Genomic DNA, 103,100 nt, shown 5'->3' on the forward strand with positions numbered 1-103,100 from the left:
ACCGTTTGTGATGAAATACCCCGATATGGGTTACGGCTATCTCATCGAACTCAAATATTTCAAACGGGACGAACTCACCGAGGCCAAACTGAAACAGACGATCGAGGCGGCGCAGACCCAGTTGCGCCGCTATCTGGCCGACGACCGGCTCAAACACTACCCGCCTCACATCCGTTTCATCGGACTGGTGCTGGTCTATCACGGTTGGGAACTCGTGTATCGGGGTGCCGTGTCCAACGCCTCGTGAAAGGACACGCGTTTTCCAAGGAGTTTGCCTTGAAGAGGCTTCATGGGAAAACTGGTTCTGAGAAAATGCTAGACTCTGAATAGTTGCCGCAGTAAATCATTCTTTGCTCAATCAGAATTTAATGATTTGATGCTACACAACACCCTGCTTGTGTAACTCCATGAAAAGATCGGAACATTCCAGCATTACGGCACAAAATGGCTCATCAACTTGGTTTATTACCCTCTGGCACCCTCCATTGTTTCATTGAAAATCTCGAGACTCAGACAGAACCGGGTGACCTGGAAACGGTGGCCCGGTTGTTTGCGGAAAACAAAACCAGTGAAGGCCTTTTCACATTGGCGGCCTTGAAAAAGGAGGTCGGTCTTCCGCCAACGTTCCGCTTCTGGCGCAAGTTTTCATCAGAATATATGACACGGCGTTGTCATCGCCCCCTCGAAGAACAACAACGTTCCCTCGACCCACCTAAGGACGGAGAACTTCAACCGTTTATCTACAATCTCCCACCCATGAAAGGAGCGGAGTATATTTCTATCGAAGTCCTCAAAAATATATGGGATCAACTGGATCAATGGATTTCGAGTGAAATAGAAACCAATTTTGGGACATTAGCCAGATTTCTGGATAAACGTGCCCCCCATTGGCACCAGGTAGGGCGTGTTTGCTTTCATTTAGCGGAAAATAAAAATGATCCCGATTATCCCTTTGCGTTTATGGCAACCTATTCGCCAGAACTCTCAGAACATGGGACTGTTCGACACTTGCCCCTGAAACGAGCTCTGGAAGAGTATGCTGGTGCCAAAAACAAAAGACATCTCATCAATCTTTTATCGCCCATACAGTTAGCCTCTGAATCCAGTTCTTTGGCCAGAGAACTGGTGGAATCAGGCGATATCTATCATCCTCTCGCCTGGAGACCTCATGAGGCGTATCGTTTTCTCAAGGAATTACCTGTCTTTGAAACAAGTGGGATCATCAATAAATTGCCGAATTGGTGGAAAAAACGTCCACGCCCTCAAGTCTCAGGGACCATTGGTACAAAATCACCGGGAGCCGCCCTCAATGCCGCATCCCTGCTGAATTTTCGGGTTGAAGTGACACTGGGCGGAGAAACGCTGACCAGGGAGGAATGGAAAGAAATTCTTGAGTCACAGGAAGGCTTGGTATTGATTCGGGGGCAATGGGTCGAAGTTGACAAAGAACAACTTCAAGAGGCACTGTCACAATGGGAAAGCATAGAAGCCCAGGCAGAAAATGAAGGGTTATCCTTCATTGAAGGCATGCGTCTGTTGGCTGGCGCTCCTGTTGATTTGTCTGACAACTCTCGTCGCCCCAGAACCGCCGCATGGGCGTTTGTTCAAGCAGACGAACAATTACAGCAAATGCTCGCCAAAATGCGGCAACCTGAAACGCTGGATTCCGTATTACCTCAAAAGCAATTGAAGGCCACATTGCGTCCGTATCAAGAGGTCGGCGTGAAGTGGTTGTGGTACCTGAACCAGCTAGGTTTAGGCGCATGTCTGGCCGACGATATGGGATTGGGCAAAACCATTCAGGTGATTTCGCTGTTCCTGATTTTAAAACAACAAAAAAAATCGAAACCGTCCCTGCTTGTTCTGCCCACCTCGCTCCTGGGCAACTGGAAAACAGAACTGGAACGTTTTGCCCCGTCTCTCAAATGTCTGTTTTTCCATCCCTCACGTGTGAGTAAAGCAGAGATGGATGACCTTGCCCACTCAAAAAAAGTTTCAGACTGTGATGTGGTGTTGACCACCTATGGCATGCTGTTACGTCAGGAATGGCTTGAATCCATTTCATGGCGATTGGTGGTGCTGGATGAAGCACAGGCGATCAAAAATCCGGGAACGAAACAAACTAAAAAAGCCAAGAAACTGAAAGCCGAGTCCAAAATTATTTTAACCGGAACTCCTATTGAAAATCGCCTCTCGGATTTGTGGTCACTCTATGACTTCATCTGTCCGGGATTGTTAGGTTCCGCAACCCGTTTTAAAGACTATGTCAACCTGCTGGACGCACAGGACAACGCCTCCTATGCCCCGTTGAGAAATCTGGTGCAACCCTATATTCTCAGGCGACTCAAAACCGATAAAAGTATTATTTCTGATTTACCTGATAAAACAGAAGTGAATGCCTATTGTTCTCTGACCAAAGAACAAGCCCGTATTTATCAGCAAACCGTACACGAACTCGCACAGGCACTGCAACAGCAGGATGGCATACAACGACGGGGGATAATCCTGGCCTTTCTTTTACGCTTCAAACAAATCTGTAATCATCCCTCTCAACTGTTAGGCGATGGCGTGTATGACCCTCTGAAAAGTGGAAAATTTTCAAGGTTAGCCGAAATTTCCGAGGAGATCAGTTTGCGTCAGGAAAAGCTGTTGGTGTTTACGCAGTTTCGCGAAATCTGTGATCCACTGGAGTCGTTTTTAAGCCATTGCTTTGGTCAACCGGGAATAGTTTTGCATGGAGGAACCCCGGCTCAGAAAAGGCAAGCGATGGTGGAATCATTTCAGCAAGAAGAAGGACCGCCTTTTTTTGTGTTGTCCATCAAAGCCGGAGGGACTGGATTGAATTTGACAGCCGCCTCGCATGTTATCCATTTTGATCGCTGGTGGAATCCCGCTGTAGAAAATCAAGCCACCGATCGAGCCTTTCGGATTGGCCAAAAAAAGAATGTACTGGTTCATAAATTCATTTGTCCGGGCACCATCGAAGAAAAAATTGATGCCATCATTACGGAAAAATCCGCTTTGGCAGATAATTTGCTCGGTGGTGATGGCGCTGAACGGCTATTGACAGAAATGAGCGATCAGGAATTGATTAACATGGTCACACTCGATCTGGATAAGGCCATGCTGTAGTGTGACACTCGGGAGATTATTATGGGGAATTATTATGGAAGTTGGGGGCGTTATGTCCCTGTTGCGGAACGCCGTGCGTCTGCCGCGAAGAAAATGAAACAACTGGAAAAAAAAGGTGAAAAAATTGAGCCTGTCACCATCAACGGACGAAAGATTACGACTACCTTTTGGGGAAACGCATGGTGTACCCATCTGGAAAAATTCAGTGATTTTGCCAATCGTCTGCCCCGAGGTCGAAGTTATGTAAGGAATGGTTCCGTTTGTCATCTCTCCATTCAAAAATCCACGATTAACGCAAAAGTCAGCGGCTCCTCATTGTACAACGTCACCATCAAGATCAAACCTCTGCCTCAAAATAAATGGACTGACATCAAAAATAAATGCGCGGGTTCCATTGGTTCCATGCTGGAATTGCTACAAGGCAAGTTATCCTCCAATATCATGAAAGTGGTGACCGACAGTGAGAAGGGATTATTTCCGCTACCCTCGGAAATTGAATTGAAATGTGATTGCCCCGATTGGGCCACGATGTGTAAACATGTCGCCGCGGTTTTATATGGCGTGGGTGCCAGGCTTGATCAGTCACCGGAACTACTCTTTGTCCTTCGGGAAGTGGATCATGAAGAACTGATTGCTACGGATCTTGGTGTGTCCACTGAACCGTCACGAAAACGCCAGGTTACCGGAGATCTATCCGCACTCTTCGATGTGGATCTCGAAGACACCCCCTCACCGCAAAAAACAGAAAAAAAGCCTGCAAGGATTACTAAAACACCCACCAAACCAGCCAAACAGCAACCAGCCTCAACGCTTCCTGCTGATATCACGGCGGCCACCATTCAAAACCTGCGAAGTAAATTTGATATGACTCCATCCGAGTTTGCGAAACTCCTCCATGTCTCGCCGCAAACCATTAAAAACTGGGAAAGCAAACCTGGTGTCCTCAATTTACAAATCGCACACCGTTCAGCACTCAAAGGAGTTTGGAACTGGACTAAAAACAATGCACACCAACAACTCAAAATGTAAAAATACTTGTCTGCCGTCCACCGACAAGATGCCCCATTTTACTCTTTAAGTTTATAATCACAGAGTCGCTATTGTGTTGTCGACCACGCCTATGATATATTTTTGATTGAATCACAGAAATTCTTCCATTATCTCTACTGGCAGGCACTATGAATAAATGGATTGTCTTGTTGATGATTACAGTAAGCTTCATGTTTCAGGGATGCGATGAACCAACGTCAGAGTTTGAACAGGTTCCGCCCGGTGATGAAGCAAATGAAGATTCTGTCAACGCCGATACTTCTCAGGTCAATGCCAACAGTCCATTTGATGCCATCATACTGATCAACCAGAATGAAGAAACGACCCGTAAAACAGTGGTCACCCTCCAGTTAAAAGCTAAAGACACTGATAAAATTATCGCTTATCTGGTTTCTGAATCAGAAGATATGGTGTCAAACAGTTCCGCTACATGGGAAAAGGTGGATCCAGCTTCCCGGGAACCTGATATTGCTGTTGAATTTACCTTGTCTTCAGCCGCAACCAAAGGCCAGCACTCTCGCACCGTTTATGCCTGGTTTCAAGACGCGGAAAAAAATATATCACAGACTGTCAGTGATAGCATTGTTCTGGATGTCAATGACATCACACCTCCATCAAAACCCGCACTACTGATTAACAGCAATGATGAGGAAACCACATCCACACTGGTGAGTGTCTCATTGTCTGCGGAAGATGATGAAGAACTTGTGGGATATTATGTGTCTGAATCTTCGACATCGCCAGCAAGCACTGCCAAAGAATGGAGTGTGATTCCCGGTGGAAAAACATGGGCCGCCACCATAAACTTCACTTTGTCCTCAGTGAATTCTCAGGGAAAGTATAACAAAACGGTTTATGCCTGGTTCAAGGATGCTGCCGGAAATATATCAAGCCATGCCAAAGATTCGATTTCGTTGATTGTTAATGAATCCACGCCTCCGTCAAATGCGGCTGTTGCCATTAACAATGGAGCCTCAAGCACAAACAGTACCGATGTAGAATTAAAATTGAGCGCGACGGACAATGTGGGGGTTGTGGCCTATTATGCGTCAGAATCAGGCACAACCCCGACCGCCAACGCGCAAGGCTGGATTCAGCTTTCTTCTTTCATCAGCAACACCGCACGGGTCAAATTTTCGCTGTCAACTTCAACAACCCCCGGTAGCTATACCAAAACAGTGTATGTCTGGTATAAAGACGCAGCGGGCAATGTTTCCCTGACAATCAGTAGCAACATCACACTGGTGGTGAGCGACACAACCGCGCCTGTCAGCAGTTCTTTCATGATCAACAATAATTACGCGGTTGCCAGCACGCCCAATGTCAGCTTGACGCTGGTCGCTTCAGACAATGTAGGAATCACCGGGTACTATGCCAGTGAATCAGCATCTACCCCCTCTGCTACCGGATCAGGCTGGACGGCTTTTGGACCTGATACAAATCTCCAGCTCAATGCGGGATTTTCATTGAATCCCGCAAACAATCCCGGAATACAGACCCGCAGTGTTTATGTGTGGTACAAGGACGCGGCCGGAAATGTATCGGCTCCTGCCAGCGATTCCATCTTGTTGGAAACAGCGGATACAACGTCACCGACAAGTCCATCCCTGAGTATCAACAACAATGTTTCCAGCACCACAAGTTCCTCAGTCACTTTGTCCCTGTCTGCTGTGGATAATGTGGGTGTCACCCAGTATTATGTTTCCGAATCATCCGTCACTCCATCTGTCAATTCCGGAGGATGGTTGACAGCGTCAGGCTCTCCGGCCACTTTTTCTTCGACAGCGGCCTTTTCGCTGTCAACAACCACGGTTGTGGGAAATTATACCAAAACGGTTTATGCCTGGTACCGTGACTCAGCCGGAAACGTTTCAGCCAGAGCCAGCGACTCCATCACACTGGTTGTCAGTGACACCACCGCACCCGACAATCATTCCCTCACAATCAACAGCAATGACGCGTCCACGACATCTACGGCGGTGACACTGAATCTTGCGGCAAAGGACAATGTCGGTGTGACCGCCTATTATGCGTCTGAAAGCAGTTCAACGCCTTCAGTTTCAGCCTCAGGTTGGCAAACTGTCAGTTCCTCCACAGATTATTCGGCATCGGTCAGTTTTACCCTGATTTCACCTGTGATCGCAGGCACATTTACCCGGACAGTGTATGTGTGGTACAAGGATTCTGCCGGCAATATTTCATCCCCTGTCAATGACCAGATCTCTCTGGTTATTTCTGAAAACACACCGCTGGACGCACTCTATGCCCAGCAATGGCATATCAAAAATACCGGACAGTCCGCCTATGCCAGTGTCAATGGAACAAGCGGTGAGGATATCCACATGGCATCAGCCCTCAACAATGGCTATAAAGGCACAGGCGTCAATGTGGCGGTGGTCGATACCGGACTTGAAATCGCGCATGAAGACCTGACCGCCAATATCATCTCAAGCGGTTCCTGGGATTTTACGGACAATGACACCAACCCGACACCTTCTACAAATGGAGGGGATCATGGTACCAGTGTTGCCGGATTGATCGGCGCACGGGACAATGCTCTCGGCGGTCGGGGGGTCGCTCCCAGAGTGAATCTGGCAGGCTATAACTATCTGAAATCACAATCTACCAGCAACTGGGTTGCTGCACTTGGCGGTACCTCCAGCAATCCAAATTCCGCAACGATGGCCATCTTTAACCAAAGTTATGGCAATTCGACGGCCTATGATTTCCAGCCGTCGTCTACGATTGAAGCCCAGTACATCAATGGAATCACCAATCTGCGAGGAGGAAAAGGCGCCTTGTATGTCAAGTCCGCGGGCAATGGATTCAATCAGTTGGGCAGTATGAACTGTAGTTCCGGATTGCCCTGCCAAAATGCCAACATGGACGCTTACAACGCATTGCCTTGGCAGATTGTGGTGGGCGCTGTGAATGCGGATGGCAAAAAAAGCAGTTATTCGACTCCGGGTTCTGCCCTCTGGGTAAGTGCTCCCGGAGGAGAGTATGGCTATGCGTCTTCAGGATGTGTTTCAGATGCCTGCAAAGCGGCCATGGTGACCACCGATTTGTCAGGGTGTGACAGCGGTTATGCCACGACGGGTGCATCAGCCAATCCGTTTGAGGGAAATACCAATGGACTCAACACCAACTGCAATTACACATCGGTTTTCAATGGAACATCCTCCGCGGCGCCTGTCACTTCGGGAGCTATTGCGTTGATTCTGCAGGCAAACACCAACCTGACATGGCGTGATGTGAAACATATCCTTGCGTCCACTTCAGACAAGGTAGATTCAAGCCATGCGGGTAAATTGATCACGCTCGGAGAAACCAGCTATCAGGCGGAACTCCCATGGATCACCAATGCCGCAGGATACCACTTTCATAACTGGTATGGCTTTGGACGAGTCAATGTGGATGCCGCGATTTCAATGGCAACCAGTTATTCCGTAAACCTGGGAACACGGGTTGCTTGTAACTGGCGAAGCAGTGGAACCCTTGAGCAGGCAATCCCTGACGGTAGTGCCACGGGTGCTTCTCACACCATCAATGTCACGGATAATTTGACGATTGAAGCGGTTCAGATCAGAGTGTCTGTCACTCACCCCTACACAGGGGATTTGGGGATTGAACTGGTGTCACCTTCTGGAACAAAAAGCATCTTGCTCAATATCCTGAATGGCTTTGCAAATGACACGAATCTCAGTGACATGCTACTCCTGAGCAACGCTTTTTATGGCGAAGGAAGCTCAGGAAACTGGACAGTCAAAATCATTGATGGTTCTGCGACTGACTCGGGAACATTGACCAACTGGCAGATCCATATTCATGGAAGAAACGGTAGTTGTGGAGCCTGAGTTCATGGGGTCGGATTCAATCAAGAGGGGGATGTTTATGAAATCACAAATCATAATGGTTTTTGTCGGGTTCATTGCTTTGGCTGGAATTGTATGGGGTGATGAAAACACACCGGATCTGGCTCAAAAAAAAATTGCCAGGGCACCCACTGAGAGGATGCTGAAGATACAAGCATTGGAGAAGGGACCCGTAGTTGCCGTGGAGCATGAAAATTACTGGATGATGCCTGAATTGAGAGCCACACCTGATAATCCACCGAATCTTTTTTTGAAACCAACCACACAATCCCGCACTGAACAGGCGGAATTCAGAAAGTTTCTGGAAAAATCAACATTTGTGGAGCAAAAAGGAAATTTCAAGGTCTTCTCCCAGATCACCAAGGCGTCACCCATGCGGGTCGAACGGATTTCCGCACGTACCAATTATCCGGTACTTCTCAATCAGCGAACCGGCGTGTTTGCCATTGTAACCGGCAATGTTCTGGTCAAACTGAAAGAAATGACTCAGGTGGAGCCCCTCGCACAGGAGCATCAACTCAAACTCATCCGCCGGTTTGACGCGATCCAGACCGCCAGTTATGAGTTTATCGACCAGGACATCCTTCATGCCTTATCCGTTTTGCGGCAGGATGTCCGTGTTGAAGAAGCCAGCCTTGAACTCATTGAACATCTACAGATTCCAAATTGAAACGAGTCACCACCATAGATTAAATTATTTTCTCACACCTGATTTGGGTTTTCCAATTTATGCACCGTCAAAAAAATTTTAAGCTGGTTGTCTTTGCTGGTGCGTTTTTGAGCATGAATGCGGGATACATCAATGCGATTGCACTGTTGTCCATGTTTCATCTGGCGGTGAGCCATGTGAGTGGAACTGTTACCAGAATTGGTATGGCTGTTCTGCCCTGGAATGAAAACCATTTTTTCGAAGGCCTGGGGCTTTTGGGGTGTTTCTTTCTGGGAGCAATGATTTCCGGACTGGTGATTGGCCACCATCAATTTAAATTAGGGCGACGTTATGGTGTTGTGCTAATGATCCAGTCCCTACTGCTTGGAGTGGCCACCTATTCTCTCAATCATCAACTGATTCAGGCTGTTTACCTGACATCTATGGCCTGCGGACTCCAGAACGCCATGGCCACCAGTTACAGTGGTGCCGTGATTCGCAGTACGCACATGACCGGGGTCGTGACCGATCTGGGACTGCTCATTGGCCATTGGCTTCGAGACCGCAAGATGGAACAATGGAAACTGGTTTTGCTGGGGTTCCTTCTTCTTGGATTCATCACTGGCAGTTTTTTGGGTGATGCCTGTTTTCAGCTCATGCAAAACGATGCCTTGTGGCTGTCATCCATCACTAGCGGAATCGTTGGTCTCACCTATTTTCTGTATCGCCAACGCCACAAGATTCGCCGTTTTCTGGGCCTGCCAGAACTTCTGAATCCGACAAAAGAATAACTTTGCAAAGCTTTTTAACCAGCCTCCTATGCTCAGATCTGTAGAGACGCGCATATAGCACGTCTCCTTGACATCCACCTTTTCAATATTACCAGTGAATCCCACGTGACAGATAGGCAAACGCGATGGACTCCGCCGAGAGTTTGGGTGTTTCGCCATCACCCGGTTCGCCGTCTGGGAACAGACGAAATCCCAGATTGAGCAGCACATTGGCGGTTTTGGGCGAGATCGCATGCAGAATTTCCACCGCTGTCCCCATCGGTGTTGCGGCCTTGCGGTCTTTGGTGACCAGTGGATACAAGGCCAGTTTCGCGGCCTGATCCGGTGTGAGTGTTGGCACGTGGTCATACATCTTGGTTGGTCCAATCATCGGTGTGCGAACCAGCGGCATATACACAGTCGTCAGCGTGACGTTGTCATGCACTACTTCGGACGCAATGGACCGGCTGAAGGCATCCAGTGCCGACTTGCTGGCGACATAGGCTGAAAATCGCGGCACATTGGTCTGACAGCCAATGCTGGAAATGTTGATAATGTGACCATATTTACGTTCCCGCATTCCCGGCATGAAACCAAGAATCAGTTTGAGACAGCCAAAATAGTTCAGATTCATGGTGCGTTGATAATCATGAAAACGGTCATACGATAGATGGATCGGACGGCGGATGGAGCGTCCGGCATTGTTGATCAGAATATCTACACGGCCATGATCTTTCATAACTTTATTGACCAATTCCCCAATGGCCTCCGGATCGCTCAAATCACAGGAATAGACATAGGCTGTGCCGCCCATCTGTTCCACTTCCTGTTTGGCGATTTCAAGCTTATCCAGGGTGCGTGCCACCAGAATCACGGTGCCATGCGCCTTGGCCAGGCGGTGAGCCATTGCCAACCCGATCCCGCTACTGCCACCGGTGATCATGATGATTTTTCCGCTGATCAGACGCTCGAGATTCTCCATTCCACGACTGGTGGCCTGTTCCCATTGATCTTTGAAAAATTCAGGAATGGAACGTCCGCCGGTAATAACTTCGGGGGTTTGGATGAGGGCATGGGTCATTCCGGGTTTCTTGCGGTTCTGGCTGAGGATTGGTGACATGTGCGCTTCCCAGAAATACCACAGCACACGCGAATAATCCTTGAGTGGTGGGCAGACAATTTTACTGCCTTTGAGGGCATTTTCCGTATTTTTGTGGTCAAAGTCCGTTTTCCATTGAAACAGTTCCTTGAAATTTTCAGGAAGTTCCAATTTTTCGAACAACTGTTGCTGAACCAGTGAACCGAATGGAATTTTACTCGCCAGATTCCAGGGCAGGGCTGAAATCAAACGTGAACCAGGCGCGGAAAATTGCGGCGCATGAGCTACTTTACAAAACTCATTGATCACATCAATCACCTTGATCGGTTCATCGACCAGGTGAAATGTCTGGTTGTCCAATCCTTTTTTGTGCGAAATATAGTCGATCGTTCGCCCCACATAATCGACAGGCACCAGATGCCATTGTCCACCTTCCACACCGAACATTGGTACCCATTGAGGGAATACCTTGCCCAAGGCCTGAATGATTTTGAAAACATAATAAGGTCCATCGGTTTTTTCTGCTTCTCCCGTGGTGGATGATCCGACCACGATTCCGGGTCGGTAGATGCGGAATGGCACCTTGGCCCGTTCCCGAACAATGATTTCAGCCTGAAGTTTGGTGGTGGCATAGGGACTTGGTGTGTCTTGTCCTTCCTGTGTCATGTCTTCTGTAAAGGTTCCCGCAAAATCTCCGGCAACATAAATGGTACTGAGATAATGAAAGGTCGCACCCAGTTGATTGGCAAATTCAACCGCGTTTTCTGTTCCCTTGACATTGATCTGCTGGCAGGATTTTGCATTGGCCTTGAGATCAGACAAAGCCGCCATATGATAAAAATGCTGAACATTGGCTTTCAGTTCTGTGATGGTGTCAGCATCCAACCCGAGGTTGACTTTTGTGGTATCACCGAAAACCGGTTTGATCCTCTGGGTAAATGCGGCCCAGCGGTGTTGCATGACCACTTCATAACGATCACGGTCTGGTTCCCAAACCAGAATATAGATGGTTCCCTTGCGTTTTAGCAGTTGATCCACCAGATGTTTGCCAATAAAACCATTTCCGCCTGTAACCAGATACATTGTTATCTCCTGTGAATGAGTGAATATTGAATTGAATTTAATCCGTATTTTTCGGCTATACTGTCTCTTAACAAAGATGTTGGAGTTTGGCTACACCCTGTTTGAATATTTTCGAAAAATTCATGAAGTGTAGGGCGAAGCAATAAGCGTTATGTCATCGCTGAGGTTCGCTACTGGCAAAGTCATACAGGAATGTCAAAGCATCCAAGGGGAAGAGGACAAGAGCTTAAAATTATTCTGTGATCATCAACCGTTCTGTGATGGCATCTGCCAACAGCAGGCCTTTGGGTGTGAGCGCGAAGGTTGCCCCATCGGGACGATAGGCGAGACCTTCTTCATAAAAACGTTCCGCCAGTTTTTGCTGGAACAAGGACCATTTCACGCCAAAGCGGGATTCCCAATTACCAACATGGATTCCTGAGGGTTGTCTGAGTGCCAGCATGAGAAATTCATTGGCTTTCTGCACCAATCGCAAGGTTTCATGAAACTCCAGAAATTCCTCCCCCTGTTGAATTCGGCGAATATAATCACTGGCTGAACGGGTGTTGCCCCACCGTTGATGGCCCATGGTGGAATGCGCGCCAGAGCCGATTCCCAAATAATCGGCGCCACTCCAGACCAGCATATTGGATCTGCTTTGTTTTCCGGGACGGGAAAAATTGGATACTTCATAATGATGGTAACGTGCGGAAGCCAGTGTTTCAATCGCGGCAAGATACATGTGTTCGAACAGCGCTATGTTTTCCTGTGTCCATGCCAGCACCTCCGGTTGATGTCCAAAGGCTGTTCTGGCATGCACTTCCAGGCAATACAGGGAAATATGAGCCGGTTCATATTGAAGCAATGTTTGCAGATCCGCAGTAAACATTTCAAAGGACTGTCCGGGAATTCCAAACATGAGATCCACATTGTAGTTGGTGATGCCTCCAAGTTCAATATTGTGAATGGCCTGATGAAAGTGTTTTGCTGAATGCAAGCGTCCCAATTTGTGCAGTGTGGATGTGTTGAAGCTTTGTCCTCCCAGGCTGACACGGTTGATGCCAAGCCCTTGAAGTCCGCTGATGTATTCTTGTGAGACATCTTCCGGATTCAATTCCCAGGCAATTTCCATTTCACCGGAAAAAAAGAAATATTTTTTGAGAGCGTTGATCAGACGTTCTGCTTCTTTGAGATTGAGGCTCGAAGGGGTGCCTCCGCCGACATAAATTGAACGTAGTGCTTTGGACCATGGTCCCCATTGATGAACCCGAAGTTCCATTTCCTGAATCAGCGCATCCAGATAATCCTCATGCAGAGAGGGGCGGTTTTTCCTGACCGCAAAAGTACAGAACGGGCAAAGTTTTCTGCAAAATGGAATGTGGATGTAAAGCGCGCGCATGACGATCAATGGGTTCGTAGGGTAGGACTATCCACTTTTTTCCAGGTCAAATAGCAATTGGCGGCAAAGATCAGAAACGCTCCGACCCAACCCGTGATTGACAATGGATGGTCTGCGGCGATCCAGGGGCCGAGAAATGCGGCCAGTAGAATTCTGGTGGAGGAGATGATACCGCTTTCTGTCGCAGAAATAACTTTGAGTCCCAAGGTGAGAAAATATTGCCCTGCGACACCCATAATACCACAGGCCAGCAGATATTTGAGTTCCAGCAGTGTGGGTTGATGAATGACGGGCCATGCATAGAGCATGGATATCAGCGATCCCAATCCGAACATCATCAGCAGAATAGTTTCAGTGTCATCATGTTGTCGGGCCATATTCAGGAAAATGATGGAAATAGCCGCAATAACGCCCGAAGCCAGGCCCCATAAATTATTGGGGTTCCAGTTCAGTTGGTCAGGATTCAGGATCATGATGATGCCGACAAATGACAATAACACCATGCCATAGACCATGGGTTCATGGCGTTGTTTTAGAAATAACCAGGAAAAGAGCGCGATAAACAGGGGATACGTCATATTGAGAATGTTGGCTTCTGCCACAGTAGTCAGGGTGACAGCCTTGAAAAAACAGTAAACCGCAACCACATTGGAGACTGTTCGCCAGAATAGAAGATCGTAACGTTTGGGACGGAATGGTTTTCGCTTGATCAGCATCACGCCCAAAATCATGAAAAAGCCGAGCAAAAACCGGAAAAACACAAAAAATGAAGAATCCAGTTCGACATCCCCCCGTGACCAACGGATGCTGGCAGTGGATAAATAAAAACAGAAGGCGGAAACAAAGACCGACAATCCGCCCCAAATTTCATGGGAAACGCGTTTCATGAATGTCTATGCGGCAAAAGTGGGCAATAAAATTCTAATGAAGGATTGACTGATTGTGAATGGAAACGGGGTCTGAGAGCAAGCTGATTATTGGGTGTGTGAGAAAAGAGAGGGGGAAGGATTTGAGTGATGAACTCAAATCCGTGTTTTACAGATCAATGTATTTTTTAACATGTACGTCCCTGAAAAGTTAATCAAATGGATAATTCGTGAATGTACTCATAGGCTTCGTATTTACCCTGACCGATCACTGTCAGTGAAACCACTTTCTGCTGGGGCAGTATCGTGATTTTGCCTCCTTTGGCCAGAAAACTATCCATTGCTTGCACAACTTCGTTATGAGTGACGTGACGTCCCTTCATTTTGCGGTTCATAAACCCTCCAGCATAGTAACGTGAATCAAGACGAGAACCAGCTCTCGTCAGGTTAGAACCTGTCCTGATTATTTCAGGTTCAACCACTAGTTTGTCCGTAAAATAAAAAAAATGAAATGCCAAGAATTATTTTAAAGAAAATGTAATTTTTCTTCATGTTTTCGGAAAGCAACTAACGTGCCGAATTATCCGTGATTCAGGTACAGCGCCTCAAACCAACAGAGCTGTTCATTTCTCCTTATGTTGATCGTAAACCGGATGGTAGGCGGGGATTACAGGCCCCGCAAACGCCATAAATCGTACGTTTGACGTGCACGTAGACTCGTCCTACCAGAGGAACAGCCTTGATTCTCACAACAGTTCATTCTTCCGATTTTATAAAAATCAAAAAATACTTGTCTGTTAGAATCGGGACTGTTCTAAAATGAGTTCAGAGTAGCACAGTGCTTTTTTGATTCACTGAAACTGAATTTTAACATTCTGATCAATGATTTTACATTTCAGAGGATATCTCATGAACTTTTCAATTATGAAACAACTGAAATTATGCTTGTTTCTGTGTTGCGTGTTTATGGGCCAGACAGTTCTGGCTGACACCATTCAGGACATGTACAATCGTTCTTACCAGTATGAACAGGCTCAGGACTATGGCAATGCGATCAAAGCGTTGTCTGAGGTTCAAAAAGAATATCCTGACACCTACACGATCAATTACAGGCTGGGATGGTTGTATTATCTTGGAAAAGATTATACCAGTTCGCTCTTGCATTATGATCGGGCCATTAAAGCACTTCCGACTTCCCTGGATGCCTTGTCAGGTGCTGCCATTACACTGATAGCTCAACAAAAATGGTCACAAAGTGAAGAACGCCTCAGGACTTTGGTCAAAATGGATCGCTATAATTTTACCGGGAACCTGAATCTGGCTTATGTATTGCGGATGCAAAAACAATTTGAGAAGGGCCAAAAAATAATCCTTAAAATGCTGGAGTTGTATCCAACCAATGTTGTTTTGCTGACGGAATCAGCCATGAACTACGTTGACAGCGGAAATATGTCAGCGGCACTGGCTCTTTTTACGGATATTGGTCTCCTTGATCCACAAAATCCGACAGCCAATTACTATCTCATTCAAGCTTCTAAAAAATAAGAAAATTTAAAATCAAACACAGCACTTTCTGCAGGTTTATGTATGAAACGAATTCTGTTCTGTCTATTTTTAATTCTGAATACGGCTTTGGCAAGTGCCTACACCATTCAGGATTATTTTCTTAGTTCTTACCAATATGAAACGCAACAAGACTATGATAAAGCCATTCAGTACATGCTTGCCGTCAAAAGGGTTCAACCCGAAGGGTACACAGTCAATTTGAGACTGGGCTGGCTCTACTATGTGAAACAGGATTATGCGAATTCGTCATTTCATTATCAATTGGCGATGAAGGCTGTTCCGTCTTCTATGGATGCCAAAGTCAGTGCCACATTACCGTTGATGGCACAGCAGAAATGGGCGGCGGCTGAAAAAATTCTGAAGGAGGCGCTTGCCATCCACCCGAATGAACCATCGGCTAATCTTAAACTCGCCTATGTTCTGCGGATGCAGCAGAAATATGATGAGGCCGAAAATGTGAACAACAAAATGCTGGCCTTCTATCCTCTGGATGCCGGATTTCTGGCGGAACAGCAATTAACACAGACCGCAAAGTATCCTGCTTCGGCTTATGCGCCGTTATCCCCCTGGGTAGTCAACGCATCAGTCTATTCTTCGTCAATCACCTATACAGATTCTTCTTTGAAAACAGACGCGCAACAAGTTGGCGGAATGCTGTCTGTGGGATATAACGCCCATGTGCTGGAAGTGGCACTGGATTCTGTAACGGTCACCAACAAAACACCTCCGGAACTAAAGCAGTACGATTATACGGCGGCCTATACCAACTACAGTTTTGAGTCTCAAAAATTTCGTCTGGGAGGCCATTATATTGAATCAACCAACGACGCGACCAATGCAGGAACCGTGATCTTTGTCGGGTATAACTACTATGTGCCTGCCAGTTGGAATGCTGGTTTCAATCTGTATCAATCCTCTTACGCCAAATATGGAACGTATTCGATTGCCGGACAAATTCAGGGTTTGACCGAGGAGCCCGCATTGACGGTCATGCAGATTAGTCCTCAGGTTGGTTTCAATTTTGGTGAAGGGCTGTTTTATGCGGAAACCGTGCTGGATGTTATTCTGCCCTCTGATAATCCTGAACTGGCAGAAGATACCTATTTTTCCGGCCAGCAATCACTTTCTGCCTTTTACAACCAGTGGGCAACCGGCGTTTATGTAGCCGGTGGAACCCAGGTGTTTGGCGTGGGACAAGGTGGTTTTTCAGTGTCTAACTCTGCCGATGAAAAAACAGGCGGCTATGGCGTTTATCTTCAATACACTACGGCTATGCGGCTTTGGACCATGCTGAGCGCCGATACTGTATTATCCAAAGATCCCGGCACGGAGGACACTGTTACAACCAGTGTTTATACCGTCAAGTTCGGATATACTTTTTAATCCTCGTTTCTGTTGTTTGGGAGAACTATGAAAATTCTTTTGAAAATAATGATTGTGGGGCTGATTTCTCTCAGTGTAGTCAGTTGTTTTATTCCCGAAGAGGAAAAGACCGATGATATCAACAGGCTGTTGGGAGATTTGGCGGGAACATGGGTTGCCACATCTGATAACGATACCTTGGTGTATGTGATTGGTGAGGATAACACAGTGACATACTGTAAACTGGAGAATGGATTCAAAGTTGCGGAAGCTGAAGCGACACTGTCGAACGGCAATGTAATCTGGAGTGAAGGAAAGGTTTCCAGTTTTTATACCGCTAGCGACGCCCTGATTGAAAATTTTAAAGATACGACGGGTTCTACGGCTGAATCCAGCATGACCATTTACGAGAAAGATGATTTACCCACGGCCTGTGCCAATGAGATCACCCTGGATGGTTATTGGGTTTACAGTTCCGACAGTAAGACGCTGGCTTACGAAATCAAATCAAATAAAACCACAATTTACTACTGTGAACTGGACAGTAAAGGAACTCGCATATCCCAGGCGAAAGGAAGCATATCCAATAATGCTGTAGCGTGGGCCTCCACTAAAAATTCCGCATTTTCACTTTCAGGAGGAGCTTTGGTAGAAACGTTCACTGATACATCGTCAGGAACCGCCAGCGAGCAAATTACGCCTTATACTAAAGCCGTCAAACTTCCCGATGGCTGTAGCACAGATCTGTTTGTCAAGGTATGGACGACAACTTCCGGTACAAAAAAATATTATTATAATATCGGCACTTCGGGCATTGTGGGCTATTGTCTCATCGATGGCAACACCCTTTCTGTTTATTCAGCATCCGCAGGTAATTATTCTGATCATTCGATTACCTGGAATTCATCCACCACCCAAAGCACAGTGAACATCAGCAAAGGGGAAATGTCAGAAGATTTCGGTGGTACTGTGAGCACCTATTCCAGTACAACTCTGCCAGCTACTTGCAAGTAAGGAATAATCAAAAAATAACATAGAAAACTTTGATGCGTGATCCTCTCTGACGCGAAGGCAATCGCTGGTAGCGTCGGGTTACGTTCCGACGTTCTCCGCCTTTTACAACTTTTTGCCGTTCCTTAGTGAAGTAGCACCAGACTGAACCACGGGATGAAGGTGACAATCAACACTGCCAGCACCTGAAACACCAGAAACGGGAGTGCGGCATTGTATAATTCCATCACAGGTTTGTTGAATCTGAAACTGGAAATAAACAGATTCATGCCCACGGGCGGAGTACAATATCCCAGTTCGAGATTGGCCAGAAAAATCACTCCCAGATGAACCGGATCAATGCCATAGGAATTGGCAACCGGAACAATCAACGGAACCACCACCAGAATCGCCGAAAAAATATCCAGGATTGCCCCGACAACCAGCAAAAAGAGCGTCAACGCTCCAAGAAAGATATATTTGTTCTGAATATGGTTCTGCAGCATTTCAAACAATTGATCAGGAATTTCTTCATCCACCATGTAATTGGACATGGCTGAGGCCGCACCCATGATCAGAAAGATTCCTCCCACCAGCACCATGGATTCCCGAACAATCCTGGGAATGCCTTCTTTGATCGTGATGTCCCGATGAACCAGGACTTCAATGATCAGGGTATAAATGGCCGCCATCACCGCACTTTCCGCGGCCGTCAGAAATCCGCCATAAATTCCGCCAAAAACAATGACTGGCAGCAACAATTCCCATTTGGCATCCCACAATGCAGGGCTGATGGCTGAGAGTTCAACAGGTTGCCTCGGAATAGCATTGCGGTGGGCTGTGTAGATGCAGTAAAGCGACAGCAGAGTGATCATGAGCATATAAGGCAGCAGAGTCGCCACTTTCATGTCGTCAAAGGAGGTTCCTGAAATGATGCTGTACAAAATCAGGGGAATGCTGGGAAAAATCAACACGCCCGGACTTCCGGAAGCAGTGATGTGGCCAAGACTGAATTTTTCACCATAACCATCTTTCACCAGAGCCGGAAACAGCAATCCCCCCAAAGCGATAATAGTGACACCACTGGCACCTGTGAACGCAGTAAACACACTGCATGTGAGCAGTCCCACAATGCCGAGTCCACCTGGAAACCAGCCAATGATTGATCGGGAAACCCGGATGATACGCTCGGGAGCCTTGCTTTCTGCAAGCAGGTACCCTGCAAAGGTGAACAGGGGGATTGCGACAAACGCCTGTTGTGATGAAACCTTGGAGAGGTTGATGATCAACAGTGCCGGTTCACTGTCAACCTGATGGAATAAAATCAGTGCGAGTCCACCCAGAACAATAAAGAGAGGGGTGCCTAAAATTGCGGAAAGAATGGTAACAAGACCTATCAGCCAACTCATAGAACCTGACTTTGATGGGATGCGGAGGATTGTCCCACATCGATATTCAACAGAATCAGCGCATGTTCGAGAGCTCTCAACACAAAACGCGACATCATCATGTAAAACCCCAGCGGAATGATCATCCGGGAAATCGATTGGGGTATCGGTAAAAAATGAGATTCCACAGCATTGGAGCCTTGCATCATCCTCACAAAATCCATTCCGGCTGAAGCCATGAACCAGACCACAAACGCTGACAACAGGCTGGTGACAATCGCAACCCGATGTTTGTTGGCTGGAGACAGAAATTTATTGGTCAGATCAACACTCATGTGATGCTGGTCCAATGTCGCAATCGAACCGCCAAGCATGGTGATCCAGAGCATGCTGTATTGCACCAGTGGATCAATCCAGAGAAATCCGGTAGAGAAGGCGTTGCGTAACACCGTCTGAATCGCATACAGCACGATGGTTCCTATCAGAATGATGGAAAGCAAAACAATTTCCATATAGCCAATTCTGCGATCCAGATCAAAAAGCCAATGCCATTTCATCGCTATATCCCCTTATCCGAAAGAGTTGAAAGTAAATTATGCCGACGCAGAGGCGTAGAACCATATCATTTTTCAGATTTTTTTCGGCTTCGTACTTCCTGAATGTAGCCTTCAATTTCTTTCAGGAAATCCGCGGTAAAAAATTGGCCGTCAGCCACAATTTTCTGACGGAGCCATAGATTTTGCTCCTCTGCCAACTTGACGGAATCAGCAGCGTAATGGAGCACCCCGATGCCATAATCCTGAAGCGTTTTGAAAGATTCCTCGTTTTCTTTGCGCATCTGTGATTTCTGGCTAACAGAAAGTTCCCACAACGATTTTTTGACGATGGTTTGTTGTTCAGTAGTCAACGAATCCCAAATCTGGCGTGTCAGTAAAACTCCGCCGGTGGAATACAAAATAGGCTGGTCGCCCACATATTTTGCTTTGCGGAACCACTGAAATCCAATGGCCCCCATGGGAGTGTTGGCAAAACCATCCAGAGCACCGGCTTCAAGCTGCAACAATACATCCGTGATGGGTACAGTGATCGGTTTCATTCCGTTTTTTTCCAGAATCATCGGTGTGATCGGCTCTCCGGGCATGGCCCACATCTTGACCCCCTTGAATTCTTCCACATATTGAGCATTGACGTTGGTGAACACATAAATCGGCCCGACTTCGGCCCACCCCAGAAACACGAATCCTTTTTCCAGAAATTTATCTTCAAAAAACTTAGTAGTTTTTTCGGTGACATAATCGAGTTCCTCATAATTCTGAATCAATCCCGGAAGTCCCAGAATCTGGAATTCAGGCACAATCTGGGTCAGTGCGACACTGGTGAACGCGGCACCGTGGATATGATTGATGCGAATTTTTTGTAATACCTCATTTTCATCGCCCTGTTTTCCTCCGGCATACAGTTTCATATCCAGAGCACCTCCAGTTTGCTCCTCAATTTTATTGAACGCGACTTTGGTGGAATTGGCCCAACTGGTGCCTTCCGGTGCGAGCAATGCGTATTTGATGCGGGTTTTGCCGGCTTCAGATAAGGACGGGAACATCAGGCAGGAGAGAATCATTGCGGTAATAACGAAACGAAAAGACATGGCACAACTCCTTAAAATAAATTGTCTTTTTGAGAAATCAGGCGTTTGGCCTGAGTTTTGGCAATCACATTGGGCAGCACATAGTTTGGCAGCACATCATCCGGGGTTTGAAGCACTTCATTCAGCAGGGAAACAAACAGTTCTTCATCCAGCATCTGTACCGCATAACGTTCCGCATACATGACCTGAGCCAGCAAAAACTTGCGTTCGCTCAAAACCAGCGCCTCTTCAAAAAACTTTTTACCCTCATCCGGACGTCCACCCAAGGCTGGAGGAATTGAGGATTCAAAGGCTCCCATGGCGATCAGGGGTAATCCGAAAAAGAATTTGCGGTCCAGTTCCACCGCTTTCTCAATCATCATTTTGATGCGACCGATGTGGATGGTTTCACGGGGGGAATCCATGCTGTGAGTAATCGCCAGCAACCAGTTCATCCCGCTGTAAACCAGTCCCGGTACATCTTCGGGTTCCATTTCCACAAGGGCTTGTTCAAACGCGTTGAAATCTCCAAAGACATTGGCCATGTAGGCTTTGTGGTGCACCAAAGTCTGTAATCCATGCTTCCTGCCACGGAGATAAAACTTTTTGGCTCTTTCCGATAAAATTGACGCATGAACTGGATCCACATCCTTGAGTTGCTGAAAGTCTTCTTCCACAAAAGCCAGAGCATAAAATAAAAAACTCTGGGAAAGGGCTTCATTGAGTTGTTTATTATCTGGCGAAAGTTTTAGAATGCCTTCCAGCAGTTTGACGTTGCCGGGGATCGCGTCTTTGATAAATTCCAGATCATTTTCCTGCATGATCGCGGTCACAGCTTCAGGAACGACCGCATCAGCCGCGGAATCCACTGCAAAACGGGTGATGGAGCATCCGGTTGTGGTGATCAGCAACCACAATACCAGACTCCAATGAAAGTGAGGAGCGCGTTTCATAAAGACCTCATGATTAAAGAAATTCAATGATTGAGCGGGATTGTTTTATGAGTAGCAATTTTGAAGGGGGAATGTCAAAGAATCCGCATTAAAAAATGAGAACCCATGATTGTCAGCGTGATATGTTGAATGAACCATCTCTCAAACAAAACCACATGAAATGAGGGCTTGGCATAATTCCTGAAGTGTTTTGAAGCACAACAAACTCCTGAAAAGCCGCACAAAAAAACATGACAGGTGAAAAATGCGACCACGAATTCATGCGGGCAAAACTGGAATAAAATGGCTGGGCTACGGTCTGATCTGGTTTGGCTGTTCCGGGCAATCGACCTCTAAATCATTCAATCCCCCAATTGCGGTAGACATATTCAAATTTGATCAGGGGGGCGATGTCGCTATTACACCGGAATTATTACTTTTTGCGGGAATCGGGGTTGTTTCACTGATATTATTGTTTGTGCTTCTGAGCCTGCTGGCCCGAAGACGCAAACGGCAACGAATGAGGAAAATATCCGACGATAAAGTGAATCGACAATTGATTACAGTCTTACACTCCAAAAAAATTGATGAAAACACCCAGGCTTTTATTCGTATCATGGTCAAAAAAGCATTGGGATCAACAGATGCCCAAGATATTCTGTCAATGGTGAAATCGGCCCTTGTTTTTGAAAAGGTAGTGATCAAATTTAAAAAACGGAAACTGACTCAGGCGACGCTTAAAAAAGTTTTTCAATTGAGAAGGAAGCTGGGATTTGAGTTTTCCCATAAAACGGTACCGTTTGTCGCCAGTCAGATGTTGTCTATCAAAACAACCCTCGAATGCCTTTTACCCTACAAACCGCATCCCCTGGAGTTTTCCACACAAATTCTGGATATCAGTGAATCCAGGTTCATGGTCAAAACGCCGGTTGTCAAAGGCCAACCAGCCAATTTCAAAAAACTCAAACAAGTAACGTTCAGGATTCACCGGGAGGATGGCTCTGCCTATGAATTTGCGGCTCCGTTCATTAAACAGATTGCTGGCAAGATCAATGTCGTTGTGTTTGGGCATACCGCTCAGATCAGGCAAATAAAAGCACCTGACTATGTTGAACCGGAGTCAGATTCGGATTCAGAACCGGATTTGATACCCGTGAATGTTCCCGCTACGTTTGATCTGTTTTCTGAATCATCGGTTGATGAGCATGGACAGGCAGAGACTCCTTCACAAAAAACTGAATCCCCGGTCAAAAAGAGTGTGCCAGTTTCGACTCCTTCACAAAAAGCGGAAAAGTTGCCGGAACACGACGAAAAAGATAAGAATGCTTCAGCAATTGAAACACCTGAAGACGAACAGAAAAATACGAAATATAAACCATCTACAACAGACCTGGGACTGGATCCGTTTGATGATGAGCACGTGTTTGATGACGACAACTAAAAATCGGTCAGAAGGGCACTTTTTTAAACTTCAGTAGATAAATCCAATGGCCAGAAATGCTCCAGAGACGCTGACCTGCGCTTTTTCCACCGGATTGAAATAGTCTGCGCATGCTAGATTTTTTCCAGATTCCCCGACGCACTGTCTCGCGTGTAATTGAGCGGTTCCTGCCGAAGTTTTTTCTCCAATCATGATCGTAGGAGGGGGGGCTACGGAATGCTGACCACCAATCTGGAAAAACATCCCCTGATACAGAATTTCCCAGACAAATTTGGAAACCGCACCGGTAGAAGTAAGCAGAATAGGGGCTCGACCCGTAAAATCTTCATCAGGAGCATTAATCCGGCCATTCATTGGCGGCAATTCTTCTTTTTTTGAGTAATAATAGACGCCACCTCCGGGGATAAAATTAAACTGGATATTGTTGCTCATCTTGAGATTCATCACAAATCCCAGATTCCACATGGTCAATCCCTGTGCTATTCGATAAGTTCTTCCGGGTTCCATGCCAATATAGAGTTCCTGCATCAGATAAGGTCCTATATTTCCGCCAAAATACATCCCGGGGCGCATGGCTTCAGTCTGGTATTTACTGTAGGGAATGTGAACCGCTTCGGATTCTGCGTCTTCGCCCGAGACAGCATAATCATTCAGCCAGGCATCTTGCATTCCGGAAATTGATAAAGAACTGCCTGCCGCTCCATACCTTAAAGTTGAAGAACATCCAGACAGCATGGATGATAACAATATTCCTATGACAGCAACAGATTTAATCCACATCATTGATGGCTCATGATTCAAGTTGTTTCCTTTTCCTGACATTTTGTTCTCTCCATTTTATACTTTTCCAAGATTAGCAAACAGAAGTCTTTATGCGCAAGGATAAAATACCTGAAGTTTTGAACTGTCCATGCAAGTTTTTCCCTGATTCAACTTACTGCTTGCTCTCAATGGTACAAACTGGCATATCTGTTCCATCAAGGTTTATACGCTTAAATTCCGGTTTTTTTAACAATACCATTATTATGGAGGCAAATGAAGAAATTGTTTCTAATCTTATTATTCACAGGGTTTGTTACCATTTCTCATGCGGAAACTTGCTATCTGCTGGTGGAACGTGCCGGAAATTTTGATGGAAAACTGATTCAATCCCTGCTGATCCCCATTGTTAATCAATATCGGGTTCCGGTTGAGCCTCCACCGTTTTCAGGGGTTCGTCCGTCAGATTGCACCTATACTGTCAGTGTGAGCGAATCCATGCAGGGGTTTTTACTCACGCTTTCAGGACCTCAATTGAATATAGTGGGAACCTCCAAAACTCCCGGAACGGACGGTGTGATTCATGCGCTGCTTCAAGGCATCTATGGCACACTCACCCAAACAGAAAGAGCGCAGATTTGTAGCCAATACAAGCATTTAATGAAAAGTGACTGTCAGCCGGTATCGGCAGTAGTGGCACTGTATGACCAGAACAGTGTGCCTTACAGAGAAGGACGGGAAGTCAGGGAAGGGGAAAAATTCAATGTGATGCTTCAGCCGGATGACGATGTGTATGCCTATGTGATCAATCGGGATACGCAGGAAAACTATTTTGTGATTTTTCCCAACACGGAGGTGTCCCAACATAAAAATCCGTTGAAAAAAGGGCAGAAATATTATTTTCCACCCTTGGACAGTGATGTGGTGTTTGGTTTTGACCATAATCCGGGACAGGAAACGTTTTATTTTGTGATGTCCACAACCCCCATGAATGATCTGGATGAATTGTTTGTGAAATTACAATCCAGCAAAAACCCGTCTCAATATCAGGCGACAGGTGCCCAATTGGAAAAAGCGGTCGCATCTCGAGGCATCGCCCTGAAAAAACAATCCAACTCCAAGCCGTCAACAAAGGTTTCCAATGGTGAACTGGACTCCAAGTTGGGCGAATTGCTACAGGGCAATGGTGCGTTTGTGGAAATGATCCGACTGAGCCATGTACGATAATTTTGCTTTATTTGGGTGAGCATCAACATTGTAGCAATGATTGACTATGACGCAGGATCTTCCTCCGGAAAAAAAAATTAAAGCCTCACAGCAGGTTGCGGAAATGCTGAGAAACTATATTTTGCAAGGAGTGGTTCCTCCAGGAGAAAAGTTACCACCGGAACGAACTCTGGCCACAAGGTTCAAAGTCACAAGAACAACACTCCGTGAAGCGCTCAAAACCCTGGAACAGCTCAAGTTGATTGTCATTCACCAGGGACAGGGAATCACTGTCAGAGATTTCCGCAATGCCAGCATGGATTTGTTGACTCATCTGATGCGGGAAGGCGATGAGATCAACTTTAAAATTGTGGAAAATATTATGGAAACCCGCGTTTTGCTGGGTGGAGAAGTCGCAAGACTGGCAGCGTTGCGTGCGGCACCAGAAGATTTGGCACACCTGGAAAAAATTCTTCAGCAACTTGAACAAAGCAACACTCCTGAAAATTACATGTTGCTGGATTTTGAGTTTTTTTATCTGCTGGGATTGTGCAGTAAAAACATGGTCTATATCCTGCTGATGAACACCATCAAATCCTTGTATGAAAAACAGGTTGCCCTGTTCAGACCTCTTGCCGGAGCCATGAAAACAAAATCGCAACAGGCGATTCTGGAGGCCGTGAAGAAACATGAACCGGCAAACGCGGAACGTCTGGCCCGTGAGTATCTCACTCAGGGAATCACTTTGTGGCACCAGACTGACAATAAACGATAAAGGAGACTGATTATGTCACAAGCATTGACTACAGGCTCCAGGCGTTTCACTGATTTGATCACCTGGATATTCTCGTTGAAATTTCCTGAAATACTGGTCCCTGAAGCACCATTGAAAGAATGGTGGCACCATCACCTGCCGTTGATTTCAGACTGGGATCTTCCCATAGATCAAGCCCTTGTTGGAGGTGTTGTCGCCCCCTCAATGGGATATGCCTTTGCCGCAGGTTATCAGGCGGCCATCCGCTGTCTGATACCGTCAACACCGGTCAACAAGCTGGCGGCCTTTTGTGTGACCGAGCAGGGTGGCGGTCATCCGGGCGCGATTCAAACACAATTGAATCTAGCGCCAGAATCAGCAGACGGCACACTTTCAGGAGAGAAAAGCTTTGTGACCATGGGACTCCATGCTGATCTGCTACTGATTGCCGCAAGCACAGGAATCCATGAAAATGGTCAAAATATAATCAAAATGGTGCAATTGCCTGCCACCACTCATGGGCTTGTGTTCCACAACCTGCCACTGTTGCCATTTGTACCGGAAGTTCCTCACTCCCGCATTGAATTGAAACATTGCCCTGTCATGCCCCACCAGATTTTATCCGGTGATGGATATCAGGATTACATCAAACCCTTTCGGACAGTGGAAGATATTCATTTGCTTTCGGCAATCATCGGATACCTGTTGCAGATTGCCCTGCGTTTTGACTGGCCGGAAGAACTGGTGGAACGATTGCTGAGTTTGTTTGCCGCCTTCAGAATGCTGGTTTTGTCAGACCTGAATCATGCGGCATCACACCTTGTGCTGGCCGGTGTGTTGGGGCAATTTCATGAAGTCCTGGAAAACCTGGAACCGTTATGGTCCAGAACCGATGATGTCATTGCCAGCATGTGGGAACGTGATAAAAAATTATTAGCTGTTGCTGAAAAAGCACGGAAGAAACGTTTGAGCAATGCCCGGGAAAAACTGGGGATGCGGAGTTGAATGGATATTCAGCTTAGGAATCGCACAGAAATAAATTACCCATTTGCCTCCAACCATCCAAAACACAGCTATGGAGAGGAATATTTATAGTTGGGAATGTTGTTGATGAGCGATTCCTTAAGGAAGTGCCATTAGGTCAAAGGTCAGATCTGAAAAACGACTATGAAGAAGGTTTACTGGCGTTTTACCAGCAGGATTTTCAAACAGCCCTTGATTTGTTTTCCCAAATTTCCCGGAACTATGAAGATGCCGCGGCAACCTTCATGGTCTTTCAGGCACAGCGATGTCTGGAGAGTCCACCCTCTGAGCAGTGGAAGGGTGAAATCATTTTGCTGGAAAAATAAGAACCCCCTTGTCGTTTACACTGCCCGACACGCTGACAGGCCTGCCTTATTCAATCCGGGAGGCGATAAAGGTTCCCTGAAATCTGGGATCTTTCATCATGAGAAGCTTTTGAACCTCGACAGATTCCTGCCTTGATTCATAGGGTCCCGTATAAACCTTGAAATGCTGAATCCGTTGTTCTGCCGGAGCCGCTTCAAAAAACAACTGTCCGGTATAAATCTGATTCAAGTGGGCCTTGACCCGGTTTGCGGTGTCCAGATCAGGAAACAATCCCATCGAAACCTTGTATTGATTGCCTGCCTGCTGACGATAAGCCTGTCCTGTGAGCTGATTTTCCCGATTGATACGATCCACCCAGACAGAGGCATCTTCTTCCCTTAATGTTTTTGTGGAAATCACTTCCGTCATGGGTGTGATGTCAGACACTGTTTCCGTCTTTGCGGGATAACCATATTTTTTCAGGAGAAAACGGTAATCATCAACACATTCCTTATACACACAATTTGCGACCTGAAGATAAAACCGGTTTTTTTTCACCTCAGGCGGTGGCGGCGGAGGTGGTGGCGGTTCATATCGTACCACTGGTGGTGGCAATGGCTGGTAAACGGGTTCCGGTTTGGGCATGGCGACAGGTACCGGTTCCGGTTCCGGGAATGGTGCGGGCGGTTTGTTCACAAACCATAAGATTGCCACAGTGAGCAAGCCAAGAACAATCCCAATCACACTGGCGATAATCGCAGGTACCAGAATAGGTTTCTTTTCTTCGGGTTCCTCCAGAGAATCTTCCATGATCGGAGTTTCTTCTGCCATCTCCTGTTCAGGTTCTTCAGCGGCAGGAGTTTCATCCTGCACTTCCAGATCATCAATGGTGGAAAGATCTTCAAAAAATGAGTCCAGCTCATTATCGCCATCTCCTCCGCCACCGAGATCGGTTTCCATGAAATCATCAATTCCATCGGAAAACCCGGAATCTCCGCCAAAATCGCCTAAATCATCAAGCTCGTCTGCCATAACACTGTCCTTGTCCGGAAAAAATCAATTCCGGTTTTTTTGATAGATGTTCAACAATCCTGTCAATAACAAATCGTCAATCCAGTGAGGAATTTCAGGAATATGTGTTTTCAAAATTGCCGCGATTCCACCGGTGGCAACCAGTACAGGTGATTCATCCAGCGTGGTTATAATTTGCTGAATCAGCGAACGAATCATTCCGATATATCCAAAAAAAATTCCGGATTTCAGGCAATCCTCCGTGTTTTTTCCAATCACATGGACTGGAGGCTCCAGCGGTACCTGAAACAGTTGGGAGGTATTTTTTGTGAGCACATTAGAAAGTATGCCCATCCCTGGGCATATGATCCCTCCCTGGAAAATGCCATCCTGTGAAACAAGATCAATGGTGGTGGCTGTCCCCATATCCAGCACAATCACACATTCATGAAACATTTCATACGCCGCGACCGCAGTTGCGATCCGGTCTTGCCCCACTTTTTCCGGAAAATCCACATCCAGACGTATCCCGAGATTCAAGTCAGGAGACACCTGAATTGCCTTTTTTCCTATCAAGTTTTGGGCCATTTTATGAAAAGCCACCGATAATTCAGGGACGACGCTTGAAAAAATCACATCCTCAATCGTTGATAATGAAATTTTTGAGCTTAACAGAAATTCCGCAATCTGTTGCTGGTAATCTATGGCAGTGCCAGATCGTCTGGATGGAAATTTTCCCCTGTGGATAATGGAACTGTCCTGAAAAACAGCCGTGGAAACTTTGGTGTTGCCAATATCAAAAGCGAGTAGCATGGTCGGTCATCCGATATATTGAACATCGCCGGAAATATGCGGAATGAGCGTTCCTTCAGGTGTGCGGATCAGCAAATAGCCTTCCGGAGACAATTGCTCAATCACACCCTCACTCCAGCCGTTCTGGGTCTGATAACGTGCCGGTTGGTTCAACGCGCTGGCCCGGACTAGCCATTCTTCCAGTAAAAATGAAGATCCCTGTTGATCAAACTGATCAAGAACAGCATTCAGATGCGTCAGGATCTGCTGAAAAACGGATTCCATCTCAATTTTCCGGGTGGATTCCTGAGCCATGGTGGTGACAATGGATTGCAGATCTTCCGGATAATCCTCCGGTTGTCCCAGACAATTCACACCAATTCCCATGACCAGGACAATCTGATTTTTCAATGAGGTCGATTCCAGCAGAATCCCGCATATTTTTCTGGTGCCAATGAGAATGTCATTCGGCCATTTCAATCTGGGGGTTTTTTCCAGCAAAGGTTCCAGCGCCCGGGCCACACCAATTCCTGCCAGCAGAGAATAAATTCCAATCGATTCCATACTCACCGAAGGATGAATGGCAATGGAAAATGTCAGATTTTTGTCAGCCAAAGAAACAAATCGCCGCCCGAGTCGCCCCTTGCCTGCGGTTTGTCGAGCTGTGATCACCACAAGACCCGGATGGCTCAAATGCTCCGGATGATTGAGCAGGTAGGTGTTGGTAGAATCTATTTCATCCAACCGGATGATCTGTTGACCAATATGATAAGGCATATGTCTTTCTGGTTTCTGAAGGTTCAATTTTTATCCCTTAAGTTCCGTTGTTTCCCTTTGATATTCATACCAGTCCAACACTTCTTTCGCATAGCGTTTAAAGTCCTGAAGATGTTGCGTCAGAATGGCATGAACAATATTCCAGTCTACTGATTCATAAGCATGGACGAGAATGTTGCGAAACCCTACACTTTTTTTCATACGCTCCACGATGTAAGGACTGATCACCTTTGCCTGCTCCAAATGCATAAAACTTTCTGACATGTTCATGGGCGCCGGTAAAGATAGTTCAGCGTTAATGTGAGAAGCTATATCTACACAAATTTGAATCGCTCGCTGAAGATTCAACGTCACGATGTCTTGCAAATCCCAATCAGACTGAAGTGTTGCCTGACTGATTGGCATTTTGCTTTGGATCCGATCCAGACAATGGTTCAAGGATTCCATTTTTACCAGTAGAATCATTTCATCCATAAGCCAATCTTTCCGCATGTTTTTTTAGAATCATTCTCGTGTAAGGCATCATGTCCGCCTGGTTGTACCACATTTTTCTGAAAAGCGAGGCCAATAGCGGCGATGAGATTTTTTTAATCATGTTGCCACACAAGGCTTGTTGCAGAAGCGGGCCATCAACCTGATGCAAATCAATCAGGTCCACTTCACAAGGCAGACTGGTCGCAAAATCAAGGTATATCTCCTGTTTTTGTTCAAAGGTGAGAGCATGTTCAGCGGCTATAGCAATATCAATATCACTTTCTGGAGTCATCCGGTTTTTTATCGCTGACCCAAACACTGTCGCAACCAGAATTTCAGGGTGTCTGTCAAGAATTGCTTCAATCTTATGGAAAAGAGAAGCGGTAGAAATCATAACCATCTCCTGAATTTTGTTTGAACGCCATCAAAACACTGTCGCAGTTTAATATGTCTAAACAAATGGGCACTTTAGTAACATCTTGAATTAACGCAAAATAAAATCCGCGATTCGGGTGCTCCCGGGTTTGGCTTTTCCGTTCTTGTCCCGTCCCTGAATTTCCACAATCGCAAGGACTTCCGCCTGGATCCCCAGCACTTCCGCAATGAGACGGATTTCATACCAGTTGCTGTACTCAATGAAAAAATCCTTCGATTTACTGTAATATTCCAGTTCCAGTAACTTCAAGGCGTCATAGATATCCTTGGAAGAATTAAATTTTCGCTGTCCCTGTTCATCTTTCGCGGTCAGGGTTTCCGCAATGCTTTTGGCTACATCAGGATTGGAATATTCCAGACGAACCTTGTCGAGTTCGGTTTCTGAATCGGTGGTACATGGAGTTTCATCATTGAACTGAACCAGAAACTGCTGAATTTCCTCACTGGTCGCCAGATTGACATTGATTCGTCGTTCCGCCGCACCAAGATCGCCTTTGATACCCACAGGATATACGGTAAAATTCTTTTTCCACGACTGGTACCAAAAATCCCTGTCAGGAAATGCCTCAGCCACGCCCTTGATGACCCGGACCTCGCCCAATCTGTCCAGGTGCCGGTTTTTAACAAAAATTTCCGGTTCGATTCCGATGTAATCCACATTTTCAGCACCAAAGTCCGGACTGTAGGGTTCTGTGGAGTTTTTATCCATCCAGTCAAATATTCCGGCATAAATTGACAAAATCTGAATGCTTTCCAACGGTTTGGTAACCACCTCCTGCCCTTCGACAGGATGCATGGTGTCAGGAATCTGAATCACGCTCACAGCATTGTAAAACTGATTGCAAAGCAACCAGTCCTCCTTGCTTTTGGCCCGTCGGGTGAGACTGTCGGACTGGATACGGTTCAGATCAAACAGATGATCAATGGGACGCACGATGGGAGCATAGATGGTGACATCTTCAAAATCAGGCAGAATGCCTTCCGGCAAGGCGATGGGAGGTGGCGGATTCAGCACAGAAACTTCGCCGGTTCCACCCAACTGGTAAATCTGACGGAGGCCTATAAAAAATTTGGGTTCCTCCTCACTTTCCAGTCCGACAAGAATGGCTTTGAACATGGATTTGGCGGCACCTCTGGCTTTGAACGCGGATTCAAAACTCTGCATGGCCTGCACTTCCAGCGTCGTTTCAAAGGTGAATTCGGTGAGATAGATGGAAATTAGCATCAAAATCACCAGTGTCAGCAGTAGCGCGATTCCTTTTCTGGATGAAAGCTTTATAAAACGCATACGCTGACACCGCGGCAATCAATAAGAATCGGAATCAATCAGACACACTCTGGTTCCACTGAGCCAGTCATGCAATCCACGGCGACGTGATGAAAACAGAATTGACAGAAACATCCATCCACCGGTCATCAGCATCAGCCAGACAGCGATTTCTCTCAAAACCTGATGAATGATCCGGACAGGTTTTTCAGTATATTGCCGCAGGAAGATCCCCATGACAGCCTTGCCCGGTGTTTTGCCATGGATTGTGTGGAAAATGATGAAATATCCCAGGGACAATGTGAGTTCCAGTAGCATGGCATAGCGCATGGCCGCCGTCATCGGGGTGCCACTCGTCAAATGCAGACTCTTGAAAAAGAGACCATGCGTGAAAAAATTGACCCCCCATCCGCAAATCGCGATAATCGTATAATCCAGCAGACGTGCCAGGATTCTGGCCATCACAGGCGCATTCACATCAGAACCCTGCGGGTTGACGGACACTGTTTTCAGAGGCATGTGGCAAACCGGACAATAGGGATTGGATTTCCGGGAAACTTTGGTGGTTTGAAAGCAGTGCGGACATGAAACAACGTGCATTTATTTCCTTTGAATTCTTGCGCCCAGAGACTTGAGGCGAATGTCAATGTTTTCATACCCACGATCTATCTGGTGAATATTCTGAATGACGCTGACGCCTTGCGCGCCAAGCGCGGCGATCAGCAGAGACATACCGGCCCGGATATCCGGTGAAGACACGGGAATCCCGGTCAGTTGGCACGGTCCTGAAATGACAGCCCGATGAGGATCACACAAGATGATATGCGCTCCCATGGCAATGAGTTTATCCACCCAGAAAAGCCGGCTTTCAAACATTTTTTCAAAAATCAGCACCGTTCCGGTGCATTGCGTTGCCACAACGGTCATGATGCTGGTGAGATCCGCAGGAAAGCCCGGCCATGGAGCGTCATCAATTTTGGGAACACCCTGAGAAGGAATGGTTTGCACTCTCATTTCCTGCTGTTTGGGCACAAGCAAATCATTGCCCTGTACTTCTGTTGTCACACCAAGCCGTTCAAACATCATTCTGATAATGCGCAAATGACGACTGCCCGCCTGCTTGATCAGCAGTTCACTGCGTGTCACCGCGGCCAAACCGATGAAAGATCCCACTTCAATATGATCCGGTTGCAGGGTGTAATCACAACCATGCAGATGAGCCACTCCGTCAATGGTGAGCATGTTGCTTCCAATACCTGTGATACGGGCTCCCATCGCAATCAGCATATGGCACAATCCCTGGACATGCGGTTCACATGCGGCATTGTAAATGGTGGTGCCGCCCCAGGCCATCACTGCCGCCATGATCACATTTTCGGTAGCCATCACACTGGCTTCATCCAGATAAACCTCAGCTCCCCGGAGTCCTGTTGTTTCCATGTGATATGTCCCTTGTTCCAGCACAATGGACGCGCCCAGATGTTTCAACGCCTGGAGGTGAGTGCTTACAGGACGTATGCCAATTTTATCGCCACCCGGAGCCGGCAGGTGGATCGACCCATAGCGGTTGAGCATGGGTCCCGCCAGCAGGAATGAACCTCGAATCCGTGACGCCAGCTCTGAAGAAGGCTGATCGGAAGTGAGGTCTTTGGCCTGGAGTTGATAAACATGATCATCCAGTTTGACGACCTTCACGCCGATATCCTCAAGCATCGCCAGCATGTCCAGAATATCGGCGATTAGAGGAATGTTCCTCAAAATGACAGGTTCTTCGGTGAGCAAAGCAGCGGCAAGTACCGGAAGCGCTTCATTTTTGTTGCCTGCCGGGGTGATTTCTCCGGAAAGAGGAATACCTCCTTCCACAATAAATTGTTCCACAAAAAACCTTTCGTCAGGAGGATGAAGGGGCGGGATGTGAATTTCCAGACATCCCGTAACATTCATAGCGCAGGTGCTCAAGCACCGGCATATTTTGTCGGATCCTCCGGAGATATTCCAGATCAATGGCCCCATCAATCAGACAGGGATATTCAGGAGCACACGCCAGCACAGTTCCCCACGGATCAATCAAAACGGTATTGCCGTAAGAAACCCTGTTTCCGTAGTGATGGCCCCATTGCGCCGGAGCCGCGATATAGACCTGATTTTCAATGGCGCGGGCACGCAGCAAAGGAAACCAGTGGTCTTTGCCGGTTTGCAGAAAAAACGCTGAGGGCAGAAAAATAATATCAGCGCCTTGAAGCCTCAGATGCTGAAACAAGCCTGGAAAACGCAGATCATAGCAGATCGCCAGACCAATGTTGCCAATCTCATGGGGAACCACAACCGCCTGACAACCAGGTTTGATGTTTCTGGATTCAATATTTTTCAAATTGGGTGAATCAATATCACACAAGTGTATTTTCCGGTAAACCGCCTTCACATTCCCGGTGGCGTCAATCAGAAATGAGGAATTATAGGATCTTGCTGTTGCATCATCCGGTGAAGGTTCATTGACACTGCCCATTAAAATAGAAATGTGATGCCTGGAGGCTTCTTCCTGAAACAGGGGCAGAGTGAATGTTTCAAGACATTGCGCGATCCGGTTTTTTTCTTCCTGATTTTCTCCGACATACAAAAACATTTCGGGAAACGCCACCAGTGATAGTTTTTCTTCGCTGGCCTGCTGGATCATTTTCCGGGCAAAGGCCAGATTTGTGTCAAAATCCTCGACAGAATTCATCTGCACGAGTCCAATACGATGAGTCATGTTCAGGTTCCTTTGATATGGGCGTCCAGATGGTGGCGCAAACGGTTGAGATTGGCGGGCAACCCGGTGAGTGTGAGATAAATCGCGTCATCTTTGTAGTCAATTTTATCCACCCGGCTCCATTCATAAATTTCTTTCAGATTGCCGGTATCCTGATAATCCAGACACACCGAAATCGTTTCCATTCGTTTTTCAAAAAATTTGAGAATTTTTTGCCGTAATTCATCCAGTTGCTGATGTTCGGCGGAAACAAGAATGGCCTCCGGATATTTTTTTTGCAGCATTGCCTGTTCCAGGGGCGAAATCAAATCGGTCTTGTTGAAGACCGTCAGGATCGGCACAGATTTACAGTCGATCTCTGCCAGCACACTCAAGGTAGTCTGAATGTGATCTTCATATTCACCGCTGGCATCCACCACATTCAACAGCAGATCTGCATCATTGACCATTTCGAGGGTTGAGCGGAAGGACGCGACCAGTTCATGGGGCAGGTTCCGAATGAAACCCACGGTATCAGACAACAGAATCTGGGGACGGGACTTGTCTTCCAGCACACGGGTGGTGGATTCCAAAGTCGCGAACAGTTTATCTTCAACAAGCAGATGAGAATCGGTCAAACCATTCATGATGGTGGATTTACCAGCATTCGTATAGCCCACCAGACTCACATTGAGGCAATTGGAGGCACGCCGTTTTTTCTGTGTTTTGCGTTCTTCTTCCACATGTTTCAATTCTTCACGCAACCTGGCGATACGCTGTCGAAGCATCTGCCTGTCTTTTTCAATTTGTGTTTCACCCGTCCCGCGTGAGGCATTGATCCCGCCACGTTCACGATCAAGATGCTGCCACATGCCAACCAACCGGGGCAACAGATATTCAGCGTGCGCCAATCCAATCTGAAGTTTGGCTTCACGGGTTTGAGCGTGTTTTTCAAAAATTGTCAGAATGATGAATGTTCTGTCAATCACGGAACATTTGAAATATTTTTCCAGATTTCGATTCTGATTGGGCGAAAGTTGGGCATTCACAATGATCAGTTCCAGTGCTTCCTGTTCAATCAAGAGCTTGATTTCTTCCAGTTTGCCCTTACCGAAATATGTCGCTGAATCAATATGGCTCCGTGATTGGGTGACTCGACCCTTCACGTTGAACCCCATCGTTCGGGCCAGCGATTCCAGTTCATCGAGAGAGATGGTTACGTCTTCATGGGTTTGTGTTGGCAGATGCAGGGAAAGCAACAATGCGTTCCCTGTGGCGAAGTCCTGTTCAATTTCCTGCAAGGGGTCCTCAGATTTTCAAAAGGTGGAAATAGGAATGGTCTGTTTTTCCACTATCAAAATCCCCTGCTGGAATCAAGTTTCCAATTGGATTTTCAATTCTTCAGCCAAATGAATGGGCAGGCCGCACATCTGATCCCGGCACAACCAGGCACTGCTCTGTTGTGTTTCAGTCACCCGTTCCTCAAAAACCGGCAACACCAATTTGAGGTCCGGAGCAAACGTGGGATCAAGATACGCGGGAATGATCGCCGGATAAAACCCCTGCCGGATATGGGACAGCATGGCCTGAATTTCCGGATCATGACGGTTCCCCAGAATAACCACCTGAGTTGGCGGAAACAAATGCCAGTCCAGTGCCCACTGCATGGCGGCAAAACTGGCACCGCCCTGATGAAGATGCTGTTGAAAACCTTCCAGAATACGCAGGGAATCCTCACGGTACGTCCCTTCAAACCCCAGATAATGCAGTTTGAGAAATACCAGCGCGGCCATGCTGTTGCCCGAAGGCTCCACCCCGTCATAACCTTCCATGCTCCGGCATATCACGGTTTCCGCGTCATGCCCGGTGTCGTAATAAGGACCCTCTTCATTGCGAAACAACGTGTTGACCTGATCCATCAATGCTTTTGCCCGAAACACCCACTGCGACTCATAGGTGGTTTCATACAGATCCAGACAGGCCATGGCCAGATGGGTGTGATCGCAAAGATAGGCGTGAAACCGGCCTTCACCCTCCCGATGGCGACGCAAAAGACGCCCCTCCGTGTCAAACATATTGGAAAATATGAACTCCGCGGCTTGTCGGGCAATTTGGGCATAATTTTCGTTTTCAAAAATCCGTGAGGCCCGGGCAAACGCTGAAATCATCAATCCGTTCCAGGAAACCAGAATCTTGTCATCCAGCAAAGGACGTGGACGCCTGGACCGGGATTCCAGCAGAACAGCACGAGCTTTGCGCATGTTTTCACGCAACGTATCCCTCGAAATACTGAATTTTTGAAGCATTGCTTCTTCAGCAACCGGACGGTGCGGAATATTCAACTGATGTTCAAAATTTCCATGTGAGCTAATACCCCACCACGCTTCGGCCTGCGGTGACAGTTCCGGTCCAAGAAGATTGCGAAATTCCTGTTGGGACCAGACATAAAACTTTCCTTCCACACCTTCACTGTCCGCGTCTTCCGCGGAATAAAACGCACCGTCTGGTGAACGCAGGTCACGCTCAATGTAGGTCAGCACATCTTCGGCCCTTTCACGGTAACTGTCATGGCGGGTGACCTGCCAGGTTTCGAGCAGACTCCAGACAAACAGGGCGTTGTCATACAGCATTTTCTCAAAATGAGGAACCATCCACTGATAATCGGTGCTGTAACGACTCAATCCTCCGCCAAGCTGATCATAAATACCTCCGGCCAGCATTTTATGGAGAGTTGTTTCAACCATTTCCAGAGCGCCAGGATGATGGGTCCGATGATGATAGCGCAGTAGCGTCATGAGTCCCATGCTCGGGGGAAATTTGTTATTGGCCTGAAATTGAAATCCGCCGTCTTCACGGTCAAAAGCCTGCACAAAAGTTTTGAATGTTTTTTCCGGAATTTCTTCAGCGTCCTGCAACGGCGTACTTTTCAGTTGAGCGTTCTGCTGTAAAAATGCGGTGATGGACTGAGCCGACTGATAGATCTGATCCCTGTCGTTGCTCCAGATCTGATGGATATATTCCAGAACAGACAGAAAACTTTTTCGACCATACGAATCCTTTGGTGGAAAATATGTTCCCCCGGTGAAGGGTATTCCCTCAGAGGTGGCAAACATATTCAGCGGCCATCCTCCCTGTTGCTGAAAGGCATGGAGCGCGTCCATATAGATTTTGTCAACATCCGGACGCTCTTCCCGATCCACCTTGATCGCGACAAAGTGAGCATTCATAAATTGAGCAACCTGCGGATTTTCAAACGATTCGCGTTCCATCACATGGCACCAATGGCAAGTGGCATACCCAATACTGATCAATAGCGGTTTTTGTTCAAGACGAGCTTTGTCGAAAGCATCCGGTCCCCACGGGAACCAATCGACAGGATTATGGGAATGCTGAAGCAAATACGGACTTTTCTCATGAATGAGACGATTGGAATAAGAAGTCATGTCAGAACCTTTTCAAAAATAATCGAGGATCAAAGCCTACGGTTTTTACGAATAAACCAGCATTTCATCATTATTTCTGAAAAACAACCCTGAAATTTTTGCGAAGAATGTTTCTTCGATGCGTATTATATTTTTCAATCCGGAGACTGACACACTGAAACTTTTCTAAATTTCCTGTTTCATTTTTAAATAAAAGCCGATACAAAAATCACAGTCAGATGACTCAATAAGCAGGAACATTCTATCAGGGGGATCTATGAATGAACAAGAACTGCAAACTAGACTGGAAAAACTGGAATATAAAACGACACAAATGGAACAAGATGGGAAAAACAGAAAATGGTTTCACTGGCCATCAACCATCATTGGTATTGTAGTGGGTAGCATGCTGTTGTCAGTCTGGGGATATGCGGATACGCCGACTAGCATCAGCCGCACAGATTTCTCTTCGGGAACCGTGATCAGTTCTTCAACGATGAACGCACAATTCAACGGTGTGTACAATGCGGTGAATCAACTGCTTTCCCTGCTTCAGGTCAAGTCCGGCAAGGTGGGCATTAACAACCCGACTCCGGCTCACACACTGGATGTCACGGGGACTGCTCGCTTCACAGGCGCAGTCAATGCCGCTTATTTCCCGGCCTCCCGAAATGAGAATGTAACTCTTCGCACTGATGCCACCAATCCAACCTATCAGGTAACGTTAAGCGCGGATTATCTCACCCTCTTCAATACGGACAATGTGGCCTATATAGCCCCTAATGTTTCCGCCACTGTGGACATCACAGCCACGGGTGCTAATGGCTTGGATACCGGATCAGAAGCTCCCAATATCTGGTATTACATCTGGGCGATTTATAACGGAACCACCACCTCCGGTCTATTATCAGCCAGTTCAACAACACCTACGCTGCCCAGCGGATACACCTATAAAAAACTGATGGGTGCTGTAAGAAATGATGGCTCCAGCAATTTTGTCCCCTTCAGGCAGGCAGGAAATCATGTGAGTATTCAGGGCGGACTCAATTTTATCGCAAACGTTTCAAATACATCCATAACTGGTTTTTCCCTTGCTGAACGTGTACCCTCCATCGCGGATGCTGTAAAATTCACTTACACTATTGTTACGGATGGTTCAGCCCAGTCACATATTTATATTTATATTCTGGCCACAGATTCGGCTACTGATTATCTGGGTTCAATAGGACCATCTATTGCGGGAACTTCATCAGCCTCTTTACGTGTTAGTGGGACAGCTACCATGGCCCTGGATAAAACCAATGGGAGTCATCCTTACGCCTATTACAAAACAGATGCTACGACCACTAAATGTTATATTGGAGTGTCCGGATATTCTTTGACATTGTTTTAAACGAATACTGTCGAAAAAATTATCACGTCGGGGCAGACCTGTGTGTCTGCCCGGAATCAGGGCGAACACACAGGTTCGTCCCTACAATTTCTTTGTCCATTCCTCGCCTTAAACCAGTCGTGCCACAATGAAAGTTGTGTCGTCATCCCAAGCTTGATCTGAATAATGCTGACAGGCTGTTTTCAGAACACGGTCTTTGATTTCTGTGGCAGAGCAACCCATGGTGTTTTTGAGGACATTTTTCAAGCGACGGATGCCGAACATCTCACCCTGTGAATTATAGTTTTCCAGAAGTCCATCTGTATAAAACAACAGCACATCCCCTTTTCGTAAATTTCTAACCTGACTGGTGTAACGATTTTGTGCCTTATAGCCTAACGGTACGGAACGGCTATTCAAAGAATGAATTCCCTCTTTGGCCGTAGCAACCGTATTTTTTACAGTGTTGTCATGCCATATCAACGGAGGATTGTGTCCAGCAGAGGTATAGGTGAGCTGATACTTCCTTAAATCCAGAGACGCATAAAAAAAAGTCATGGCATATTGACCTTTTGTGGTGGAATATAACACTTCATTCAGCCACGCCAATGCATTTTCCTGACGCAGAAAAAGGTCATTCTCCACCTGATCATCCATGCAGACATCCAGTGTTTTATAAAAACTGCCGGCCATGGCAGTGATGAGTGCCGAAGGAACTCCATGTCCAGTCACATCGCCAATCAGAATATCCAGCACTCCATGAGCTTCATAGTAACGGTAGCCATACCAATCGCCTCCGCTTTCTGACGCGGATTGATAAAAACTCGCCAGTTCCAGCCCTTCAACTTGCGGATCTGATGCGGGAATCAGTAACTCCTGCACACTGCGGGCAGTTTCCAGTTCATGCTTCAGACGTTCGGTGGTTTTCAGGTTTTCATAAAGTCGGGCATTGACGATTGAAATAGCGGCCTGAGAAGCCAGTGCTTTCAAAATAACCAGACGTTCCCTGGTGAAGGCTTCTTCCGCCAGATTGTTTTCCATATACACCATGCCAATGATCTGGTTCTGATTCTGGATGGGGGTACAAAGCAGAGATTTAGGCTGATATTGCAGGATGTAGGGATCATTATAAAAATCAGGGGAATTGACAGCATTGCCGAGAACCAGATTTTCACGAGTACGCATCACATAATGAATCAGACTGAGAGGCAGTAACGTCGTTCCTTCTGCTGACATTGACTCAAGAGGTTGGGGAGTCTGAGACGTTTGATGTTCCTGTTCTGAGTGCCATTGGCCCACGATTTTCCATGTTTCATTTTCCAATAAAATCAGCACGCCTGACTGGGCCCCCGCGTTTTTCAACATGAGGTTCATCAGTTTGTTGAGAAGGTTTTCCAGCACAATTTCACTGGAAATGGTCTGAGATGCCTGCAAAACCGCGGCAAGATCAATTTGCTGGGAAAAGGTGCGTGAGGTCTGGTTATGAGCGGTTGTCTGATGCTCGTCAACGCTTCCAGTCCGCAAAACATCCTCCGATAATTTAAGATGTCGCTGATTCAACCTGTGAACCAGAGCATGAGCTCCCCAGCGATTATAAGCATAGTGAGCCGCGCGAAAATGTGCGTCTGCTGAAAGATTCTGCTGGAACCCTTCAAAAAAACTTCCAGCAAGTTCATGCGCAAGCGCTTCATCCTGTGGAAACGCATGCTGTCGTGCCAAATCAATGGCCTGCTGATACAACCCCATGGCCTTGGTGCTGTTTCCGGAAACGCGCTGATATTCAGCTTCCATCAAATACAGTTTGTGGGCATAATTATGGACGGAACTGTTTGCCCAGCGACGCATTTGCCGGATATCTTTTTTTGCTTTCCTGAGCAACGAACTGACTGAAACATCCGTGGTTCCCGCAAGTTTTATCCAGGCCAGTGTCCGGAAAAACAGAAACACTGGAATCATCGGAGAACTGATGGCAGAATCCCGATATGGCTGAGCCGCGTCAGCATATTCAACGGCCAATTCAATCCTGCCGTGATAATAGCATGAAATCATTTTGCACAAATATATGTTGAATAAAAAGGAAGCATCCTGTTTTTCCAGAAAATGAGGCAACCAGTGTTCTTCATTAAAAAGCCTTCTGGGTGCCATGACAGTATGATCTGCTACATCTTGCAGATCAGCCATCAATTGGGCAAAAAATGACAAATACACACTAAACAGCTCCCGATCCAGGTGCTTCAGAATTTTACTATATTTTTCTATCTCAGTTTGTACCAGATCCAACGGCTTCCCGGAAAAAAACGAGATAATGCAATAGTTATTGACCGCATACCCAGCATATTCCAGATCGCCAGATTTGAGACCTTTCTGATAATCTTCAAGAAGGAGCGGAACCAATTGCTGAAGAGGTCTCGTCCAGTGATGGATGTAAAAGTGGATGACATTCAACACCCGACATTCCTGATCTGACACACCCAGTTTTTCCAACAGATCCAGTCCCAACCGGGCAAATTCATGGCCACGCTCAATCTGTCCCAAACCACCACACAGGACCACCCCGTAACTGACAAACGCAAAGGGAGACCATTGGGTGTTGCCATAAGTCACGGATAATTTCAGTTGAGCAAACATCATGACCGGAATCATTTCCGGTTTATAAAACAATACCATCGGTGCAATGTTGACAAGAATTTTGATGGCGTTGAATTTGTTGACCTCTGTCATGAGGGGAAGGGTCATGAGTTCTTCAGGAGTTTTACGGTTCAACAGCAGCCATGTGTTCATTAAACCTGTCAGCAGATGCCATTTTCCCGGATGACGAGGAATGGACACACCCAACTTTTGTAAAATATCAATCGCCAGATCCAGGGCCTCATGGCCTTTGTTCCGGGGGAGCATGAGCAGGATCTGGGAATTACAGGCATCCAGTTGGTCTTCAAAAGTTCGGGCCTTTTGCTGAATCAGATTCACCAGTCGCTGGGCTTCGCTCAGATCACCAGACAGATAAGCGGCTTGAGTGTTGTCATTGTGCAGCGCCAAACACAGCGCATAGTGATTTTCCCAGGGAGATGCCCCGAGCCAGGCGATGCTGGCCTGAAAATAGCGCATGGCCGGTTCGAACGCGACAGCCTTCATCGCCCGACGGGCGGCCCTGCTGTTCAATTCTGCCATTTGCGGATTTTCAGTGCCACTGGTTTCTGACAAGCCGAGATTGAGATGATTCACCGCGTCAAACAAAAATTCCTCATGTTCGTCACGCTCCATCATTTTCAGTAGATATTCTCCGATTTTCCGGTGCAATTGGAATTTCAGGGACGGCTCAATATTTTCATAAACAGCCTGACGGACTCGATCATGCGCAAAACGATACAATGTATTGGCCGAGCCAGATTGAAATCCCTCGGCATTCCGCAGTTCATGCTCACTGACAGGCAGAATGAATTCGTCCCACAGGGCATCCCACAGATTGGCGGAAATCTCCACCCAATCGTTTTCGGATAATGCGGACAAAGTCCGGGTATCAAACCGGTTTCCCAGACAGGCGGCCCATTCCAGCAGTTTCAGGGTGGGTGGGGTGAGTCGCCGCAGTTGATCAGACATCAAGTGAACCACATTATCGGTGATATTTTGGGATTCAATGCGTCGGAGATCCCATTCCCATTGTCTGGAATATCCTGAAAACTGAATCAGCTTTTCCTTATGCAAGGTCTGAAAAAATTGCCGTACAAAAAATGGATTCCCCTGCGTTTTCTGGCAGATCAACTGTGCCAGAGAATAGAGCTGATCCTCAGGGTTGTGAAGCGTATCACGAAGCAATGCCTGAATATGTTCCACTCGCAAAGGTCTCAAGGGGATATGATGGGTCGAGACACCAGCCTGTTCCAGTTCCAGCAATGTCAGAAAAGAGGGATGTCCCTCTGCCATTTCATTGTCCCGATAGGCGGTGATAAACAGAAACCGGTTCAGATCTGGAGCGGTCATGATGAATTTCAATAATTTCAGGGTTGCCCAATCCGCCCATTGCAGATCATCCAGATACAGCACCAGAAATTTATTATTCCGGGTAAAAACCCGCAGAAATTTCAGAAAAGTTTGATTGAACCGATTTTGGGCACTGGTTCCGGACAGTTCATAGGATTGGGCCTGTTCACCCGTGATGAGGGACCATTCCGGAATCAGGTCGCCCAGCACAGACAGGTTTTCTTCCAATTCCTCCGTCAGGCATTTTTTCCAGAAATCCAGAGTTTCTGCAGATTCAGTGAGCAGATGCCTTACCAGTTGCCGAACCGCTTGTAGTATTGAAAAATAGGGAATGTTGGCCTGAAATTGTTCAAATTTGCCGGAAATAAAATAGCCCTGGTTCTGATTCACCAACGGAATGAGTTCCCTGATGATTGCGGTTTTTCCAACGCCAGAGTGGCCTTTAACCTGAACCAGCACCGTGTTCCCTGTCAGGGCCTGCTCAAAGGCATTCCGCAATTGTTCCAATTCTTCTAACCGTCCATACAAATTGGCGGGAATCTGGAATTTTCCGGATACATCCTGCAGACCAAGTGTGAATAGTGGAATCGTGTGTTGCTGATTCCAAAAATTCCGACACTGCTCCAGATCGGCTTGAATACCAAATGCGCTCTGATAACGGGAGTCGGGAGTTTTTGCCATCATTCGAGCAATGATCTCACACAGCATTTGCGGGAGTTCCGGTCGGAGTTGAGCCAGGGGAGTCGGAGTTCTGGCAATGTGGCAATGAACAAGTTCCATCGTATCCGTTACCGGAAAGGGCAGGGCCCCTGACAAAAGTTCATAAAAGCTGATGCCCAGAGAATAGAAATCGACTCGCCAGTCAACCATTCGATTCATACGTCCGGTCTGTTCTGGTGCGATATAGGCCAGGGTGCCTTCAAACTGTTCTACTCGCAACGACTCAACTTCGCTGGCAATCTGGTCTGCAATGCCAAAATCAATAATAGCCACAACACCGGTTTGTGGATTGAAAATGAGATTGGAAGGTTTGATATCCTTGTGAATAATCTGTTGCTGATGAATATTGCCCAGAGCCTGCACCAGCCGAATCGCTATTTCCCAAAAGGTTTCCAGCGGCATGGGTCGTTTTGCGGAAGTATACAGGTTATGCAGGGAGTCCCCGCCGATATCGTGCAGAATCAAAACCGGTCGGTCATCGCTCTCAATCAGGTCCAAGGCCCGGGTGAGACCATCCATAGACCATGAACGGGTCAATTCATATTCATGCCTCAAGGTTTGCGTCTCCTCAGGTGCTGGATACGCTTTGGCCAACGTTTTCAAAATAACCGATTCCCGGGTTTTCAACGATTTTCCCCGAAACACCAGTGTTCGATCACTCTGATGAATCAGCGTCAATTCATGATATCCGGCAATATTCATGATTGCCATTGAAGGAACTCCACAGTTTTCATTATTTGACTGTCAAAGACTCCTAAGAAATTTTGAGATGTCTCTTGACAGAAAACAGACTTGATCAGATTCTGATTGGCATTTGACATGGTTGCCCTATGAATTTCAAGGCTTTGATCACAATCAGTTTTATGCATTCCAGAAAACAGCCAAACAGATTGGCTTTGATTCTATGAAAACAAGGCAATTATCATAATATGTTCATGAGATCGCATTATACAGAAGGGCGGGATTTTGAGATAAACCCGTAAATCATCATTATTCAGGAAAAACAACTTGAAATCGTTGATGAGAATTTGTCATTCTGGGGTTAAGGTTCCTTCATTTTTCCGGGTGAAATCCATGTTGTCTGTCTCGCAAAAAACATTATCTGTCGCTTCCTGGCTATGGCGAAAAACACTTTCGGAAGATCACAAACAGATCGCAATGCTTTATGTCGCCCTGTCTGTGCTGCTTTCAGAGTTCTGGGGACTGCATGCCTTGTTCTGGAGCATGGGCAAATTACTCATTTCCCAGTCAACCGTCAAATTACCACCAATGCTGAGTGATGGATTGATTCTCTGGCACCTCGCCTATCCGTTGATGGTTGCGGTGTTATCCTATCTGATTCCTTTAATGATCGGTGCACGGAAAATGGCGTTCCCCCGATTGCTGGGATTGGGGTTCTGGTGTTTTGTATGGGGATCGTTCGCATTGATTTTCCAGGTATTGTTCGAGGAAAACACTCATTCTTCCAGATATTTAGCCATTGTATTGCTCTCAATGTCCAGTGGTTGCAACGCCATCAGTTATCTGGTCACCATCAAAAACATGCGAACGTCAGGAATGACAATGTCACGCCTACCATTGCTGATTTGGGCCGGTGCGGGAATGGCCTGTGTCTGGTGTCTCAAATGGCCGCTGGAAACCATGTTTGCGGTGTTGCAGGCTCTGGCAAACCAAATGGGGGAATTTGCGATCATTGATAATCCGATATGGCGCATGTTCATGCATGATTACAGAATGTGGAATTTTCATCCGGAAGTGATGGTCCTTGTGTTGCCGTCTTTCGGGATTATTTTTTCAATTTTCTCCACCTTCAGCAAAAAGCGGACACTGGTATACACCGGACAAATTTTCCTGTTTGGCATGATCATCCTACTACTGATTATTGGATGGTGGCGTATCATTCTGCCCATTCCTGAAAATTTTAACGCGGTTTTTCTTGCAACCGTCCTGGTTTCTTTCATGGGCATTCAAAGTCTGCTGGGAATTTTTTCCTTGTCGATCAATAAGAACATGCTGAATCCCGCCATGATTCTGTCCCTGAATGCTGTCACAGTGCCCTTGATATGTATCCTGATTGAAGCGGGTGACGCCATGTTCAAGATCGCCTATACGGATATCATACTGATTCTTGCTCCAGTTCATGTGCAACTGATCCTGATCAGCATGATTTTAACATCCGGCATTGCCGCCATTTATTTCTGGTTTCCCAAGGCAACTGGTCGGCATGTGTATCCGCACTGGTCAATTCTTCATGTGATATTGCATCTTGCCGGTGTTTACCTGTCTTGCATGCCAGTGATTCAAAGTTCAGAAGGAATTCATGTGTTCACTGAATGGGTTGCCATGTTTTCACATGAAACGCTTGTGTGGGTGACCATGGGGCTTTTCTGTTGGTGCACAGGCTATGGGGTGGGAATCTTTAACTGGTTTCATAGTTATCATCATGGAGCAGTAGCCTCTCATGATCCCTGGAATGGACGGACGCTTGAATGGAGTGTGCCCTCGCCGGTGCCCCCCTATAATTTTGCGGTGTCACCCAAAGTGCATACCATGGACGCGTTTTTATATGAAAAATATGTGCATCCCGATGTTGTCGCGCATCCAGAAATGATTGAGGTTCACGGAGCCCTTCCGGGTAGTTCCATCTGGCCTTTTCTGATCAGCGTTGGTGGAGTGATCGCATTGATCAGCCTGCTGTCATGGTTCTGGATGGTCATCCCCGGACTCATTTTTATGTTTGCCGGCGTTCTGGGCTGGGCCTTTCATCCTGAATAATGCTATGGGAAATCTTCGACTGGGTATTGGCATTTTTATCTTCAGTATTTGCTGGGCCTTTGCGGTTCTCGCCAGACTGGCGGCTTCATTTGATACCCCGCAACTCAATCCCTGGAGTGTGCTTCCAGAAACATTTTTATCTGGTGGCGTTCTGTTGGCATTATGCTGTGTGATTCTGACGCTTTCATCCAGAGCGCTGAATCGGGGACAACGTTGGTATTTCAGATTCTGGTTTTTGCTATTCCTGGGTTTGAGTGTGGGATATATGTTGCTGAAAAACTATGAATTTATCCAGATGTACCCACGTATGACTTCCTTCAGGCTGGTTTCAGCCCTGCCGTTGCTCATGAGCATGTTTCACACGTTGCATGTTCTGGCAGGATTTATCTGGGGAATCGGTATTGGTGCCGTTTCCTGGCTTGATACCAACTGGAGAAACATGGAAACCCTGCGAGGATGTATTTTATATTGGTATGGAATGTTGGTTTTATGGATTGAACTCGCACTATTTCTTTAACCACCGGGACCTTTATGGACACTGATTCAGACAAGAAAAGCACACCGCCAGCACCTGATCAGAACCAGCAGGATGGAAAGAAATTCGGAACATTTCATGGCGTATTCCGACCAACCATCCTGACCATCCTGGGTGTCATGATGTACCTTCGGGAAGGTTGGGTCGTGGGCAATGCCGGATTACTGGGAGTGATTCTGATTATCCTGATGGCCTATGTGATTACGGGAACCTCCGCTCTCGCGATTTCCTCCATCACCACCAATATCCGACTGGGAGCCGGAGGTGTCTTTTCTATTGTCAGTCAAAGTCTCGGACTCGAAGTCGGCGGAAGCATAGGATTACCATTTTATCTGGCACAGGGACTTTCAACAGCGATGTATATCTATGGCTTTGTGGAAGGCTGGCTATATATTTTTCCCACACATATTCCCATGCTGGTGTCATTCATTGTCTTTGCTGTCATCTTTATCCTCTCGTATATCAGCACAACACTCGCATTCCGGGTACAATTGGTCGTCATGTGCGGTGTGATTCTTGCGCTTACTTCCATTTTATTGGGAGCCAAAGTGAATCCCATCTACACGCCGGAATGGTGGGGTGGATTTCAGGATGTGGGTTTTTGGGGATTATTCGCCATTTTCTTCCCAGCGGCTACCGGCATCATGGTCGGTGCGAGTATGTCGGGCAATCTGAAAACACCACGAACCAGCATTTACAAGGGAACCCTGATCGCCTGGGCCTTGTCGCTTGTGGTTTATCTGTCGCTGGCTGTCTGGTATGCGTGCATTGCGACACCTGAAGAACTCAGAAGCAATCTGACCATTGCGGTAGACCGTGCTTATTGGGGACCAGCCGTCCTGCTTGGAATATTGTCTTCCTGTTTCACTGCCGCCCTGAGTTCCTTTGTCGCGGCCCCCAGAATTCTTCAGTCGCTGGCAAAACATCAAATTGTGCCACTGTCTGAATTTCTGGGTAAATTGCATCAGGGAGAGCCCAGAAACGCCATGGCATTCACGGCATTGCTGGTTTTTGTAACACTATTATTGGGTGATTTGAATACCATAGCGCAAGTCTTGACCATGTTTTTTCTGCTGACGTATTTCACCATCAACAGTGTACTGCTCATTGAACAGCAGTTGAATCTTATCAGTTTCCGTCCGACTTTCAGCATTTCTCAGGGAATTCCGCTGATTGGTGCAATGTCCTGTCTTTCAGCCATTGTGATCATTAATCCCTTCTGGGGAATGATCGCGATTTTACTGAGTGTTGGCATCTATTTTTATCTGGACCGCAGAGGACTCGACTATCCCTGGGAAACAGTACGCAGTGGTTTGTTTGTCGCCATCGCCAACTGGGCTGCCAAAAAAGTGGTGACCAGCAAAGAACAGGAAAGCTTGAGGTCATGGAAACCGGACCTGCTGATTCCGATTGAACGTAGAACCCAATTTGAAGGAAATTTCCGTCTTTTGAGCGCCTTGGTCTATCCTCAGGGGTCGATTCAGGTCATTGCCCTGATGAAAGAGAAAGATATTGTGCCACTTCTCGGACTCAAGCAACTGATCAAGGAAATGCAGAGCGAAGGCATTTTTGCGTCTGCCGCAATTATTGATTCATCCGACTATATCAGCAGTATTAAAGCAACCGTTGCAGTGATGAAAGGATCGTTTTTTCAACCGAACACCTTTTTCACGGCCATTGAAAGCCGAACACAGGAAGAGCTTCAGGGAATCATGGATATGGCAAGGGGAAATCAGATGGGAGTTATCCTGTTCGCCACACATCCAGAGGTTCATTTGGGCCGGGAGAGAACTATCAATCTGTGGATTCGTGATCAGTCACCTGAATGGCAATTGAGCATCCAGTTAGCGAATCTTGATCTGTCACTTTTGTTGGGCTACAAACTCGTTAAAAACTGGAATGCGCGTTTGCGTGTGATTACTGTGGTTTCAGATGAAAATCATGTTGACATCGCCAGGAAATATCTGGGAGATTTAATGGTGACAGCCCGCATTCCAAAAGGCTATGAAATTATTGCCGAGTACACCGATTTCAAAACATTTCTTGAAAAATCGCCAAGGGCTGATCTGAGTATTTTTGGTCTGGCGGACACTATCAGCAAAAACTTCCTGCAACAAATAATGATCCAAACAAAAAGTTCCTGTTTATTTGTGCAGGATTCTGGACTGGAAAGTGCGTTGGCCTGAAAAAGGTTTTTTTTAAGGATAAACATATCGCAAAATAGATTTGTATATTTATTGCAAAACGGAGATCAGGAAAAGGTATCCCTGCTTTGATTAACCCACATCTGAAGTAATTGGTTATGCTAAACCCCTATCTTGTTCTAGGTGTTCCCCCATCCGCCTCATTTGAAGAACTGAAACGTGCCTATCGGCGAGCTGTGCTCAGATATCACCCTGATACCGCCAAAGAAACGGGCAACGCAGAGAAATTCAATGCGGTGATTCAGGCTTACAATCATCTGAAACTCAAGCATGAGAAAAAACCGGGCATGTCCCGAACCATGCATTTTTATCAACCACCACCTTATGCCGGTCCAGCACAAAGTTCCAGATACACGAGCCAGACAGGCAATAATGCACGGGAATCACATGTTGATAATCAAACATACCAGATGTCTCTGGAAGAACTCATCAGTTGTCTGGAATTTTCAGACAACCTCTACGTCAGACGTGTTGCCATTGAGGCGATAGCCCTGAAAAAAACGTCAGAATCTCTGGATTATCTGATTTCCCTGCTCAACAAATCAGACGCTAAAACCCAGCAAATGATTATTGAGTCACTGGGACAGAAAGAATTGCATCAGGCGAAATCAGCATTATTCCCATTGATTTTTAATTCAAATGTCGATATTGCCATTGGAGCAATCAAATCTCTGGAAAAGATCCAGCCTGTCAATCGAAGAAAAATCATTCAGGCACTGAAACGGGAAACATTATCTCCATGGAAAAAGGTTTTATTGCCAGCAAGGCACTACCTGCATAAAAAAAAGCATGTGCCTTCTCTGGATACCTTGGGAGAAATTGTGATGCGTGAATATCATGTGTCAGAAGAACAGTTGGAATTATCACTGTTGTTGCAAAAGCGTTTTCATCTTTTGCTGGGTCAAATTTTGAGAGAACTGGACTATCTTTCTGTGCCTCAAATCCAGAAAGCGATTGCCCGACAAAAAATGATGCGCAGTTATTAATAAATTCTTTGAAATCCTTTCTAGAATTTGACATTATAAATTAAGAAGCATATCAACTACTCAAGATTGATCTTGCTTCCAATGTTTGGGGTGTTCCCAATCTGTATTTTGAATTTAAAAACAATGGGGTATTTCTTTTCCGGAAATGCTCTGTTTAATCGATCAACCATTATTGTAAGGGATTGTTTTTATGGAAACAAAAATCGTTGATGCAGACAAAAAAATTGGTTCTGTCACAGTATTTGGCGACTTGGATGGGAGTACATCTCCTACACTTCTAAAAGAAATTGAAGGGTTGATTGAACAGGGAATGGTCAATGTGATTCTTGATTTTTCAGGAATTGAATTTATTTCCAGTTCCGGAATTGGGGTGATTGCAGTCTCCAGTAAGGATATCTCTCAACGAAACGGGAAACTGATTGTTGTCTGCAACAATAAAAAAGTATTGTCCCTGTTTGATATTACCAACCTGAGCAAAGTCATTACCATCCACAAAACAATGGATGAAGCGTTATCAGCAATCTGATTTTGCTTTCTCCTGTCCTATGCCCAAGACAAAGTAATGGTGTTTCAAAGCGCCATTACTTTGACTTTATGCCCGCCCAAGTTCTTCAAAAAATCTGAGAGGTGCCTGTGTTACGATGGTTTGCGGTCTCAATACTGCTGATATTATCAGGCTGTGGTGGCGGTTATACGCCTCCGTCGGCAGGATCACAGTTGTTGCACTGGAAAGGCAAAGCAATCACTGAACTTTTTCAGAATCGTTATTGGGGTTACCCGCCTGACGAACTGATCAAGGAGAGTGAAACCATGATTTATGTTTATAACAAATCTCATGTCGCCTCCGGAAATGTTGGCAGCAATCGTGTTGTCCAGAATAAACCGTGTATTGCCAGATTTTATGTGGTGGGAGATATGATTGAAAATGTTATCGCGGAAGGTACTTGCCCTGCAAAATAATAAGTCATTTGTTTTTTAGATTTTCATTCACCACGTCTTTCAGGCTATCAATGTTGATGTTGCTTGACTGAATTTGAGTTTTCAGATTTTCAAACAATGGTGGATTGAGCGCATAGATGACCCCAATCGTGCCTGCAATTGATAACATCAGCCAGATAATGAGAACAAAACTTTGTCCGATAATTTTTTTCCCGCCGATGAATATCATGATCAGTGAAACCAACAGAATTGAAAACTGAAGGGCATCCATTTCTGAAAGTCTGCTTAAGAATTGATCCGCCATATTCCCCTTGAAGAATTATAATTGATAGGATTCAATGTGTGTAGGAAGTTAACTGTTACATTTCATTTTTCATACCATTTCAAATGGATGATGACGGAATCATTCATTTAATGATATTCCAGAATAATTTAGAGGAATTCATGGATGCTCTGGAAGCTCTTGATGTGCTCATTCAAAAATTTGGTTCACAAACCAACGTCATCAATCTGTTAGGCTATAAAAAAGGGACCCCTCTCAGAAAAGATGGAAAAATCATATCGCCACAGATAGAAGCCGATATTCTTAGAGTATGGGAGAATGAATGTGGAAAATCGATAATCAAGGCCAAACCAAAACCCGGGAAATCCGCCAACAAACAAGCCTCAGGCGACCGAACCATAAAATCGACCGGCGTAGAACATTTTATTTCCGCGGTGATTGCACCACCCAAAATTGTAACACCACCACCTGTGCTCTATCACTCAACGCTGAATCCTGTCTCACAAAAATTAAAACAAATTCTTGACAGAAATCACTTTTCCTATGAGTTGGTCAGCCTCAAACAGGACTCTGAGGTGGCTGGCACCATAAAAAATCTGTTTGGACGATTGAAAACGCCTGTTTTGCAGCATGGTGAGCATTGGGTGGGAGATCCCGGCGAGATTCTGGATTATCTCAGGCAAACTTTTCCAGGAAGCTTGGAAATGACGCCCATGGAACAGATGATAGAAAGTGTCCTGTACCCCTCAAAGCTTCTGAAAAATTTTCGGCTAAAAAAATAATATCCTCAGCGTTTTTCAAATTTTGCGGGAAAGATGAGGGTGAATACTGAGCCTTCATTCAAAATACTTTTTACCTTAATATCCCCGCCAAGCAACTGAATCATGCTTTTCACCAGGGCTAAGCCAAGTCCTGTGCCTTCATGATGTCGTGTGGAGGAACCATCCACTTGCCTGAAGGCTTCAAAGATTGATGAAAGTTGATCTGCGGGAATTCCACAGCCGCTGTCCTCCACTGAAATGGAAAAACGGTTCTCCTGCCGTTCCAGAATTACAACAATTCTCCCCCCTTTTTCTGTAAACTTGATGGCATTCCCCAGTAGATTGATCAAAATCTGCCTGAGTTTATCGGGATCAGAATAACATTCAATCTGATCGGTTTGGGAGGTGAACTGCAAATCCATGGATTTACTGGCAATGAGTGATTCAAGCAGCATCAGCACACTCTGGATCAGTTCCCTGAGATTGAAGTTTGATGGAGCAACATCCATGCGACCCGCTTCTATTTTTGACAAATCAAGCAATGAATTGATAAGATTCAGCAAGTTCTTTCCACTGCTGTGGATTCGGGTTAAACGATCGCGTTGAAACGAGGTGATCGGATTTTCTTCATCATCATCCAGTAATGTTTCAGTAAAATTATTAATTGCGTTGAGTGGCGTCCTCAATTCATGAGACATATTCGCCAGAAATTCGCTTTTTGTTCGTGTAGCCGCTTCCAGTTCCATATTGGCTGTTTCCAGAATATGCTGCTGCGTCTGCACCGTCTGAAACGTGAGCGCATTCTGAATGGCCACAGCCAAATGAGATGCGGAGTTTTCAATGAAAGGCACCAGTTCTTCCCGAAATTCAGAAACACTGGCTAACAATAAAACCCCCAAGCATTCCTTCTGAAACATTAAGGGATATCCCAGAATTTCTTTGGGTTTACTGGTCATGATTCCCAAATGGAAGGCTTTACCATCTGAAACAGGATCTGTCACTTTAATAGGTTTCTGTGTACGGAAAATCTGTTCCGGAAGTCCTTTTTCCTGATAAATGTCACTGTCCATCACACTTTCATCCACTGTATAATAATGTTTCAGTATCAGTTGCGTGTTTGAGTTTCCGGATTCCAGTAAATAAATCACCCCCAACTGTGAATTTGTCGTTTGCGCAAGAGTATCGAGCGCGGCCTGCAGGATTGATTCAACATCCAGCGAGTTGATCGCCTGAGCGATCGTAGCCTGAGCTTTATCCAGCGCCAACTGGCCTTCGAGACGTTTATTTTGTTTTTCAAGTTTTTCAACAGCGACTTGACGTTTGGAACTTTGCTCTTCCAGTTCTTTCATCAAATGCCGTTCACCAGTCACATTTCGCCAGTGTAGTACCGCGGCGCCATGATAGTGCTGTTCCGCATCCATCAAGGGACTGAAGGTGACTTCAATGACTTGTGTCCCGATTTTGATATCGATCTTGGGCGTCATAGGCAGGGTGTTTTGAAACTGATGATAATCAATAGAAGATTGCCCCAGAAGAAAATCTATATTTTTACCAATCATCTGGTCTGGTGGAATTGGCAAATCGCTGGAAAGTGCTCGAAGCTGATGTTCTGCGGCTGGATTCAAATACACCAGCTTCCGGTCCTGATTGACCAACATCATGGGAAATGGGGAATTCTGCAAAATTTGCCTGCTCCGGTTGGCATCCAATGTTCGTTCATTGATCGCATCCAGTAGATCCTGAAATTCATGAGCCAGTTCTCCGACCTCATCATTGGGCATGATCAGAATGTTGCCGGTAAAATCTGAATCTCTGATGTTGCGAACATTCGCCCGCAATTCCCGGAGTGACGTTGAAATCACATTGCTCAAAAGAGGACCAAAGATAAAATAGCCGGAAACAGATACAAACAAGGTAATCCAGAGAGTGAGAAGCTGAAGATTGCCTGATTGGTTACTGATATTGTTTTTGTATTTCTGATGCAGGTCCAGATGTTTTTGAATATTGTTATTGATGAGTTGCAAAGTTTTTTGAGTCAGTGGAATAATTTCCTGTTCCAGTTTGTAGAGCGCAATATTTTTATCTTTAGGATTCAGTAGTTTATTCAACTGATTCAGTTGATCTTTCACTCTTGGCGCAACATCGAGCAGTTGTCGCCAATAAGGATATTCCTGTTCATTGAAAATAGTTGACGAAACGCTCAGATAAAATCGTTCATATTCAATCCACATTTTCCGGAAATTAGCCAACATTTCCGGATCACCTCTTAAAACATATTCTTGCAGCAAGTGCCTCATCTGCCATAACTGATCCTGAAAATCCGCGAATTTCCGCCAATCTTCCGGGGGCATTTTTCCCTTTGCCCACGTCGATTTCAAAATCACCCGCAAATTACTGAGCATCAATTCCAACGCAGGGTCAATATCCGCAAAAAACAATGCTTCTCTAGGACGATGTTGCTGAGTCATGACCAGTTGAGTGATCTGGGACTGATAATTCTGAAGAGTCTTTAAATCAGCTCTGACATCAAAAAACTCCCGGATTTCTTCCATGGAACCAGTTTCTTCCAGAAAACCGCTACCTTGATCTTGCGATTCATAAAGCTTTTTAATGTTTTCCAGAAGAGGCTGGATCTGATTGTCCCAGATTTCCTGCTGTTGTTGCAAAAATGAGTCTTCATTGAACAACAACCAGCGATTCTGAACTTCGATCACATGATGGATTGCACTCTGAAGATTGAGCCAGCCTTCAGAGATGGGATGCAAGGTTTCCAGCACCATCAGGGTTTGCTGTTCCTGTTGTCTGAGCTGGTAATACAAGGTAAGAAATCCTGCGACAGAAATAGTAGAACTGATCCAGAACACCACCAGAATTTTGGTTCGAATGCGTTTAGGGATCATGAGAAAGCGCAGTGGAGGTTAGATCATGGGCAAGCGATCGGTAGGGTTCTTTTTTAGTAAATCCTGATCGTGGTAATAGCGTATCGTTGTATTAGCTGAAACATGCCGGGCATAGCTTTGTACTTTTTGTAAGGGTTCTCCCAGTTCCAGCGCCAGCGTGATCGCAGTGTGTCTCAAATAATGAGCGGAAATATCCAGACCAACGATTTTCCCCAGACGCTGGATGACATCGTTGATCCCCTTCCCTGTCATTTTCTTCCCGAAGGTTCTAAAACTGAACGACGGAAAAATCCACGGACTTTCGATATGATGCTCTTCCAGCAGTTGTTTCCAGTCCTGGAGTTCGTTGTATAATTCCTGTCTCAATTTCAAAGGTTGGGGTACCCTGCTTTTGGTCTCTTCCAGAATCGCTACAAAGTATGGGCCATCCTGACGGATATTCACCCATTGGAGATTGGCGGCTTCACTGCGCCTTGCGGCGGTCAGATATAAAAACTTGAGAATCAGTCCATTTCGGACCCGCACAATTTCGGAAACACGCTCATCATAGACCTCTGACTGATTTGCTTCCATCATGGCACTGAGTTGCGCCACTCTCAGAGCACCTTTGTTGCTGATGCCTGAAGTTTTTTCATTACGGATGATGGATGACTTAAAGGGATTGGCCGAGATATAGCCAAATTCAGACAAAAATTTACAGATTTTTTTCAGACCACTCATCGTCTGATTGATACTGGATGCAGCTTTCCCCTGACTTTTGAGAAATGTTTTATATTCCAGCATTTTCATGCTGTTCAATTTGGCAAGATCTTCGACCTTCTCGATGCAGGCCCAAACCTGGAAATCCTTGAAAACCCGGGAGTATGCCCTCCGTGTATTGGGAGCATATTCCTTGAACACCAATTCCAGTGCCTCTTGGGGGGTTGTAGGTAATTCTGTTTTTTTTGCAACCGACAGTTCAGGTTGAGTGATGAGTTCCATGAGCTAATTGTCAGGTCTGGTCAGTTTGGATTGCCTTCAAGGCGTCAGCTTCTGTTTCGTAAATAGTGAAGATGCTGTCCAGACAGGTGGTTTTCATGATTTCCATCAAGTTGCCACCTAATCCGCATAAAATAAAAGTCCGTTGGTTTTCCTTCATGATATTGTAAAAGGAAACCAACACCCCAAGCCCGGAGGAATCCATGAAGGGGACATCCTCAAAATTGATAATAATTGTTTTAACCTCCAGATCATCGACAAAAGGACTGATCATGTCTTTTGCAATCTTTGAGTCCGTTTGAGCCAATATTCCGCGGATACTGAATATTTTGGCACCATGTTTTTCGCTTTGGTCAACACGCATACGTTTCTAACACTAAAAGGTTGTTAAAGAATAATCTTTATCTAATAAATGATCGACCAGAATTCCCATACGTTTCTCAAATGTTTCCAGCAATTTCCAGTGAATAATCGGAATTTGATAAAGAACATTTTCAGGAATGAAAAAAATCTTGGAAGTTCGAGTGGCTTTTGCCTGAAAACAACTCGGGATTTGCAGAATGACCGTGTCTTCTCCACAAAAATCACCAGGGCCCAGCATCTCAATCACATGATTTTCAGAATATACCTGCAAGGAGCCTTCTTCCACAAGAAAGAGCCCAAAGCTATCCGACACCGGAATGGGACTGCCTTCATGGTAAGTGAAAGGCTCCATTCCCCGGATAATTCTATTCTGTACAGGATGAGAGACATTGGTTCCAAACAGCCATGTTTTCTGAAGAAAAGAACGTGAACGACTCATATATTCAATCGAATCCGATAACGCGTTTCTTTGGACAAACATGGCATACAAACTCGCTGGAATCTGAAGCACGTGAATATAACTGGTAGCCCGATATGTTTCTGTAACTGGAATTTTCTTAAGCGCGGACAACTCACCAATCATACTTCCCGTTGACAGGGAATGCTGAATTTCAAAGCTCCCGTCAATAAATTCTACAGATCCTGTAAGTACCAGATAGACATGATCTGTGGTTTTATCTTTTTTCAGCAGAATGCTACCCGCATTGAAGGACACAACCACACAATTGGTCAGGATATGCAATTCCGACTTATTCACATTAGGAAAATAAGTTCTCAGATAATTCATCGCATATTGTCTGAGATAATCCTGATGGGCCGGTATCATGATATCAATCATGCCAAACGGCGCCTCTGAGCCAATTTCTTTCTGACGTTGCGTCAGCATCATGGAGGTATGGGATAGAATAATTTTTTCTGTGGTATCGTCTTTAAAATCTTCTGCGTCGCCATGGATCAGAGCACCACCAATATCAATCTTTTTCAGATGAACAGGTGTCATGTAGTCTGCTTTAACGCGCTCATACATTTCTTTGGAAATTCCAGGCTGTTTGCCATCCACCGAAATCATTTCCCGCAGGACTTTCATGGATGCGATATCCGCAAAGTGGGCATAAGTTTTATAGCCATCTTCCCAAAATGCCCTGAAAATAAAAATATTTGTTTCAACCGGATGCGGTGAAAAAATAGGCATCACATCCAGCCCATTGATATCATTCCACTGATTGAAGTCCAGATCATGAACATCAAAGTAATCATCAAATCTGGACTCTTCCATGTTCATCAATGCCGCCAGTTTTTTCGAAACGGAATGACGCACCAGAGAAGTTGCATAATATTTCAACCGGTGATCGGATCGCATCAGTGTTGGCAAACCCGCAAAATGGTCATCATGCGCATGCGTATGAAAAATTCCCTCCACTTCACTGATATCAATTCCCAGGGCTCTCAGACTGTAATCAATATTAGGTCCTGCATCCAAAAGATATATTTTTCCCTGAAACATGATCACACTGGCCATGCATGGACGATTGATATCCCAACCATCGCCTTCACCGGAATGCACAATCGCAAAAAATTCAGGACGCAACTGATGAAAACCCAGAGAAAATGGCGATTCATAAACCTGATTCGGTTTCAGATTCATGTCCACAGGCATAGTTTCATTTTTATAGGAAATTTCGTATTTATTGAATCCCGTTTTACGGATAAATACTTCATTGCGTATTTCAACAGGCTGATCATCGACAATACACGTATTGATCAATTCTTCTGTCTGGCGAATTTTACCAAAAGAAAACTTGAGCTTCATCTGCATCATTTCATGGGCTTGTTCGCCGGTCATACCGGCTGCCATCAACTCTTCCTCTGAAATGAGTCCGTAATTTCCACGGTAGATGTACTTCAATTGTGCTTCCACCTGAGGCCTGTTGCCCATGATGATGGGTTTGATGCCTGTATTGTTAGGGTGTCCGGGAATGATCGTTCCCTGACGATAGAGCATTTGAAGCACAGGAAATTCAGCCAGATTGGCAAACCGGCCATTTTGCACCGCGACATCAGAAAGCAGAATGGCATTGGGCCCGATTTCACAAGTCACATTATTCACTTCGACTGACCGGATCAGCCCCATTTTACGCAGATGTTTGACAACGTCTGCCGGACATCCGCATAAAATATACACATCGGCTTCCTGAATCCCTACCCAGAATACACCTGAAGTGACTGAAACTTTTTTAATGTGGGACATAGGTTTCCATTGAATGAACCAAGAAATCTGACCTCAATCTTAAGGGTAGCCTTAGCAAGGATTGGGCTATTTTGCAACACAAGTATTAATATTTTCTATTTTTGCGAAGTATCGGGTGGAATCAGTTGATTCAACACGATTCCAAGCTTCGTTGCCTGTATCACATGCTGGAAAAAACGGCTCTGTGATTTATTCTCGCTGACAACCTCATGAGCCATACTGGAAAGCGAACTTTCATAAGGCAAAGGCCGATCATAGACGAGAAGATTTTCCGGTTTCCTTTTCAGATCCTTCAGCGTCGTGAGCAACCAATCCTGATACTGCTCCGGAAACAGGCCTCGCCATGTTTCTTCATGAGACATGGAATCAAACGCGGTAGGCGGAAATAAGAAGTCCTGTGCCCCTTGAGCCTTGAAACAAAACAGGTCCAGATCCTCTGTCAACGCATAACAACCCCGATTCCGGGTTTTGTAGAATAACTTGTCACCCATCAGATAAATCCATGGAGACCCCTCCCCCGCAAACATATTTTTTCCCAGCCATCCTGTGAAACCGGAAAGACCTGTGATCGCGGCAAGGGTTGGAGCCACATCAATCTGGTGGACAGGATACTGAATCCGTTTTGGATTTTTTATATTTTTTGAAATAATCGCAATGGGAATCCTGAAACGCATTTCGGTCTGTTGCAATGGAAACAATTCTTCATGGGGCATCACGCCTATGCTGTGATCAGCCTGCAAGACAACAATCGTGTCCTCTGCCAGCGTACTGGAAAAAAACGCGTCAAAAAAATGAGCCAATGCGCCATCCAGATATTTCAGTCGAGATAAATATGCCTGATATTCAGGAAATCCGGCTGTGTCATGAACCAGATCAGGAGGTAGAGGGCCTTCCGGAATCATCTTGAAATAAGGATGATGGGTGCTGATGGTTAGCAGATTGGCAAACACAGGACGGTTGTTCTTTTTCAATACTTCCAGGGCTTTCAAGGACTCCAGTAAAAAGGGCTCATCTGCCAGTCCCCAATTGCCGATTTTTTGATGGATGCCTTTGCTCTCATAATATTCCCTGTCATAAAACAGTCCTGTACCATGCAGGGATTCAAACAAATCTGAGTTATGAAATGTGCGGTCCAGGGTATTCATCCAGGTCGTTTGATAACCGGCTTCCTGAAATAACTTCTGGATGCAACGAATGTTCAGATTGGGATACGCCAGAAAAGTGGCAGGACCTTTGATGTTGGGAAGCATGGAACACAAGGTGCTGAATTGCCCTCTGACAGTTTGCCCTGCGGTAAAACTTGAACTGTAGGCCTGCGTGAACAACATGCTGTTATTCCATAAAATTGATCTCAAGCGGGGATAAACGCGTGGTCCAATGTCAGGATGCAACAATTCGAAGGCCCGCATGCTTTCCACAAAAATGACAATCACATTGACTGGTTTATCTTCAGAAAGTCCAAATTGCTGTCTCAAATCATGCATTTGAACTGGATTTCGGTCCATGTGACGCCAGAGTGGCCATTGGGTGTCTGAAACCGGGGGTTCCTTGAACTGGTGTCCTGATTCCTCAAAATCGGCATCATCATAATCCCGGAAAGACGCCAGCATTTTCCCCGCGGGTGAGAGCCAGACAGGGTCCAGGCTGGCTGGATCTTCAGGGTCGGCACGTTCCAGCACCCGATCATCTCCAACCATTTCTTCAACCCATGATTTGATCACATGATCACTCAGCATATTGCTTCGGGCAACATTGATCCATAGGGGAAATCGTCCAATCAGATAGATTAGGACAATATTCAACAGCAACATTTTCCAGGAGACCGGATACCGCTTTTGCTTTTTGTGAATCCGTTTGATGAGCAGACAACTCAGGATGGCCGCCAGACATAATACAATACTGAGTATCATTGGCGGTGTCATGGCCAGTGACGCTGTAGAATCACTGACCGCTAGCAGATCTTGCCAGTGGAGTTGCACGACCCACCATTCCAGCCTGGTTTTAAAAAAGCGGAAATGAATGACATTCGAAAATGTCGCAAGCCAGACAAATATAGCTCCCGGAACCCAGAACCATACGGCATTCATTCTTGAGAGGACCTGCAACCCATAACTGAAGACTGTCACGGCCAACACAATAGCAATGTCATACAGCCAGCCAATATAGATATTAAAACTCCACGCCTGCGCATAACCCAGATTCATATCCACCACAATCTGGTGTCTTAAACTCACCATAGCCCCCCAGAGTAATACCCCGGGAATCAGAAAATACAGTGAATGGGAGTTTTTCACACTTTGGTGCTTATGGTGATTTCTTAAACGATTCTGGTTCATCATTTTTCATTCTTCAGAATATGGCCTGTGAACATCTCCTCAAAAGCCAGATTCACGCTGAATTGAATCTTGGCCCACAGAATAAACTTCAAGAGTTCTGACAACCCGATGATTGCTTTCTGTGACCACATCGCCGAGATACTGTAATGGTGCTGTGAATTTTTGGGCAAAATGTTCACGAGCACGCTCACATTTTGGCAAATCACAGACGAATATTGAATTGTTGTTGAGAACATCTTCATCGAGACTCCATTGATTCCGTTCAGGTTTTTCCAGACTGTGAGGCCATGGAAAATCCGGGAGATAAAACGAAAGAGCCCCGCCAAGTTGATATTCCTTGCTGATCACATAACGTGGCATTGGCAATTGATTTTTTTTCAGTAACTCAACAATCGCATTTGCAGTTTCAGGCCAACCCAGCATTGGAGCGACCGGATCACTTAAGGTTCGCATGGCGGCACGTTGGATCAATGGCGAATACCGCTGAAAGTCTTCGTCTGACAAGCGCGATTGAAGCTCTTTGAAAAATGGTTCTGCGCCATAATAACGCGCTTTCATCGTTTTGAGTTCCTGCTGAACATTTTCGGGAACCCCTTTCCGTTGCAACCATGTATAGTTTTCCAGTTTGTACTGCATCACATCACCCAGCGGATGAAACACATGCAGGATCGCGACACCAATAAGCAACAGGTTGAACACAATCCCAAGCGCCAGCATCCAGCGTGTTTTAGCAGTCGCTACGGATTCCGCCAGAATTTTTCCGGCAAGAATCATGAACCCCAGATAGCTGACATTGACCCAATGCGGATCAGCAATATCGCCCCGAAAACTCATCATTGTAAAAAAAATCAACGGAAAGGATGAAACAACGATAATGACCGATTCCGGCGAACTCCCGTTGGCAAACATGGATCTTTTCTTCCATAAATTTTGAAAACACCACCAGGACCAGACCGGGGAAAACAACATTAAATGCCCCAATGTGAAAAATATCGCGTTTTGTCCCAACGGGGCTCCCGACAATCCTCGTTTGAACTGAAATAAAAACGACACCCAGTGATTTTGATAATTCCACCACAGCACAGGTGTAAAAATGATCAACGAGACCAGACCGGCCACATAGAGCCACGGATTGAGCCATTGTCGGCGAAGGGGTTTATAAAGCAGGAAATGAATTCCCATCCCCATATAAAACAGCAGTGTGATGTATTTGGATAGCGCTCCCAACCCAGCGATAACACCAATCCCCATGAGCCATCGAATTTTTTGGGTCTGATGGTAACGAACCAGAAAATACAAATTGATGAGCCAGAAAATCAGATAGGCCTGGTCAATGTGTAGAAAAATACTGCCCAAGGTGAAATAAAGTGTGGAACAGAGCAACAGGAGCGTCATCAGTCCAGCGGTTGTTCCAAAAAGGCGGACACTGATTCCATAAGCCAAAACACAGATCAGTAGATTGTAGATCTGGGATCCGACCTCAAGGCTCATTTCATGGTTTCCGCCTAACAATGTGATTGTGCGGAAAACCCAGGCGACCATCGGGGGATGTTCATAGTAGGACCAGGCAAGGAAACGGGACCAAACCCAATGGTCCAGCATATCCGGGTGGGGGTGAATGAACAGATTCAGAATAAAAAAGAACAAAAAATGAAATCCCAGCACGGCAACAGCGATTTTGGGAGAGCGACCTGGTGACATAAAAAAAGTATTCATTCACATCCTGAAAAAAATTAAAAACAAGCGGACTTAACCTTCCATGCTCTCAGTGATGGAATATATGAGTCGGCTTTGCAAGCGAACCAGATTTGGATCAATCACCACGGCATCATCAATCGCTTCTTTCCCCTGTCTCAACAGATCCAGCACCCCTTCTCTGGTAATTTTGAACAGATCCCTGTGAACATAACCATAATGCGTCGCATTGGCGAATTCGCTCAAAACGGGAAGATCGGCTTTGGTGACTGTGGTTTTTGAGGTCAGGCTCAGGGCTTTTTTGTAGCATGCAATGACTTTTTTATAAGTTGGAAAAAGTTTTTCCATCATACTGTAATCCCCGGCTTCAATACGCATCAGATAGTACTGAAGAGCCTGCATGTGAATCCGTCCTTCCAGCACATGAGCGTAATTTAGTTTGTCATCAATTTCTTTCATTTTATCCACCAGTTTCAAGCCAATGGAATGCAGAACTGGTATTTGTTTAAGGATATCGATGATGATCATTAATTTTTTTAACAGAAACTGTTTTCGTTTGGAATCATCCGTTTCCGGTGTTTCAGTGGAAAAAAAGCCACTCAACGCCCGTTCCTGGTTACTGAGTTGATTCAATTCGTCCATATTGAAAGACACGGTCATCCGGGTAGACAGAACTTTCATCAGTTCCGCCGACCTGTCCAGAAGTTCCTGGGCAATCTTCAACTCCATGATATAGGTGCGTTCTACCACATTTTCAGGTCCGAGTCTGTCTTTGAAATCAACCTTTCCCAAATTCGCGTTTTTGAGTTGTTTCGAACGCAATGTAAGCATTTGTTGCTTGAGGATATTCCCCATTTTATCCAGATAGAGTCGATAAGTTTTCAATACCATCCCCACTGTTCCAAGTGCTATATCTCCCAGATATACCGGGATCATGGACTGAATAATAATATCCCGATAGACGGATAGCGGAAAAGTACGTTCAGCTTCAAGAATCACATTGATCAGTTTCAATCGACTGACAGAAGACGTAGGATCTTTTTTCAGATCATCTACCAGCGATCTGGCTGTTTTATTGGGATGATGCCTCCCGATAATACTGCCATCCAGATGATTGATATTTTTGATTTCAGGCACACCGCCAATCAATTTCTGTTTCAGCCTTGTCAGAAATTTTGCATGTTGCTGCTTGTTGATCTGTTCCACAATGATGATTACTTTTTCCTGAAATCCGGTGAAATCCAGATTTTCCTGCATAGCCTTCCTGACATCTTTTTCAGACAGTTCAATGCGGTCCTTCAGTGTGGATTCAATTTTCTTTTTTACGGGCTTTGCCATAATTCCTCGTGATGTGGGTCAGAGTTTCCGGCATCTTTACGTTTTTCACCATAATCACCATCATGTCATGAGTTCAGGTCAAATGACTAGATGAAAAGAATAATGAACCATTTTATGAAAAAAATTTTCGTAGAAGACAATGAGACTGTTGCTTTTTTTAATAAAAATCGCTAACTCCTCAAATATTAATCTGATACTGGTATGATTTCTGCTGGATTTATTGAAATCCATACCCTGATTTAGTACCTTTGTGCAATTTTGTTTTAACCGATGTAAATTATTGAAATCATTTACGTCGGACGTGTCCTACAACATCCGGAAGATAGTTCTTCAAACGACTGGAATCACAGAAGATCATTTCTATTGACCGGGATAACACGTTTAAAATGACGAAGGTATTGTGATTTTTTTGGTTGTAACGGAGGTGTTTTGGAAAATCAGCACAATGATGTGATTTTAAAATTGCAGTGTAATGCCTTGAAGCTTTATGCAGAACAGTTCCCTTGTGAAGAACGGGAACAGAAGATTCTGGAGTGGATTGCAAAATATGCCCATGTTTATCGCGATACCATGGAACAGTTCATTGATTGTTCAGGCCAACAGCCAACTCAAAACTGAAACAGTTCTTCGCCTCCTGATCAACCCTCTTCTATTATCAAATAAGATCCGAAACTAAGGCGATCACCAGCTATAAACATACTCGGAATTATGTCTGCCTCCGTGTCACTCCCGCGAAGGAGGATAAATTCCTTTCTGGCTTTCGCCTAAACCGACCAAAGCCTTTAAGGTGCGAAGATTGCCTGCTTGAGTTTCGGGTTTTATTAACCGTTGAGTCCTAAGGACCTGAAGTGCTGGAAATCAGAAACCTGACAAAACATTATGGAAAAACACTTGCGGTGAATCAGGTTTCCTTACAGGTTCGCCCCGGTGAAATCATGGTGTTGCTGGGACCAAATGGTTCTGGAAAATCATCCCTCATGAAAATCATCAGTGGATTGCTCAAATCGGATTCCGGCCGCATTGAATGGAACAGTGAACCTCTCACGCCGCATTGGATCAAACAAAATGGCAAAATTGGTTACTGTCCCCAGTTTCTGCAAATATGGGAAGACCTGACGCCCCTGGAACAACTCGTGTTCATGGGCTTGATGTATGGCGGGGAAAACGAACAGGTGAAAACCCAAAGCGTGAAGATTCTGGAACAACTCGGTCTGACTCCGCAAACCCATCAACTCACTCGAATTCTTTCGGGTGGCATGAAACAACGGGTCAATATTGGACTCGCCTTGATCCATGAACCAGCATTGATTCTGCTGGATGAACCCACCAACGGTCTTGATCCCCATAGTCTGATCCTCATCAGGGAATTGCTCAGAACGCGCTCCCGACAACAGCGGCAAACCATGATGATCGCCACTCACGACATGGATGAAGCGGATAAGCTCGCTGACCGGATTGCTATTCTACATCTTGGGAAAATCATTGCTTGTGATGAACCCCATGCATTGAAACAAAGGGTAGATCCCTCAGGCAATATTTCCATGGAAGATGTATTTATAGCGTTGACCGGAAAGGTGTCATGATCCAAAGAATCCTTCCTGTTTTGAAAAAAAATATCATTCAGCAATGGCGAGATTTGCCTGTTCTGCTGCTGACATTGTTGACTACGCCTTTGTTTGTTTTGGTTTACTGGCTCATGTTTGGTCATGCGGTGTTCACATATCACATTCAATACACCCTTGAGCACAAGGATGGACAGTCATCCTCATCCATTCCAGACACACTGCTCAACAAACTGCAAACGGCGTCAACAACCTGGAACACGGCTTCATTTGAAATTAATCAGGCAGTGAATCAGCAAGTGATGGAATCACAAATCCGTCAGGGAAACATCACCTTGGGCATCGTGTTTCCTGAAAATATGTTCAATTCTTCTTCTCAAAACAAAATTTCTGAGCCAGTGTTGCTGTTGGGGGATGTGTCAGATCCAGTATTTCATATGGTTTCAGCAGGGATTCAGCAGATGTTGACCGGATTTTTGCTGGAGCAGGCATTGGGGACATCCATGAATCTGGTTCAAATTCAACCGATCATGGGTGTCTCTCTTCGGTCTTCCTTTGAAATGTATGTCCCGGGATTACTGGTCTTTTCTGTGATCATGCTGATTTTTTCCGCCGCAATGACGCTCATGCGTGAACGGGAACGAGGCTTGCTGGAACGGTTGAGATTGACCCGTGTCAGCATGATTGAACTGGCCCTGGGCATGAGCATTGTCCAGCTAGGGTTGGGAACGCTGTCATCAGCAATGGCCTTTATCACCGCATATATTTTGGGTTTTGAAAGCACAGGATCCCTGTTGAGCGCATGGTTTTTCGTCATTCCCGCACTGCTTTCCAGCATCGGACTGGGAATCATCGCAGCCAGTTTTTCAAGAAACATGCTGGAATGTTTTCTGGTATCCAGTGTTCTGATGTTTGTGCTGATGCTGTTTTCAGGACTGGTCTTTCCTGTTCCGGATATGGTTTTGTTTAAACTGCAATCACATGATATATTGCTGGTTGATTTTCTGCCGACCACGCATCTGCGTCAGGCGCTTCATAAAATTCTCAATCTGGGAATGCCGCTGGAGTCGCTGTATCCTGAAATGATCGGGTTGCTATTATTGTCCATATTTCTGTTTGGTGCGGGAATACTGATCTTTAAAAAACACTCACAGGAGTTTCACGGATGAAAACGCTGTTTATCTGGCTCAAAGCCTCCCGTTTGGCCTCACAAAGCTATATTTTTTTACCCTTGCTACTGGGACAAAGCATCGCCTGGTCTCAGACAGGAATCTGGGACTGGAAGGTGTTTGCGCTGGTACAACTTTTTGGTCTGTTTGATCAGTTCTATATCGTTTACGCGAATGATTATGCGGATTATGCGACAGACCGTTTGAACCAGACCTATACGATTTTTTCCGGTGGATCACGAGTTTTGGCCGATCAGGATATGCCCCCCGAACACCTCAAAATTGCGGCCTGTGTCATGGCATTTCTCAGTTTGGGATGCGGCGTGGCACTTGGCGTTTTTGCTGGTCGCTGGGGTACAGTTCCGTTGATTGGGGGAGGGTTGCTACTGCTGTGGATGTATAGCTATCCACCTGTGCGCCTGTCTTATCGTGGCGGAGGCGAGTGGCTCCAGATGCTGGGGGTCGGAGTGATTCTACCGCTTGTGGGATACTATGCCCAGACCGGTGAATGGCGTTTTCCCATGGAATGGATGCTAGTGATTCTGCCGACTCAACTGGCCTGTTCAATTTCAACTTCCCTGCCAGATGAACCCTCAGACCAGCTTTCCGGTAAAAAAACGGTTCCTGTAACACGAGGGGCCTTGACCGCCAAAATAATGATTCTTGGACTACACTCCCTCAGCAGCATTAGTTGGATCGTGTTGACCTGGAACTGGACAGGAATGACCATGTTTCAAATTTTATTGGTTCCCTTGACTTCCATGCTGATTTCGTTGTTCTGGATCAAGGCCCGACCTGGTGACAAAGGGATGACCGTGTTTGTATTCTTTCAAATTTTATGCACTCTGTCATGGATGGCAGGGATAACCGCAATTCATTTTTATGGCTGGAGATGACCTGGAATTTTTTAATTCTGTCGTTGCTGTTTTTAATACCCGGTATGCTGGTTTATGCGGTCCGTCCTGATTTAAGAACCGCCATTCACCGGATGAGTGTGTGCGCTCTGCCATTTGCACTCACAGAAAGATTTTTTTATCCGGATTACTGGGAACCCCGATTTTTGTTTGATCTGGCCGACCACATTGGTTTTGGGCTGGAAGATATTTTGTTTGTGGTGGGACTTGCCGCCTTCACCACCACCGCATATCCCGCGTTTTTCAGGAAAACCTATGAAACACAGCATGTAGAGACTGGACGTGTTCGGGTCTTCCGTGCAGTAAAAATTCTGTTGCTGACATTTATTGGAGTTGGACTGGTGGTGGCGTTGCGCATTCCCATGATTTATGGCTCCATTGTGATCATGACCATTGCCTTCGCGGGATTATGCCTGATTCGACATGACCTTCTAGTGCCGGGATTGTTGGGAGGACTGGTATCTCTGGGAATTTACACGTTGCTGTGCTGGCTCTTTGAGTGGATGCTTCCCGGCGTTTTTGATCTGGCCTGGCACACGGATCAATTTCTGAATCTGTTTATTGCCGGCATTCCCCTTGAAGAGTTGCTTTATGGTTTTACCTCAGGAATGATCGCCACCGTGTTTTATCCCTTTGTATTCGAAATTCGGTATGTTTCATTGAAAAAATGATGGCAATACTCATTCTGATTTGAATCCAAAACTATACGATGCCACGGCTGAGTCCTAAATCAGTTTCTCCTCAATATCATTCAATTGATCAAATTTTTCTCCTGGAAGAATAATCGATTTGCGCATCTCCTCGATATAATATTTCTTGAGATAATTCTCTTCTGTTAAATAACGGATGATGTTGTCATAGGTTACGGTCAGATTCGCTTCCGGGGCTTCCACTTCTGCCAGGAGATACAATTTTAGAAACGCTCTCTGCATTTCCCCAATTATTTCCTTGGAACTGATCGAAGATGCCGGATCCCTGACCTGGGTCAAATAATAAATTGCGATCCTGAAGGCTTCACGGAAAGGCAACAGGATTCTCGCCAGAATTTGCATTTCACTGAATTTGTCCGGGTTGGGCGTATATATTTCCCCGTTTTTTGTAGTCAGACCATATTTCTCAAAGAAATTCAGCATCATGGTCACATTATCAATAAAATCGAAAGAACTGGGAAACATGAACTCGTAGCGGAACAGATGATCAAAAATGAGAATGTGTCCCAACAAGGATTCCTTGGTTTGTGGTTCTTTCTGAAGTTGAAATGCCAACACCGAAGGAATGACCAAATGATGGATGATGATATTTTTATAAATATTCAGTCGGATTTTGTTCTGATAGCGGAAATAATAGATATCACCTTTGGGATCTTCCAACATCCCTACTGAACCACTGCGGAACATAAACTGGATCACTTCCTCCAGGGTTTCTTTACTGCCGAGCAAAGTTTCTTTGGGACGGGGATGAGTGACTTCATACAGATCAATCAGAAATTTCCCTTTTTCGATCAGTTCTTCTTTACGGAATCCCTGCTTTTTTTCTGAGAGCAGAATCGTCGCGATCAGCGGTGTCGCTGAAGTGACGCTGTATTTATTCATGGTGTCCGTAATGTCCATCCCCAATCGGTAGAGCATGGCACCACGGTCTGCCTGTCCGTAATATCGCTGCATCAATCCACGTAATGAAATGGGGGGTGAAAAAGAAACATAAACTTTTCCATAATTGACACTGAGCATTTTCCGGGAACGTAGCAAACCACCCAGACTTTCCTTGCGTTTGGGCAAACCGCCAAGTTCTTTGACGTAGGAGGACTCTTCCATAACCCGGTCATAGACATTGGAAACTGGAACCAGGTGCAGATCCCGATCAGGTTTTTCCTCCACATATTGAACCAGCATGGAAAGAAATCCTGTTTTGGGTGGGAGGTTTTTTCCAGTACGGGATCGCGTGCCTTCAATAAAAAATTCCATGCTGAACTTGTTATCCAGCAGATAATACAGATAACTGAGAAACACTGTTGAATAGAGTTTCTGTCCTTTGAACACCCGTCTGATAAACACGGCACCACCCCGTTTGAGGATCGCGCCCACAATAAACATATTCAAATTTTCTCCGGCAATGATCATCGGCAGAGATAATTTATGCTCATATAAAATGTGTGACAATAAACCATAATCCAGATGACTGCGGTGGCAGGGAATATAAATAATTGTTTTACCTTCGTGACTTTGCCGCTGTTCGTCCAGACCTTTGACAACCACCCCGTCAAAAATACGATTCCAGAGAAAGCGTAGTGCAATGCTTGCCAAAAAGACCGCAAAAACTGAAGGGACGGCTATCATTTCCTTATAAAAGTCCCTGACAGGAGAATAAAACGGACGATACCAGGGTTTTTTGGGAGGATGTTCGTTGAGTGCCTCCTGGACTAAAGTGCTTTTTTCCAATTCTCGTATCAGTTTCCTGCGTGACTGATGCGTCGCACCAAATACAGAAAAATCCTTAGGCTCCCAGAATTTAAAACGTCTAAACGGTTTTTTACTCAGCCATTGTTTGAAGAAACTCATAAGACTCTTGGGAAAGATCAGGTTAAGAGACATGGGCGGAAAACCCGCCCAATACTTTTATGCGGTGTACAGGCTTTCAATCATATCTTTGTATTTATCCACAACAATGCGTCGCTTGAGCTTGAGGGTCGGCGTTAGAATGCCATTTTCTGTTCCCCAGTCCTCTTCCAGAAGCGCGAATTTTTTCGGTACTTCATAGCCTTTGAAGGAGGCGCCATAGGTTGCGATTTCCTTCTTGATGAGCTCCACAATGCGATGGTCATGAAGCAACGCTGTTCCAGTGGTTGAGATGCCATTTTCACCAGCGTATTTCTGAAGCATGTCTCGTGCGGGCACAATCAAGGCCACATTATACAACCGCCCATCACCATAAATCATGACCTGTTCAATATATTGGCTGAGTTTCAGTTTTTCTTCCAGAGGAGAAGGGACCACATATTTGCCGTTTTCCAGTTTATACTGCTCCTTGATTCGTCCGGTGATGTACAAAAAGCCATCACTGTCGAACCTGCCAAGATCTCCAGTTCGGAAGCCGCCATCTGCTGTCATGACGGAGGCGGTTTCTTCCGGCTTGTTGTGGTATCCCTTCATCACGTTGGGGCCATGCACCACGATTTCGCCATCGGGGCTATCTTCGCCGACCACGCTCTTGTCAAGTGTGACCGTCACATGGGGAATCGGTTTACCCACGCTGCCAATGCGCCGTCCGGCTTTGGAGTTGGCTGTAACCATCGGGCTTGTTTCGCTCAGGCCATAGCCTTCATAAACGAGAATTCCCATATTGTCGATAAAATCGGCAACTTCTTTGCTCAACGCTGCCGCACCACTCACAGCATATCGCAGACGGCCACCAAAACGGCCACGGATCTTGTTGAAAACAATCGTGTCTGCAAGCCAGAAAAGCGCTGAATCCACTAACCCCAGGGAACCATGCTGTTTTTTCAGAGTTGCTTTTTGCATTCCCATATCGAACAAAAATTTGGCAAGCCCACCATCAGCGTTCATTTTATTTTGCACACCGTCATAAATTTTATTAAAAATTCGCGGTACACTGAACAGTAACGTTGGTTGAACTTCTGCAAGATTGTCAATAATCGTGGTCACATTTTCCGCAAAACCAGAGGATGCGCCGCATGATACAAGACAATGGAGTTCCACGGTTTGACCGAAAGAATGGGCCCATGGCAGAAAAGAAAGACTGCGGTCGTCCGGATTGACATCCAGAATATCTTCTATCGCATTGACGTTGCTCATGATATTCCCATGACTCAACAACACACCTTTAGGATCGCCCGTTGTTCCTGAAGTATAGATCAGTCCCATCAGGTCATCCGGTTCCGGATGTTGAGAACTTGCGGGATGATCCTCACCGACTTTCAGCAGATATTTGTAGCTTTTATGATCACTGATTGAACCAGCCAGATCAACGACATGCTGTAAACATTCAATTTCTGAAGGCAGATTTTCCACCTGGGAATATATTTCATCATTGGCCACCAGCAAAACCTTGCTGCCTGAGTCCTGAATGATATATTTCCACTCTTTCATACTTTGGGATTCATACATCGGGACAAAAATCCCTTTCAATCCATAAGTGGCATACGCCGCCACCGCCCATTGGACACTGTTGTTGGAAATAATGGCCACTTTATCCTGTGGGCCAACTCCCAGTGATGCCAAGCCGCCCCTAAAATGATCAACCATTTGAGCAAATTCACCATAGGTAATCCACTCATAAAGTTTTCCATTTTTGGTTCCCAATAATTCACGGTCCTTGAAAGTGGCACATGATTTTTCCTGCATATCAACAAGATTTTTGTATTTACCTGGCATGAGTCGCTCCTGTAAAATGATTTGGTAATAAATCTGATCTAAAAGTATCAGGTGTTTGTTCGCAATGAATTGCTAAGGTTATCCCTAACAAAAATACTTATGTCTGTGAAGAGGAACTTATCAAATTGAACAAGTTTCTTTCGAAACATAAGATTTCAAAGGCTCCCGCATTGTGGTTAGCCACAATCAATGAGTCTGAAGAAGCCAATAAAAGTGACGCCATATCAGAAACAAAGCCACTGAATTTTCCCGAAATAAGTGGGTAAACTCTGGATTCTGTCTTTTAATCATGTTATGGATGCGACGTTCAATTCAAATTTTATTTATGTTGCTGAAATTTCCCTCAAAATTTTCTTCATAAGGAGATGTCATGAACTGGTTTATAATTTTTGGTATCCTGTTTTTTTGCCTCATGCTGTGTCCCGCACTTGTTTTCAGCATAAACTTTAAACGCATTCATTCCAATTAGACATACATTCAGAAATGTGGAGGTAATTCTCCACTATTCTTCACTATTCCCCGGTCCCGCCTTCATGATTTTTATTCACCATCGCAATGTTTTTGCATTATTTTTTGTGGCATGGTTGCTTATTTCCCAAGGAAACTCGCACATGATACAGGCCAAAGATGAGGTCGTTCTTGCGATTGAAGCCGCGCCCAAGACATTGGACCCCCGTTATGCGGTGGATGCTTTTGGCATGCGAATGACGCAGCAATTGCTGTATGAAACGCTGATTTATCCGGATATCAATCTCAAGATGGTGCCCGGACTTGCAGAACGTTGGGAAACACCTGCGCCCGATGTCCTTCGGTTTTTTTTGAAACAAGGAATCCAGTTTAACGATGGAAGCGCACTCACGGCAGAGGATGTGAAATCTAGTTTCCAGACAGTCATGGAGCCTGAAACAGGCTCTCCATTTCAGTTTCTTGGAACAAAAATCAAAGCTATTCGGGTGATTGACTCCAGGACCCTTGAGTTTCAATTGACAACGCCCCAAAGCTCTATCTTGTGGGATTTGTTACTCCCGATATTCAAGGCCAGCACTGACCGTAAAAATTTTTATGGAACCGGACCTTTTTTATTGAAGGAACAAACACCGAATGAAATCGTCTTTGTACCAAATCCTGGCTATCCCGATCCAGTATCCTATAAAAAACTGGTATTTAAGATTATCCAGGATGATAACACACGCTTTCTCAAGATCAGAAAAGGTGAAATTGATTTGGCCATCAATACGATCCCCTTTGCAAAAGTTGGTTTTTTGCAGGAATCCAACTGGAGTAATAAATATGATGTTATCGAATCTCCGGGATTGTCCTACCAGTATCTGGGCTTCAACATGAATCATCCGATTCTCAAGCATAAAGAAGTTCGTCAGGCGATTGCCCATGCAATCAATATTGATGAGCTCATCCAGTTTCACCAAAAAGGTCATTCTGTCAGAGCAAACAGCTTGATTACGCCGCAAAATGAATTTTATATTCCGGATCTTCCCCAATACAATTACAATCCTGACAAGGCAAAGCAACTGCTAGATCAGGATTTTCCCATAAAAAACGGAACTCGCTTTGCTCTGGAATATAAAACGACCACCAAACGTGAAGCAGTGACGCAGGCTAGGATCATCCAAAGCCAATTAAAGCAGGTAGGCATTGACATCAATATCCGCTCATTTGAATGGGGAACGTTCTTTACAGATATTAAAAGCGGAAATTTTGAATTATTTTCATTACTCTGGGTGGGTGTTGCAGAACCTGATTTTTACTATACCCTGTTTCATACTTCTCAAATTCCGCCTGAAGGCAAAAATCGTGGTCATTTCAGCCTTCCCCGACTGGACAGTCTTCTGGAGCAGGGGCGTCGGGAAATGGATCTTGAAAAACGTAAAAAAATCTACCGTGAAGTTCAAACAATCCTTTCCGAAGAATTGCCCTATGTCAGTATGTGGCACAACAACAATATCGCCCTTATTGATAAAAAATTGCACGGGTTTCAGTTGCATCCCGCTGGAGGATATTATTCACTGAGATCATTAAACTGGAAATAATCAGAAAAAAAACATATACCACTGCCCTTACATTGGGGGTGATTGCTAAAAAATGATTGAAAACTTGGCACCTTTCAGAAATTGTGAAAAGTAATTAACAATTTGAATGTGTCATCCCGACAGAGTGAAGTACGAATGACGAGGGATCTTAACGCAAGGTGTATAAGGTCACTCCTTCGTCGAGATGACAAACTGTAAACAAAAATGAAAGGTGCCGAAAACTTAATATATACTTGGCTGGTATTTATTTTTATTGTTCGGCATCACATGCTTTTAATTATTTAACCTGCTGTTATCTGGAAAACTATGCAAAAAACAGATTTGGAGTTTCTTGAAGAAATGTCTCAAAGAGTTGATGAATTTGTTAATTCATCCGCAGAAATGATGGAACTGGAACCTGTCAACGGTTACCTGCGAAGATTGATCCATAAACTAGCCGACATTTATCACCTTTCCACGCAATCGGTGGGAGAAGGCGAAGATCGTTATGTTTGCTTGATTCGTAATGAAAAAACAGCAATTCCAGCAGACAAAAGCAAACTTCTGGGAGGCTTGACTAGTGACACAAAACCCACATCACCCAAAAAATCTTATGAGAAAGAACCTGAAAAAGAACGACCAAGGGGAAGAGAGAAAGAACGGAATAGAGGGGATCGAGGAGATCGAGGGGATCGAGACAGTTCCTCAAATTCTGATTTTGGTGACAAAGTATTTCAGACGATCCCTGGAACAACGATTGTTCTTCGACAAGATGGAAGTGTTGGCATAATCCGAAAAGATGATAAATCACCGGTTATTGCAGAAAGAGTGATTGACAATGGAATTTTTAAAGTTGTGAACAATACGATTGTCTGTCCCGGTGATGATCAATGGTGATGATGCAGTCTGCTGTCGACAATTCAAGCTTTTCCCTCTCCTATCTGGGGGATGCCTGGTACGAATTGTGGTGTCGTCATTATATTCTGAGGCAATGTTCTTCTGCCAGGAATGTACATCCAAGAGTTGTCGCGATGGTACGATGCCAGACTCAGGCTGAAATTATGCGGTTGATACTGCCGTTATTAACCCTGGATGAAGAGCTTGTTTTTAAACGTGGAAAAAATGTGAAACCTCAAACATGCCCCAGACATGCGTCTGTCAAGGATTATCGCTTTGCCACAGGATTCGAATGTCTCCTGGGATACTGGTATGTTCAAAATAATACCAATCGTTTTGAAGAATTGATTTCACATCCCGTTGTTGATTCATTCCTCAACCAACATTTAAATAATGTTCAGAAATCTCAGCCTGAAGGATTCAATGTTTGTTCTGCTTAGCCTTTTAGTTGGCTCACTCACTATCTTTGCATTGCTGTATCCACTATTGTTCAAACCTGTCAAATCATATCTTAATAATGATAAATCCCTGGCAGAGTTTAACGAACAGGAGTCCTTGCTGTCGGCAATCACAGAATTAGATCATGATTATGAATTGGGTCGTTTGTCAGTTACAGATTATGAACACCTCAAACTGTACTTCCAAAGAAAGTATCTTGAAGAAAAACAGTCCATTGAATCCTCATGACAGCCATCGTTCATATCGCTGAAAACTCAATTCTGGATGTTACCTCGCATGAGCGGTTGTCCTCACAAGGTCTGTTGATCTATCCTGTTGTCTCCAGACGTTCTGGCGGTGTTTCAATCGGAATCAATTTGAATCCGGACAAAATTTGTAATTTTCACTGTGTTTACTGTCAGGTCAACCGAACCAGACATGAAACAGTGCCGGTACCATCCGTGCGCTTGATTCTGGACCAACTGAAACAGTTTTTTATAAAAATTCAGGAAGCCGGAGGATCTTGGCAAAAAATGCCCGTTTGTGATATTGCCTTGTCAGGTGATGGCGAACCCACTACGTATCCTGAGTTTGATCAATTGATACCAGGCTTAATTGAGTTGCGTCAGCAATTCAATCTTCAACATATTCCTCTTGTTTTGATCACCAATGCATCTTGTCTGCATCTCCCACGGATCCAGAAGGTTCTCCCAATTTTTGTTGAAAATGGCGGACGAATCTGGGCCAAACTGGATGCCGGAGATGAAAAAAACTGGCAGCAACTCATGCAGACGGATGTTCCATTTGCCAGAATTCTGAATAACCTCAGAAACACTGGAATGAAGTATAAAATTCTGTTGCAAAGTTGTTTCATGCAAATACATCAGCAGGAATTTTCTCCCACTCTGCTGGACACCTATGTGAGCACAGTACAGTCTCTGCTGAATAACAAAACACAGATTCAAGAAATTCAGGCCTATACCATTGCCAGACCGCCTGCAAATTCTTTTGTACGGGCATGGGATGATTCTGTCATGGATGAAATCGGCAAGATTTTGACAAGACAGATTCCTGTTCCTGTAAAAATATATTATGGCAGGCATTTTGACTGAACGACCACCCCTTTTATTTTTCTGAGTTGAGCATGGCTAAAGCGGTGATACTGGGCAATTCCAATTTGCCACATTGGGAAAGCCCTGTGACAATACATCTGGAATATTCTTTGTGCAGTGCCATTTCCTATCGTGGTGTTGGTTATAAAGATATTAATGAAGATCGTGTGATTGTTATACCGAATAAGAATACCATGATTGTCGCCGATGGCATGGGTGGGCCTGGTGAAGGATACAAAGCGGCTCAAATTCTTTGTGATATTTTGATGGCCTTACCTGAATTTGAGTCAAGTCCTATCCTTGCAGCATTGGAGGATGCCTCATCAAGAATTCGACAGGAATGCAAAAAAAGTTCAGCCGGTGTGTGTTATCTGATTGCGAAACTGGATTATCCCACCCTACACATCTGGTATGCTGGCGATGTCAAACTGCTCATTCTGAATCATGGTATCAGATTTGAAACACAGGATCACACATTGATCAACACATGGATTCAGAACGGCGATATTTCTCCTGACGATGCGATCCATCACCCGATGAGGCATATCGTCACTCGAGCGCTATCTGGCGATGGGCATGAAATGGATTACTGTCAGACAACTCTGGAGCCAAATGACAGAATTATTATTGCGTCCGATGGTCTTTGGGATAATTTTACGCCGATAGAAGTGGACAATTATGTTGTAGGCATTTCTCCATTCTCAGCCGTTGAATTGTTATTGCAAAAATCAACTTACAAAATGCGACAGGTCTATTCTGATCAATGGGAAGGACTACTAGCTCCCAAACCAGACAATATAAGTATTCTGATCACGGATATTCTTGTTCATCCAAAACAAAACTATCAGCCCGCTCATTAATTTTCTGAGAATTTTTTATGAAAAAAATGATTTTCTGGATCAAAAGTCTTGATCTTCAAAGATATCCCAATGGAGGATATTTGTCAGAAACGTACCATTATGGTACTCATCAAGTTGATAGCATTGACCCTTTATGTAGCGGTTTGGCAAGTTACTATCTGCTTCCTGGCAATGAATTTCTTGCGTTCAATCGTCTCAATTCAGACATTCTCTGGCATTTTTATTATGGCTCCACAATGCATCTGCATATTATGGATAACATGGGTCAATATTATTGCTCCAAGCTGGGAAATAATCTCGATCGTGGTGAACGACATCAGGTGATCGTTCGAAAAAACTTCTGGTATGCGGCAACTGTTTATGAAAAAAATGGTTATGCGTTGACTGGTGCCACTATTTTCTCAGGAGAGCAAAAAATTGATTTGGAAATGGGGTCGAGATCTAAATTATTGGAGGAATATCCGCAACATTTTCAGATTATTGAAAAGTTAACGTTGCCGTAATTTTTGCTGACACAAAAAAGAAGGGATGATCTTAGCGGATTGAGCAACCGCTAAGACCACTGAGACTTACCGACCATGCCATGAATGGCAGAGATGTTTGTCTGAAACAGGAAGAAGAGGTACCTTGCTCAGAAATGTGAGATATGCCAAAGCAAACGCTCCGCCAAATCCTGCGGTGATGAGGATTTCATGCAAACCGAAGGGAATATGGTAGTGTCCTGGTTCCTGCAATGATGGAACAACGATTAGATAGACTGCAAACCATTGTCCTAATGCGATATATCCGCCCATCGCCCTGACAAAATTAGGTGTTCGGCACAATGTTCTTGGCATCAGTCCCAGAAACACCGATACGAACAACCAAAGTATCACAATCACAAAGACCGTACTCCATGGCTGAATCATCGATCGGATGATCAAAAATGGAGTTTCTTCACTCAAGTCGCCATACCAGATCACAATATACTGTGAAAATCCAAGATAGGTCCATGCCATAGCGCAGGCAAATGTCAATTTTGCCAAATCATGGATGCGGTTGATGGTGATATAAGCTTCCCCGTCACTACCAAGTTTGCTGCGAACAGTCACTGCGACAATCAGCAACAACCCCAAGGCTGCGTGCAGATTACCCATCATAAAAAATGCTGCAAATAAGGTACTAAACCATTCCTGATCCAGAGTCATTACGAAATCCCATGAAATAAAGGATCCGGCAATTGCGTAAATAATCATCAAAACAGGAGCTACTTTGCGAGAAAGTAATTCCATACGGACTACTTCATCTTTATGATTATTGTACCCCTTCAGCAACTTGTCCGCCAGAGTTCCGCCCCATCCGGGAATGAGTGTTCTCGCAAATCCAAAATCGGGTTTAAGGGACAATCGAATGAACGCAAAAGAAACTCCATACATCAATAACAGCCAGAAAATATTTCTGGTGATAAAGAAATGATAGTTGAGCCAACCTGCTTTCACAGCAACCCCATGATGCAGAAACGGTTTCTCAACCCATTCGTACAAAATGTGTCCTCCAAAAAACAAGATAATGAACATTAAAAAAGAGATGGGCAAAAAGGCACCGAAGGCTTCAGCCAGACGTTTGAAGGGACGGCCCCATTTTGAATCTGTAAGCTGCCAGATCACAGCCATGATCACACCAGCCTGGGATAAACCACCCCAGAACACCACATTGATTAAAAAAGTCTGCCATGTCCGTTTCACACCTTCATGGTCACCAATAGCCAGACCCACTACAAACATCAGCACCCCTAAACCAATCAGGGCCCAAAGCAGCATTCTGATTTGTTTGGGAATCTCAAATAAGGATTTTTCAACTATCGCTTTCATTTAATTTTCCTCCTTCCCAAATTGTGGACTCTTCAAATAATTCACAATATCCCAGCGTTCCTGACGGGTTGTCAGGGCTCCATAAGCAGGCATAATTCCCGCAGGTTTGCTGCCATAACGGATCTTGTTGTAAAAATGAGTCTCACTGAATATCTGCACAAATCCCGCAATCGGAATAGCTGGCATACCTTTTTCAACCACTGGAGTGTTACCATTTCCATCTTTGGCATGACACACCGCACAGTAAATGTTATACATTTTTCGACCATTAGCTACCGATGCTTCCGTTGCTGTTGTTGGATTCAGTGGTCGAATTTCACGCTCTGCCATCGGCACAAACGACTCATAGATCTGCTGTATCTTTCCCAATTCAAATCGAACAGGCACAGAATCAGATGGAAAATTCTGATAGGTTCCTTCTTCCTGGGGTTTAATGCTTTTACCATTAAACATATCCTGGAAGAACGGATAATCCTTGCCGTCAAACCAGGGGCTGGCGTCATTTTTTAAGTTATATCCGGGTTCTTTGGTTCGAGGATCATCGAATGGATTATTTTTTCCGGCCCACGCCAAATTGCCCACAAAACTAAAGCTGATGGCGAGCATCAATATTTTGTTCAGCTTATTCATTTTCAACATGCACCTCCTCCGCTCCATGGTTATTCAATAACACCTGAAAGTCATTCAGCTTGGCCGACTCACAAGGGATGACGATGCCAAAACGGTCCCGTTGAAACCGGACATATTTTTTAACGGATGACGGGAGTGGATTTTTCAATGTATCCACCGTAGCCAGCAACACGACCCCCATCAAGGTGAATAAAGCGGTGAATAAGATAGTTAACTCAAAACCGATAATAGTGAATGGGGGAATAGCAATAATCGGTTTTCCACCCACAGGAAGCACCCAGTCAGCGGCTGTCCATGCGGTGAAACTATATCCTGTCAGACATCCTAACGCTCCAGCACACAAGGAGATGAATGGAAGTCTTGACTGCCGATCGCCCAAAGCGTGATCAATTTCATGTCTGGGACATGGTGACAATACAGTAGGCTCAATCCCTTTCTGACGCACGGCCTTAATCGCGGATGTCAACTCATCCAGGTATTCAAAGGTGCCCCACACTCCTGAAAATTTCTTGCTCATTTTCCTCCTTTCATCGGTGGATGAATTGCTTCTTTCAATTCCATAATCGCCATTGGAGGTAAGGCTTTCACAAAAAGCGCAAATAATGTGAAAAAGAAACCAAATCCTCCAATAGTCAATCCGACTTCAACAATCGTAGGCCAATACGAGCCCCAGGCATGAGGCAAAAAGTCTCGCTGTAGTGAACTTCCTACAATGTTAAAACGCTCAAACCACATGCCAATGTTGATCAGAATCGTGATGATCCAGACGGCCACCAGATTGGTTCTGATTTTAAATCGCCATAAAGGCAATGGTGCGATGACGTTGCAGAAAACCATCAACCAGAATGCGATTTGAGGAAATCCAAAATCATGATCACCCAACAGAGTCCAATCTGTCATAGCGCCAAAAGGGCGAAAATAAAAAATAGCTTTTTCAAAGGGATTGCCACTGTAAAATGCGATAAAGAACTCTGTCGCATAGGCATAACCCACAATCATCGAGGTGAATAAAATCACACGACACACACTTTGGACCACATGATCTGTGATATATTCCTCAAGGCCAAAGACGACTCTTACCGGAATCAACACAGTCATCACCATTGCCAGTCCGGAGAAAATCGCTCCAGCCACGAAATATGGAGCAAAAATGGTGGTGTGCCATCCAGGAATAGAGGACATGGCAAAGTCCCAGGAAACGATGGAGTGAACGGAAAACACCAGCGGTGTTGCCAAAGCTGCAAAGATCAGATACCCCCGCATGTAATGCAACCACTGATGATTGGTTCCTCTCCAGGCCAGCGCCATTGGAGTATAAATCAGAGCTTTCAGTTTTTGTCCACGGCGGATGGCTTCATCCCTGAGAATGGCCATGTCAGGAATCAATCCCATCACGAAAAACAGGATAGATACTGTCATGTAGGTTGTTACCGCAAACACGTCCCATGCCAAGGGAGATTTGAAGTTGATCCATAACATCCGTTGATTTGGATATGGAATCAAAAAATATCCCAACCACGGACGTCCTGTATGAAGGATGGGGAACATTCCTGCTGTCATCACAGCAAAAACTGTCATGGCTTCCGCACTTCGGTAAATCGCATTCCGCCAGGGAGCGCGTGTCAGATAAAATACTGCGGAAATCAGTGTTCCCGCATGTCCAATCCCGATCCAGAACACGAAATTGGTGATATAAAACCCCCAACCAATCGGGTGACTCATCCCGGCGTATCCAATTCCGACATCCACTTGCAACGCAACACTCAGAACTCCCAGCATCAATGCTACCAGAAATCCAAGGACGAGCAGAAAATAAGATGGATGCGGCTTTTCCAGCATTGCCAGCAGATCATCATTGATCTTGGCATACGTGAGTTTGGTATCACTCATAATCAGGCCTCCTGTTTCTCATTTTTTGATAAAATGTTCATTGCATGATGGGACGTTGCATGAGCTCCTGCCGTTTCCCGGAAATTGACCTTTTTTAAATAAGTGATCGCTGGTTTGTAATTCATTTCAGCAATGATTTCATACTGACGATCTCTTTTTTCCATCTCATTCCGCTGAGCCAGTTTGGATACCTGACTGGAAGAATCCGCTAGGTTGCCAAATGTAATGGCGCTGGTCGGGCAGGTTTGCTGACAGGCGGTAATGATTTCACCATCCTGAACATCACGATTCATTTCATTTGCCGCAAACTTGGCTTCCGCGATGCGTTGAATACAAAAGGTACATTTTTCCATCACACCGACAGATCTGGTTGTAATGGTTGAATTGAGTTGCTGATGCAAAGGTGCAGGAAACTCATAGTCAAACCAGTTGAATCGTCGAACCTTGTAAATACAGTTGTTGGAGCAATAGCGAGTTCCGACACAACGGTTGTATGCCTGAACATTCAAACCTTCCGGATTGTGGTAGGTCGCATATACTGGGCATACAGGCTCGCACCCTGCGTTTTCACACTGCTGACAGGTCATTGGCACAAAACGGGTTTCCAGATTTTCCCCATATCCTTCAATATAGCGTTCCAGCCGGATCCATGACATTTCACGTCCCAGACCCATCCGCTCCTTACCAACTACAGGGATGTTGTTTTCGGAATAACAAGCAACGACACACGCAGAACAACCGTTACATTTATCCAGATCAATGGTCATTCCCCACTTATAGGGCTCATAGTATCCGGCTGTTTCCTTGCGGTCAGGATAGAATTCTGTTTGTCGTTTGTGTCCCGTTTGGTGATGAACCGGCCCCTGTGCGAGTTCAGTAATGGTGACAGCGGCCGCAATATCACGTCCTAATTGTCGTGCATTTCCATCCATATTAACTGCATAGGCAAGTGCTGACGCTTTTTTAACTTCAGCGTTCACGCTCAACCATGCCAGTTCACCGGACATTCGGTCTGTCTTTGCAGGAAGCAGGTCCAAAACATTCACGCCATATCGGTCAGCCGCCAAGCCTGAATTTTCGTGACCTTGACCAAAGGGAATGGCGATAGCGCCCTTGTGAATGCCAAAATGATAATACGCGGTCAAATCCACTTGACCATAGGGGGTTTTAACTTCCATCAAATCCCGGTCATGGATTCCCAGTTTTTCGGCTGTTTCCGGATTGATTTCCGCCCAGGAATCCCAGACAATCTGTGTCATTGGATCCGGAACTTCCTGGAGCCATGGTTTGTTGGCACCACTCCCATCACCCAGCAGGACAGATGTCGATGGAATCAATGTCAGTCCTTTGCCCTCATATTGAGGTGTTTTCAGATGCATTTGAGTGACCTGGGGATTCAGTTCAACTGCCACTTCAGGAACAACATCGAACAAGCCACCATTTTCCAGAGTACGAACCCAGAAATCCTCAAAAAAGGTCTGTGGACTGCCTTTTTCAGCATGAATTTTGGTCCAGGACTGTTTCAGGTAATCAAGATAACGTTTCATCCCTTCAAAAGCACTCGGATTCAGTTTTTGTCCAACCGCCATTAAAACATCTTCGCGGGCTTTGGCATCAAATCCCTGCACCGGACTCATGACAGGCTGAATGATACTGCGAACACCGGAACGAGTCTCCACATCTCCCCAGCTTTCATAAGGGGTCAGTGTTGGCAAGACCAGATCTGCTTCATGAGATGTTTCATTCTGAACAGATGACATGACCACTACAAACGCATTTTTCATTGCATCGGCAAAGCGGCTGGTTTTAGGCAATGCATACACCGGATTGCTTTCATCAATGATCAGCAATTTCACCTGACCGTTTTGCAATTCCTGAATCAAATTCAGAATGTTTTGCTGACCCATCATTTCCGGTGCGGCCTGATCAATAAAGGATACGGTCTTGCCAAGATTGCCAGAGACAGCATTCAGAATATTCACAGCAACCATTGTTTCTGTTGCCTGTTCAGTAATGGTTGCACTACCACCACCAATCGCCAGACTTGGTCCATTTTCAACAAATTCTTTGGCGAGTGTTTTAATTTTTTCAGCAGTCAGCCCAATGTCGCCAGCAACTTTTTCAGGGAGGTACTCCGCCAGATAATCAGCCAGAAATACATACCCGCCAGTTCGTCTGCGAATTTCATGAGCCATGGACAGAGCCAGAATTCCTTCTGTCCCTGGAGTAACAGGAACCCACTCATCCGCACTGCTACCTGACAGCGATAAATGAGGTCCGACATGAACGGCTTTGTTTTTGTGGCCATCCGCATAGGCATGCATGGCAGCAAACTGCCGGGCGTTTTCAACGATGCCGCCCCAGTTTTCCAGAAAATCTGCACCAAAATTAATAAAGTATCGTGCTTTATCAAAATGATAGAGTGGGACATCTGCACGACCAAATGAAACTTCATTGGCCTTGATCAGGTTCGCCCTGTTGAAAACCTGAAAACCGATACGACGTCCACCGCCTACAGCGTTAAGCCATTCAGCCATGAAGTCTTTATCGCTCCCGGTTGTAGGCCGACCTAAATAGACAATACTGCCTTGTGCGGACTGAATTTTTTCCACAAAGACTTTTTCAGCTTCTTCCCACGAAATATTTTTTCCACCTTTCAATGCTGGCGTCGTCAGTCTGGCTGGATTGTAGAGTGCTTGCAGGGACGATTGTCCTCTGGCACACAATTTACCCTGATTGACAGGGTGCAAGGGATTTCCTTCGGCCTTTTGGGCGCGTCCCTCTCGTGCTGTTACCATCATCCCGCATCCCGCATCACATTCCCTGCAGGTTGTCATGTAATTGAATGCGTTATGAGGACTGTAATCAATCCCATCTGGCGGAACCAGCAACGGAATAAGTTTTTCAGGTTTATTCTGACAGCTCGCCGCAGTGACAGCGGCACCACTAACTGCCATGTATTTGAAAAGATTTCTTCTACTGAGACCTTTCTTCATCGCAATGTCTCCTAATGGATTAATCTACTAATAATGACATGTATAACAATCTGTCAGGTTTGGATTATGATACCCCTTTGGATTTTTCAGGCCGATTTTTGCCGCGCGTTCAATATCTTCTTCTTTCGCGTTAAACCATCCCCCCAAGGTAGTCAGTGCGGATTTTCTTTCTTTTGCGCCCTTTACCTGTAAATGGCACTGAAGACACCAGCCCATTTTACCAAAATCGGCATCTACCATCTGTACCACGTCCATGGCCTTAACATTCCCGTGGCAGGCTACGCAACGGTCGTCATCCCCTTTTTTGAAATAGCCCACTCTACAGGCCAGAGAGCGGTCATCTTTTTGCATGTCGCAGGCTGTGTCAGCGTCATCCCGAAACCGGTTGGCATCCGCATTGATATGTTTTTTATGCGGAAACCGAACGAAATCAGGGATATCATGGATTTTGACCCAAGGAATCGGTTCTTGTCTTGCCCAATACCCTCGAGCCTTGTCCGCTTCAGGATACTGTGCCTTGTCTGCTCGCACCAGCGGCATTTCATTGGTTCCGTGACAACCGACACAAACGCTGACAGGAGGAACTCCTGAAGAATAGGACCTTCTGGCATAACTGTGACAATATTGACAGGGGATGTTATCGTTGGTTGCGTGAAGTTTATGACTGAAATTGATTGGCTGGCTTTCCTGGGCGGAGACTGAAGTGGCGATACCGACTGACAAGATCATCGTCAGAATTCCACCACCCATGAATAACACCGCCTTCGCAGCAAAGATGAGTCGTCGCATAAAAGACCTTACCCATGAAGAATTTATGGAAAAATAGGAACCCTATAGAAAAGAGGCCGCAACACACCATAACACGGAAACAAAATCAAACTATTTTTCTTTGATAAGGCCAATTAGGGGTTGAAAATTATGTTTGATAGGCAAGGTGCTGAAAATGAGAAAATGTGTCATACCGGACTTGATCCGACCTCCAAAAAATCTCAGCAGGCCACTGGATTCGGAGTCAAGACCGGACGGACTCGCTATTTCAACGCCTAAGTCGCATTGACCGTTCAAGAACAGTGAAACCATGTGAAATATAAAATCCTCTATTGCTATTTACGATTTCAGTGATTAGTATTTTTAAAAGTACCGTATGAACCATGAGGATTCATTTCAGAAAAGGGAGTTTGTTTATGCATCAGACAGATACAGAAGAATATCAGACACTGCCTATGTTGCCAATGCGGGATATTGTTGTATTTCCGCATATGACGGCACCGTTTTTTATTGGCCGCCCTCTATCAATTACGGCAATGGAACGAGCGTTGAGCGGAGATCGTAAAATTTTTGTGATCGCACAAAAAGATCCCATGGTGGAAGATCCCGCCGACAGTGATTTGTACAAAGTTGGAACTATCGGACAGATTCTACAGATCATGCGCTTGCATAATGGCACGATCAAAGCCTTGTTTGAGGCCCACTCTCGTGCCAATCTCATTGAGGCTAATCTGAATCCCCCCTATTACTCCGCTGTCGTGTGCCCCATTCAGGAGACACTGACTAGAACACCAGAGATCATTGCGCTGAGTAAAAACGTTCAGTCAGAACTCAAACGATATCTGAAAGAAGTCAAACGCCAGACCGATGGCATTGAAAAACTGGCCATTGATACAGAAGAACCACACCGTCTTGCCGATAGAATCGCACCGTTGCTCAACATGGATCTCCAAAAGAAACAAATACTGCTGGAAATGAGCGATCCTCGTCAGCGCCTGGAAATTGTGTATGAGAGAATGCTGGAAGAAAGCGAATTCAAAAAAGTAGAGCGAAAACTGAAAGAACGGGTCCAGGGACAGATTGGACGAACCCAGAAAGAATATTACATGAATGAGCAGATCAAGGCGATTCAGAAAGAACTGGGCCAGACCGAGGACAGTAAAGCTGAAATGGAGGAGTACACCAATAAAATCAAAGAATTGTCTTTGTCCAAAGAAGCGCGTGAAGTGGCTGAAAAAGAAGTAAAAAAGTTAAAAATGATGCAATCCATGTCTGCTGAAGCCAATGTGGTACGCAATTATCTGGACTGGTTGCTGGGAATGCCCTGGGGCGTTAGAACTACGGACAGTTTTGATATTGATGCCGCAGAAACCATTTTGAACCGACAGCATTATGGTCTGGAAAAAATCAAGGAACGCATTATTGAATATTTGGCTGTCGCTAAAAAAGTGGGTGAAATGAAAGGCCCGATCATTTGTCTGGTTGGACCTCCCGGAGTGGGAAAAACATCACTGGCGCGTTCGGTTGCTGAATCTCTAGGTCGAAAATTTGTGCGAATGAGTCTGGGTGGCGTCAGGGATGAAGCTGAAATACGCGGTCATCGTCGAACTTATGTCGGCGCGCTTCCCGGAAAAGTCATCCAGTCTTTGAGAAAAGCCAAAAGCAATAACCCTCTGATGCTTCTGGATGAAATTGATAAAATGACGCATGGTGTGATGGGGGACCCTGCGGCGGCGTTGCTGGAAGTGCTGGATCCGGAACAGAATCACACCTTCATGGATCATTATCTGGAAATTGAATATGATCTGTCTGATGTCCTGTTTTTCTGCACAGCCAACGTTGGACAGAAGATTCCGGCGGCTCTTCAGGATAGAATGGAAATCATCAATCTGTCCGGTTATACCGAGTTGGAAAAAGAGCATATTGCTCTCGAACATTTACTGCCCAAGCAAATTGAAGAAAACGGACTCAAGCCCGAACAGATTCAATTCCAGCACAAAGCCATCACGACCATTATTCAGAACTATACCAGAGAAGCCGGTGTACGTAACCTGGAGCGGGAAATATCAAAAGTCTGTCGAAAAATCGCAACCCAGATTGTCAAGCAACCCAAACAAAAAATGATTCATGTCACCCCCAAACAAATCAAAACTTTTTTGGGAATCCAGAAGTACAAGCATGCCAGCGTTGAAATAAACAATGAGGTTGGTGTCACTTGCGGATTGGCCTGGACACAGGCTGGCGGAGAACTGCTGATGACGGAGGCAACCACGATGAAAGGCAAGGGCGGTCTCAAACTGACAGGTCAACTGGGCGATGTGATGAAAGAATCCGCGCATGCGGCGTTAAGCTACATCCGGACCAATGCCAATCGACTGGGAATCTATTCTTCAACATTCAAAGAAACAGATATCCACATTCATATTCCAGAAGGCGCAGTTCCCAAAGACGGTCCCTCTGCCGGTGTGACCCTGACCACCACGCTGTTGAGCGTGTTCACGGGCATTCCTGTTAGAAAAGAAATTGCCATGACTGGAGAAATCACACTGAGCGGCAAAGTGTTGCCTATTGGTGGATTAAAAGAAAAATTGCTTGCGGCGAAAAGAGGTAAAATCAAAATAGTTCTAATTCCCATGGATAATGAAAAAGATCTGAAGGACATTCCCCGGGAAATCACCAGGGATCTTCAGATCATTCCTGTGAAATTTGTGGATGAAGTGATGCAAATCGCCTTGGAACGATTCCCTGTTCCCGTGATTGATCCTGTCCCTCAACCTGAAAAATCCGGTGACGCTGAAGTGGACAGTTCCTTTTTGAAAACACCGGAGTTTTCAGGCTCTGATCTGCCGCATATCTCTTCCAAATTTTTATTGTCTTGAAAACAGGAGCGCTCTTGTAAAACAGGAGCGCCTTGAAGCTGGTCCAATGTTGCTGTTCATCTGCCTTGTATGCGGGATCATTCTGGGATGGTCTCTTAAAAATTATATGGGATTTCTACGTATTTCGCCTGAAATATTCCGGCAGCAAATTCTGTTAACACGTCAGTCTAGCCCCTCCACACACTTGCCAACCCAAAGTGGTCGCGAATGAAGCAATATTTTCAAGTCTCGCATTCTGCGTTTTACTCAGTAGTCACCGCACTGCCCCTGTTGATTGGCTACGAAATCATGCTTGCGTCTACCAGCAATCCCTACTGGCATGTCCGTAACGCGGTTGATATCTGGATGCGCCATGTACTGCAATCGTTTGACGTCAGCACCCGTCAGGCAACGTTTGTCATGATTGGAGTTTTGTTTGCCGCAATTCCCTTCATTCATAAAAAAGAAACACCTCTCCGTTTTAAATATGCAGGTTGGATGATTCTGGAAGCCATCATCTATAGTTTATGCCTGAATCTGATTATCCAGTCGGTGTTGAAACCTGTCTTTCTGACCAAGATGATTCCCTTGAGCAACAGTATTCAGAGTATCGCCCTGTCGTTGGGAGCCGGCTTGTTTGAGGAATTTTTTTTCAGAGTAATTCTGCTGAACGTGTTGTATTTTGGATTGTTGTTTTTACTTAAGAAACCCCTTCTAAGCGGTATTATAGCCATTCTGCTGGCATCCTTTCTGTTTTCTCTAAGTCACTATTTTGGCAACATGGCAGATTCCTTCAATCTGTATAGTTTTTTGTTCCGTTGGTTTGCCGGACTTCTGTTTACCCTCTTGTATTTTTTAAGGGGATTCGGCATTACAGCCTATACCCATGCATTTTATGATATCAGGATTTTATTATTGGCCTGAGGTCTCAACCTTTTCTACTGGTGTTTTATGCAGGTACCATTGCTTGATTTAAAAGGTCAGTTGCGTCCTTTACGAGATGAAATATTGGCCGCGATTGTGGATGTTCTGGATTCAACCCAATACATCATGGGTCCCAAAGTTGAAGAACTCGAACGGGCGGTTGCCCAATATTCAGGCTGTAGTCATGCCCTTGGTGTCTCTTCGGGCACGGATGCGTTGTTGCTGGCGTTGATGGGGTTGAATGTTGGTCCGGGAGATCTGGTGATTACCAGTACTTTTTCATTTTTCGCGACCGCCGGAGTTATTGCCAGATTGAACGCAACACCGGTTCTCACAGATATTGACCCGGTTACTTTCAATATGTCCCCGGCTCACCTTTCAGAAATTCTGAAAGCCATGCCTGAAGATACCCGCAACAAGGTCAAAGCCATCATTCCCGTGCATTTATATGGCCAATGCGCTGACATGCAGTCCCTCATGAAGGTAGCGGCTCAGTGGAATATTCCTGTGATTGAAGATGCGGCTCAGGCGATTGGCGCTGAATATCCACTGGAAGGGAAGGTACAGCGTGCAGGAAGCATGGGGAAAATGGGTTGTTTTTCATTTTTTCCCAGCAAAAATCTGGGGGGAATCGGTGATGGCGGCATGATCGTGACCAACGATTCCACACTGGCCCAGTATCTTGTGTACCTGAGAAATCACGGCGCAAACCCCAAATATTATCACAAATTCATTGGCGGAAATTTCAGACTGGATCCACTTCAGGCCGCAGTGCTAAATGTCAAACTGCCCCATCTGGATCAATGGCATCAACAACGGCAACGCAACGCTAATCGATATATCGAGTTATTTTCCAAGGCGGGCATCGCTGAAGTCGCACTTCCCGCAGCCGTTTATCAAACGCATAAAATCAGTAACTATCACATTTATAACCAGTTCATGATTCGGGTTCCTCAACGGGATGAATTACGTCAATTCCTGCAAAGCCAGCAGATTGTTACGGAAGTTTATTATCCTGTACCGTTTCATGTGCAGGAATGTTTCAGTTATCTGAATTATAAATCCGGCGACTTTCCGGAATCCGAGAAAGCCGCACGAGAAGTTCTGGCACTGCCCATCTATCCTGAACTGACAGAAGAAATGCAGGCACATGTGGTGCAACAGATTAAGGCTTTTTATCAGGAAAGGAAAACGCTATGACACAGGCGATTCTGGTGGGCGGCAGTGGATTGGTCGGTCAGGAGTGTCTGAAATATCTGCTTCAGCATTCGGCCTATGAAAACATCATTCTACTGCTCAGAAAACCATTAAACGTGAATAATTCTAAAGTGAAGGAACATCTGATTGATTTTGATCATCTTGATTCCTGTCAGGACTTGATCCGTGGTGATGACCTCTTCTGTTGTCTGGGCACAACCATCAAACAGGCAGGTTCACAAGAAGCATTCAAACGAGTGGATCATGATTATCCATTGCAGATTGCACGTATCGCGCAAAAAAACGGAGTGAACCACTGTGCCATTGTTACGGCTCTTGGCGCCAATAAATCCTCGGCTGTGTTTTATAACCGGGTCAAGGGTGAAGTGGAAACAGGCCTCAGTGAAATCCCGTTCACAAGTCTGCATTTTTTTCGTCCCTCCCTTTTGCTGGGAAATCGAAGCGAATTCAGAATTGGTGAGGAAATTGGCAAATACGCAATGCCGCTGTTTACTTCGTTTCTCCCCAGAAAATTACGGAAATATCGCCCCATTCAGGCGGATACGGTTGCATTCGCCATGGTCCACATGGCCCAAAAAGCCGATCACCTGGCACGATATGCTTTCGAATCCAATGAAATCCAGAAAATTTATGATGACAATCATTGAGTGATTTTTGAAATGGTCTGATCCCTGCAAAACATTGATTAATTTTTCAGATATTTTGAATGATTGAATCAAGGAGGATTATGGCAACCATTGAGGAAATTTTAAGTGGCGTTCAGGAAGAGATTGATAAGGCAGTAACCCAGACAATGAGTCGGGTGTTGCCTCAAATTGAGGATATATTATTGGAAAACCGCATGGTCCTGTTGAGGCAAACCATACAGAGCGGGAAGTTGGAAAATACCATCGATCAGATCATTTCCAAAACAACCCGAAACCTTGCGCCGAAAATCAAACAAACTGTACTCACTGAACAACAGAAAAAAATTGGCAGTACCTGGACTCCGCTCACAATAAATGAGGTGTTGGGTTCTCAAAATTCAGTAACTTCCTGATCAAACTTTTTCCCGGGTTTCTCGCCCGAGCAGGCCTGCGGGTTTAAAAATCAGGATGATGACCAGCAAGGCGAAGGCGAAAACGTCTTCGTAGTCGCTGGAAATATAACCCGCGGCAAAACTTTCAGTCCATCCAAGAATCAGTCCTCCCAGCACAGCCCCCGGAATATTGCCGATCCCCCCCAGAACCGCCGCAGTGAACGCTTTGATTCCAGCAATAAACCCGATATAGAAGTTGATTTGCCCCACTCTGGTAGCCACCAGAACGCCGCCAATCGCCGCCAGCATGGAACCTAAAATAAAAGTGAACGAGATCGTTTTATCCAGGTCTACACCCAGCAACATTGCCATTTTCTTGTCCTGGGAAATAGCTCGCATCGCCATTCCCATCCGGGTGTGCCTGGTCAGAACACTCAGCAGGATCATGACCAGAACCGTCATGAAGAGGATCATCAGATCAGATGGCTGAATAAATTCTGACCATTGCTCAAGGAATGGCATTTCCGGCACCAGCGATGGGTATGCCTGAAATTCCGGTCCTTGAGCCAGCAGTACATAATTCTGTAAAAAAATGGACATTCCGATCGCACTGATCAGTGGAGATAGCCTGGGGGCATGTCGAAGTGGCTGATAGGCGATTTTTTCCATGGTGTAACCGTAGGCTCCCGCATACACAGCGGCAAAAACCAATACCAGGGCAAACACAGCCCAGGCATTGAGTTCCATAGTGATCAAAACCCCTGACGCTACCAATCCAGTGAAAGCACCAATCATGTAGATTTCACCATGCGCGAAATTGATCAGTCCCAGCACACCGTAAACCATGGTGTATCCCAGAGCGATCAAGGCGTAGATACTGCCTTTGATGAGTCCGGCAATAAACAAATCAAGGAAATATTCCATGCGACCGGATATTAAAACAAGAGGAAGGAATGGGACCTGTGACCAGGCCCCGGTGATGGCTCAATTTTGGACAGGAACAAACGCGGGAGCTACCTGATACATGGCAAATCCAGCACCAATGATGTCTCCATGGTCATCAAACCTGATTTTCCCAAGCGGAGTTTCCACTTCTTCCGATTTCAACGCTTTGACCAACGCATTATAGTCCTGCCCCCCGGTTTTCCGGATAGCATTGACTAACGCCTGAAGCGCCGCATATCCCTGAAGCGTGAAAGTCCCTGGATCAGCACTGAATTTTGATTTATACAGACCGCTGACATCCCCTGCCATTTTGATTTGTGAGGTGTCTGTTGGTGCGGATGCATAATATCCGAGAGCGTCTTCACCAGCGATTTTAAGGAAAGAAGGATCTTTCACGCCATCTCCGGAAATGAAAGGCGCATTGATTTTTTTCTTTCGGGCTTCCGATACAATTTTGGAGGCTTCAGGGTGATATCCGCCAAAAAAGATGGCCACACCTTTGCTCTTTGTTTTGAAGGTGGCTTTAATTTTAGCCACCAGTGCAGAATAATCCACAGCCCCTGGTGTCACGCCTTCAAACATTTCAATTTTTACTTTTTTTGCTTCGAGTCCCGCTTTGACCAGTTCCGCAAGCCCTTTTCCATAAGCGCCTTTATCATGCAGGACAATCGCTTGTTTGACTTTCAGTGTATTGACCGCAAAATCAACCTGCAAATTAGCCTGAGCCGCATCATGAGCAATGGTCCGGAAAAAGTTGGGATATTTTCCATCCAACGTCAGGGAAGGGTTGGTGGATGCCGCTGAAACAAGTATAATTCCGGATTCTTTATAGGTCGGCAGAGCCGCCTCTGTCGCGCCACTGCACAAATGACCAATCACAGCGACTACTTTTTCCGACACCATTTTTTTTGCGGCATTGATCGCGGTGTTGGGTTCACACACGTCATCTTCCATCACCAACTCAATTTTCTGACCATTCACACCACCAGCCGCATTGATGTTTTCAACCGCCAGAATCGCCGCGTTTTTTACAGGAATCCCATAACCGGCGAGATCGCCGCTGTAAGGCCCGACAACTCCGATTTTCAAAGGAGTTTGTGCCCAGACCAGTGCGGACATCAGGGTTATTCCGAGCATGGTCACCAGCCATTTTTTCATTACGCTTCCAATCATCATGTTTCTCCCTACAAATTGAATACAATTAATTCAACAGGACCTGCCCTCGAATGTTCGTGAAACAGGTCGGCTAAAACGATAAAATCGTTCGTGTTTTTAATGATGATTATTCAGGAAACGCAAGTTTTTAATCAGGGATAAAACCATGCGGGCTATCAATGTAAACCGATAACTTTTATAAATTCGAAGGATTAGGCGAAAAGCGGAAAAGAATCTACCGGGAATGGGGTCACGGATTACGTCCCGGGGAGTGCGACAAGCAGTGGAAAGGCATCGGGACGTAACCCGATGCTACCGTTTTCGGCCCGAGAGTCACACAAAGTCGTCAACTTAATGCGTTCTTCGCCGGGGAATCCCCCTTTTCAAAGGGGGCATGGGGGATTTAACGCTCAGAATTACATCCCCCAAACCCCTTGAACCAAGGGGGAATTGAAACACAGCACCATTCAGAATGCTTAGGAATCGCTCATCAATAACATTCCCAACTATAAATCTTCCTCTCCATAGCTGTGCTTTGGCTGGTTGGAGGCAAATGGGTAAGTTATTTCTGTGCGATTCCTAAGTTGATGACATTGGGGAGTCACAGCATGATACGGAAAAGTTTATAACTTATTGTTTGAGCGTTCCTAAAGATCAATCAATGCAGCCTGAAGTTTGGCTTTGAGTTCCAGATCACGGTATTCGGTCGATTGGAGCCGTTCCATATCTTTTTGCGCCACGACCAGCAGATTGCCAACCACGCCCGGTGGAATTCCCAGACGATGTTTCAAATGCCAGGCCTGCAAGGCCACCGTGGCGTATTCTCTCAGCAAAAGACGCACTCCCTGGTTCAGATCATAGGTTTCAGCCATTTTTTTTGCCTGCCCATAGGCGGAGATGCAGGCCCTGAATTCCTTGTCCATTCTGGATTGAAGCTGCTTTGATCGTTGGGTGTGCTGAAGCGACAGCACATGCACCATGGTCATATGGATCCGGCCATGAGAAATGTAAGGCAGCAGTGAGTCTGGCCAGGTCTGTTTCAACTGGCGGATGATGTCGATGCTGAACTGGTGCAGCATTGGAATCATCCGGAACAAATCCAGCGCTCTGAAAAGGACGGGGAGCATGGCTTTATGATTTCTCAATACAGGTGTTTGCGAGTCTGCCATCCATGCCCGCACTTTTTGGGCGGATTCCCGAGAAACTCTTATATCAGAGATATAAAGACCTTCGTGTGAGCGCGGAACGCCTGACAGTTTTTCCGCAAGGCGCCACAAATTGTCCACCACTTCCATGCGGTTCTGGATGACTGTACCGGAGTCATTATTTTCACGGGAATACAGCACCAGTTCCTGACGGAGTCGTTTGAGGTATAACTGGTAACTTCGGATGATCGCGGTTAGGACCTCCGGATGCAGACAACCTGTCACCGCAATCACGCTGGATTGCATCAGACATTCTCGTGCGATTAACAATGGTGGTGTCTGTTCAAGGACGTTCTGGACCAGTTTGAGACGATGAGACCAATGCCTCGGATTCTTTTTTAAGGCCTTGACATGCTCATTGTTTTCTTTACTTAAGTGAAACCGTTGCAACGGTTCAGCAGATTTTCGTTCTGATAAATTCCTGGCAGGTGCCAGATTGCTATTTTTGTCTGAAGTTTCAGTCGAGTCATGAATGATTTCCAGTGCTCGTTGTTGCAATTCTTCAAACCATAAATCTTTTTCCAGGGAAACACCGGGAATTGCGTTCATGGATAAAATATTACGCAGATCACTGTGTTGCTGTGTCATACAACCTGTCTCAATGAAAAATACCGGGATATTCTTATTCTGATTGACTTGCCCATGTTCAAACCATCTGTTCCCAAACTTTCGCAGTATGATCCGTTTTTAATGTTTGTCAGCATGATTCTCATTTTGTGGGGAACCGTGATGATCTATAGCACCAGTGCTGTGTATGCGGAACTCCGCTTTCATAACAGTTACCATTTTTTACAGAATCAGCTCATTCATGTTTTCATCGGCTGTCTGGGAATGATTGCGGCATTGCTGGTGCCCATTTCTTTCTGGAAAAAAAATCTCCCCTGGCTGATGCTACTGGTGTTGCTCATGCTCATCATGGTTCTGATTCCTGGTATCGGCCATGAAGTCAAGGGCGGCAGACGGTGGATACGCCTGAGGGGATTAGGGATCCAGCCTTCCGAACTGTTGAAAATCACTCTGATCTTTTATGTAGCGTCTTATCTGGAAAGAAAACAAGAAGTACTTTCTCTATTTCTCCGGGGACTGACACCTAATTTCCTGGTAACAGGTGTTTTTTTGCTACTGGTGCTACTACAGCCTGATTTTGGAACGGTCATGTTGCTTTCTCTGACAGTGCTGTTCATGATTTATGCCGGAGGGGCAAGAAAATCGCATATTCTGGGCAGTTTATTTGGCGTATCGCTACTCGGGGGCATTCTGATCGCAACCCATTCCTACCGTGTCAAACGACTGCTGGCGTTCCTGAACCCCTGGGAAGATCCGCTGGATTCAGGATTTCAGATTATCCAGTCCTTCATTGCGCTTGGAACAGGTGGCTGGTTTGGACGCGGACTGGGTGAGAGTCGTCAGAAACTTTTTTTTCTGCCTGACGCACATACAGATTTTATTTTTGCGATTCTGGGGGAAGAATTTGGTTTTCTTGGCGGGTGTCTGCTGATATTGCTGTTTATGGTTTTTATTTGGCGGGGATATTTTATCGCCTGGAAAACCCGGGAATTTTTTCCGAAATTTCTGGCTTTTGGCGCGACAACCCTGATTGCGCTGCAAACCATGTTCAATCTTGGGGTTGTGACAGGTCTCCTGCCAACCAAGGGACTGCCTCTGCCCTTTGTCAGTTTCGGGGGAACCTCCCTCCTGTCGACCATGTTCACCACAGGATTACTCCTGAATGTCAGCGCCATGCGTCATTCAGACAGCAAGCCTGTGGCCAACAAAACCTAACTTCATGTGTGGTGTTTTTCATGAGTGTTTCGTTCAGGTTTCCTGTTCCAGATATTTCTTGTAGCAAAAAGCACAGTGCCGTGATGCTACTTTCTGGAATGCTCTGTTTTTTATCCTCGGCCTTCGCCCAGGACCCTCCACAGATCAAGGCTGAGGACGCACCCCAGGTCAATCAGTATTTCCTGAATAATTTCATGAGTGTCGTGAAGGACAAGGATGACTGGACGGCCATAATGCTGGCGATCCGTACCAGCACTGAGGCCCTGGAGTTACTACTGAAACAGGGCATGAATGTGAACGTAAAAGGGAAAAACGAATTTGAACGGATCACACCACTCATGCTGGCCTGTCGTCTTGGCCAAATGGATGCGGTGAAACTCCTGTTAAGATACCATGCCGCCGTCAATGACGCCTCTCCCGAAGGAATCTCCGCGTTGATGTGGTCTGCACGGGATGGTCACACCGATATTGTCCAACTCCTTATTGAACATAAAGCCAATATTCACGCTCAGGATCAAAATGGCTGGACTCCGCTGATTTATGCGTCGACAGAAGGTCATGCGGACACCGTAAGTCAGTTATTGCAACAGGGTAGTCATGTTCACACCCGGGACAACCGGGGTATGGACGCCTTGATGTGGGCCTCGCATTTCGGACATTCAGATACCGTTCAGGTTTTGCTGGAGGCTCATGCGAATCCTCTCCAGCAGACCCCGAAGGGATTCCATGCGCTCATGTGGGCCGCCCGCTTTGGCTATGCTTCCACCGTTCAGTTGTTGATCGAACATGGCGCGGATGTAAATCTGAACGAAAAAGAGTTTGAACGAACTCCGCTGATGGTTGCCTCCCAATATGGGCATCTGGACGTCATCAAACTATTGCTGGCACATAATTCCCGGATCAATGCTCAAAGCAGTCAGAAAATGACAGCTTTGTTGTCTGCTATTCAGGAAAATTTTCCTGAGGTGGCTGTGTTGCTCATTCAAAGCGGCGCGGATCCGCTGATCAAGGATTCTTATGGCAGAGATGCACTTATTCTGGCCTCTGCTCAAGGATTGTATGGCGTGCTGGAAGCATTGTTGCCACAGATCAAGGATATTGAAACCAGAGACAACGAGGGCAAAACCCCCCTGATTTACGCAAGCACCAATGGGCACCTGAAAACAGTGATTAAACTGATTTCAAGTGGTGCCAATGTGAATGCCACCGACCAATATGGAAAATCGCCAACGATCTGGGCCATGGAGCAATCACAATTCAAGGTTGTCCAGTTTTTGATTTCCAAAGACGCGGATACCAAAAAAAATCTGATGTTCGCCGCGGAAGGCGGCTATACCGATGTGGTTCGACTTTTTATTGAGCGAAAAACAGATCTCAATGAAGCCGATTCCCGTGGTTGGACACCATTGATGGTTGCCAGCAATAATGGAAAAAAAGAAACCGTGGAACTGCTGGTTCAAAATGGGGCTAAGGTCAATGCTCGTGGAGCAAATGGCTGGACAGCCCTCATGCTGGCCGCAGGTTCAGGTCATTCACAGACGCTCAAGTTTCTTCTGGACAATGGGGCTCAGATTCATTTGAGAGATAATGATGACTGGGATGCGTTGGTCTGGGCCGCCGCAAAAGGACATACCGAAACAGTGGCGCTTTTGCTACAACATGGAGCTGATGTGAATAATCGTGGACTGAATGGAGTCACCCCGCTCATCTGGGCGTCTATCAAGGGGCATAAAGAAACGGTGACGCTGCTGATCAATCAGGGGGCTCAGGTGACAGCCCGGGATCGTTATGGCAAAACAGCGCTGATGGAAGCCTGCCTTCGGGAAAATAATGACACGGTCAAAGTGTTGATTGAACATGGCGCCAATGTGGATATCAATCTTCTGTTTGCGGCAGAACGTGGCTATACCAAAATCGCAAGCCTGCTACTCAAACAAAAAGCCATGCCGGATTATGTCAATGACCAAGGTGATACCTCCCTTATTCTTGCGGTCAAGGGCGGTTATATGGAAACAGTCCGGTTGCTTCTTGAAAACAAGGCTAAACCCGACATCGTGAACCTGCAGGGTCAGAGTGCGTTGACCATTGCCATTTCCCTGGGGGCTGAAAATATTGCCCGTTTACTGATCGGCTACAATGCCAATGTCAATATTCGCGGCACACAGGGGAACACACCACTGACCATCGCTTCTCTCAGAGGGTATAGTCCGATTGTGAGACTGCTGTTACGCAACCATGCCCAGGTGGATCTGAGAAACTCTGAAAATCTGACACCGCTTATGATTGCAAGTGAAAATGGTTATGCTGAGATCGTGCAATTGTTGCTGGATTTTAATGCAATGGTAGATCTTAAAAATGATCAGGATTATACCGCTTTGGGTCTTGCCGCTAAAAATGGTCACACGCTTTCCATAAAAATGTTGCTCGAGAAAAACGCGGATATCAATATGAATACGTTTGACCGCAATGGCCGGGGGGGGACTCCGCTTATCATTGCCACCATGAATGGACATTTTCAAAGCGTTAAAGTGCTTGTAGAAAATAATGCCACCATTGAAGCCCGGGAATTGATGTTTCGCCAGACAGCGTTGATGGTGGCCGCATCTCATGGATTTGCGGATATTGTGGAACTCCTGACCGGAGCCAATGCTGATATTGAAGCTCAAAGTGATTCAGGCGAAACGCCATTACTGCTTGCCGCGTTTAATGGACATCTGGAGGTGGTAAAAAAACTGATCCTGAAAACAGCGAATATTCATCATGCGAATCATAATGGACAGACGGCCTTGATGCTGGCGGCGCTCAATGGACATGCCACGGTAGTCGAGTATTTAATGCAGAGTGGCATCAATCCGGAAAAAGGAGATCCTTCAGGGAAAACCCCGTTAATGGTAGCGGCAATGCGAGGGCATATCAATGTGGTCAAGGTTCTTGTTCAGGTAAAAAAACTGGTCCGGCAACGTGATGATCAGGGCAATACGGCGATCACACTGGCTGAACAGGCTGGTTTTCCGGACATTGTTGAGGTGTTAACTTCTACGGAGTCGTCACAGGTCACGAGTCCACCAGGAAAGAATTAGCTTTTTTTCCCGCATCTCAAAAGTAGGCTTATCCAGTTTTCCTTCACTGAATCCCTGGCGGAGATAATGCAATTTTGCCAGGCATTCTTCGCTACTGTCGCTGAAACTCCAGCCTTTCTGATTTCTTAGAACAAGTTGCTGATATGTCTCTGGAGAAATCAGGATGGGCGCATCCCTGGCATAAGGCGTCAGGCAAATCATTGGTGTCATGTCTTCTCCATGAACTTTGGTGTATTCCTGTTCCTCAACAGGGTGTGTTTTCATGGCAATTCCCATTTAAACTCAGTTAAAATTCCGTTGTGGGATTTTTCCAGCCCATGGAGGGAATGGATTCCCATCTTTTTCAAAAACAAAAACAGGGTGTCAAAGCCAAGTCCCACTTCCTGTGGCGCATGAGAATCATCACCCGCCGTCAAACGGCCTCCATGCTCCAGAATGATTTGCAGGATTCGCTGTTCAGGATAAGGTTCCCCAAAGCCTTTTTTAAAAGCACGGGCATTGACATCAAATAACGCGCCGTAGGCAATGGCATAATGGATATTTCTGCGAATCAGTTTCCAAACAGATTCCGGCATTTCAAAGTCAGGGCGAAACAGTCGAATCAGATCAAAATGTCCAATAATTTCAGGGTGAATTTCCCGGAACATCTGATATTGAGTTTCATAGTAGGCTTTGAACACCTCCGAAGTGCCACCGAGACTCTGCTCCAGAAGTGAAATATCAGACTCCCGATAGTCAATCGGTATCCCTGAAACAAAATGAATGGAGCCCACCAGAAAATCCAGGTGGTATTGTGTTCGCAAGCGGCGGATTTCATCCCAGTTGGAATCGATCACTTCAATTTCCATTCCCACCAGCAGATGGATGCGTGATTGCTGGTTTGCCTGCAGAAATCGGGCTTCTGTCACATAGGACGAAAACATCTCGTGTAGTTTTTCAGAGGTGCGTCCGGCCTGTTGCTCTTCCTCATACAGAAATCCGGATCTGGGCATGTGTTCCGTAAGCCCATAATGCGAAAATCCACGCTCAACCGCTTGCGCAACCAGGTCACTTAGCGTTCCGTGAGCATGATCACAATAGGAACCACTGTGCCCGCCATGAAGAGAAACCAGCATTATTCCTGGAAATTCAAGGTTGAAAAGGCCTGTTCCATTCGTTCCAGTCCGGTATTGAGTTCTTCATCAGAAATATTGAGCGGTGGCAAAAATCGGAGCACATTCTTTCCGGCCTGAAGAATCATCACGCCCTGCTGATGACAGGCGTGATTGATCTCAGGCGCGTGATTGAGGAAACGACCCTTGAGTTCTGCGCCGACAATCAACCCCTGTCCACGAATTTCACTGAACATGTCATATTTTTTATTCATTTCTTGAAGTCTTGCTTTCAGGGTTGCTCCCTGTTTTTCTACATTTTTCAGAGTTTCCCGAGAATTGATCACCTTCAGGGCCGCTCTCGCGACAGCGCACATCACCGGATTTCCGCCAAAAGTGGAACCGTGATCGCCCGGAGAAAATACGCTGGCAAACTGGTTGGTGGTCAACACTGCGCCCAGTGGCAAACCACCACCCAGTGCTTTGGCCAGTGTCATGATGTCTGGAATCACGGTTGTCCATTCATAGGCGAACAGCTTCCCGGTCCGTCCCATGCCGCACTGGATTTCGTCAAAAATCAGCAGTGCCTTGTATTGATCACACAACTGGCGGAGATGCTCAAGAAACTGTAAATCGGAGATATTGATTCCGCCTTCGCCCTGGATGGGTTCAATCAGCACAGCGCAGGTTTTTTCTGAAATCGCCTGATCGACAGCGTTACGGTCATTGAGGTTGCAATACACAAAACCGCCTGTCAACGGAGCGAATCCTTTTTGATATTTAGGCTGGGCCGTCGCGCTCACAGTGGTGATTGTTCTGCCATGAAACGATCCCTGAAAAGTGATGATTTCACGCTTGTCTTCCGCAAAATGAGCACTGGCGTATTTTCTGGCAATCTTGATGGCGGCTTCATTGGCTTCAGCGCCTGAATTGGCAAAAAAGACACGCTCCGCAAAAGACAGGGATACCAGTTCTTCGGCGAGACGAATGGCCGGTTCAGAATAATACAGATTGCTGATATGCCATAGTTTTTCGCCTTGTTCCTTGAAAGCCGCTACCAGTTCCGGGTGTTGATGTCCCAGGCTGTTGACTGAAATGCCGGCACTCATATCAATATATTCCCGGCCATCTGTGTCCCACAACCGTGAGCCACGGCCATGGCTTAAAATAAATTTTTGGGGAGAATAAACCGGAAGATAATATTTTTCTCCCTTGGCAACCAGATCATGAGTCATTGATGAAGACGGCGTTTCCAGAGACATATCGAGACTCCAATAACAAGAAACATAATGAAATACTGACGTTAAAACGTGTGAGACCGGAACTATACCCGCACTCCCGCAATTCTCAATTTTAAAACATGAAGACGTAAAAATGGATTTTAGTGAGCAGCACCCTCAGTGAACGACTTTCGGCGTCGAGAGAACAACCTGTAACCTGGAAAATGAAAGGTCCCGAAGGTTCAGTCACAAAAACTAATCAGGATTGAAAGACTTTCATTGCCTTAAAATCACAGGTTGCACCTCACGGTTTCACGATGTATGATCCATGCACGGCATAAATTAAACACGCTGATTGTCATACTGAGCCAACGGCGAAGGATCTAAACATCTGTTATACTTGCTTGGGTTTTCGAAAAAAACATCTGTTGAGTTGTGTTGATTTGGCATAAAAATTTTCTGAGCGCCATTCACCCCAGGAGGACGTATGAAAATCCCTTGTATTGAAGCATTACCTTGGTTAGTAGCTG

General features: G+C 45.6%; 84 protein-coding genes. 41 read left to right on the forward strand and 43 right to left on the reverse strand.

Features of this window, described 5'->3' with window-relative positions:
* Positions 1 to 25: 25 nt before the first annotated feature.
* The 6 genes from HQM11_11005 (at position 26) to HQM11_11030 (ending at position 9,497) form a co-directional block, all read left to right on the forward strand.
* On the forward strand, positions 26 to 247 hold the full coding sequence (locus HQM11_11005) for a hypothetical protein (GenBank protein ID MBF0351551.1): 222 nt from the start codon (positions 26 to 28) through the stop codon (positions 245 to 247).
* A 197-nt stretch (positions 248 to 444) separates the two neighbouring features.
* Positions 445 to 3,132 carry a DEAD/DEAH box helicase gene (locus HQM11_11010; GenBank protein ID MBF0351552.1) on the forward strand — a complete coding sequence of 896 codons (2,688 nt, stop codon included), beginning with the start codon at positions 445 to 447 and terminating at the stop codon, positions 3,130 to 3,132.
* A 21-nt stretch (positions 3,133 to 3,153) separates the two neighbouring features.
* The gene (locus HQM11_11015; protein ID MBF0351553.1) at positions 3,154 to 4,161 is read left to right on the forward strand and encodes a hypothetical protein; all 1,008 of its coding nucleotides are present in this window, start codon (positions 3,154 to 3,156) and stop codon (positions 4,159 to 4,161) included.
* A 149-nt stretch (positions 4,162 to 4,310) separates the two neighbouring features.
* Positions 4,311 to 8,039 carry a S8 family serine peptidase gene (locus tag HQM11_11020; GenBank protein ID MBF0351554.1) on the forward strand — a complete coding sequence of 1,243 codons (3,729 nt, stop codon included), beginning with the start codon at positions 4,311 to 4,313 and terminating at the stop codon, positions 8,037 to 8,039.
* A gap of 37 nt (positions 8,040 to 8,076) precedes the next feature.
* Positions 8,077 to 8,727, forward strand: a complete 651-nt coding sequence (locus HQM11_11025; GenBank protein ID MBF0351555.1) for a hypothetical protein — start codon at positions 8,077 to 8,079, stop codon at positions 8,725 to 8,727.
* Positions 8,728 to 8,786: 59 nt separating this feature from the next.
* Entirely contained in the window at positions 8,787 to 9,497 is a 711-nt protein-coding gene (locus HQM11_11030) for a DUF1275 domain-containing protein (GenBank protein ID MBF0351556.1), read from the forward strand.
* A gap of 88 nt (positions 9,498 to 9,585) precedes the next feature.
* Here the strand turns inward: HQM11_11030 and HQM11_11035 are convergent, their stop codons facing one another.
* The 4 genes from HQM11_11035 to HQM11_11050 form a co-directional block, all read right to left on the reverse strand.
* Positions 9,586 to 11,658: an SDR family NAD(P)-dependent oxidoreductase gene (locus tag HQM11_11035; GenBank protein MBF0351557.1), complete on the reverse strand. Its 2,073-nt coding sequence runs from the start codon at positions 11,656 to 11,658 to the stop codon at positions 9,586 to 9,588.
* 232 nt (positions 11,659 to 11,890) lie between these two features.
* Positions 11,891 to 13,036: a radical SAM family heme chaperone HemW gene (hemW, locus tag HQM11_11040; GenBank protein MBF0351558.1), complete on the reverse strand. Its 1,146-nt coding sequence runs from the start codon at positions 13,034 to 13,036 to the stop codon at positions 11,891 to 11,893.
* A 5-nt stretch (positions 13,037 to 13,041) separates the two neighbouring features.
* Positions 13,042 to 13,923: an EamA family transporter gene (locus tag HQM11_11045; GenBank protein ID MBF0351559.1), complete on the reverse strand. Its 882-nt coding sequence runs from the start codon at positions 13,921 to 13,923 to the stop codon at positions 13,042 to 13,044.
* Positions 13,924 to 14,117: 194 nt separating this feature from the next.
* A complete protein-coding gene (locus tag HQM11_11050; GenBank protein ID MBF0351560.1) occupies positions 14,118 to 14,297 on the reverse strand; it encodes a hypothetical protein in 180 nt (59 codons plus the stop codon).
* A 514-nt stretch (positions 14,298 to 14,811) separates the two neighbouring features.
* Between HQM11_11050 and HQM11_11055 the strand changes: the two genes are divergently transcribed.
* The 3 genes from HQM11_11055 to HQM11_11065 are packed head-to-tail and all read left to right on the forward strand — an operon-like array spanning position 14,812 to position 17,844.
* Positions 14,812 to 15,447 carry a tetratricopeptide repeat protein gene (locus HQM11_11055; GenBank protein MBF0351561.1) on the forward strand — a complete coding sequence of 212 codons (636 nt, stop codon included), beginning with the start codon at positions 14,812 to 14,814 and terminating at the stop codon, positions 15,445 to 15,447.
* A gap of 42 nt (positions 15,448 to 15,489) precedes the next feature.
* On the forward strand, positions 15,490 to 16,851 hold the full coding sequence (locus HQM11_11060) for a tetratricopeptide repeat protein (GenBank protein MBF0351562.1): 1,362 nt from the start codon (positions 15,490 to 15,492) through the stop codon (positions 16,849 to 16,851).
* A gap of 27 nt (positions 16,852 to 16,878) precedes the next feature.
* Positions 16,879 to 17,844 (forward strand): hypothetical protein, encoded by a 966-nt coding sequence (locus tag HQM11_11065; GenBank protein ID MBF0351563.1) that lies wholly within the window; start codon positions 16,879 to 16,881, stop codon positions 17,842 to 17,844.
* Between the two features lie 122 nt (positions 17,845 to 17,966).
* Here HQM11_11065 and HQM11_11070 read toward each other — a convergent pair whose 3' ends face one another.
* From HQM11_11070 to HQM11_11085, 4 genes are all read right to left on the reverse strand, one after another.
* The gene (locus HQM11_11070; protein MBF0351564.1) at positions 17,967 to 19,229 is read right to left on the reverse strand and encodes a TRAP transporter large permease subunit; all 1,263 of its coding nucleotides are present in this window, start codon (positions 19,227 to 19,229) and stop codon (positions 17,967 to 17,969) included.
* Positions 19,226 to 19,765: a TRAP transporter small permease subunit gene (locus HQM11_11075; protein ID MBF0351565.1), complete on the reverse strand. Its 540-nt coding sequence runs from the start codon at positions 19,763 to 19,765 to the stop codon at positions 19,226 to 19,228. The genes HQM11_11070 and HQM11_11075 overlap by 4 nt, the downstream gene beginning before the upstream one ends.
* Positions 19,766 to 19,830: 65 nt before the next feature.
* Positions 19,831 to 20,853, reverse strand: coding sequence for a TRAP transporter substrate-binding protein DctP (gene dctP, locus HQM11_11080; GenBank protein MBF0351566.1), 1,023 nt, complete (start codon positions 20,851 to 20,853; stop codon positions 19,831 to 19,833).
* Between the two features lie 11 nt (positions 20,854 to 20,864).
* A complete protein-coding gene (locus HQM11_11085) occupies positions 20,865 to 21,785 on the reverse strand; it encodes a hypothetical protein (GenBank protein ID MBF0351567.1) in 921 nt (306 codons plus the stop codon).
* A gap of 244 nt (positions 21,786 to 22,029) precedes the next feature.
* On the opposite strand from HQM11_11085, the gene HQM11_11090 reads away from it, so the two are divergent.
* Positions 22,030 to 23,205 carry a flagellar brake domain-containing protein gene (locus HQM11_11090; protein ID MBF0351568.1) on the forward strand — a complete coding sequence of 392 codons (1,176 nt, stop codon included), beginning with the start codon at positions 22,030 to 22,032 and terminating at the stop codon, positions 23,203 to 23,205.
* A 30-nt stretch (positions 23,206 to 23,235) separates the two neighbouring features.
* Here HQM11_11090 and HQM11_11095 read toward each other — a convergent pair whose 3' ends face one another.
* The gene (locus tag HQM11_11095) at positions 23,236 to 23,988 is read right to left on the reverse strand and encodes a hypothetical protein (protein MBF0351569.1); all 753 of its coding nucleotides are present in this window, start codon (positions 23,986 to 23,988) and stop codon (positions 23,236 to 23,238) included.
* A 252-nt stretch (positions 23,989 to 24,240) separates the two neighbouring features.
* Here HQM11_11095 and HQM11_11100 point away from each other — a divergent pair, with 252 nt between their 5' ends.
* The 4 genes from HQM11_11100 (at position 24,241) to HQM11_11115 (ending at position 27,273) form a co-directional block, all read left to right on the forward strand.
* Positions 24,241 to 25,191, forward strand: a complete 951-nt coding sequence (locus tag HQM11_11100; protein MBF0351570.1) for a DUF4384 domain-containing protein — start codon at positions 24,241 to 24,243, stop codon at positions 25,189 to 25,191.
* Between the two features lie 46 nt (positions 25,192 to 25,237).
* Positions 25,238 to 25,945 (forward strand): FadR family transcriptional regulator, encoded by a 708-nt coding sequence (locus tag HQM11_11105; GenBank protein MBF0351571.1) that lies wholly within the window; start codon positions 25,238 to 25,240, stop codon positions 25,943 to 25,945.
* 12 nt (positions 25,946 to 25,957) lie between these two features.
* Entirely contained in the window at positions 25,958 to 26,929 is a 972-nt protein-coding gene (locus tag HQM11_11110; GenBank protein ID MBF0351572.1) for an acyl-CoA dehydrogenase, read from the forward strand.
* Positions 26,930 to 27,054: 125 nt separating this feature from the next.
* Positions 27,055 to 27,273 (forward strand): hypothetical protein, encoded by a 219-nt coding sequence (locus HQM11_11115; protein MBF0351573.1) that lies wholly within the window; start codon positions 27,055 to 27,057, stop codon positions 27,271 to 27,273.
* A 46-nt stretch (positions 27,274 to 27,319) separates the two neighbouring features.
* Here HQM11_11115 and HQM11_11120 read toward each other — a convergent pair whose 3' ends face one another.
* The 11 genes from HQM11_11120 to HQM11_11170 form a co-directional block, all read right to left on the reverse strand.
* The gene (locus HQM11_11120; GenBank protein MBF0351574.1) at positions 27,320 to 28,285 is read right to left on the reverse strand and encodes an SPOR domain-containing protein; all 966 of its coding nucleotides are present in this window, start codon (positions 28,283 to 28,285) and stop codon (positions 27,320 to 27,322) included.
* Positions 28,286 to 28,309: 24 nt separating this feature from the next.
* Positions 28,310 to 29,077, reverse strand: a complete 768-nt coding sequence (locus HQM11_11125) for a type III pantothenate kinase (GenBank protein ID MBF0351575.1) — start codon at positions 29,075 to 29,077, stop codon at positions 28,310 to 28,312.
* Positions 29,078 to 29,083: 6 nt separating this feature from the next.
* Positions 29,084 to 29,833, reverse strand: a complete 750-nt coding sequence (locus HQM11_11130; protein ID MBF0351576.1) for a biotin--[acetyl-CoA-carboxylase] ligase — start codon at positions 29,831 to 29,833, stop codon at positions 29,084 to 29,086.
* 30 nt (positions 29,834 to 29,863) lie between these two features.
* Complete coding sequence (locus HQM11_11135) at positions 29,864 to 30,307, reverse strand: DUF86 domain-containing protein (protein MBF0351577.1); 444 nt, start codon at positions 30,305 to 30,307, stop codon at positions 29,864 to 29,866.
* Complete coding sequence (locus tag HQM11_11140; GenBank protein ID MBF0351578.1) at positions 30,300 to 30,701, reverse strand: nucleotidyltransferase domain-containing protein; 402 nt, start codon at positions 30,699 to 30,701, stop codon at positions 30,300 to 30,302. Before HQM11_11140 ends, HQM11_11135 begins: the two co-directional genes overlap by 8 nt.
* Before the next feature lie 90 nt (positions 30,702 to 30,791).
* Positions 30,792 to 32,030 (reverse strand): hypothetical protein, encoded by a 1,239-nt coding sequence (locus HQM11_11145; protein ID MBF0351579.1) that lies wholly within the window; start codon positions 32,028 to 32,030, stop codon positions 30,792 to 30,794.
* Positions 32,031 to 32,048: 18 nt separating this feature from the next.
* Positions 32,049 to 32,609 (reverse strand): RDD family protein, encoded by a 561-nt coding sequence (locus tag HQM11_11150; GenBank protein ID MBF0351580.1) that lies wholly within the window; start codon positions 32,607 to 32,609, stop codon positions 32,049 to 32,051.
* Positions 32,610 to 33,887 carry a UDP-N-acetylglucosamine 1-carboxyvinyltransferase gene (murA, locus tag HQM11_11155; protein MBF0351581.1) on the reverse strand — a complete coding sequence of 426 codons (1,278 nt, stop codon included), beginning with the start codon at positions 33,885 to 33,887 and terminating at the stop codon, positions 32,610 to 32,612. It abuts the gene before it with no gap.
* A 13-nt stretch (positions 33,888 to 33,900) separates the two neighbouring features.
* On the reverse strand, positions 33,901 to 34,758 hold the full coding sequence (locus HQM11_11160; GenBank protein ID MBF0351582.1) for a carbon-nitrogen hydrolase family protein: 858 nt from the start codon (positions 34,756 to 34,758) through the stop codon (positions 33,901 to 33,903).
* Positions 34,759 to 34,760: 2 nt separating this feature from the next.
* A complete protein-coding gene (hflX, locus tag HQM11_11165; GenBank protein ID MBF0351583.1) occupies positions 34,761 to 36,038 on the reverse strand; it encodes a GTPase HflX in 1,278 nt (425 codons plus the stop codon).
* A 72-nt stretch (positions 36,039 to 36,110) separates the two neighbouring features.
* Entirely contained in the window at positions 36,111 to 38,180 is a 2,070-nt protein-coding gene (locus HQM11_11170; protein MBF0351584.1) for a thioredoxin domain-containing protein, read from the reverse strand.
* Between the two features lie 256 nt (positions 38,181 to 38,436).
* Here HQM11_11170 and HQM11_11175 point away from each other — a divergent pair, with 256 nt between their 5' ends.
* On the forward strand, positions 38,437 to 39,552 hold the full coding sequence (locus tag HQM11_11175; GenBank protein ID MBF0351585.1) for a hypothetical protein: 1,116 nt from the start codon (positions 38,437 to 38,439) through the stop codon (positions 39,550 to 39,552).
* A 108-nt stretch (positions 39,553 to 39,660) separates the two neighbouring features.
* On the opposite strand, the gene HQM11_11180 is transcribed toward HQM11_11175, so the two are convergent.
* On the reverse strand, positions 39,661 to 44,940 hold the full coding sequence (locus HQM11_11180) for an AAA family ATPase (protein MBF0351586.1): 5,280 nt from the start codon (positions 44,938 to 44,940) through the stop codon (positions 39,661 to 39,663).
* 363 nt (positions 44,941 to 45,303) lie between these two features.
* Between HQM11_11180 and HQM11_11185 the strand changes: the two genes are divergently transcribed.
* From HQM11_11185 to HQM11_11210, 6 genes are all read left to right on the forward strand, one after another.
* Complete coding sequence (locus HQM11_11185; protein ID MBF0351587.1) at positions 45,304 to 47,004, forward strand: cbb3-type cytochrome c oxidase subunit I; 1,701 nt, start codon at positions 45,304 to 45,306, stop codon at positions 47,002 to 47,004.
* A 4-nt stretch (positions 47,005 to 47,008) separates the two neighbouring features.
* Positions 47,009 to 47,521 (forward strand): hypothetical protein, encoded by a 513-nt coding sequence (locus HQM11_11190; GenBank protein ID MBF0351588.1) that lies wholly within the window; start codon positions 47,009 to 47,011, stop codon positions 47,519 to 47,521.
* Between the two features lie 14 nt (positions 47,522 to 47,535).
* Positions 47,536 to 49,725, forward strand: coding sequence for a Na-K-Cl cotransporter (locus tag HQM11_11195; protein ID MBF0351589.1), 2,190 nt, complete (start codon positions 47,536 to 47,538; stop codon positions 49,723 to 49,725).
* 116 nt (positions 49,726 to 49,841) lie between these two features.
* Positions 49,842 to 50,729: a HEAT repeat domain-containing protein gene (locus HQM11_11200; protein ID MBF0351590.1), complete on the forward strand. Its 888-nt coding sequence runs from the start codon at positions 49,842 to 49,844 to the stop codon at positions 50,727 to 50,729.
* Between the two features lie 190 nt (positions 50,730 to 50,919).
* A complete protein-coding gene (locus HQM11_11205) occupies positions 50,920 to 51,255 on the forward strand; it encodes an STAS domain-containing protein (GenBank protein ID MBF0351591.1) in 336 nt (111 codons plus the stop codon).
* A gap of 107 nt (positions 51,256 to 51,362) precedes the next feature.
* The gene (locus HQM11_11210; protein MBF0351592.1) at positions 51,363 to 51,689 is read left to right on the forward strand and encodes a hypothetical protein; all 327 of its coding nucleotides are present in this window, start codon (positions 51,363 to 51,365) and stop codon (positions 51,687 to 51,689) included.
* 4 nt (positions 51,690 to 51,693) lie between these two features.
* On the opposite strand, the gene HQM11_11215 is transcribed toward HQM11_11210, so the two are convergent.
* Positions 51,694 to 51,972, reverse strand: a complete 279-nt coding sequence (locus tag HQM11_11215) for a hypothetical protein (GenBank protein MBF0351593.1) — start codon at positions 51,970 to 51,972, stop codon at positions 51,694 to 51,696.
* 140 nt (positions 51,973 to 52,112) lie between these two features.
* Between HQM11_11215 and HQM11_11220 the strand changes: the two genes are divergently transcribed.
* The gene (locus HQM11_11220) at positions 52,113 to 52,733 is read left to right on the forward strand and encodes a glutathione S-transferase N-terminal domain-containing protein (GenBank protein MBF0351594.1); all 621 of its coding nucleotides are present in this window, start codon (positions 52,113 to 52,115) and stop codon (positions 52,731 to 52,733) included.
* A 5-nt stretch (positions 52,734 to 52,738) separates the two neighbouring features.
* On the opposite strand, the gene HQM11_11225 is transcribed toward HQM11_11220, so the two are convergent.
* From HQM11_11225 to HQM11_11255, 7 genes are all read right to left on the reverse strand, one after another.
* Complete coding sequence (locus HQM11_11225; protein MBF0351595.1) at positions 52,739 to 55,612, reverse strand: GAF domain-containing protein; 2,874 nt, start codon at positions 55,610 to 55,612, stop codon at positions 52,739 to 52,741.
* Between the two features lie 18 nt (positions 55,613 to 55,630).
* Positions 55,631 to 56,593: a site-specific integrase gene (locus HQM11_11230; GenBank protein ID MBF0351596.1), complete on the reverse strand. Its 963-nt coding sequence runs from the start codon at positions 56,591 to 56,593 to the stop codon at positions 55,631 to 55,633.
* A gap of 10 nt (positions 56,594 to 56,603) precedes the next feature.
* Entirely contained in the window at positions 56,604 to 56,954 is a 351-nt protein-coding gene (locus HQM11_11235) for an STAS domain-containing protein (protein MBF0351597.1), read from the reverse strand.
* A gap of 12 nt (positions 56,955 to 56,966) precedes the next feature.
* A complete protein-coding gene (locus HQM11_11240) occupies positions 56,967 to 59,201 on the reverse strand; it encodes a cyclic nucleotide-binding domain-containing protein (protein MBF0351598.1) in 2,235 nt (744 codons plus the stop codon).
* A gap of 95 nt (positions 59,202 to 59,296) precedes the next feature.
* Positions 59,297 to 61,540, reverse strand: a complete 2,244-nt coding sequence (locus tag HQM11_11245) for an LTA synthase family protein (GenBank protein MBF0351599.1) — start codon at positions 61,538 to 61,540, stop codon at positions 59,297 to 59,299.
* 36 nt (positions 61,541 to 61,576) lie between these two features.
* On the reverse strand, positions 61,577 to 63,253 hold the full coding sequence (locus HQM11_11250) for a glycosyltransferase family 39 protein (GenBank protein MBF0351600.1): 1,677 nt from the start codon (positions 63,251 to 63,253) through the stop codon (positions 61,577 to 61,579).
* Positions 63,254 to 63,286: 33 nt separating this feature from the next.
* Entirely contained in the window at positions 63,287 to 64,570 is a 1,284-nt protein-coding gene (locus HQM11_11255; protein ID MBF0351601.1) for a hypothetical protein, read from the reverse strand.
* A 429-nt stretch (positions 64,571 to 64,999) separates the two neighbouring features.
* On the opposite strand from HQM11_11255, the gene HQM11_11260 reads away from it, so the two are divergent.
* The 5 genes from HQM11_11260 to HQM11_11280 all read left to right on the forward strand — a co-directional run bounded on the left by HQM11_11260 (position 65,000) and on the right by HQM11_11280 (position 68,886).
* Positions 65,000 to 65,188, forward strand: a complete 189-nt coding sequence (locus HQM11_11260; protein ID MBF0351602.1) for a hypothetical protein — start codon at positions 65,000 to 65,002, stop codon at positions 65,186 to 65,188.
* Positions 65,189 to 65,418: 230 nt separating this feature from the next.
* On the forward strand, positions 65,419 to 66,153 hold the full coding sequence (locus HQM11_11265) for an ABC transporter ATP-binding protein (GenBank protein ID MBF0351603.1): 735 nt from the start codon (positions 65,419 to 65,421) through the stop codon (positions 66,151 to 66,153).
* Positions 66,150 to 67,301: an ABC transporter permease gene (locus tag HQM11_11270; protein ID MBF0351604.1), complete on the forward strand. Its 1,152-nt coding sequence runs from the start codon at positions 66,150 to 66,152 to the stop codon at positions 67,299 to 67,301. Before HQM11_11265 ends, HQM11_11270 begins: the two co-directional genes overlap by 4 nt.
* Entirely contained in the window at positions 67,298 to 68,197 is a 900-nt protein-coding gene (locus HQM11_11275) for a prenyltransferase (protein ID MBF0351605.1), read from the forward strand. The genes HQM11_11270 and HQM11_11275 overlap by 4 nt, the downstream gene beginning before the upstream one ends.
* Positions 68,194 to 68,886 (forward strand): hypothetical protein, encoded by a 693-nt coding sequence (locus HQM11_11280; protein ID MBF0351606.1) that lies wholly within the window; start codon positions 68,194 to 68,196, stop codon positions 68,884 to 68,886. Before HQM11_11275 ends, HQM11_11280 begins: the two co-directional genes overlap by 4 nt.
* A 54-nt stretch (positions 68,887 to 68,940) precedes the next feature.
* Here the strand turns inward: HQM11_11280 and HQM11_11285 are convergent, their stop codons facing one another.
* Both HQM11_11285 and HQM11_11290 read right to left on the reverse strand, forming a co-directional pair.
* Complete coding sequence (locus HQM11_11285) at positions 68,941 to 70,773, reverse strand: 1-acyl-sn-glycerol-3-phosphate acyltransferase (GenBank protein ID MBF0351607.1); 1,833 nt, start codon at positions 70,771 to 70,773, stop codon at positions 68,941 to 68,943.
* A 57-nt stretch (positions 70,774 to 70,830) separates the two neighbouring features.
* Complete coding sequence (locus HQM11_11290; GenBank protein MBF0351608.1) at positions 70,831 to 72,606, reverse strand: long-chain fatty acid--CoA ligase; 1,776 nt, start codon at positions 72,604 to 72,606, stop codon at positions 70,831 to 70,833.
* A 611-nt stretch (positions 72,607 to 73,217) separates the two neighbouring features.
* On the opposite strand from HQM11_11290, the gene HQM11_11295 reads away from it, so the two are divergent.
* The 7 genes from HQM11_11295 to HQM11_11325 all read left to right on the forward strand — a co-directional run bounded on the left by HQM11_11295 (position 73,218) and on the right by HQM11_11325 (position 78,443).
* On the forward strand, positions 73,218 to 74,654 hold the full coding sequence (locus tag HQM11_11295; GenBank protein ID MBF0351609.1) for an ABC transporter substrate-binding protein: 1,437 nt from the start codon (positions 73,218 to 73,220) through the stop codon (positions 74,652 to 74,654).
* Positions 74,655 to 74,960: 306 nt separating this feature from the next.
* A complete protein-coding gene (locus tag HQM11_11300) occupies positions 74,961 to 75,530 on the forward strand; it encodes a hypothetical protein (protein MBF0351610.1) in 570 nt (189 codons plus the stop codon).
* Complete coding sequence (locus tag HQM11_11305; protein MBF0351611.1) at positions 75,524 to 75,970, forward strand: Mini-ribonuclease 3; 447 nt, start codon at positions 75,524 to 75,526, stop codon at positions 75,968 to 75,970. Before HQM11_11300 ends, HQM11_11305 begins: the two co-directional genes overlap by 7 nt.
* Positions 75,954 to 76,217 (forward strand): hypothetical protein, encoded by a 264-nt coding sequence (locus HQM11_11310; GenBank protein ID MBF0351612.1) that lies wholly within the window; start codon positions 75,954 to 75,956, stop codon positions 76,215 to 76,217. Before HQM11_11305 ends, HQM11_11310 begins: the two co-directional genes overlap by 17 nt.
* Positions 76,214 to 77,080: a radical SAM protein gene (locus tag HQM11_11315; protein MBF0351613.1), complete on the forward strand. Its 867-nt coding sequence runs from the start codon at positions 76,214 to 76,216 to the stop codon at positions 77,078 to 77,080. The genes HQM11_11310 and HQM11_11315 overlap by 4 nt, the downstream gene beginning before the upstream one ends.
* 32 nt (positions 77,081 to 77,112) lie before the next feature.
* Entirely contained in the window at positions 77,113 to 77,940 is an 828-nt protein-coding gene (locus HQM11_11320; GenBank protein ID MBF0351614.1) for a SpoIIE family protein phosphatase, read from the forward strand.
* 17 nt (positions 77,941 to 77,957) lie between these two features.
* Positions 77,958 to 78,443 carry a cupin domain-containing protein gene (locus HQM11_11325; GenBank protein ID MBF0351615.1) on the forward strand — a complete coding sequence of 162 codons (486 nt, stop codon included), beginning with the start codon at positions 77,958 to 77,960 and terminating at the stop codon, positions 78,441 to 78,443.
* Positions 78,444 to 78,509: 66 nt separating this feature from the next.
* Here HQM11_11325 and HQM11_11330 read toward each other — a convergent pair whose 3' ends face one another.
* From HQM11_11330 to HQM11_11355, 6 genes are read right to left on the reverse strand one after another with little or no spacing between them, the layout of a single operon-like run.
* Positions 78,510 to 79,790 (reverse strand): molybdopterin oxidoreductase, encoded by a 1,281-nt coding sequence (locus HQM11_11330; GenBank protein ID MBF0351616.1) that lies wholly within the window; start codon positions 79,788 to 79,790, stop codon positions 78,510 to 78,512.
* A complete protein-coding gene (locus tag HQM11_11335) occupies positions 79,791 to 80,429 on the reverse strand; it encodes a cytochrome c (protein ID MBF0351617.1) in 639 nt (212 codons plus the stop codon).
* Complete coding sequence (locus tag HQM11_11340; GenBank protein ID MBF0351618.1) at positions 80,413 to 80,937, reverse strand: DUF3341 domain-containing protein; 525 nt, start codon at positions 80,935 to 80,937, stop codon at positions 80,413 to 80,415. Before HQM11_11340 ends, HQM11_11335 begins: the two co-directional genes overlap by 17 nt.
* A complete protein-coding gene (gene nrfD / locus HQM11_11345) occupies positions 80,934 to 82,310 on the reverse strand; it encodes a polysulfide reductase NrfD (GenBank protein ID MBF0351619.1) in 1,377 nt (458 codons plus the stop codon). The genes HQM11_11340 and nrfD overlap by 4 nt, the downstream gene beginning before the upstream one ends.
* A 2-nt stretch (positions 82,311 to 82,312) precedes the next feature.
* Positions 82,313 to 85,306 (reverse strand): molybdopterin-dependent oxidoreductase, encoded by a 2,994-nt coding sequence (locus HQM11_11350; GenBank protein MBF0351620.1) that lies wholly within the window; start codon positions 85,304 to 85,306, stop codon positions 82,313 to 82,315.
* A 27-nt stretch (positions 85,307 to 85,333) separates the two neighbouring features.
* Positions 85,334 to 86,056 (reverse strand): cytochrome c3 family protein, encoded by a 723-nt coding sequence (locus tag HQM11_11355; GenBank protein MBF0351621.1) that lies wholly within the window; start codon positions 86,054 to 86,056, stop codon positions 85,334 to 85,336.
* Positions 86,057 to 86,490: 434 nt separating this feature from the next.
* On the opposite strand from HQM11_11355, the gene lon reads away from it, so the two are divergent.
* The 5 genes from lon to HQM11_11380 all read left to right on the forward strand — a co-directional run bounded on the left by lon (position 86,491) and on the right by HQM11_11380 (position 92,113).
* A complete protein-coding gene (gene lon, locus HQM11_11360) occupies positions 86,491 to 88,953 on the forward strand; it encodes an endopeptidase La (GenBank protein MBF0351622.1) in 2,463 nt (820 codons plus the stop codon).
* A 207-nt stretch (positions 88,954 to 89,160) separates the two neighbouring features.
* Positions 89,161 to 89,856 carry a CPBP family intramembrane metalloprotease gene (locus HQM11_11365; protein MBF0351623.1) on the forward strand — a complete coding sequence of 232 codons (696 nt, stop codon included), beginning with the start codon at positions 89,161 to 89,163 and terminating at the stop codon, positions 89,854 to 89,856.
* Positions 89,857 to 89,883: 27 nt separating this feature from the next.
* Positions 89,884 to 91,056: a DegT/DnrJ/EryC1/StrS family aminotransferase gene (locus HQM11_11370; GenBank protein MBF0351624.1), complete on the forward strand. Its 1,173-nt coding sequence runs from the start codon at positions 89,884 to 89,886 to the stop codon at positions 91,054 to 91,056.
* Positions 91,053 to 91,721 (forward strand): oxidoreductase, encoded by a 669-nt coding sequence (locus HQM11_11375; protein MBF0351625.1) that lies wholly within the window; start codon positions 91,053 to 91,055, stop codon positions 91,719 to 91,721. The genes HQM11_11370 and HQM11_11375 overlap by 4 nt, the downstream gene beginning before the upstream one ends.
* An 80-nt stretch (positions 91,722 to 91,801) precedes the next feature.
* Positions 91,802 to 92,113, forward strand: a complete 312-nt coding sequence (locus HQM11_11380; GenBank protein MBF0351626.1) for a hypothetical protein — start codon at positions 91,802 to 91,804, stop codon at positions 92,111 to 92,113.
* Here the strand turns inward: HQM11_11380 and HQM11_11385 are convergent, their stop codons facing one another.
* The 3 genes from HQM11_11385 to HQM11_11395 all read right to left on the reverse strand — a co-directional run bounded on the left by HQM11_11385 (position 92,114) and on the right by HQM11_11395 (position 95,985).
* Positions 92,114 to 93,016: a branched-chain amino acid ABC transporter permease LivH gene (locus HQM11_11385; GenBank protein MBF0351627.1), complete on the reverse strand. Its 903-nt coding sequence runs from the start codon at positions 93,014 to 93,016 to the stop codon at positions 92,114 to 92,116. It lies immediately after the preceding gene.
* A gap of 60 nt (positions 93,017 to 93,076) precedes the next feature.
* Positions 93,077 to 94,195: a branched-chain amino acid ABC transporter substrate-binding protein gene (locus tag HQM11_11390; protein MBF0351628.1), complete on the reverse strand. Its 1,119-nt coding sequence runs from the start codon at positions 94,193 to 94,195 to the stop codon at positions 93,077 to 93,079.
* Between the two features lie 644 nt (positions 94,196 to 94,839).
* The gene (locus HQM11_11395; protein MBF0351629.1) at positions 94,840 to 95,985 is read right to left on the reverse strand and encodes a hypothetical protein; all 1,146 of its coding nucleotides are present in this window, start codon (positions 95,983 to 95,985) and stop codon (positions 94,840 to 94,842) included.
* Positions 95,986 to 96,039: 54 nt separating this feature from the next.
* On the opposite strand from HQM11_11395, the gene ftsW reads away from it, so the two are divergent.
* Entirely contained in the window at positions 96,040 to 97,179 is a 1,140-nt protein-coding gene (ftsW, locus tag HQM11_11400) for a putative lipid II flippase FtsW (GenBank protein ID MBF0351630.1), read from the forward strand.
* Positions 97,180 to 97,199: 20 nt separating this feature from the next.
* Positions 97,200 to 100,259, forward strand: coding sequence for an ankyrin repeat domain-containing protein (locus HQM11_11405; protein ID MBF0351631.1), 3,060 nt, complete (start codon positions 97,200 to 97,202; stop codon positions 100,257 to 100,259).
* On the opposite strand, the gene HQM11_11410 is transcribed toward HQM11_11405, so the two are convergent.
* The 3 genes from HQM11_11410 to HQM11_11420 are packed head-to-tail and all read right to left on the reverse strand — an operon-like array spanning position 100,227 to position 102,612.
* Positions 100,227 to 100,460: a hypothetical protein gene (locus HQM11_11410; GenBank protein ID MBF0351632.1), complete on the reverse strand. Its 234-nt coding sequence runs from the start codon at positions 100,458 to 100,460 to the stop codon at positions 100,227 to 100,229. The two genes, HQM11_11405 and HQM11_11410, sit on opposite strands and share 33 nt — an antisense overlap.
* Positions 100,461 to 100,519: 59 nt before the next feature.
* A complete protein-coding gene (locus tag HQM11_11415; GenBank protein MBF0351633.1) occupies positions 100,520 to 101,374 on the reverse strand; it encodes a histidinol-phosphatase in 855 nt (284 codons plus the stop codon).
* Positions 101,374 to 102,612: an aspartate aminotransferase family protein gene (locus HQM11_11420; GenBank protein MBF0351634.1), complete on the reverse strand. Its 1,239-nt coding sequence runs from the start codon at positions 102,610 to 102,612 to the stop codon at positions 101,374 to 101,376. Before HQM11_11420 ends, HQM11_11415 begins: the two co-directional genes overlap by 1 nt.
* Positions 102,613 to 103,100: the final 488 nt, after the last annotated feature.

This window comes from SAR324 cluster bacterium, assembly GCA_015232315.1.
Taxonomy (GTDB): Bacteria; SAR324; SAR324; order SAR324; family NAC60-12; genus JADFZZ01.

Bases quoted from the DNA above. Each gene is read 5' to 3' on its own strand.
- HQM11_11005 (MBF0351551.1), top strand. From the start codon at position 26: ATGGGTTACGGCTATCTCATCGAACTCAAATATTTCAAACGGGACGAA.
- HQM11_11010 (MBF0351552.1), top strand. From the start codon at position 445: ATGGCTCATCAACTTGGTTTATTACCCTCTGGCACCCTCCATTGTTTC.
- HQM11_11015 (MBF0351553.1), top strand. From the start codon at position 3,154: ATGGGGAATTATTATGGAAGTTGGGGGCGTTATGTCCCTGTTGCGGAA.
- HQM11_11020 (MBF0351554.1), top strand. From the start codon at position 4,311: ATGAATAAATGGATTGTCTTGTTGATGATTACAGTAAGCTTCATGTTT.
- HQM11_11025 (MBF0351555.1), top strand. From the start codon at position 8,077: ATGAAATCACAAATCATAATGGTTTTTGTCGGGTTCATTGCTTTGGCT.
- HQM11_11030 (MBF0351556.1), top strand. From the start codon at position 8,787: ATGCACCGTCAAAAAAATTTTAAGCTGGTTGTCTTTGCTGGTGCGTTT.
- HQM11_11035 (MBF0351557.1), bottom strand. From the start codon at position 11,658: ATGTATCTGGTTACAGGCGGAAATGGTTTTATTGGCAAACATCTGGTG.
- hemW (MBF0351558.1), bottom strand. From the start codon at position 13,036: ATGCGCGCGCTTTACATCCACATTCCATTTTGCAGAAAACTTTGCCCG.
- HQM11_11045 (MBF0351559.1), bottom strand. From the start codon at position 13,923: ATGAAACGCGTTTCCCATGAAATTTGGGGCGGATTGTCGGTCTTTGTT.
- HQM11_11050 (MBF0351560.1), bottom strand. From the start codon at position 14,297: ATGAACCGCAAAATGAAGGGACGTCACGTCACTCATAACGAAGTTGTG.
- HQM11_11055 (MBF0351561.1), top strand. From the start codon at position 14,812: ATGAACTTTTCAATTATGAAACAACTGAAATTATGCTTGTTTCTGTGT.
- HQM11_11060 (MBF0351562.1), top strand. From the start codon at position 15,490: ATGAAACGAATTCTGTTCTGTCTATTTTTAATTCTGAATACGGCTTTG.
- HQM11_11065 (MBF0351563.1), top strand. From the start codon at position 16,879: ATGAAAATTCTTTTGAAAATAATGATTGTGGGGCTGATTTCTCTCAGT.
- HQM11_11070 (MBF0351564.1), bottom strand. From the start codon at position 19,229: ATGAGTTGGCTGATAGGTCTTGTTACCATTCTTTCCGCAATTTTAGGC.
- HQM11_11075 (MBF0351565.1), bottom strand. From the start codon at position 19,765: ATGAAATGGCATTGGCTTTTTGATCTGGATCGCAGAATTGGCTATATG.
- dctP (MBF0351566.1), bottom strand. From the start codon at position 20,853: ATGTCTTTTCGTTTCGTTATTACCGCAATGATTCTCTCCTGCCTGATG.
- HQM11_11085 (MBF0351567.1), bottom strand. From the start codon at position 21,785: ATGAAACGCGCTCCTCACTTTCATTGGAGTCTGGTATTGTGGTTGCTG.
- HQM11_11090 (MBF0351568.1), top strand. From the start codon at position 22,030: ATGCGACCACGAATTCATGCGGGCAAAACTGGAATAAAATGGCTGGGC.
- HQM11_11095 (MBF0351569.1), bottom strand. From the start codon at position 23,988: ATGATGTGGATTAAATCTGTTGCTGTCATAGGAATATTGTTATCATCC.
- HQM11_11100 (MBF0351570.1), top strand. From the start codon at position 24,241: ATGAAGAAATTGTTTCTAATCTTATTATTCACAGGGTTTGTTACCATT.
- HQM11_11105 (MBF0351571.1), top strand. From the start codon at position 25,238: ATGACGCAGGATCTTCCTCCGGAAAAAAAAATTAAAGCCTCACAGCAG.
- HQM11_11110 (MBF0351572.1), top strand. From the start codon at position 25,958: ATGTCACAAGCATTGACTACAGGCTCCAGGCGTTTCACTGATTTGATC.
- HQM11_11120 (MBF0351574.1), bottom strand. From the start codon at position 28,285: ATGGCAGACGAGCTTGATGATTTAGGCGATTTTGGCGGAGATTCCGGG.
- HQM11_11125 (MBF0351575.1), bottom strand. From the start codon at position 29,077: ATGCTACTCGCTTTTGATATTGGCAACACCAAAGTTTCCACGGCTGTT.
- HQM11_11130 (MBF0351576.1), bottom strand. From the start codon at position 29,833: ATGCCTTATCATATTGGTCAACAGATCATCCGGTTGGATGAAATAGAT.
- HQM11_11135 (MBF0351577.1), bottom strand. From the start codon at position 30,307: ATGGATGAAATGATTCTACTGGTAAAAATGGAATCCTTGAACCATTGT.
- HQM11_11140 (MBF0351578.1), bottom strand. From the start codon at position 30,701: ATGATTTCTACCGCTTCTCTTTTCCATAAGATTGAAGCAATTCTTGAC.
- HQM11_11145 (MBF0351579.1), bottom strand. From the start codon at position 32,030: ATGCGTTTTATAAAGCTTTCATCCAGAAAAGGAATCGCGCTACTGCTG.
- HQM11_11150 (MBF0351580.1), bottom strand. From the start codon at position 32,609: ATGCACGTTGTTTCATGTCCGCACTGCTTTCAAACCACCAAAGTTTCC.
- HQM11_11160 (MBF0351582.1), bottom strand. From the start codon at position 34,758: ATGACTCATCGTATTGGACTCGTGCAGATGAATTCTGTCGAGGATTTT.
- HQM11_11170 (MBF0351584.1), bottom strand. From the start codon at position 38,180: ATGACTTCTTATTCCAATCGTCTCATTCATGAGAAAAGTCCGTATTTG.
- HQM11_11175 (MBF0351585.1), top strand. From the start codon at position 38,437: ATGAATGAACAAGAACTGCAAACTAGACTGGAAAAACTGGAATATAAA.
- HQM11_11180 (MBF0351586.1), bottom strand. From the start codon at position 44,940: ATGGCAATCATGAATATTGCCGGATATCATGAATTGACGCTGATTCAT.
- HQM11_11185 (MBF0351587.1), top strand. From the start codon at position 45,304: ATGTTGTCTGTCTCGCAAAAAACATTATCTGTCGCTTCCTGGCTATGG.
- HQM11_11190 (MBF0351588.1), top strand. From the start codon at position 47,009: ATGGGAAATCTTCGACTGGGTATTGGCATTTTTATCTTCAGTATTTGC.
- HQM11_11195 (MBF0351589.1), top strand. From the start codon at position 47,536: ATGGACACTGATTCAGACAAGAAAAGCACACCGCCAGCACCTGATCAG.
- HQM11_11200 (MBF0351590.1), top strand. From the start codon at position 49,842: ATGCTAAACCCCTATCTTGTTCTAGGTGTTCCCCCATCCGCCTCATTT.
- HQM11_11205 (MBF0351591.1), top strand. From the start codon at position 50,920: ATGGAAACAAAAATCGTTGATGCAGACAAAAAAATTGGTTCTGTCACA.
- HQM11_11215 (MBF0351593.1), bottom strand. From the start codon at position 51,972: ATGGCGGATCAATTCTTAAGCAGACTTTCAGAAATGGATGCCCTTCAG.
- HQM11_11220 (MBF0351594.1), top strand. From the start codon at position 52,113: ATGGATGCTCTGGAAGCTCTTGATGTGCTCATTCAAAAATTTGGTTCA.
- HQM11_11225 (MBF0351595.1), bottom strand. From the start codon at position 55,612: ATGATCCCTAAACGCATTCGAACCAAAATTCTGGTGGTGTTCTGGATC.
- HQM11_11230 (MBF0351596.1), bottom strand. From the start codon at position 56,593: ATGGAACTCATCACTCAACCTGAACTGTCGGTTGCAAAAAAAACAGAA.
- HQM11_11235 (MBF0351597.1), bottom strand. From the start codon at position 56,954: ATGCGTGTTGACCAAAGCGAAAAACATGGTGCCAAAATATTCAGTATC.
- HQM11_11240 (MBF0351598.1), bottom strand. From the start codon at position 59,201: ATGTCCCACATTAAAAAAGTTTCAGTCACTTCAGGTGTATTCTGGGTA.
- HQM11_11245 (MBF0351599.1), bottom strand. From the start codon at position 61,540: ATGATGAACCAGAATCGTTTAAGAAATCACCATAAGCACCAAAGTGTG.
- HQM11_11250 (MBF0351600.1), bottom strand. From the start codon at position 63,253: ATGAATACTTTTTTTATGTCACCAGGTCGCTCTCCCAAAATCGCTGTT.
- HQM11_11255 (MBF0351601.1), bottom strand. From the start codon at position 64,570: ATGGCAAAGCCCGTAAAAAAGAAAATTGAATCCACACTGAAGGACCGC.
- HQM11_11270 (MBF0351604.1), top strand. From the start codon at position 66,150: ATGATCCAAAGAATCCTTCCTGTTTTGAAAAAAAATATCATTCAGCAA.
- HQM11_11275 (MBF0351605.1), top strand. From the start codon at position 67,298: ATGAAAACGCTGTTTATCTGGCTCAAAGCCTCCCGTTTGGCCTCACAA.
- HQM11_11280 (MBF0351606.1), top strand. From the start codon at position 68,194: ATGACCTGGAATTTTTTAATTCTGTCGTTGCTGTTTTTAATACCCGGT.
- HQM11_11285 (MBF0351607.1), bottom strand. From the start codon at position 70,773: ATGAGTTTCTTCAAACAATGGCTGAGTAAAAAACCGTTTAGACGTTTT.
- HQM11_11290 (MBF0351608.1), bottom strand. From the start codon at position 72,606: ATGCCAGGTAAATACAAAAATCTTGTTGATATGCAGGAAAAATCATGT.
- HQM11_11295 (MBF0351609.1), top strand. From the start codon at position 73,218: ATGATACAGGCCAAAGATGAGGTCGTTCTTGCGATTGAAGCCGCGCCC.
- HQM11_11300 (MBF0351610.1), top strand. From the start codon at position 74,961: ATGCAAAAAACAGATTTGGAGTTTCTTGAAGAAATGTCTCAAAGAGTT.
- HQM11_11305 (MBF0351611.1), top strand. From the start codon at position 75,524: ATGGTGATGATGCAGTCTGCTGTCGACAATTCAAGCTTTTCCCTCTCC.
- HQM11_11310 (MBF0351612.1), top strand. From the start codon at position 75,954: ATGTTTGTTCTGCTTAGCCTTTTAGTTGGCTCACTCACTATCTTTGCA.
- HQM11_11315 (MBF0351613.1), top strand. From the start codon at position 76,214: ATGACAGCCATCGTTCATATCGCTGAAAACTCAATTCTGGATGTTACC.
- HQM11_11320 (MBF0351614.1), top strand. From the start codon at position 77,113: ATGGCTAAAGCGGTGATACTGGGCAATTCCAATTTGCCACATTGGGAA.
- HQM11_11325 (MBF0351615.1), top strand. From the start codon at position 77,958: ATGAAAAAAATGATTTTCTGGATCAAAAGTCTTGATCTTCAAAGATAT.
- HQM11_11330 (MBF0351616.1), bottom strand. From the start codon at position 79,790: ATGAAAGCGATAGTTGAAAAATCCTTATTTGAGATTCCCAAACAAATC.
- HQM11_11335 (MBF0351617.1), bottom strand. From the start codon at position 80,429: ATGTTGAAAATGAATAAGCTGAACAAAATATTGATGCTCGCCATCAGC.
- HQM11_11340 (MBF0351618.1), bottom strand. From the start codon at position 80,937: ATGAGCAAGAAATTTTCAGGAGTGTGGGGCACCTTTGAATACCTGGAT.
- nrfD (MBF0351619.1), bottom strand. From the start codon at position 82,310: ATGAGTGATACCAAACTCACGTATGCCAAGATCAATGATGATCTGCTG.
- HQM11_11350 (MBF0351620.1), bottom strand. From the start codon at position 85,306: ATGAAGAAAGGTCTCAGTAGAAGAAATCTTTTCAAATACATGGCAGTT.
- HQM11_11355 (MBF0351621.1), bottom strand. From the start codon at position 86,056: ATGGGTGGTGGAATTCTGACGATGATCTTGTCAGTCGGTATCGCCACT.
- lon (MBF0351622.1), top strand. From the start codon at position 86,491: ATGCATCAGACAGATACAGAAGAATATCAGACACTGCCTATGTTGCCA.
- HQM11_11365 (MBF0351623.1), top strand. From the start codon at position 89,161: ATGAAGCAATATTTTCAAGTCTCGCATTCTGCGTTTTACTCAGTAGTC.
- HQM11_11370 (MBF0351624.1), top strand. From the start codon at position 89,884: ATGCAGGTACCATTGCTTGATTTAAAAGGTCAGTTGCGTCCTTTACGA.
- HQM11_11375 (MBF0351625.1), top strand. From the start codon at position 91,053: ATGACACAGGCGATTCTGGTGGGCGGCAGTGGATTGGTCGGTCAGGAG.
- HQM11_11380 (MBF0351626.1), top strand. From the start codon at position 91,802: ATGGCAACCATTGAGGAAATTTTAAGTGGCGTTCAGGAAGAGATTGAT.
- HQM11_11385 (MBF0351627.1), bottom strand. From the start codon at position 93,016: ATGGAATATTTCCTTGATTTGTTTATTGCCGGACTCATCAAAGGCAGT.
- HQM11_11390 (MBF0351628.1), bottom strand. From the start codon at position 94,195: ATGAAAAAATGGCTGGTGACCATGCTCGGAATAACCCTGATGTCCGCA.
- HQM11_11395 (MBF0351629.1), bottom strand. From the start codon at position 95,985: ATGACACAGCAACACAGTGATCTGCGTAATATTTTATCCATGAACGCA.
- ftsW (MBF0351630.1), top strand. From the start codon at position 96,040: ATGTTCAAACCATCTGTTCCCAAACTTTCGCAGTATGATCCGTTTTTA.
- HQM11_11405 (MBF0351631.1), top strand. From the start codon at position 97,200: ATGAGTGTTTCGTTCAGGTTTCCTGTTCCAGATATTTCTTGTAGCAAA.
- HQM11_11410 (MBF0351632.1), bottom strand. From the start codon at position 100,460: ATGATTTGCCTGACGCCTTATGCCAGGGATGCGCCCATCCTGATTTCT.
- HQM11_11415 (MBF0351633.1), bottom strand. From the start codon at position 101,374: ATGCTGGTTTCTCTTCATGGCGGGCACAGTGGTTCCTATTGTGATCAT.
- HQM11_11420 (MBF0351634.1), bottom strand. From the start codon at position 102,612: ATGTCTCTGGAAACGCCGTCTTCATCAATGACTCATGATCTGGTTGCC.